Genomic DNA, 112688 nt, shown 5'->3' with positions numbered 1-112688 from the left:
CCGCCAGCGTTCGTCCTGAGCCAGGATCAAACTCTCCATAAAAGAAATTTGATTAGCTCAAATTGTTTTGCTGGCATCAATTTTGATGTCCAAAATTTTGTTTTGTTCACTAACGAAGTTAGTTACTAAAAACTATATTGATTACGTTTTGCTTGTTCAGTTTTCAAGGTTCATATGTCGCCGTTTGTTTTTAGCAACTTTTACATCTTATCATCAATCATTTATGATGTCAACATTTTTTTGAAATGTTTTTTTGGAGCGGGTGATGAGAATCGAACTCACGACATCAGCTTGGAAGGCTGAGGTTTTACCATTAAACTACACCCGCAAATATTAAAATGTTATTATGGCGCGCCCGGCAGGAGTCGAACCCACAACCTTCTGATCCGTAGTCAGACGCTCTATCCAATTGAGCTACGGGCGCAAGTGTTAAATAACTGAACTAACTTGACTTGGTGCGGCCGAGAGGACTTGAACCTCCACGGGGTTGCCCCCACTAGGCCCTCAACCTAGCGCGTCTGCCGTTCCGCCACGACCGCATTCAAAACAGGAACTTTCTTATTATACTATGATAACTAGAAAAATCAACCTTTTTTCTTAAAAAAGATGAGCCATGAAGGACTCGAACCTTCGACCCTCTGATTAAAAGTCAGATGCTCTACCAACTGAGCTAATGGCTCATATATAAGAAATGAATGGCTGGGGTACTAGGATTCGAACCTAGGCATGACGGAATCAAAATCCGTTGCCTTACCGCTTGGCTATACCCCAATAAGTGGCGGTCCCGACCGGGATCGAACCGGCGATCTCCTGCGTGACAGGCAGGCATGTTAACCGCTACACCACGGGACCATTGTTACAATTATTTATATTTATGAAAAATGACCCCTACGGGATTCGAACCCGTGTTACCGCCGTGAAAGGGCGGTGTCTTAACCGCTTGACCAAGGGGCCATGGCTCCGAAGGCAGGACTCGAACCTGCGACAACCTGATTAACAGTCAGGTGCTACTACCAACTGAGCTACTTCGGAATAATCATATTGTTTATCGTCTTTATCTTGTCGACTTTTACTATTATAAGGATAAGCTCAGTAAACGTCAATCTTTTTTTAAAACTTTTTTTGTTCAACTAACTTTAATTGCCCTGAACACTTGCCACAACAGTATCTCTTTACATTCAATCGTATTTTTCTTACATATAATTGATGGCATTTTATACACGCATATTTATATTGAGAACGTTGTTTCGCACTCCGAGCTGTAGGCTTCTGTAACGCTGAACAAAATCGAGGAGCATTCACTTTTTTTAATAAATCTCTAAAATCCTTATCTCTGTGTTGGTAGCCTTTCCCCTCTATGTGCAAATGGTAATGACATAATTCATGAAGTATTATCCCTTCTACCTCACTGACACCATACATTTCATATGCTGTTGGATTTATTTCAATATGATGTGATTGTAAAAGATAGCGACCACCTGTTGTCCGCAGTCTTGTGTTAAAGTATGCCCGATGCATAAATGGTTTATGAAAATGTTCTAATGAAATTCGCATTACAAGCTGTTGCAGTTCCTCATTGTTCAATACCATCACCTCTAACAATAAGAATACCACACTGCGCAGTATAGACAGTGTGGCAGTAATTTATTACTACTTTTCAATTGTTTGTTTTTCTGGAGGTAACATTGTTAACGAAATACGTCCTTTATTTACCTCAATCTGCTCCACCCAAACTGTGACAATATCACCTAGCGCCACAACTTCTAATGGATGCTTAATACGCTTCTTTTGCAACTTCGAAATATGCACAAGCCCATCTTGCTTAACACCTATATCAACAAATGCACCGAAATCGACTACATTACGTACAGTGCCTTGTAATTCCATTCCTACCTGTAAATCTTCCATTTTTAATACATCTGTTTTAAGTAGTGGTTGTGGAAAGGCATCGCGAGGATCTCGACTTGGCTTCTTTAATGTATCCACGATATCCTGAATCGTAACAACGCCCATTCCTAATGCATTACTTAATTCTTGAACATTAAGGGATGCAATGGCTTCCTCTGCCTTTTGTGTTCCTAATTCTTTCTTATTTATATTAGCCACTTCTAAAATTTGCTCAGCAATATTGTAGCTCTCTGGGTGAATACCTGTAGCATCAAATGGGTTTTTCGCTTCAGGCACACGTAAAAATCCTATTGCTTGTTCATACGTTTTTGCACCAAGTCGCGGAATTTTCTTAAGCTGTGAGCGCGTTGTAAATTGCCCATTTTCTTCTCGTACTTTCACAATATTTTCAGCAACCGTTTTCGATAGGCCCGAAACATATTGCATTAATGAAGCTGACGCTGTATTTACATCAACACCGACTTGATTGACCGCTGTTTCTACTATAAATGATAACGACTCCGATAATTTCTTTTGAGAAACATCATGCTGATATTGTCCAACACCTACTGCCTTTGGCTCAATCTTCACTAATTCTGACAACGGATCTTGTAAACGGCGTGCAATCGAAACGGCGCTACGCTGCTCAACTTGTAAATCAGGAAATTCAGAGCGCGCAATCTCTGACGCAGAATAAACGGATGCACCAGCTTCGTTAACAATCACATAAGCCACATCTGTTTTTAATTCACTCAATACATCAGCAATAAACTGCTCCGTTTCACGTGAGGCTGTACCGTTACCAATCGCAATAATCGTAATAGGATACTTCGCTAACATTTCTTTCACCACAGCTTTTGATTTTGCCACATCTGGTTTTGGTGGGTGTGGGTAAATTGCTGTAACTTCTAGCATTTTTCCCGTTTCATCAACAACGGCTAATTTACAACCAGTTCGATAAGCTGGGTCCACGCCTAATACATATTTGCCCTTTAGTGGCGGCTGTAGTAAAAGGTTACGGAGATTTTCTGAGAAAATATGAATAGCCTGCGCCTCCGCCTTTTCTGTTAATTCATTGCGTAACTCTCTTTCTATAGATGGCTGAATTAAACGTTTGTAAGAATCTTCAATTGCAAGCTTCACCTCCGCAATAGCAGGAGATGAACCTGTAGCAGGTATCCATTCTTTCCACATAATCATTAATACACGATCTATTGGTACTTGTATCGCTACCTTTATAACCTCTTCTTTCTCCCCACGATTCACTGCTAAAATACGGTGAGGAACAATACGGTTAACAGGTTCTTCATACTCGTAATACATTTCAAAAACCTTTTTTTCATCTAATTCCGCATTTTTTAATGTTGTTGCAAGCACGCCATCTTTCCAAGAAAAAGCACGAATTTTTTGTCTTATCCCCGCATCATCAGCAAAGCGCTCCGCCAAAATATCACGTGCCCCAGCTAATGCATCTTCTACCGTTGCAACATTTTCATTGTCTACAAAGTCTTGAGCTAACTGGTCTAATGCTCCATTACGATACTCTAGCAAAAGGTCGGCTAGAGGTTCTAACCCTTTTTCCTTTGCAATTGTCGCCTTCGTACGTCGTTTTTGTTTATATGGACGATATAAATCTTCTACACGCTGTAGAACAGTCGCAATTTGGATAGCATTTTCAAGCTCAGGAGTTAGCTTATCCTGTTCTTGAATTAAACGAAGAACCTCTTCTTTACGTTGTTCAAGTTGCTGTATGTAATGGTAACGATCTTCTACAGCTTTAATTTGCACCTCGTCCAAAGAACCCGTAGCCTCTTTTCGATAACGCGCGATAAACGGAACGGTGTTGCCTTCATCTAATAATTTTATCACTGCCTCTGCTTGATTTGGTCTGATAGCTACATCCTTTGCAATAAGCTGTAACATTTGTTTTTGTTCCACATTATCACTACCTTTTTTCTTTTCATTTTACCACTACACTTCAATAAAAAACCAAAGATAGTCTACCTAATGGAAAAAGCAGACAAAAATATAAGGTGCTTATTGCTATCGGATGGAGTAATCCGCTAGTAATAAACACCTTCATGTCATCCTCACAGCGGTACACTACCACTTGCAAGAACGACTTCTTGTAATTTTTTAATTGCTTTTCGTTGAATTCTTGATACATGCATTTGAGAAATGCCCAATTGTTCTCCCGCTTCTTTTTGGCTAAGCTGTTCTAGATAAGTAAGCTGGATAACTTGCTTTTCTCGTTCATTTAAAACTTCCATAGCATCAGCAACAATCATCCTTCTATTGGTCATTTCATAACCCATATCTTCTTTACCCATAATATCAGCTAGAGTGACAGTACTTCCGTCATTATCTGATTCTATTGAATGATCCATTGAAAGTGCTTGATAACTGCGACTCATCTCCATCGCTTCTAAAACTTCTTCTTCAGGTACCTCTAAACGCTCAGCAATTTCTTGAATAGAAGGTGAGCGTTGGAATTCTATTGTTAACGATTCTACAGTCGATTTAATACGTGGCCCTATCTCTTTAATTCGTCTTGGCACATGTACGTCCCATGTTTTATCTCGTAAAAATCGCTTAATCTCTCCAACAATAGTTGGTACTGCAAATGCCTCAAAACTGCGGCCAAAACTTGCATCAAAACGTCTAATTGCACCTAGTAACCCCAACATTCCTACTTGCACAATATCATCATAATAAGATTTACCATACGAATATTTGCGTGCGATGGATTCAACTAAATTTCGATAATGAATAACCAAATTGGTTTGTGCTTCTTCATCCTCAGTTGTTTGGTACTGTGCTATCCACTTTAATACATCTTCCTTTGAAGAAGATTTATGTAGTGATTCTTTCGACATTTTTTTCCACCTGCTCCCTAGCGACGTACTTTGTCATGAAAACAGTTACGCCACCATCGTTATTAATCATCACCTCATCCATCAAAGTTTCCATTAAATAAAGTCCTAAACCGCCCTCTCTAAGCCCTGCAATACTATCTTCAGGATGATAAGGCCCTATTTTCGTTTTAACCTCTTCAAAATTAAAGCTGTTTCCATAATCCGCAATCATCATTTCCAACTTGTTTTCATAAAGGGCACAACCTATTACAATTTCGCCTTCCTCAGCATCTTTATAAGCATGGTGCACAACATTCGTTACCGCTTCACTAACAGCAATCTTTAAATCCTCAATTTCATCGTAGCTAAAACCTATACGATTCGCTAATCCAGAAACAGTTAAACGAATGACACTGACAAACTGAGGTTTTGCAGGAACCCTTATTTCAATATAATCAAATTCCTTCATTGCTTAATTCCACCTTTTTATCAGTTTCAATATCCATCAGTTCACTTAAGCCAGTAATTTCAAATAATCTTTGTAATCGTTTAGATAGTCCAACAATTTTCACTTTACCTTCTTCACGCAAAGCTCTTTTGTAGAAAGCTACAAAAATCCCTAGTCCTGTACTATCCATATAATTTACTTTCGATAAATCTAATTTAATTTCCATCCCTTTTGTAACCTTAACTGCCTCTAGCTCCTCACGAAGACCTGAGGCTGTATACGTATCAATCTCACCTTCAACAAACCCATATAATTTCGTACCCTCTTTTTTAAAATGTACCACCATGTCCATACAGCACACCTCCACCAAATTTATTCCACCATATTTATTCGACTTTTTTTCTATTCCCACATTTATCGGATGTTAAACATAAATAATTATATTTAATATCATAACTGTAATTTTTTTATGAGGTAATAGAAAAGCCTCGACAATCTTCTACAAACTTATTAATCAATATGACTTGCAATTTTTTTCATTCTATTAATACTATTAAATAGTAAACTAACTTTATGATAACGCAAATAAATAAAAAAACACCAGGATAAGTAAAATCCCTGATGTTTCTATACACATATGTATATCAAAATTTAACTAGCCCTAAACTAATCATCAACGCTCCATCCACTTTTTCCATCACTGCATGATCGAGCTGTGTAATACGATCAGTCAATCTAGACTTATCGATTGTACGTACTTGCTCAAGCAAAATGACCGAGTCACGTTCAAATCCATACTTCTCAGCATTTATTTCAACATGTGTCGGTAACTTTGCCTTTTGAATCTGTGCAGTAATTGCTGCGATGATGACAGTTGGACTAAATCGATTTCCAATATCATTTTGAATAATTAATACCGGCCTAGTGCCACCCTGTTCGGACCCAACTACCGGCGATAAATCTGCAAAAAAAACGTCACCACGTTTTACATTCAAAGTGTCATCCCCCGCTAACGAGACGCTCCACCGTATGTTGTGCTTCATATTCCGCGTGCAAGCATTCACTTGCAATCATCAGATTAATATGAGACATTTCAACATATCCTTTCATCATAGCTTCCCGTATTTGATTTGGTTGCTCCTGCATTAAATTTTTGCGCGACAAAAAACGCACAAAAGATTCACCTTCAATTACTTCCTTTGTTTGTAGAAACAGTCTATCTTGAACAGCAATTGTAGCTTCTCTTAACTTTTTCTCGTACACAGCAAGCACCTCCAACGGAACCATACACTTTTTCATTACTACTCATTCTACCATTGAAAGATATTGTTGAAAAGACATGAAATGACAAAATATCTGACAATTTGAAGAACAAATTGTAAAATTTCGTTGGTTGTCGATGGTATATACTGCTTCCAAATGTCTCAAGGACATCGGTGCCTATTGCTTAAATCCTCTATATGCCTACGTTATAACCGAACAGGATTAAGTTCCCCATACAATTAGTAATTTCGACAAATATTCTATAACTGCGAAGTATAAAGGAAATTATTTTTTGATGACTGCTATAACTACTATCAATTACGCTTTACTGCATAATTGTCCAGGCTTTTTATGGATTGCTTGAAAACTGTCGTTAAAATTCCACCTGCACTGGAACTATTAAGATGATTCAGCCATACTGCAACCTACTCATTTAACTAATACTTATAAAAGTAAAAGTTAAATGTATACTCGAGGAACTCTGGCTGTAATAATGCATGGTACTTCATAATTAATAGTTTCGAGCTTCGCTGCCCATTCATCCATTGAAATAACTTCCTGCCCTTGACGACCAATGAGCGTTACTTTCTTACCTATAGCATATGCTTTTGGTAGAGCAACCATACATTGGTCCATACAAATTCGTCCGACTATCGGCATTCTTTGTCCGTCTATCAGTACTTCTTGTCCAGCTAACTTACGAATAACACCGTCTGCATAGCCTACTGGAATCGTTCCAATCCACATATCAGTCTGGGCAATAAACGAAGCTCCGTAACCTACTGAATCACCAGCTTTTAATTGCTTAACATGCACAAGTTCACTCTCAAGTGAAAATGCAGGATTTAATTGGAATGGTAAAATCCCTTCAACGTAAGAAGATGGTGCTAACCCATACATAGAGATGCCATAACGGACAGCGTCATAGTGTAAATGATGATCTTTCACTAATGCTGCAGCTGTATTCGAAGCATGTACTAGTCTAGGTTTTTTAGGTAATGTAGAGATAAGCTTTTCAAATAATTGTACCTGACTATCGAAATAAGCTGTTTCTTCCTCATCGGCAGTGGCAAAATGAGTAAATATGCCATCCAATTCTACATTGTATGTCGACTGGATTGTATCGTATACCTCTAGCAATTCTTGCTCTGTGCGAACCCCAATTCGCCCCATCCCGCTATCAACCTTTATATGTAGTTGTAAAGGATTTGCCTCACCAGCTAGCAGCGTTGAAGCTTGCTGTATCCATTCACTAGAAAATACAGTCTGTGTAATACGCTGTTGCGCTGCATAGGGTGCAAACGCTACTGGCGAGGCTCCTAATATTAGTATGTCTGGTTCTTCGAAATGTGCTCGAATATGTAATGCTTCGTCTGGTGTAGCCACTGCAAGCATCGTTGCGCCAGCTTCCAAAGCAGCTTGAGCTACTGCTATATCCCCATGTCCGTATGCATTGGCTTTTACGACTGCGATTATTTGTACATTTGGTTGAAGTAGTTCTTTTAATTTTTTTATATTTTGCTGAATTGCTTTTAAGTCTACAATTGCTTTCGTTGGTCTAAATTGCTGCTGTGTCTCCATTAGAATACCCTCTTTTTTATTTATTAAACCGTTATGTATTGAAAAAACTACCATATAACAATTCAATTATGCCTTGGCTTCATTACATCCAGATTACAATATTAATGACTTCTTTCGGGGTTCTTCAACTTGATTCAGCAAGGATTGAAAAACTTCCTACTGATGCAGTGCATTCAGCCTCCACTTATCGAAGTAGAGAACTTCTGCAAATGTAAGTTAAATTTCAGGCGTAATACTCGTCCACAATTCGAATTATACTTAGCTCCACTTACTTAAAAATTTACAGCTAATTACTTAAATTCGACGACGCGCTGCCATCTCCCTTTTTTTCCCTATAAAAAACAGTACATTTTTTATAAATTACATAACACTATTCTATAGATAGTATTAATCGATAGAATAGTGTAGTAATTACACGTGCATTTTTCTAATAAGCTACAGCTTTCCGCTAAAGAAAGCTGTAGCTTAAAATATTATTTCATACTACTTATCGTCATGGAAGCGGCAACTTCCATCATTTCTTCTCTAGTTAATTTACTAGAAGCTACAAAGAATGCAACTCCATCTTTTTCCCAGCTAATAGACGTATCGGTAATAGCACCGATTGTAAACCCTAAGTCTACAGGATCGCCAGGCGACGTAACTGGTAACATAGACGTCTCCTTCATAACTGGTTGTTGCATAACTGTGAACGCCTTATCACCTTCAAAGGTTAAAATAACACGATCCATGCCACCCTCACGAATAGCCTTTTCATCCGTCATTTTAGTGTTCTCAAAATTGACAACTGGATAATGCGTTTGGAACTCTTCATACTCTACCTCTGCACCGACAGCCTCTTTTTCGCCATCTTCACCTTTAGCACCTTTATCATCTGTTGCATCTTTTTCATCTTTATTTGTAGGTGCAGCTTGTTCGCCTTTTGAATCATCTGATTCTGTAAATTGCTCAACAGCATACTCTTTAGCAGCATGTTGTACACCTAATTTAATATTATTAAATGTAATACGGATTTGCTCTTCCTTAACATCATTCATAATAACTACAGACGTAGGAAGCATAGTTTTCTTATCCACTGTAATGACTTGGTGAGGCATACTATTTTTATAGCTATTTCTAGTAGCCGCTTCAAATATATATGCTTTGTCCTCTTCTTTCATGACTAAATTTTTATCTTCAGCTAAATCTTCTGCTAGTGCTCCGATTAAATATGCCTGACTATTTTTCTTTGGCCAATCACTTTGGAACTTATACATTTTGTTTAATGTTGGTGTAACTACAAAAACGCCATCAGCATTACGCACAATCATTTGTGAAACATCTTTTCCACTTTCAACTACTTCCACTCGATAGAAATCAGGCTTAGTATGCCATACTGTAACATCATACGTTCTAGGTTCTCCACCTGATTTAATCTCCATCTTAGCATCTAACTCATAACCATTCGTCTCTGACCATTTACCATTAACTTTCTTTAACACTTTTTCCTGTGAGGCTGTACCACACGCCGACAGAAGTAATATCGCACAAATTAAGACGAGCCAAGTAACTAAACGGTTGCCCACGCTTTCACCCTTTCTTCTTTCAAATCCACTACGACAATATATGAACCGTATGTGTCAGTTATGTCATTTGATGAAAAGGCAATATATTTTATTACAACAGTAATATTACTTGCGCGGCTGCATATTGCTTAGAATGCGTGATGCTGACAAAGCCATTCACAAGCTCTCCTTTAAAATATAAAACAGGGTTACCAGCTTCCCCTCTTAATATTTCAATATCTTGCAATGCACAATCTTTACCGATACCTGTACCTAGCGCTTTTGAAAAAGCCTCTTTTGCCGCAAATCGTCCTGCTAAAAATTCTACTTTGCGAGATTCCGTATGCAATGCAAAAAGTGCTCTTTCTTTCTCTGATAATATTCGGTCTTTAAATTTATCTGTCCGTGTCATTGCCTTCACAATACGGTCAGTTTCTACAATGTCGAGACCTATTCCTTTAATCATATGAACTTCTCCTTTTCTTATTTCCAAAAAGCCATGTATAATAATTGTAAATTGAGGTGGAGCTATGTTTAGTAGAACAGAAAATTTTAAGCAATATACAAGTTATTACCCTGTTGTTTCAACATTAATAGCTGTGAATCTAATTCTTTATGTATTAACCCTTATTCCCATTATAGGGGAGCTGCTGTGGAACTATGGGATTCAAGTCAATTTCCTCATACAAAGCGGTGAATGGTGGCGAGTATTCTCAGCCATGTTTTTGCATGCAAACTTTATGCATGTGCTATTTAATATGTTTTCTCTGTTTTTATTTGGACCAGAACTCGAAAAAATTGCTGGTAAAGCACGTTTCATTACGATTTACTTATTATCTGGCATCGTAGGTAACATGGCAACCTTTATGCTTAATGATGGAAGCTATGCAAGCCTTGGCGCAAGTGGTGCAATTTTCGGGATTTTTGGAGCATTCGGTGCTCTTGTTTACTATACGCGTCGCACGATGCCAATGCTTCGTAAGCTTATATTGCCGATTATCGTCATCAGTGTCATCATGACTTTCTTACAGTCCAATGTAAATGTTTATGCCCATATAGGTGGTTTAGTGACAGGTTTCATTCTCGGTCTTATTTACTTACATCCCACAAGAATTTTAAGCTGGCGCAAGCAAAAAATGGCTGGCAAATAGCTTATAAAAAGAGGAGCTAACCCAAACTGTGATATCTTCATCACTTTGGGCTAGTCCTCTTTTTTAGCTCACAAACGTTACCTCACTGTTATGGTATCGTTGAAATTATAGTACAACTGTATCCTCTTTAGCCATTTTTATTTTTTTCCATTCTGTTGCGGTTAACCCATATACGACTTGATCTACATAATGATCGTATAACCATTCAGCATCTCGTAACCGTCCTTCTTCATTAAAACCTAATACTTTTGGAATTGTACGGCTACGAATATTTCCTACTGCAACTCGTACTTCAATACGATGTAACTTTAAATAGTCAAAAGCAAAATCGATGAACGCCTTCATAGAATTCGTCACAAGCCCCTTGCCAACAAAATCATTACCAAGCCAATAGCCAATGCTCGTCCATTTATGTTGCCAATTTACTTGGTGATAACCAATAACACCTGCTAACTTACCATCATAGTAAATCCCAGCCTGTATCCCGTTATTATCAACATATTGTTGCATCGCATTTCGTACAAAATGCTCCGTATCTTTCACTGATGTCACATTGTCTACAAAGGGTAACCACTCACGTAAAGTGTCTCGCGAACGATCCGTTAGTGCAAATAATTCATCTACATCGCTTAAATCTAACATTTTTAAATATGTGTGTTCATTTATGCTGTATCTAAACATTAATCCCACCCCTTTTCGCCGATTTATTCTATTATAAACGCGTTTTTCCTATTTTTGTATATAAAAAAAGCCAATCCCCACATTTCCATGTAAAGATTAGCTTATTTCTCTATTAATGTTCATACCAAGATAATATGGTTTCGGCATCTCGTTGCTCTAGGCTCGGAACATTACCTGTCATACCAGACATCCCTGACATTACCGTAGCTTTTATAGACATTACTTGCTTGCGTTTTTGGAAATACGTTTGACTACTTTCCATAGATTGTATCCGTTTTTTCTCCATAAACAATGTAATACGGCTGAATATACGATATTGCATTGCAAGTTGCTTTCCATCGATCATATAACCTGCTGTTCTATGTTGCCAAACGCCAAGTAATATGGATAGTGGAATTAGTAATAATGACAACAACCCATAAGGATAGAAGTAATAACTACAAGCTCCTATAATCGGTACAAGCCAGAAAAAGTCGATGCGATAAAAAAATGGACGTGCTCGTTTCGGAGCCCTTGTAAATTCAGGTTGCCAATTCATTTCAGGGAAAAGTTGCACTAATGTTTGCAAACAATCTTGCTTTTTAATAAGTGGAAACAATGCAATTTTCTTATCTCTACCATTTTCGCCATTACCACCAGCACTTTCTACAACAACTGTTGCAAAGCCAAATACTTGTCTCAAAGGATTTTCAACAATTCGGATTGCCTGTATTCGATTTAACGGTAGTGTAATTCTTTTCTTTTCCAGTAACCCCTTAGTTATCATTAGCTTTTCATCTTCAATGCGAACTGTATAATCATAATAATTTACAAGTGTGATGACTACCGATACTAACCAAGCAACAATAAGGACAAACATAACCATTACGGCAACTAAAAATGCCCCCACCTTCGCAAAATCCGCCAGTTCATGGAAGACTTCATCATAGGGAATAATATCTGAAAACTGCGAGACTATTGCTGCAAGACCAGACAACACTACACCTATCCCACCAGAAGTCGTTGCTAACACAAGTAAATCCCGCATTGACATATGATAAATTGCAGGAGCCGTTATTTCACCGACTTGCTGCTCAGGTGATTGTTCTTCGTCTAGATGTTTAGCTACTTGCGTTTTTGCTCGACGCATTTCTTGCTCTATTACATCTGCTGCATTTTTTCGAATAGCTGTTAATTCTGCCTCTGGCTTACCACCCTTATTCCCTGCAGTCTCTACTTGCACCTTTACTAAACCGAAGATACGGTGAAAAATACCTTCATGATAATTTAAGCTTTGAATACGTTCAAAAGGAATATATCGCTTCTTTTTTACGAATAACCCATACTTCACCCGTAATTCGCCATCCTCAAACCAATAAACAAAGGTACGCCATTTAACTATACCACCAACTAGCGCAAGCACAGCCGCTACTCCCCACACGCCAAACAATAACACTGTTTCAAAAAAATATTCGCTGCGGAAATTAAATGAAAAGTTAAAACCGTTACTAATAATAATAATAGCAACAGGAAGTATCATACTTTTTAGTGCTTTGACACTAGAAATAATAGCCGATACAGGGTGCAAACGATAAATTTCATTAGACATCATCTTCTGCCACCCTTGCTAATTCCGAAATACGCGCACGAAGTCCATCTGCTTCGTTCATGACAAGCGCAGGAATGGTATGTACTGTGGCAGCTGTAGAGATTGAAATATTACCTAAGCTATATCTTTTTAAAATTGGTCCCTGTGTAGTATCAACATGTTGTACACGTACCATAGGTATGAGTGTGCGTTTTACTACAAATAATCCATGTTGCACTTCAATTTCATGTTCACGGACTTCATATCGCCAACGCTCCCAACGGATCTTAGGAAATAAATACACCAATAAAAAAACGCTTAATAAAACAACAGCAATTGCGATGATATAAATAAATGAAGGCCATTCAAAATAATAAGTCCCGTAACATACCAAAGCAGATATGACTAACAATAGTAGTGTTTGTAAAACACCATACAATCGCCATACCGTTAACCCTTTTCGAGAAATTTGATGAATTGGTTCAGCTCTCATGTTGTTCCCCCTCTTTTAATTACCTATGTATACGTACACTAACACTAATTTGTTTCAATATAAACACAAAAAAACCTTACAGCCAATTTGACTGTAAGGTTCAAAAATTAATTAGTCTTCATGACGACGTGGTGCACGTGAACGACCTTGTCCACCTTCACGGCGAGCTCCGCCTTCGCGACGACCACCTTCACGACGGCCTCCACTGTTGCGACGATCTCCGCCACCACTACCTTCACGACGGTTACCGCCATAGCTACGACCGCCACCGTTTCTGTTACGACCGTTACGATCACCACCGCGACCGCCACCGCCACCAGAACGCTCACGACGCATTGGTAATGGACGTTCTTCTGTAATTGTAACAGGCGAATCATCTGGCTCTTTTGTTAATGAACGTAATGCAGCAGCTACTACATCAATTGCATCATGGTTTTCAAGAACTTCTGTAGCTAATGTACGATAATCACCTAAGTTATTAGTTGAAATAATACCTTCAAGCGTCTCAATAGCTAAACGTTGTTGACCTACTAAAGCTTCGTCATTTGTTGGTGGACGAAGTGGTGTCATACGTTTTTTCGTTGTTTCTTCAACGATACGTAAATAACCCATTTCACGAGGTGTTACAAACGTTACTGCAAGACCTGATTTTCCGGCACGGCCAGTACGACCGATACGGTGAACGTAAGACTCAGGGTCTTGAGGAATATCAAAGTTATATACATGTGTAACGCCTGAAATATCAAGACCACGAGCGGCAACATCTGTTGCAACTAGGATATCAATTTTATTTTCTTTAAATTGGCGTAAAACTGAAATACGTTTTGCTTGGCTTAAATCACCGTGAATTCCTTCTGCAAGGTATCCGCGGATTGATAAAGCTTGTGCTAACTCATCTACGCGACGTTTTGTACGTCCAAAGATAATTGCTAATTCTGGTTGGTGAACATTCAATAGACGAGATAAAACATCGAATTTTTCACGTTCAGCAGCTTTTACAAAAAATTGTTCAATGTTATCCACTGTTAATTCTTTTGCTTTAATTTTTACAATTTCAGGTTCACGCATAAATGTTTCAGCAATTTTACGGATTGCTGGTGGCATTGTAGCTGAGAATAATAATGTTTGACGCTCAGCAGGTACGTTTTCTAAAATTGAGTTAATGTCTTCGATGAAGCCCATGTTTAACATTTCATCTGCTTCGTCCAATACAAGTGTTTGAACATCTTCTAGTTTTAAAGTACGACGATTAATATGGTCTAAAATACGACCTGGTGTCCCAACAATAATTTGTGGTTTATTTTTCAGTGCACGAATTTGACGGCCGATTTCTTGACCACCGTAAACTGATAATAATTTCACACGCTTGTCGTAACCGATTTTATATAGTTCTTCTGAAACTTGAATCGCTAATTCACGAGTTGGAGCAATTACTAATGCTTGGATATTAGGGTTTTTAGGATCGATTTTCTCGATAAGTGGAATACCAAAAGCGGCAGTTTTACCTGTACCAGTTTGCGCTTGACCTAATACATCGCGACCTTCAATGGCAAAACGAATAGTCCCCTCTTGGATTGGTGTTGCTTCTTCGAATCCCATACGTTTTACTGAACGTAATGTAGATTCGCTAATATTTAATTCTGAAAAATTTGTCAAACTTCTCAATCTCCTTTTTTCCTTTTAAGTTGACAAATGGTTACATTTTCAGATGAAGTTGTCGGCAAATTCGAGCCTGTGTTGTGGAACGTTTCCGTTACTTAAAAATTTTCTCTACAAAGTTCCATGTAGAGCTCTCTTATATGAAAAGGAAAGCCCGGTCTTTACCGAGCGGTTTGATTCTGCGTAATTATTCACTTAGAATAAAACCGTTATGTTCAAAAAAAAGTACTCTTCAACCAAATTATGAAGAGTCTTCGCACAAAATGTATCCATTGCTTACACTAGTCTATCATGGTAATGAACCGTATGCAACGATAACGCATGAGTCGTAATAATCTGACTACTTTATTGCTCTTTTAAAAACGCTAAAACCTTCGTAAACCAGTCAAAACAATCTTCACAATAACAAATATGATGTTTTCCATTATCAGAAAAATACAACTTTTTATGCATTGAGGCTAATTCATCGAATAAAAATTGGGCGGTATGATATGGTACAATCCCATCTAATTTCCCTTGAATAATATAAACAGGCACTTTAATATCTTGATAATATGGCGCCACCTTTTGAACAAGTTTCATAAATTCGATTGTCGCTGATAATGGCACATTATTAAACTTATGTCGATATCTCAAATACAGCTCATTATTAGAAAGGTTTCGATGATACGCCTCAGTCGCCAGCATTTTAAAATCCTTTACGAGTTGCTTAGGGCTTACATATTTAGCTGCCGCACTGAGCAGTACGAGCTTCTTTACTTTATAACGCTTTGCTAAGTAGAGCGCAATAATTCCGCCCATTGAAAAACCAACAACAATAATTTCCTCGACTTTTTTTGAAAGCGCTCGAAAAGCCAACTCGGCATCCATTAACCAATGCTGTGCTGTAAAACCTTTCATATTCAGTTCTTCCCCATGTCCTGATAAAGTAGGTGCTTCGATTAACCAATTTGTATTAGCACGTAAATAAGCGGTAAAAGGCTCTACTTCATAAGCCCCTCCTGAAAATCCATGTAAACATAATACACCTATTGCCATTACTCTCACCTCTAAAAAAGTGGACGTTTTACGAGCAACATAGCCCGCCATTATAATTTTTTTCAAAAAAGGTAAAAACCCGCATATGATGTCTATTACAGCAAAAGCGGATTTTTACCCTGTCGGTAACTATTAATTATAATAAATTATGAAGTAAATGCTTGTAAAATCGTTTCTAGCTTCATGCCACGTGAGCCCTTTAATAAAACGATGGACTGTTCCGTAGCCTGTTGAAGCTTTGCAATAATTGGTGCAAAATCATCTTGCTCATATAGTAAATGATCAGCATCAAAACGTTCTTTTAACACTTCATATAAATGGGCCATACGTGGACCATATAAACAAACGTAGTCAATCTCACCTTCATGAATAGCTAGTGATAAGTCTTCATGGAAGCTTTGTTCATTCGCTCCAAGCTCGAGCATATCCCCTAAGACAAGCCACTTTTCAGGACGAATCGTCGTTGTTGCAATAAACTGAATAGCAGCCTTTACAGATGTAGGTGCAGCATTGTAGGCATCATTAATAAATAATGCACCTTGATTTCCATATACTTGTTGCATGCGCATATCTGTTAATGTGACACCTTTTAACGATTCGCGTATTTGTTCATCATTTAACCCTAGCTTTTGGGCGATAAGCATTGCAATCAATGTGTTTTTCACCTGATGCTTACCAAGAACTGAGATAAAGAAATCCCCTTCAATCGCGCCGTGCGTTGTAAAGCTACTTCCATTGGCTGTTGCCTCAATATTGTCAGCATATAACAAATCGCCTCGTTCTAAACCAAATGCCTTCGCATTTAAATTTTGCTCTTTTGCAACAAGTTCTTTTAGCAATGGTTCGTCACCATCATAAAAAAGGACACCATTCTTCTGCATGCCTTGAATAATTTCAAACTTCGCTTTAGCAATGCCTGCACGAGAGCCTAAATCCTGCATATGCGCCTCGCCAATATTTGTAATTACCGTTATATGAGGTCGAGCTAATTTTGTTAAAAATTCAATCTCACCAAAGCCACTCATGCCCATCTCAAGTACTGCAACATCTGTATCCTCATCAAGCTGTAAAATCGTAATCGGTAAACCTAGTTGGTTATTAAAATTGCCAATCGTTTTTTGCACTTTAAAAAACGGAGCAAGCGTACCTGCTAAAATATCCTTTGTTGACGTTTTACCATTCGAGCCTGTAATGCCAATAAAAGTTGCCTTATGCTCGTCACGATAAGCACGTGCCAATTGCTGTAATGCCAGCTCTGGGTCATCGACAAATAATAACGGAACACCCTTTGGTGGATTCGGTTCATCTTTTTGCCAAAGCGAAGCACCTGCTCCTTTTTCAAAAGCTTGTTGTACAAACTTATGACCATTTGCCATTTCTCCACGAAATGGTACAAATAAATCTCCTTGATTGATCGTTCTTGTATCAATAGATATACCAGTTACTACCGTCTCTCCAAAAGCTGGCTCCTCAACATTCAACCATGCTGCTAATTGCTTTAATGTCTTTTTCACAATAATCCCACTCAGTCTTTTTTATATTGAAGCTGTTGTTTTTCCTCATAACGCTCAAGTGCTAGAGCAATCAGTCGATTAATAAGCTCTGGATAGCTTACATTTGTATGTTGCCAAAGAAGCGGATACATACTTACAGGCGTAAAACCTGGCATCGTATTTACTTCGTTAATATATATGTCATGATCTGCCGTAACAAAGAAGTCTGCACGTACTAAACCGCTTCCATCTAAAATTTTAAACGCGCTTTTTGCATGTTCTTTTAAGCTTGTTACAACATCTGTAGGCAGCTCTGCAGGAATAATAAGCGCCGTTGAGCCATCCTTATATTTCGAGTCGTAATCATAAAATTCAGTCATAGGTTTAATCTCACCTGGCACTGAAACTTCTGGATAATCATTGCCCAGTACAGCTAGTTCAATTTCACGTGCTACAATTCCTTGCTCCACTACAATTTTACGGTCAAATTGCAAAGCCACCTCAATCGCTTTTATAAGCTCTTGACGATTTGAAGCCTTACTTATGCCAACACTTGATCCTAAATTGGCAGGCTTCACAAACATCGGCCAAGCCAATGTTTCTTCACAGCGCGTTAAAATAGTCTCTTGCTCATTAGTCCATTCACTGCGAATGAAGTACGTATATGGCACTTGTGGTAAACCCGCAATTTCAAACAATTGCTTCATAATCACTTTATCCATACCTGCTGATGACGCCAATACACCATTTCCGACATACGGAAGATTTAATACTTCAAGTAAGCCCTGTACAGTTCCATCTTCCCCATTTGTGCCATGCAGTAAAGGGAAAATAACATCAAATTGTACTGCTGCGCCATTTTGATCGATTAAAAATGCTGTAATATTATTTTCTAAAACAATGGCATCATCACCAAATTGCAATTCTTCAATCGAGCTTGCAGGTTTTTCTAAACGCTCCCCGCGTCGCCATTCCCCACTTTGTGTAATGTAAATCGGATATATCTCATACTCCTCGAAATTCAAAGCTCCAGTGACCGCACACGCTGTCGACAATGACACTTCATGCTCCGCTGATTTTCCGCCGTATAATAAACCGATTCTTTTTTTCATTTTTGTGCCCTCCACATACTTCTTGAGTATTATTAGTTTATCACGAAACGTCTTGACAAATGACATAAAAATCTCACCGTCAAAATTACGGTGAGATTTGAGTGCCTTATTCATTCAAAAGTTATCACCTAAGTAAATGACAGACTATCACTTGCTTCGGTTCCCTTGATATTTGGCTGGTGAAATACCTGCTAAATAGCGCTAAATAATTTGAATCAATTCATCGTGTTCGTTTTTCAAAATTGTATTTAAATCATCCCAGACTTCATCTGGGAAGTTATAATCTGATAAATTACGAATTTCTATACCATATGCAGCTTTCGGCTTCTCGATGCGATATAGTGATAACAATGCACCATCCTTAGCAAAAGAACGATAAGCTCTCAAAAATTCTGGTGTAAGACAAGGAATACTTGATTTTACTTTCCGTCTCCAAAAACCCGTGCTTCGTTCTTTCTCACGAATTAACGAATTAATCACATTTGCAACAAGTAAATCCGAATCACTTAAATGGCGAAAATAAATCTTTGTCATTTTTTCTACATCCGAAGAACAATATACAAACCGATTTTGCAGTTTATTAAAAAATGGCGATGTAATCGGTTCTTTTTTATGGCTAATGTAAAGCAGTTCTCCTTGCTCCATTGCAGTCAGCTGATCTAGCCTCTTTTCATCCATAAAGTCTATCCAACACAATTCCTTCGACTCTGTAGCCTTTTTTACAAAACGAGGAACCTCCTCATCTGGTACATAATCAAACTGTGTATGCATATTAAATGATCCATCTTCATAGGAATGCTTAAGTAAAAGTAAGTGATGCAGTGGATCTAAAGCAGCCACAAATTGCGAAAGCTTAAGCCCGCTAAAAATAACAAATTTATCGACATCGTTCATATGAACATATATATGATACATAAAATCTTCAGCTGACTTTAATTTCTTAGCCACAACCATCACCCCATTCTTCACTTCATTATAAAACTAATCATCATTTTTTGAAACATTTTATGCTATTTGTCGTCAGAACAATATACTCAGGCGTAAAATTGTTTTTTGCGTTATAATGTTAATGTTCAACATGCGTATGTACGCATCTCTTTAAACTATTTTATTTTAGGTGGCTTTTATGGAAAATAAACGAAATTTCGTGAACCGTTTTGACTGGACGCTCGCTTTTATACTTTTCACTTTCCTTGTCATTAGTTTGTTAGCTATTGCATCTGCGCAAACTTCTGGACAATACGGCATTAACTACGTACCAAAGCAGTTACAGTGGTATGTAATTGGTGCAGTTATTATCGGCGTCATTATGTTTTTCGAACCCGATCAATATAAAAAAATGGCTTGGTATATGTATGGAGCAGGGATCGCCCTTTTAGTTTTACTTATTTTCATGCCGGAAGGAAAAGGTCAGATTGGTGAGCCTGTAAATGGAGCAAAAAGCTGGTTCCATACACCGCTCGGCAATATCCAGCCCTCCGAATTTATGAAAACTTTTTATATTTTAGCACTTGCGCGACTTATTAGTAAGCACCATGAAGTTTATTCTTTAAGATCTATCAAATCAGACTTCATTTTACTAGGCAAAATCGGTATAACGTTGATTATACCACTTGGTATTATTATGAAACAGCCTGACCTTGGATCTGCACTCGTTTTCTTTGCAATTACCGCAGCGCTCGTCATTGTAGCAGGTATTTCTTGGAAGATTATATTACCTACTTTTTTAGGGGGCGCAGTTATCGGGGGAAGTCTCCTTTGGATGGCGCTTTACATGCAGGACTTTTTAGAAAAAACATTTGGCTTTAAAGCTTACCAGTTTGCCAGAATTTATTCTTGGCTAGATCCTTATTCATATTCTTCTAGTGATGGCTACCATTTAATCACTTCCTTAAACGCCATAGGTTCTGGCGAAATTTTCGGTAAAGGTTTCCGTGGTCGCGAAGTATACGTAGCAGAAAATCATACGGACTTCATATTTACCGTCATTGGTGAGGAATGGGGATTTATTGGTGCAAGTATCGTAATCTGTATTTTCTTTTTGTTAATCTATCATTTAACAAAAACAACTCTTTTGTTAAAAGATCCTTTTTCAACTTATGTATGTGCAGGAATTATTGCTATGATTACCTTCCACGTATTCGAAAATATAGGCATGACAATTCAATTATTACCAATTACTGGTATTCCGCTTCCGTTCATTAGCTATGGAGGAAGTTCACTAATGGGCAATGCACTCGCCATTGGACTGGTCTTTAGCATGCGTTTCCATTATCGTACTTACATGTTTACAACGCACGATGAAGATGATTAAAAATTAAAAACTGAAATAAAAAAGAATGGATTGTCTTCATTTTAAAAGACGATCCATTCTTTTTTTGTAAAACGAGTTAAGCTTGAACTTGCGGAGTTTGCGTTGGTGGTGTGAGCACTTTTAAAAGTTCAAGTCGAGACTTCGTTACAGTGGCAGTCACACCCAACTTCGATAAATTCGAAACAATCTTTTTCAAATCTACTTCCTTCGTCATACATTCCACCTCAATCTTTCCTCGATTTTATATAACGTTTTATTTCCAAAAAAGTTTCAATATTCTATGTTATAGATGTCAGACAAGTCTATTTATATCTATCATACCATTTAACTCGTCTTTAATATTTTTCAATTTTGTTACAATGTAAATTATGTTTAATGACCATTTTGTACGGCAAAAAAAAACTGATTTGATTTAACTATATTCTTTGCACATCTCATAGGTTCTATTCATATTTCCTCATTATTTTTTTCATTCAATATGGATAGTTGGGACCAGTTAAAACCTCTACCAAAGGAGGGTATAGAAGAAGGAATATTTATTGTGGAAAAACCGCTAAGCGAAATAAAAAAGACTAAAAAAACTTTTTTACATTAGCTAACAAAAATGCTTTTCCTCCGTTTCCTTGTATTAGCAAGAACAAGAGAGGTAGAATATACATACTGAAATATTGTAAGAAAGCAGGAAATTAAATGATAAAACCAATTTTACTCTTAATGTCAGTACAATTTCTCGTCTACTTAGGCTTCGGAATTATTATTCCAGTCTTACCTGAAGTCATCGTGCAACACGACTGGCAAAACATTCATGTAGGCGGTTTACTGACAGTGTATTCACTTGCAAGTTTTTTTACTGCACCACTTTGGGGAAAGCTATCCGATAAAGTCGGACGTAAGCAACTTATTTTGACGGGATTGGTTGGATTCAGTCTCAGCTTTATCATTTTTTCAATTTTTATTGATAATTTAACGATGTTATACGTATCACGAATAGTTGGTGGCTTATTCTCAGGTGCACTCTATACAGCGGTAACAGGATTTATCGGTGACATGTCGAGCGAGGAAGATCGTAATAAATACATGGGTTTCATGGGCATGTCCATCGGTCTAGGTTTTATCTTTGGTCCTGCAATTGGCGGCATGCTAGGTCATTATAGCTTGCAATTACCATTCATCGCATCAGCAGTTTTAATTGCGCTATTATTTATTTATGCAATTTTCGTCTTAAAAGAACCAGAAAAACGAAAAGATGTAACAAAACGAGCAATTGTACCAAAAGGTGTTGGCAAAATGCTGCAATACCGTGTTCGTTATTTATTTATGTTTTCATTTTTAGTAACTTTTATGCTCGCAGGAGTAGAAGCAACATTCCAGCTTTTCCAAATTGATCGTATTCACATCACACCATTGCAAATTGGCTATTTATTTATGTTTAGTGGCTTTGTAGATGCTGCCATACAAGGAGGCGTTGTTCGTCGTATTAAAAATGGTTCGGAAACGTCATGGCTTATCGGAGCTCAAATCGTTACTGCAATCGGTATGCTTTTATTTACTTTAACGGGCAATCTATTGATGGCAGGATTTGCACTTTGTGTATTCACAGCTGGAAATGCCCTTGCAAGAACTTGCGTTGTGTCACTGTCCTCCAAAGAATCAGGTGGCCAATACGGAACTGCAGCAGGCCTCTCTTATTCTATGGACAATTTAGGACGTATTCTCGGTCCTCTATTTTTCACGTGGTTATTTACAGTGGAATCGAATCTTGGTTACTACATCGCTGCTGCAATCGCAATTATCTCAATTAGTTTGATGTTTATTTATCGAGCATCAAATAAAACTTTACGCTTTGAATAATTTACTTACAAAATGTCGTATCTTATAATAACAGACGTTTTTAATTATATTTGTTAAAAGCATTAATGTTTGAAAGTGTAAACTCGGAGGACACCGCATGAACAAAACGATAAATTTGTCACTACCTAAAGAGCTTTACCCATTACGTTCTGAAATTGAAAGTTCGCTGCTTCCAGCGATTATTATTTCGCCAGCTAAACGAACAACTTCATTAACAGAAAGTAAATTTGCCGGTGAACCTTATTTACCATATTATCAAACACTTCCAAAAGACATTACTGGTGAATCTATGCGTTTATTAGCTCAAATAAATTTTGCAGAAGTACCGCAAATACAAGGTTTTCCTACACAAGGGATTTTGCAATTTTTTATATCATCTAATATTTTTGCCAATGCAGCGTATTATAAAGAAGATATTTTTCAACAGTTTTATAAGGTACGATTTTACCCGACAGTAGAATCCTACATTACTATGCCAACACACCATCACCAATCACATTCCTCAAATAATTGGTTTCCTATTAATGAGGAGTTAGCATTACAATTCCACTCCACGTTAGAACCTGTTTCTGCGTTAGATTATCGTGCTGTGCATCATTTACCTAGCCTAATAGCTACTCTAAATTATGATGTTAATTTGCACGAAATATATTTACAGCATTTTTTAGGTGCAGGGGCAAAAATAGGTGGTTATGCATATTTTTTAGATGAGGACATTCGACATACGTCACAGCTTTTACAACGCTATGATGTCCTTTTACTACAGATTGATTCTAATGATGAGTTCGGTATTATGTGGGCAGATAGTGGCGTAGGGAAGTTTTTTATTAATCGTGAAAAACTGCTACAACAAGATTTTTCGGATATATTCTTTCAATGGGAATATTACTCCTAAGCTAGTGAGAGTCCCCTTCTCTTTTGAAGCGGCTTATCGACAGAAACATAATCGGCAAGCCATACCACTTGGAGGCTTGCCGCTTTGTTCGTTATAGTGCTCGCTGTCCTGACAAGACTCTAGCATTGTTTTTTCATCAATTTATAGAAGCGCTATGGATTACCTCTTCATATTTTGGGGTAATCTTTTCTATGGTAACAACAAATAGCGGACTCTTCTTTCTTTCCACCTGAAAAGTAGGCTATACTAAGTATTATATGAAATATAGTAGAGGGGTGCAGGAATGAGCATTTTTACAGATGTAGAATATCTAGTACCTTTAGTATTAATCTTTAACATCTTATCAGCGATGACCATTATTTTTTTAGAACGTAAAGATGCCACTTCTACATGGGCATGGATTCTTGTCCTATTTTTCTTGCCATTAGTTGGATTTATTTTATATTTACTAGTCGGCAGGCAACTGCGGAAGAAGCATTTGTTTCGGTGGGAAGGACGCAAAGATATTGGGATAGATAACCTGATTAGCTACCAAATTGATACGATTCGAGAGGATACATTCGAGTTTCGTATTGAAAATGCTGAAAATTATAAAGAGATGATTTACATGCATTTAAAAACGAACAATGCCGTACTAACACAAGACAACCATATTGCTATTTTTGATGATGGTGCGGACAAGTTTGAACAGCTAATAAGAGATATTGAAGCAGCAAAAGACCATATCCACATTCAATATTATATCTTTCGTTTAGATAATTTAGGTACGCGTCTTGTCGACGCAATGATCAAAAAGGCAAAACAAGGGGTAAAAGTGAGGCTCTTGTATGATGAAATGGGCTCCCGCAATGTTAAAAGAAGACATTTCAAAGAACTTCTTGCAGCGGGCGGTGAGGTTGAAGTGTTCTTCCCCTCCATATTCCCACTGCTCAATCCACGTCTAAATTTTAGAAATCACCGTAAAATCGTAGTTATTGATGGTCGTATTGGTTATATTGGAGGCTTTAATGTAGGAGATGAATATCTTGGACTCCAAAAGAAATTTGGCTATTGGAGAGATACTCATTTACGCATTGAAGGTAGTGCCGTCCATCCGCTACAAACACGCTTTTTGCTAGATTGGAATCAAGCTTCTGCACAGCAAAAAATGGGCTATTCAGATCGCTACTTCCCAGCGATTCCTAAAAAAGGTGATGTAGGCTTACAAATCGTTTCAAGCGGTCCAGACTCTGAGTGGGAACAAATTAAAATAGGTTATTTAAAACTTATTAATATGGCGAAAAGATATATTTATATTCAAACTCCTTATTTTATTCCAGATGTTAGTTTTTTAGATGCCATTAAAATTGCTACACTTTCAGGTATTGATGTTCGTATAATGATTCCAAATAAACCGGATCATATGTTTGTTTATTGGGCTACATACTCTTATGTGGGGCAGCTACTGCGCGCTGGGGCAAAAGTTTATATTTATGAAAAAGGATTTATTCATGCTAAAGCCATTATTATCGACGATGAAGCGTCTACAGTTGGAACTGCCAATATCGATGTACGAAGTTTCAGTTTAAATTTCGAAGTTAATGCATTTATTTATGATTCAACGATATCACATCAATTGGCAGAGCTATTTGAAAAGGATATTTTAGATTGCACGGAATTAACGTGGGAAATGTATCAAAATCGGTCGAACATGATTAAGTTCAAGGAATCGATTTCGCGTTTGTTAACACCAGTATTGTAGCTACTTAATAATGTTCACTGGATGCCGAGACAAAAGAAAAAAGTGTTAGATTGACTGGAGTCAATCTAACACTTTTTATGTTGTTGATTTCCGCTAAGACGGTTGCTTCTCCCCTGTTTTCCTAAGGATAGTACAACAACTTGTCGGTTTAACATCGACTAAAGCTATAGTCCAAGAATCTAGATAAAAGGGTCAAAACCGTGCGTAGCGAGGGTTGCGACTTACAGTGCGCCCACCTTTAGCGTAAATCAACGGTAGGATTCTCTTATTTTTTATTTCACGCCTAAATATTCTTCTAAAGTAAGATTTTGATCTTTAATTTTTTTAGCAATTTCGACCCCTACGTAACGGTAATGCCATGATTCATACATATACCCTGTAATGTCTTCTTTGTTTTGTGGGAATCGTAAAATGAAACCGAATTGTGCAGCATTATCAAATAGCCATTGTCCAGCTGGTGTTTCTCCAAACTCCTCAGTCAGCCATAAATCATCTTTGCCAACTTCACCAATATCAAATGCTAAGCCTGTTTGATGCTCTGAAAAACCTGGTCGTGCACTATAGCGGTCTGCAGCAGCCTGACCATCACGCTTTACATAGTTGTTATACAAAGTTGTTTGATACTCGTATGAACGATATCCACTAAACGCTACTAAGTTAAAACCTTGTTGCTTCGCTTCTGCAATCATTGTATTTAACGCTTGACGAGCCTCTGGACTTTCACCAGGTGCAAATGTTGATGGTAGTGGATATCTTTTATTTGCTAATAAAACGCCATCAATATAGGTAGGCTCTGTTGGTATCGTTTGATTTGGGTAATAGCCGTTTTCATCTGGCTGCTCTTGAGGCTCAGATGTATTATCAGGTGTTTTTGGTTGTTCTTTTGTTGACTCATCTTCATTGCCTTTTTGTGCTACTGGTTGTTCCTCATCAGATGCTACATTTACTTGGCTTTTTTTATAGTTTATAACTACAAAAATTGAAACGATCAATGCCACTGAAATAACAGCACCAATAATAAGTGGTAAACGACTTTTTTTCACTTTTTTTTGCCCCTTTTGTACAGATACAGGGTTGCTTAACTACCAGACAGGTCGTTTCATCGAGAGTTTGCGCAACCCTAAGACCTTTAATCAGTACGCCTCGGCATTAATGGCGTCCAGATTTATTGAGCCTGCTGAAAAAACTCTGAAAATCTGTGACCTTCGCCGGGACATTTCAATATGATATTTTTATTTTATCACTGTTCACATTTTTTAGTGAAGCTTTTCCCCTATTATTCTGTAAAAATGATAATAAGAACAACGATTGAAGCTATAGCGAAAAAGATAGACATATACTTCATCCATTTAGCTTCTTTAATATATCCCTGCTCTTTAAAGTTTTTTGCTCTGAAACCATTTGACATAGCAAACATGATAGTCATTGCTAGTACAGCAAAATTGAAGTTACCTAAAATGATAAATACAATGGCTGCGATACTAAAAACTGCAACAAGAATTGATGAAATCCATTTTGTGTTCATGCTGTTTTCCTCCTAAAAAAAATCGAGGCTACACAAGCGCCTCGACATAAATTCATTTATGATTTTGCTTTTTCGGGATGCTCCGAATAATATTTTCGACCAATATACGTTTGAAGAATTAGTAATGCACCACTGACAGACCAGTAAAGAGGTAGAGCTGCCATAGAGGACATAGAAATAAAGACAATCATAATTGGCGAAATGTAAATAAACATTTTCATTTGCTTTTTTTGTTGCTCTGGTACAGTCCATAAAGATACACGTGCTTGTACTAAATAAACAATCCCTGCAATAATTGTCATAACAATGTCTGGTGAACCTAAGCTAAACCATAAAAACTCATGTGACTTCACATCGGCAGAATATAAAATTGAAAAGTAAAGACCCATAATGATTGGCATTTGAATTAACATTGGTAAACAACCCATATTCAACGGATTGACACCATGCTTTGAATACAAAGCCATCATTTCTTGCTGGTATTGCATTTGTTCTTCTTTTGTCTTTGCTTCCTTCATTTTTTTCTGAACGGCTTCCATTTCTGGTTTGAAGGCATCCATTTTCGATTTCATTAATTGTTGCTGACGATAATTTTTCAACATAATTGGCATTAAGACCAAGCGGATAAGGACCGTAATGGCGATAATCGCTAAACCATAGCTACCTGAAAAAATATCATTTCCGAAAAACTCCAGTAAAAATTCCATAGGTTTTACAAAAACACTATAGAAAAAGCCTTCTTTGTTCTCAACTGCTTGACAGCCGCTTAATACAAAAACAACAAGACCAAGCATTGATAATAGCTTCAAATTTTTCATTTTTCCACCTACTATTATTTTTCAACTAATGTGAAGTATACCTTATAAAGACTACCTTTATCAAATAGCAAGCGCTACTTATCAATTCTTATACGTGTTATCGCAAACTTGGAACAATGGCGATCGGCTACATAAAAAAGATGCACGCTTTAGCATCGCTAATACGATCGCATCTTATAGTATGTTCATATAGTTAGCGCCAGTCATTTAATGTCCAAATTAGATTTATACGTTTTGCATCTCAGTCTCGTTCATTTCAAAACGATAAAACTCATGGTGTAGCTCATCACGGAAATGCTTTGGTGTTACACCTGTGTATTTTTTAAAAATACGTGTAAAATAGCTCTGATTACAAAAATGGAATTGGTCTGAGATTGACGTAATGCTTTTATTTGTATGTCGTAAGTAATATTGTGATTCTTCTACTCGACGAACATTTAAATATTCAACCAATGTTATGCCCACATGTTCTCTAAAAATACGTGATAAGTGACTAGTACTAATATGGAAGTTATTCGCGATACTTTCGACTGTTAAATCATTTTCTAACTCATCATTTATATACATAATCACTTTGTTGACTGTCTGATGACGGAAAGTCGGTTGTTTTCTATCTGCGATAAAATAAACAAAGAAATCGATTAAATCATCAGCAAATTGCAAAAATTCAGCGTCTTTCATTTGATTTTCAATCATATCATTACAAGCAATATTAAAAGCGAAGGCTTTCTTTGAAGGTACTTGATTGTCTAGTAATTTACGAGCAACAATCGACGCTAATACAGAAAAGTAACCTCTCACAATTTTAATAACTTGCTTGCCAAAACGTATAGAAAGAATATCAATTAATTCATGCAAAGATTTTTTTGCCTTCGCAGATTCTAAATGATAAATTTCAAATATTAACTTTGACTCAATATTAAAAAATTCTTCTACACCGACATATTGGTTAATATTATCGATTTCTTGGAAGTATCTTTTTGATATCGTTTCGGACATAGAATGTTGATGTAGTTGCATAATCTTCCCCATCTTTCCTCAGAGTGCACGAATTACATTACAATATTTGACATCGAATTGCAATTTCAAAATAAGAAAAAAGTATTTACTTATTTATCATATGAATTGAGTCCTATTACACAATTATATATTGAATATAGCTTAAAAATAACCCAACTTAAACACCAGTATTAAAAAAAAATATACTTTACAGTGAATTTTACCATATTCTGCGATTTCCTTTCAACCACATTTTGCACATCATTCTAGTTCTTATTTATCATATAAAGATAGTTGAAACCTTGTAAACTTATTAATAGACATTTAAATTTTACCATATACATAATAAAATTAATTAGTAATTAATTACTCCATATTGAATTTTATGTAAGCATTTATTCCGCTTTTTATTTTAGCAATCGACATATCTCTTTTTTATTCCGAAATCTTCTCTATATAATTTATACGAATATGTAGTAAAATAGATGATAATACTATTTTTAAAAGTTAAAACGAGGTGCTAATAGTGGATCCAAAACAAATAGAAGAAATCATGGAGATTATTAAGGAGTTTTTCCCTGAGAATACTTCAATTGCAATTTCCGATACAAATGAATACTTGTACTACCAACCGAGCAAAAAGGTTGATTTAAAAATTAAGCCAGGTGACCCTATTAAAGAAGGTTCAGCTGCACATAAGGCATTAAGCTATAATCAAAAAATCAGCACGTATATTGAACCTGATGTATTTGGTGTTGCTTACTATGGTATGAGTATTCCTTTAATGGAAGAAGGCGAGACAAAAGGTGCTATCACAGCCATCTTCCCGCAAAAACCATCTGCATTTTTAACAAACTATATCACGATTAAAATCGATGATTGTTGGTATCCAATTAAGCATGATCAAGTCATTTATCTTGAAACACAGCTTCGTAAAACATTTGTTAAAACAATGGGGCGTGAAGGCTATCACCGTTTAAATTTAAGTGATCTTGAGCTATTTTTAGCACCTGACTCATTTATTAGATGTCACCGTTCTTATATTGTAAACATTGATTACATTGATGAAATTCAGCCAGATTCACACTCAACGTTCTTATTAATAATGAAAGATGGTACGCGTATCCCTGTTAGTCAACGCTACGCAAGTTATTTCCGTCGTTCTTTAGGCTTCTAATATGCTCTAGTACAGCAAGCTCCTCTTTTAGGATAGCTTGCTGTACTTTTTTCGTTTCGAAACCTTAGCTCTACAATAAAACGTTTTCTCTGTCGAAAAATCAACCTTCCGCTCGTTTTTTCTTTGTTTACTTAATTTAATGCTAATTATAAAGTTTTTGTGACAAATTGGTGATAGTATTAATCAAATGGTTGGAGTCATACTACAACTGAATAAACAGAAAATTCATACAGGTTTTTTCTAGTTTTGTAATCGGTTTCCATCAAAATGATTTAGGGGAGGATTTTTTTATGGATGCAAATATTCAAAAACGCCTAGGTTTAAAAGAACTTGAAAGTAAAATTGTTTCTGCTGAAGCAGCAGCAGCACTTATTTCTAACGGTGATGTAGTTGGTATGAGTGGTTTTACTCGTGCTGGGGATGCAAAAGTTGTTCCAATGGCATTAGTTGAGCGTGCAAAAAATGAAGAATTTAAAATTGATGTATACACAGGTGCATCATTAGGGCCAGAAGTAGATAAATACTTAGCTGAAGCTGGTGCAATTCGTAAACGCGGACCATTCCAAGGAGACTCGGGTATCCGTAACTTAATTAACTCTGGCGATGTCCTATATGTAGACGCTCACCTTTCTCATAATGCTGAGCTAGTACGTCAAGGAATTATCGGACCAATTAAATATTTAATTCTTGAAGCAGTTGCTATTACTGAAGATGGTTTTATTATCCCAACAAACTCTGTTGGTAACTCACCAATCTTTGCACAATACGCAGAAAACATTATTATCGAGTTAAACATTTCTCATCCAGAAGCTTTAATTGGTATTCATGATATTTATGTACCTGGAGAACAAGGTAATCGTGAAGCTATTCCAATGACAGATGCTATGCAACGCATTGGTGAAATCGGTATCAAAGTTGATCCAGCTAAAATTAAAGCGATTGTTATTTCTGAAGAGCCCGATGCTCCTTCATTAATCGTACCACCAGATGAAGAAACACAAACAATGGCTAACATTCTATTAGACTTCTTCCGCGATGAAATTAAAGCGGGTCGTTTAACAAAACAATTAATGCCATTACAATCTGGTGTAGGTTCAGTAGCAAATGCTGTACTTGATGGCTTTGCAGATTCTGAATTTGAAGATTTAGTTGTTGCATCAGAAGTACTTCAAGATGCGGTATTTAACTTAATCGATGCTGGTAAAGTTAAATTCGCAGCTGCTACTTCAATTACACTTACTGAAGAATTACAGCAAAAAGTATACGGCAATTTAGAAAAATATGCTGATAAAATTTGCTTACGTCCACAAGAAATTTCTAACCACCCAGAGCTTATCCGTCGTTTGGGATTAATTTCAATCAACACTGCTCTTGAGTTAGATATCTACGGCAACGTAAACTCAACTCACGTATCAGGAACTCGTATGATGAATGGTATCGGTGGTTCTGGAGACTTTGCACGTAATGCACGTCTTGGTATTTTCGTAACTAAATCATATGCAAAAGGTGGAGCGATTTCTTCAATCGTACCGATGGTTTCTCACGTAGACCACACTGAGCATGATGTAGATGTAATTATCACTGAGCAAGGTATTGCTGACTTACGTGGTTTAGCACCAAAAGAACGTGTACCTTTAATTATTGAAAACTGTGCACACCCAGATTACAAAGAACAATTATGGGATTACTACAACCGTGCTATCGAAGCAACTGGTAACCAACAAACTCCTCACATTTTAGAAGAGGCTCTTTCTTGGCACGTAAACCTTGCGAAAAACAAAACAATGAAAAAAGAAATTGCTAAAGCTTAATTTTATCAATTTTCGAATGTCTAATAAGTTCAACTTATTAGGCATTCTTTTTTTGTCGAAAATGGTATAATAAACCCACTATGTCGTAATTTGTAGTGGAGGAGTTATGAAAAAATTTATCTATTTGATTATATTCTTTTCATTTTTTGACCTATTTACTCAGCTGCCTGTAATGAGTACATATGCAGAATCTTTAGGTGCTTCTGCCTTTTTAACTGGACTTGCTGTTGGTATGTATTCTCTTTCCAATACGTTCGGAAATATTATTTCTGGCTTTTTAACCGATCGTAAAGGACCTTTTATCATTTTAATTATTGGCCTTCTAACAACAGGGCTTTCGCTAACATTATATAATTTAGTCGAAGCACCACTTGCCCTTTTAATAGTCCGCTTTATTCATGGACTAGTTGCTGGTTTTATCGTTCCTGCTGCTTTCACATTTTTAGCTAATGCTACTGAGCAAGAGAAACGTGGCAAAGGCAGTGCTATTTCTGGAGCATTTGTAGGTATTGCAGCCATCATCGGCCCAGCCTTTAGTGGTATCTTAGCTAGCCGTACTAGTGTACCTTTTGTCTTTAATATTACGGCAAGTTGTATGCTACTATTAGGAATCCTTTCTTTCTTTTTACTCAATTCGAATAAAGTAAAAAAAGAAAAGTCTTCTTCTAGTACCTATATCCCTATTAGTGTATTTTTTAATAATGCAGGAACATTAAAGGCTTTCTCAGGCGCATTCTTTTTAATGTTTTCTCAAGGAGTCATTGCCTATTTATTACCTTTAAAAGTTCAATCTTTAGGTTTTGATTCACGCTTAAGCGGTACATTAATGAGTGCTTTTGGTATTGTTGCTGTACTAGTATTTATTTTACCGAGTAACCGCATTTTCGATAAAGTTGCCCCAGTTAAAACATTATCGCTTGGCATTGCTTTAATGGGCTTAAGTCAAATATTGATCAGTCAGGCTGATTCGAGTATGTTACTTTACATAGCAATGGCTTGTTACGGCATTGGTTTCGGTTTGCTGTTCCCGTCTGTAAATTCATTATTAATTGACTCTACGACTGTTGAAATCCGTGGGAAAGCATACGGATATTTTTATGCCTTTTTCTCATTAGGAGTGGTTCTAGGCTCCTCATTACTTGGATGGTTATCACTTGGTGTAGTCAGCGGATTTATTTTCACAGGAATTGTGTTAATCACTTTCGCTGGTGTTACCCTTATTCCAAATAAACAAGGGCTCTTCCACAAGCCGCTCTAAGAAAAAACCACTTCGCTTGCGGCTAATACAGTGTCATTCCGTTAATTTTCAGAATTATTCGAGTGCCTGACACCCATTCAACACTCAAAAAACCTTCTCATAGCTAAATGAGAAGGTTTGTTTTTTTATTTTTCTTTTTCTTGGATTTCTTCATTGTAGAAATGAACGCCTGTATGTCCTCCGCCTTCGGAAACCATTTCGTTTGACGCTAACTTTGTTGGCGCTGTCCCTGCTTCCGTTGCTACTTCAGAAGTGACACGTTCCGCAATTCGATCATCCATATTAACATTTGATGTATTCAGAAAAGATTCAAGTTTGGACTTTGCATTGTTGAACATTTCACATGCTTTATCACGATTCTCTTTTTTACTTAAATAAGATGCTGCAAATCCTGCTAATCCAGCAAGCACAACACCTGTACCTTTACGCTTTGCCATAATAAATCCCTCCTAAAAATATAGAAACTAGCCTTGTACTATAGCTTTTCCCTATTCTGTGAGGACTAAACATTATTTTTTTCCTTGATATAGCATATCTAAATGTGGCAAGCTGTCGTAAATATAAGGCTCTGAGACTTGTTGAAAGCCAAAGGAACCATAAAATTTTTTTAAATATTCCTGTGCCTGTATAAATACCTCAGAACCTGGCCATCGCTGTTCAATTATATCTAATGCTAATTGAATCATTTCTTTCCCTAGTCCTGTCCCACGCATTTCCTGACTCGTAATAACTCGCCCAATCGAGGCCATTTCAAATTTTTCACCAGGGGGCAATATACGCGAATATGCGCATAATTTTCCATTTTTAACATATGATATATGTATAGAGTTTTGATCATGGTTATCTAAATCCTCATAGCATGTTTGTTGCTCAACAATAAAAACATTTACTCGTAGCTGAATAATTTTATACAGTTCTTCCGTCGTTAATTCATCGTACGTCTGTATTTTCCAAGACATTCGCAATCACTCTCCTACTCGTTATTATCACATAATTCTAATCTTTTTCGTAATTCTTTATTATTTTGTACTTATATATGATTAACACTGACAATATGAGGGAAATAATACAATAATACAATCGATAGGAGGATGTTTTTATGAAAGATTTAGATTTAGTATATGATTGGGTAGATATGGCTTCATTAGTTGGAGGCGCAGGCTTCTTAACAGTACTTATTTACAGTGTCCTATTCTTTTAATATGTGTAATGAAAAATTTCTTTATTCAACCTAAAAAGCAATCCGCATTATAGCTAAGAGCTAAATCGCAGATTGCTTTATTTTTATTGTTTTACATCATTATAAGCATCTGATTTTTCAAATGCTGCGACTACATATGAACAAACAGCTACCATTTTATAATTATTTTCACGAGCATAATCTGCTGCACGATCCAATAATTTTTTAGCTACCCCTTGACCACGAAGCTTGTCTGAAACGTAGGTGTGATCCATGACCATTACTTGACCTTCCTGTTTCCACGTAATTTCCGCTAACTGTTCCCCATCCTGCTTATAAACAAAAGCTAGTTTGTTTTCCGTTTCATTTTGTAATTGGAATTCCATTTCTCACCACTCCTTTTTTTCATAGTACCATAGCTATTTGCATTTTTACAAAAATAGTAGATACGTTTTTATTGTCATCCATCATACCGTTTATACTAAAAAAGACTGCAGATAAGCCAAGGACATATGACTTTATCTACAGTCTGAAGCACTCTACCTAATGGCAAAGCACGCTTTCATTTAATTAAACCATGTTGAAATTGTATCTTTTAAATTTGCAAAGAAATTTTTCACACTCGTCCAGAAACCTTCGTCTTCCATCAATGCTCCAAACTTCTCTTGCAATGTATTACTAATATCATTTAGTTGTTCTGACCATTTACTAAAATCAATATCTAGTTTACTAATTTTGTCCATTAAGTCTACTAATAGCTGACGATCTTTTTCGCTCAAATTTACTTCTAGTTTTTCTAATTGCTCTTGTACAATTTTTTCAACATCTTCACGTGTTTCAGGCTTTACTTCAGCAATTTGTTTTTTAATTTCTGTAAGTAATTCCGCAACCTTTGCATCATCAACGCCAGCAGAATCAGCTAGTTTAGTTGCTACGGACAGTTCTTCATTGGCAACGTCTGTACGGTCTATATCTAACGTTTCGCCTGTTGTTACCTCATAGGCTTTATATATACCTACAAGCGCAGAGTGACCTGTTACAGGCTTTGGAGCTGCCACTTGAACTGTTGCATCCTCAATACCCGCTGTCAACATTGCATTTGCATACATTTCAGAAGTGACTTGTGTAATATTTGATGGTGTGACAATTTCAATAACTAAGCCTTTTCCAGCATCCTTACGCGTAATTTTTGCAGAAGAATACATACGTGAGCTTGCATTACTATCTTTAATGTATTTAGCTAAGTCATTCCCTGATACTGTTATTTCCTCAACTTCAGGATCTTCATTTACTTTTAACGATTTTTTTACAGATTCTTTTTCGGTCTCAGATAGGTTTGCGCCATATACGACAATTGGTACACCTAATTTTTCATCAATTGCTTTCGGCGGCGTATTGTCTGCTGCAAATCCTGTTGACGGTGCTAGCATACCAAACACTAGCATCGTAGCTACTAGTATTTTCCCCCATGTTTTTTTCAAATTGTGTGACCCCTTTCGCTAGAAATCATATAGCCTGTATAATGTATGTCACTATACAATTATTAGTACGAAAAAATGACGAGAAGGTTTCAGGCATGGTTCTCGTCATTTTCTATATTTTAAAGAAATTAAATTTCTTCTGTCCAGCCATCTTGCTGCTTCACTTTACCAGCCTTCATTAGTGTTCCAAGCGCACGTTTAAATGCCGCTTTACTCATATTAAACATTTCTTTAATTTCATCTGGAGAAGACTTATCACTAAATGGCATTTTCCCGCCAACATCTTGCAAATAGCTTAATATTTGCTGTGCATCTCCTGTGATGCGCTCGTGTTTTCGAGGTAAAAGAGACCCGTTCATTGAGCCATCATCTTTTATATCAATAATTCGCACTTCTACATCTTGTCCAAGACGTGGTTCCGCATAACGTTCTGATTCATGCACGAAAATACGATAAGGTTGTTCTACCCCTAGTAAAAATGTGCCTACAGGTAATACACGATACGGACGAGCCGTAATATTTTTATTGTGCATATCTTCAAATGCACCTTCGTACAGCTCTGAAATCTTTTCCTCCGTTACTAAACGACCGAATAAATCTCCATTTCGATCTGTTCGTAATGTCATAAATAAATGGTCACCTGGTTCTGGCCACACTTCTTTAACAGCAGGTAGGTCCTCTGCTTGTACAAGCACTTCACGAGAAGTACCAATATCTACAAAAGCACCTTCGCGCTCTACAACACGAAGAACGCGTGCCCAGCCGTATTCACCCTGTGCAAATGCAGGAATAGCAGTAGTAGCTGCTAAATCACCACGTCGATCCGCAAATAAAAACACTTCAAGACGATCCCCTACAGCTAGCGGTTCTGTGACCTCAGAAGCATTCAATGGTAGTTCAACTACCCCATTTGTTAAGATCCATTTCGATGCTTGTTGCTCTAACACTGTTAAAGTAACAACTTCACCTGATTTTAATTCGTTCATCAATGTCTTCCTTTCCTTCATACCATCAATTTCGCAAAATATATAATTCCGTACTTAATGCATATACTTCAAAGCAACGAGCACAAGGACACAAATATAGGTTATACAAGCAGCTCCTCTAACATGGAGATTATAGCGTGAACATAATCTCTTATCTTATAGATTGTGCTGTTTTCTTGATGCTTCTAGCTTTTTTGCGATGTCTGGATTTTCTTCCATTACTTGCACAAGTTCCGCAATACGATCAATTGAATTCCAACTCAAATGATGCTCTATTCCTTCTACATCATTGTAAATACGCTCTTCATCTACACCAATGATTCGCAAAAATTGTTCTAGCAGTTCATGTCGTTGCACAAGACGTTTCCCAAGTTGTTCTCCTCTTGGCGTCAATGTAAGACCACGATATTTTTCATAAACTAAATAACCATCTTTATCTAATTTTTGAACCATCTTAGTAACAGAAGAAGGAAGAACAGATAATGCTTCAGCAATGTCAGACACACGAGCATAACCTTTATTAGCGATCAATAAATATATTTGTTCGATATGGTCCTCCATACTAGGTGTTGGCATATCTTATTCCCTCTCTTTCCTATTCTTACTCTCTAGTTTACTACAAGCTTGCCTTAAAAGTTAACTGAAAATACATAACCAAGTTAAACACTTCTTTGAAACATAAAAAAAGCCTACTTCACTATAGAAGTGGGCTCTTTTTAATGTCGAGGATACTTATTTACCACATGTAATGCATGAATAATTTCTCTGTTAATCAACTCGATATTTTCAGGAGTATTCAACGCTTTAAATGCTTCATCTCGCGTTTCCATAGATGTAACATACTTACTTGCCAAAGCATTTAATGCAAGTGCCACTGTATCAAATTCGCAGTTTTGACATTTACAAAATGTTTGATATTCTGGTCCTCGAAGTAGAAAACTTACTAAACCACGCACAATTTCCTCTGTAACATTTACTAAAATAGGTTCTGACATATAAAACTTTCGCCTCATTTATAATGTATTGTTACATTTTTCCTCTATTAATAATAACGTGAATTTTATCACTTTTCAAGAATCGCTAGTAGCATCTATATAACAATAATAAATAAACATTGTAACGATTATTTACCTACAGAGAAAATTTACGCAATTCTTTTTACCTATTATTTTCTCGTTTTTATAAGCCTTAAAGAATTAAATACAACGAGTAATGTTGCACCCATATCTGCAAAAATGGCAATCCATAATGTTAGCCAACCTGGAATAACAAGTAATAGGGCAATTAATTTTAAAGCTAGTGCAAATATAATGTTTTCTTTAATAATTCGTAGTGTTTTTCTGCTAAGAGCTATCGTATACGGTAATTTCGTTAAATCGTCACCCATTAGCGCAATATCAGCTGTCTCTAATGCAGCATCTGTACCTGCGCCACCCATCGCAATCCCTACATTAGCTGAAGCCAATGCTGGCGCATCATTCACACCGTCTCCAACCATTGCGACAGCTCCGTATTTCGTGCGTAATTCTTTAATAGCAGATAGTTTTTCGGCAGGAAGTAACCCTGCTCTTACATCGCTCATACTTAATGTAGAGGCAATCGCTTCAGCAGTAGATTTGGCATCTCCTGTTAACATCACCGTATGCTTTACCTTTAAAGTACTTAATTTTTCTAGTACTTTCTTACTTTCTGCACGTAACTGATCAGCAATAGCTATTAATCCTATAAATTGACTATCACTAATAGCTGCTACTACAGTCTTACCCTGTTTTTGAAGTTGATGAACCTGCTCCTTAACCGTTGCGTCAACTGTCGCTAACGTTAAAATCCAATTCATGCTTCCTACGTAAACCTTCTGACCGTCTACTGTTGCATAAGCACCCTTACCAGTTACGGATTGAAAGTCTGTAGGAACAAGCTCTGTCAGCTCTTTCTCATGTAATGCCTTCAATATAGCTTTTGCTAATGGATGCTGAGATTGCTTTTCAACTGCTGCAACAAGCTGTAATACATCATTTTCTAGCATTTCCTTATGTGTAATAATATCTGTTACAACAGGCGTTCCTTTTGTTAATGTTCCTGTTTTATCAAATGCAACCGCATCTATATGACCTAATTGCTCTAAGTGAATACCACCTTTTATAAGAACGCCTTGTCTTGCAGCATTCCCGATAGCGGTTACGATTGCCACTGGAGTCGAAACAACTAGCGCACACGGGCAACCAACAACAAGAACTGCTAACCCTTGATAAATCCAGTGTTGCCAATCTCCTACAAAGAATGGTGGAACAATGGCTACAAGAAGCGCTACAAGCATTATTGCAGGTGTATAGTATTTAGCAAAACGATCTACAAATTGTTGTGATGGAGCCTTTTCTGCCTGTGCCTCTTCGACTAAATGAATAATCTTTGCAATCGTTGTATCCTCTACACGTTTCGTTACACGTACCTCTAATGCGCCTTCTTCATTCAACGTTCCTGCAAATACCTCGTCACCAACTGATTTATTGACAGGAATTGATTCACCTGTAATGGCTGCCTGATTAACCGCAGATAACCCCGCGATGACAATGCCATCCATTGCAATTTTTTGACCAGGCTTCACCATTAAAATATCGCCAATTTCAATCTCTTCTGTTGCTAACTCCATCTCGTGGAAATGTTCACCGTGTGCTCGTTTAATAGTGGCAGTCGGTGGAGCAATATCCATCAACTGACGAATCGATTGACGCGCCTTATCCATTGAGTATGCTTCCAGCGCTTCACTTACTGCGAATAAAAAGACAACAACGGCCGCTTCTTCCCACTCGCCGATTATGGCAGCGCCAATTATAGCAATGGTCATAAGCGTTTTCATATCAAATTCTAGTCGTGCAAGGTTGCGGAAGCCAGTTTTGAAAATTTTCACGCCCCCGACAATAATTGCAATAATAAACATCGCAATGGTCAACAAGTCTTCTTCTCCACGAACAGAAGATAATAGATAGCCAACGACAACGAATAGCAGTGAAACACTAGCTAATATGTTCTCCGTTTTCTTATAAAAAGGAATTGTACCTTCACTTGCCTTTGTCGCAGATTGCGAAACTTTAATGCCATCAAATGCACCTGCTTCTTCGATTTGATCGACACTAGCTGCTCCTACAATCGTTATTTTAGAAGCGCCGAAGTTTACTTGCGCATCTTGAACATCAGGAATAGCTTTTACATTTTTTTCGAATTTAGCTGCACAGCTGGCACAGGATAAGTTTTGTAGACGATACTCTTGCTTACTTGGTGTCACTGCCATTGGCAATCCCTTCTTTCGCATGTTCATAGGCAATCGTTACAATTTGGTATACATGCTCGTCGGCTAAAGCGTAATACATTTGCTTCCCCTTACGATGCGATTTCGCTAAACTATGTTCTTTTAAATAACGTAAATGATGGGATGCTGTTGCTACAGATGAACCGATAATTGTCGCAACATCACAAACACATAATTCATCTTCTACCGTTAAGGCATACGCTATTTTGAGTCTTGTTTCATCAGATAATGCCTTTAAAAATTTGGCTACGCCTGATAAGTCTGGCATTTGCTGCTGTACTTTTGTGACCGCTTGTTCATTAACATGCGTCACTTCACATACTTCTTTCGTCAATTCCTCACCTCATTCAAATATTCGTTTGATTGTTTTAATATAGCATAATATTCCATCATATTCAAACAGACATTTGAATGTATATGATTACTATCACGAATGTATAATAAATTGTTTGAGAATTGTTTGGGTGCCTGGCACTTAAACATCCACTCCGCTTTCCGCGGGCACGACGTAAGCCGCTTAGAAGTCTAGGTGGTTTTTTCTTAGATAGAAAATTGATTAGCCTAATAAATTGTTTGAGAATTGTTTGAGTGCCTGACACCTTTTTCGCTCAACAAAAAATCAGCGCCTATAAAATAGGCGCTGATTTTCTTATCGCTTATTGAGATTTTAATAATACCGTTTTACCCTTAATATCTTCCTTTTGGACAAATGTTTCATGATACGTACCGTTTGCCCAGTCCATTACTTGATCTTGATACCAATCCGATTTCACATGACCGCTTTGGCCAGGACCAACAATATGGAAGGCTGAGCTTAAATCACCAACATCAGCAACAAAACGCCATGATGCTCCGTGATTAACGTTACCCGCTAAATCATTATCGGCTGCTTGCACCGTCACCTTCGAGCCACCAATCGGAACCTTCTTGGCGTTAAAGTATGCGGCAAGTATCGGTGAAGCACTGCCTAAAGTGTGATCAAACGTTAGTTGATGGAAATCACCCCATTGCCATTTCGATACATTTTTCCCGAACTGATTTTCAATTTGCGCAACAGTACGCTCTAACGCCTCAAATACTGCGGCATCTACTCCCCCTTGCTCTTCCATCCAAATGCTTCTCTCACCTGCATATGTTTTACGTAGAAGCTGATCCGTAATATTAAATTTACCGTACATCATTTTATACATATCTTCTGGCATTTGCTCTTTAAATAACACTTCTTGCAATTGTAGCATTAACGTATGGAACACTAACGGGGCTCCTAAATCTTTAGCGTCCACCATGTTCCAATCCTCTAACATTGCTATGACTTCAGCATACTTCCCATCCTTATCCATCGTTTTTATAGATGTTAATAAATCAGGTAAAAATTCACGAGCATATAAATTGTGCTGATCCATCTGTAAATTCATCATATCTTCTACTGTTATTGAATCATTCGCTTCTAACACTTCCTTAATCCGTTCATAGCGATAAGGCTGTGCCCAAAAATCCGTAATATGATAAGGATATTCATCGCCTATCACCTCATTATTCGCTGTTGCAATAAAGCCTTGTTCTGGATTAACAACAGTCGGTAACTCATCCCAAGGAATAAAACCTTGCCAGCCATAATCACTTGAGTCACCAGGCACTGGTAATTGCCCATCCCCTTGCTTTCGCAACGGAATTTGGCCGTTTGCTTTATAAGCTATCGTGCCATCCTTAGATGCAAAAACAAAGTTTTGTGCAGGTGCTTTAAAATCTTCTAAAGCTTTCTCAAACTCATTCCAAGTTTTCGACTTATTAAAACCAAGCACTGCTCGCAATTCTGCAGTTGCTTGAAGTGCTGTCCACTGCATTGAAAATTGGGCTGAAGGCTCCGTTTCCTTAAATACTAAATCTGTCATAATGGGACCGTGGCGTGTAACGATTACTTCAAAGTCTACCGTTTCTCCATCTTTAACCTTTATCGGCTCGTCACGCACCTCTGCCTGCTCCCACTCACCGTCATAACGGAATTGTGTTGGATTATCTGGGTTTGGAATTTCAATATATAAATCCTGTACGTCAGGACCAACATTCGTTACCCCCCATGCGATTTCTTCGTTATGACCTAAAATAATGCCTGGAATCCCTGCAAATATTACACCGCTTACATTTTGTTCGGGTGATTGTAAATGCATTTGATACCAAATAGATGGTGTACTCAACCCTAAATGAGGGTCATCAGCCAAAATTGGCTTTCCTGACTTTGTTTTATCGCCAGATACTACCCAGTTATTACTTCCATTAAATTCATTTGGCAATAACTCCGCATTAAACTGCCCTACTACAGACACTGGATTTTCTTTATTTGCCTCAATAATTGATGATGCATTCTCAGGATACGTAATAAATAATTCCTTAGCTTTTTCTTCATCAAAATTTTGCAAAGCCCAATGGCGGAAGGCAAGTGTATTCCAATTTCCACCTAAATCATAAGCCATATATTTTCCGATTGTTAAAGAATCTACTACAGTCCATTCTTCTGGCTCGTAACCTAGTAACGCAAATTCATAGCTTAACGTATTCGTACTTTTCGCCTCTTCCATAAAGGCGTTTACTCCCTCGGCAAACCATTCAAGTACTTGCTTGCTAGCTGGATCATACGCTGCTAATGATTTTTCAGCTGCATTACGTAGACTAAATGTACGAAAATGCTTATCTGTCTCAATCGTCGCTTCCCCAATTATTTCCGACAGGCGACCACTAGCCTGCCTACGCGCTAGATCCATTTGAAACAATCGATCCTGTGCCTGTACATAGCCTTGAGCGCGATATAAATCCGCATCTGTCTCAGCAAATATATGAGGAACCCCTTTATCATCCCTTGTCACGGTCACATCTTCATCGAGCATGCTAACAGCGAGCTCTCCATCAATAATCGGTTTTGATTTATTCATAAACCATGTAAAGACAATAACAGATGTTATTACGACTACCGCCAACACGCCTGCGATTGCCAATAACCACTTTTTCCACTTAAACTTTCTCACCTTACAACCCCCTCTATAAGCAATATATTCTTTATTCAGCTTCTCAAATCCTTTTTCGCAAACTAGAATAACCTCAAATTTTATCGATTTTTGCTGCATTACGCTTATTTTTTCTATGTTCAATTACAATCTATTATCCAATTGAACAGTAAAAAACCGTATTTCCTAATGGAGAATACGGTTTCAAACAAAAGTGCCTCAACAAAAGTGTCAGGCACTCAAACAATTATACATTTAGCTGAAGTTCTATCGGGCAATGGTCACTACCCATTATATGCGGATGAATGGTAGCTACATCAATTTGTTCCTTTACACGCTCAGACACAATAAAATAGTCAATGCGCCATCCAATGTTGCGTTCACGAACTTTGTTCATATAAGACCACCACGTATAATGATCGGTTACATCTGGATGCTTGTAGCGGAAAGAATCTACAAAGCCACCTGCTAATAAATCTGTCATTTTAGCTCGCTCTTCATATGTAAAACCTGAATTGCCAATATTTGATTTTGCATTTTTTAAATCAATATCTGCATGTGCGACATTCAAATCCCCACAATAAATGACTGGTTTTTTTGCATCGAGTTCTTTTAAATACAACGCTAATCGATCTTCCCAATTTAATCGATAAGGCAATCTAGCTAAATCCCGTTGCGCATTTGGCGTATAAACATTTACTACATAAAAGTTGTCGTATTCTAATGTAATAATTCTTCCTTCATCCTGCGACTCGTCCTCACCAACACCGTAATGTACAGATAGAGGGGTGTGCTTTGTAAAAATCGCTGTACCTGAATAGCCTTTCTTCTGAGCGTAATTCCAATATTGCTCATAACCATCTAACATAAGCTCAACCTGCCCTGCTTGGCACTTTGTTTCCTGAATACAGAAGAAATCTGCATCTACACTATTAAAAAAATCTAAAAAACCTTTTCCTAAACAAGCTCGTATTCCATTTACATTCCATGAAATCAATTTCATTCTTTCCCACTCCTCAAAAAAACGCCCTTCGCCAAAGCGAAGAGCGGCATTGTATTTATAGGTCGTCACCGACAATTTTCACTTCTGTTTCTAAATCAATATCATACTTTTCTTTTACAACTCGTTGTACCATTTTGATTGTTGCAATATAGTCTGTAGCCGTAGCATTTCCTTTATTAACAATAAAGCCAGCATGTTTTGTAGAAACCTCTGCTCCACCGACCCCTTTTCCTTGTAGGCCGCTATCCTGAATAAGCTTACCTGCAAAGTGTCCTGGCGGGCGTTTAAAAACGCTACCTGCTGAAGGATACTCGAGTGGTTGCTTTGATTCACGCTGAAACGTTAAATCAGCAATTTTCGCATCAATTTCTTCCTTTACACCTTGCGCTAACTGAAACTCAGAAGACAGTACATAGTAACCTTTTTTGGCAATACTACTTTGACGGTAACCTAATTCTAGCTCTTCTTTTGATAATATTAATATTTCTCCTTCTTTTGTTAAAACTTTCGAAGAAATAATAATATCTTTTATTTCGCCACCATAAGCACCTGCATTCATCGCCATCGCTCCACCAATAGAGCCAGGGATGCCACACGCAAATTCAAAACCTGTTAGCGAGGCAGCAGCTGCAAGCTTTGATACATCTTTAATGAGTGCACCACTTTGTGCATAAACATGATCGCCATTAATATGAATTTCATCTAAATGTGAGAATGTCACAACAATCCCACGCATGCCTCCATCTCGGACAACCATGTTCGAGCCATTTCCTAACATTAATAATGGAATATTATTTTTATGTGCATAGCGAATAACGGCAATTGCTTCTTCCTCTGTTTCAGGGAGAACAAAAACATCCGCTTTACCACCTAATTTTGTCATTGTATATTTCTGTAATAATTCATCTAACTTAATATTGGCTGGATTTATGTCTTGTGCTAAATCCGCAGCCCATTGTTCTTTTGTCATGAGAGCTAATTCCTTTCTAACGTCCTTCTTACTCTACACTAGTATGGATTTAGAACCTCGATTTGACAAGTAAAATGAAGGGTATTTTTCGCGCTTTAACGGGCAGTTTGTTGTCCTTTTCAGTTATACTCGGTATTTTTCAGTACATCCAGGACTTTATAACTGCCCGATTTGTTCAACTGATCATCTAAGTAAAATGGTTATCACTTGATGAGTTTTAAACTATCTCGCGCATTCACACTGACATTTATAGCTGAATTATCACATTAATAGTTTCTCATACTATAGCCAGTTCGTTGCCCATGATTCAATATTACGAATAGCGCCTTCTAATGCTCGACCTTTATCCGTTAATGAATATTCTACACGTACAGGAACCTCCGAAAATACTTTACGTTCAACAAGCCCCTCTTTTTCGAGTTCCTTTAAACGTTCAGATAATAAACGGCCACTTACAGGCAATGCTGATTCAATTTCATTAAAGCGCTGCGATCCGTCTAATAATTGATATAAAATTAGCCCAGTCCAGCGTTTTCCGATTAAATCCATTGCCTTAGCTAAACGAGGACATAAAGTTGTCTCATTCATATTTTTCACCTCTTATGTATTCTATTGTAACGATTTATGTAGTAAAAGTAAATTTAAAGTAACTTATTTACTTGACGTAATGAGTTTACTATTTTATATTTAATTACAAAAAGTAACTTATATATTTGGAGGATTTATTAGCAATGACATTTAAAATTGATGCAAATTTAGAGCTTGAGCATTTACATTTACTTGTACAGTCACTAGAAACAATGTCGAGCTTTTATAAAAAGCTTGGACTTCAAGTACTCCATGAAACTACAACACAAGTGACATTTTCAATTCCAGGCAATACAAAGCCTATTTTAGTTTTATCAACAGAGGAAGGGGTAGCGATTCGTCCACCTCGTACGACTGGTTTATTCCACTTTGCTATTTTAGTTCCTTCTCGGGAAGATTTAGCATATGTGATTGGCAATTTATTAAATACAGGCATATCTATTACTGGGGCTGGAGATCATATTTACTCGGAAGCCTTTTACTTAAACGATCCTGAAGGTAACGGCATAGAAATCTATCATGATCGCCCTCGTTCTGAATGGATTGGCGATGGTCATGGTGGGCTTGTCACTGGCACAGAGGCAGTGGATATAGAAGGCGTGATGGCATTATATGATCGTCAGCGTCCTTGGGCAGGGTTCCCTAAAGGAACGGTACTCGGCCACATCCATTTAAATGTGAGCATTCTAAATGAAGCAACAACTTACTTCTATATAGATGCACTCGGTTTTGATATTATGACTAACTTCCATGATAGCGCACTTTTCATTTCTGCTGGTGGTTATCATCATCATATCGCCGTCAACATCTGGCAAGGGACCGGTGCACCAGTGCCACCAAAAAAAACAACTGGTTTACTTAGCTATACATTATCACTTTCTTCACAGGAAGAATTACAAAAGTTGCTGTCTAATTTAAAAGACAAGGAAATTCCATATACATTTGACAATGAACAGATAGTAGTTATAGATAACAATGAAGATGCAATGATTTTCTATGTTCGTTAATTATTTCAAATTATAATAGAATGAAATATTTTCATTAAAAGTCATATCTTTATTAGGAAAATTGACGTCACGTTGCGACTTATTATAGAAGTACGTTAGGGAAATCAATAAAAGTTGATGATTGGAAAGAATGTAGATAGAGAATAATACACTTTCGAGATTTCATATCAGAGGCATTGAAATTATATCCAAAGAAATATACGTGGCATATCCCTAAACATTTACGTGAATTTAACATTTAAACTGGTGATATTGTTGTTGTTAGAAAAGTGATGTCACCCTGTTTAGTAGCAGAAGTTTTTCGGGAAGAATTAGAAGATACAGGAAAACGATATAAAAGAATTATAGGGGTTTTGGAAAAAGCGCCAGTAACCAGTAAAAAATTAAGTAAATAAAAAAATTGAGAATAGCAAAAGCTGTTGTCTTTTTGTTTTGATAGGGGTTCATTTCTTATGTAAACAAAGTCGAAAAAATCGACTTTGTTTACAGTCTGGAATCGGACAAATTTATTTCCCGGTTTTTCTTATACAAATATTATTTTCGAAACATGATAGCAACAGCTAATGAAGAGAAACCTACTACAATAGCTATAGGAATCGAACGAGCGGTTAATTCAGCCGCTAAATAATTTGATTGAAGAACAATTATAAAACTAATCGATGAAATTATTAGTATAGTAAGCAAAAACCATTTAACGATCTGTTGAATCACTTTAAGAACCTACTTTCTATCAACTGAATAATGTTTTATAGCTGGTTTTCCTACACTACCGTAGTATGTTTTAGTCCATAACAAACCATCCCAATTGGATCTGTGTTCTTGTACAATTTTTACTCTATGTGTGTGTCTTCCTTGCTTATAGTAAAAATCTCTACTAGAATAACCTGCGTCAGGACCCGATAAAACAACTTCTTCAGTTATTTTTTTGCTGCCCGATGCACTGAATCCGAAAGAAGATTTAACTTTTGGTAAAGCCTTACTCGGAATATCACTACTAAATGTACCTGAAATAGTAGCTGATACTTCTGTTGAACTTTTATAAGACATACCTCTTGCAATACTCATAATAAAATATGGTCTTGATAACCAAGACCAGCTTTGAGTTATACCCTGATCATAAACTAAATACGTGTCATATTCCCTATAATTGTCGAGTGTTTTGATTCCATCTAAGTTCTCTTCTATATAGTATCCAATTAAAACTTGGTAAACTCCATCATAGTTTTCTGTTACGGGTTCCGAAAGTTCAATATAGTTATAACCATCTAGAGTGCTTCCTGTCAGAAACTCAATTTCATTATCTGGAATTTTGTTATCCATGAAATTTGTTTCTGCTTTAGCAATATTCAGTGATCCAAATACAGTGAACATCAAAGTTGTCGCAATAATTAAAGACCAAATCTTTCTCATCATTACTACCTCTTTTTTATTGAATTATCTCCTTTTTTTAATTTACCAAAGATAAAAGGAAGAAAATAAAGTTTTCATGTTCAGCATAATTTTACCTCCTTTTTTTTAAAAAATGTAACATGAGAATATTAATTAAGTAATAATATTTTGTAAAGATTTTGTTACAGAATATTACTAGAAGACACTATTTGTAGGAGTTCTATAATCGTTCTTTTGCAAAATAAGCTTTCTTTATCTGTACTTAACAACGCTAGACGATTCGTTTTGATGTATTGACTGCTCGCTGAAATCGCTGCATCTAATAATTGATACATAATCACTTCTAATCGCGCGTGAGTTATCTCTACACTCGACGTTGATATAACAGTGTTTTGAGCCGAATTCTGATGTTTACTTAGGTGTTTAAAGTCCTTTTTAGATTGCCATTTCATACACAGTTATACGGTACATTAGACAATGGGCAAAAAATAATAATTCACCTGAATTAACAGTGCCGCCAAAACCGTTACAAAACGGACAGACACAGGTGGTTCAGGCTACTCTAGTGCTCATACCTCCTACTATGTCACTTTTGAAGTTCAAAGTGGAGATCGTTTAGAGCTAAAGCTCGATGGTAGAAGCTATGGGCAGCTAGCTGAACATGACTTTGGCATATTAACGTTTCAAGGTACTCGCTTTAAAACATTTGAACGCCATAAAAAAGAGAGCTACGATGAATAATCGTGCTCTCTTTTTTACATAAGTAGTATTACTTAATTAAATATTTACCGAAGCCACCTTCTGTATCACCAAGATACTCAATGTTGCTACCTGCTGGGATGACTTTTTGTGCATCCTTAGCCGAGTGGTAAATAATCTTTGTATTAGCTGGGAATGGTACAAATGACCAGTTATTATCCGCAGCTGGATTAATTGTTTTGTTTGCCATAATATAATCAATTACTGCTTGACGATTTTCATAAGCATAATTTGTTACGTTTGTGCCTTCTGCATTTTTAAACGTTGCTCCATAAGAACCACCAACACGGTAATTGTTTGTGATGATAATGAATTCTTGCTCTAAATCAATTGGCTTACCATTGTATTGTACATTTTTAATACGGTTTGCTTTGTCATCTAAAACAACACCGCGACGATCATATTTTGCTGGAGACGTTACATCAATTTGATATGTTAAACCATCTAAAACATCAAAGTTGTAAGAGCGTGCTTCCGCATCAATAATATTTTGTTCCTCAGTTTTCGTTGGATCAATTGTTGCGAAAATACCAGCAGCCATTTCTAACCATTCGATAGCTTGTGCACCTGTTACTTTTATCGTTGCAACCGTATTATCGTAATGATAGATGTCCGCCATGTTTTTAATAGCAAGTGGACCTACAGGAATGTTTGTGAAGTCTGCAGGGTTATTGCGTGAACCCGCTTTGAAGGGAGCACCCGCAGAAAGAATAGGTGTGTTTTCATCAGCAGTCCCTTTCAGTTCCTTTTCAATAAACCATTTTTGAGCTTGTGTTACGATTTGGATAGATGGATCATCTTGAACCATTGAGAAGTAGCTATGAATAGGTGCAGTCGTTTCACCAACAGCTTGGCGAATATACGTTAATGTACCTTCATGTGCTTCTTTTATAGCGTTTAACACAGTTGAAGATGGTTGTAATCCTTCTTGCTTAATAGAACGGATTGACCCTTGTCCATTGACAACAACCCATTTCGAACCTTGTTGTTCTAATTTCAAATCAATTACACCAAGGTGGCTACCATAGCTTCCTGCCATAACTGTTGGAACGCCATTAATTGTCCCTTTTTCTTGATCGACATTTTTAAGGTCTTTATAGTCACCTGGGAATGTTAAATGTGAGTGACCAGTAATTAACGCATCGATACCTTCAATTTCAGAAATTTGGTATCCTACATTTTCAGCGCCTTTTACATTCGTATCTTCACCGATACCTGAATGAGAAAGCACGACGATTACATCTGCACCTGCTTTTTGCATTTCAGGTACAACTTCTTTAATTGCCTCTACAGGCTCCTGCATTTCAACTTTACCTTCTAGATGAATGGCATCCCATTCAACAATTTTCGTTGGTACAATACCTGTTACACCCACTTTTAGTGCATGTTTTTTACCTGTATTGTCCACAACCTCTTTATCGATAATAACAAATGGTGTATACATATGTTCTTTTGTTTTTGCATCGTAAGTGTTCGCATTCACGACTGGATATTGTGCATCATTGAGTACTTCCGTTAAAAAATCTAAACCATAGTTGAATTCATGATTTCCTAAAGTGCCGCCATCATATTTTAATGCGTTTAAAGCAGCAATAGCTGGATGAGTTTCGCCTGGTTTTAACACATTTTCTAACGCTTTATAGGAACCTAGTGGTGTTCCTTGAATTAAATCACCATTATCAAATAATAATGTATTAGGATTTTCTGTACGTGCTTGCTCAATAAGAGCAGCAGTGTTTGCTAGACCAACATCAGCAGATTCAGCATCTAAATAGTAGTTATAGTTTGCTAAATTTGTATGAATATCAGTAGTTCCTAAAATTTGAAGATCCACTGTTGTTGAAGATGTAGGTACTTTGTATTCAGCTACAAAACGTTCAATAATACTTTGCATTTGATCAGCTGTCACATAGTCACGCGGACGAATTGTATTATCTTCGTATCCTTGTAAAATGTTTGCTGCTACAGCATTTGCTAAATCTTGCTTATGTGTGTCAGCAACTTGATCTGCATCTTTGAACTTGTCTAATTCATTAAGTGATGCATTGTTTGCGACTAATCCACGAGCAGAAATAACAAATGCCTGTTGGCGTGTTAGCTTATCATTTGGACCAAATAATGTTGCTGTCTTCCCTTTAATTAACTTTAGTTCTACCGCTTTTTCCACATAAGGGGCTAAATCCTTTGGGACATCCGTAAAACCAAGTGAAGACCCATCGCCAAGCTCGACGTCTAAGCTTTCTACTAGTTCCTTCACGTAATCCCCACGTGTTACATCATTAGCTGCAGCATTCGCTGAAAAGCCAAATGGCAATACAGCAAATAGAACAAGTAACAGGGCTAACATTTTAGTTATTAATTTCTTATTCAAGCAATTACCTCCCTATAAATATAATATTTTCCTGCAAATTCTATTATATTATACTAATCATTAATTTAACTGAATACTTAGACCTAATTGTATGTACTTTTAAACTAATAGCAGAACACTTTCTTAACAAATCACACATTATTATTATTTCTTATTTTTCATTGTTTATAGTATGTTATTTTATGTAAATGTCTAATAACTGTGCAACACCAATATGTCATACCTTCATACCTCTACCATACTTCTATAAAACTAATAAAAAAAGCCCTCCCAATATTGAGAGGACTTTTAGTAAAAAAAAGTTACTTATGCTTTTACAGCTTGTAAAGATTTTGCTAGTTCTTTAACAGCTTCTAGGCCGTTTGCAATAATTTCTTCTGCTTTATCTGGTGTAGCATTATGACCTTCAATGATAACTTCATTGATAATTTCCATACCGAATACGCCACCAACTACGTTTTTAATGTAGTTTACTGACATTTCCATAGGTTGTGCTTCTGGTGCTGAATAATAACCACCACGAGCATTAAGAATGATAGCTTTTTTATCAGTCATTAAACCAACTAATTGACCGTTTTCATCATATTTGAAAGTGAAACCAGCTTGGTATACATAGTCAATGAAAGTTTGTAATGTAGCTGGGATTGTTAAGTTCCATAATGGGAAAGCAAATACTACTAAGTCTGCTGCAGTTAATGCATCCATAGCTTTTTGTTTTGCAGCTAAAATGCGTGATTCGATATCAGTTAATTCTTCACCGCTTTGAACTTTACCAAATGCGTTGAAAAGATCTTGACCGAAGTAAGGCATATCTTCAGCGTATACATCGAATGTAGTTACGTTTACATCTTGTAAGCTTTCCATGAAAGTGTCATACATTTTTGTTGAAATTCCGTCTGGACGGTTGTTAGCTTTTACTACTAATACGTTCATTATATAAATCTCCCTTAAATATCTTAGTTTAATATCTCTCGAATTCAAGATATATACTTATAATAATAAAATAACATTAAAAAGTCAACGTCCCAAACATCAGACTTTTGACTGAATAATTGTAGTAGAAAACCTTAACATGTTCCAAACGAATACGCCTCGGCGTGATTGCGTCCCGATTTTTTAAGCTTGCTTGAAAAGCTCATTTATAAAATCGATGCCATACGCCGCGGCTTTTAACTTGATTCAGCCGAAGATGAACCCCACTGCATTGACTCCTAATTTAAGTTAAAAATTACAGCTATCATCTGTACATACGCCTGCGTCTCCAGAGCCTTCCATTTTTAAAGTAGGCTGCAAACCTTCTTCCTCTGCTACTTTACGTAATGTATTTTCAAATACCTCTTGTGGTTGTGCTCCTGAAATACCATATTTACGATTTAGCACAAAAAACGGAACTCCTTTAACACCAAGCTGAAGGCCCTCTTGTATGTCTACTTCCACATCAGCTTTAAAATCATCGCTAGCAAGAACCTTTAACACATCATCACGGTTTAGGCCTACTTGTTCTGCAATGCTAACTAACACATCATCATGACTAATGCGTTTTGCATCTATAAAATAGCTGTGTAAAAGTGCCTCAACAAGTGCTGTAGCGTCTCCTTGTTGTTCCGCCCATTTCACAAGTCGATGCGCTTTTAAAGTGTTTTCTGCCATCATCTTATCGAAGTTATAGTTTAACCCTACTTCTTTTGCACGCGCTGTCACACCTTGTGTCATTTCTTTCGCTTTATCTAATGACATACTATATTTTTTAGCCAAAGATTCATAGATTGACTCATTCGTATCTTCTGGCGTTGTTGGATCAAGCTGATAACTTTTATACACAAGTTCCACCTGTCCCTCAAAGCCTGTATCCTGAATCGCCTTTTCTAATTGCTTTTTGCCAATATAACAAAATGGACAAACATAATCTGACCAAATTTCAATTTTCATAATGAAACACGCTCCTTTTGCTACATTGTAACGACACCAGTTCCCTCGAAGCAATTTTTATGCTTCATTGCATAAATTTTCAAAGCTATCTCCATACTAAGCCTAAAAACACTGTGAGGGTTATTTATGACACAATCTCTTTGGCTAGCAACGACCGACTCCGATTCATTGCCATCATTGACGGCTTCAACGAAATGTGATGTTTGTATTATCGGGGGAGGGTTGACTGGACTTTATACTGCCTATGTCTTAGCAAAAGCAGGCGTTGACGTTGTACTACTTGAAGCAAATGCTAAGCTTAGTCATGGTACGACTGGTCATTCAACAGGAAAATTAACTGCACAGCACGGCTTAGTGTATGCGAATCTTATCGAAAAGCTTTCTGTAGATGATGCCCGACTGTACTATCAATTGAATCAGCTTGCTATAGAGAAAGCATTACAGTTACTTCCTAAAGATTCCGTTCAACAGGTGGATTCATTACTTTATTGTCAAACGAAAGAAGGCTACTCGCAATTATTAAAAGAATGGAATGCCTATAAAGTATTAAATATAAAGTCCAAAATCACATCGGACACGGAGCTCCCATTCCCAGTTACTAAAGCGCTCAGCCTATCACAACAGGCGCAAATAAATCCTGTAACAGTTAGCAACTTTCTTATTAAAGAGGCGTTATCTATGGGCGCTAAACTGTATGCGAATACCCGTGTTCAGCAACTACAAATTGCACAAAATAACTTACATACCGAAAAAAATATATCGGTTCAATACAACAAGCTAATTTTGTGTACACACTATCCCATTGAAGCATTTAAAGGGCTACAACTTTTCAAGCTTTCAAATAACCGCTCTTATATGGTCGCTAGCAAAATAACTGAGACGTTCAAAGGGCAATATTTATCAGTTGATTTCCCTTCCCGCTCTATTCGAACGGCAACAATAAATGATGAACATTATTTATTGCTCGGTGGGGCAAATCATATAGCTGGTGAAACGACAAATACAGAACCCTATTACGATGCTATTCAAAATGAAATGAAAGACCACTTTGGGCAGGAACCATTATATAGATGGTCTGCTCAAGACATCGAAACACCAGACATGGTACCTTACGTCGGAAGAATTACAAAGTCCTTACCTAATGTCTATATAGCGACAGGGTATCGTAAATGGGGCATTTCCAATTCTTTTGTAGCTGGAGACTTACTGTCATCCCTAATTACAGGTACTAAAAATGCTAATGATGCAAGTGCACTCTATTCACCAACACGCACGAAATTTGGTGCTCAATTTATGCAAATGCTAAAGGTTGGTGGCTTCGTAGCAAAGGAATTTGTCTCAGGACATATAAGAAACGGCAACGCTCCAACTTGTACGCATTTAGGCTGTAAAACGAAATGGAATGAAGCTGATGAAACATGGGATTGCCCATGCCACGGTTCCCGATTTAATTCACAAGGTGAAGTGCTAGAAGGGCCAGCAGTACAGCCATTAAAGCTTGACTAAAAAGGACAGCCGCATTATGGCACCATCATTTCCTCTAGCAAGAGCTTTAGTGGAAGGTTGCAAAGGCGGTGCCTCCTGCGAGATTGCACGCATAGTTAGACGCAACAGGCGGTGCAATAGTGATCGTTGCAGCTTACGGTATGCTGGCAGAAAGCTCAGCCGTCGCAGACAACATTGACAATGCAAAAAAGTGTTAGATTGATAACAGTCAATCTAACACTTTTCCTTTTTGTCCTAGCCACATTTACGTTTGGGCTATTCCTTAAATTATTTTAAAGCTTCCGTTAATACAGGAACGATTTGTTTTTTACGAGAAACAACACCTGGTAATACAACACGGCTGTTTGTAAGCTCAGCACCAAATGCTTTTGCTGCAGCTTCTGCAACTTGTCCGATTGCAACTGCTGTTGAATCATTGTTTAAAATATCTGTTACAACAAAGAAGAATAAGTCTAAGCCATTTTCAGCAACATTTTTGTTTAAAAGAATTTCTAATTCCTCTTGTCGACCAAGTACGTCATTAATATCGACAGCATTCACTTGAGCAACTACTGATTTATATTCACCAAACTGGAACTCTTTAGCATCTAATGATAAAAGATCTTCTAGTGATTTATCTGAAAGATCAGCGCCTGCTTTCAACATTGCTAGGCCATAGTCAGCCGCATCAACGCCAGCAATTGCTGCTAGCTCTTGTGCAGCTTTGACATCCTGTTCTGTACAAGTTGGCGATTTGAATAATAATGTATCGGAAATAATAGCAGACAACATTAAACCTGCAATGTTTGATGGTACTTCAACATCATTTTCTTTAAAAATTTTATTTAAAATAGTTGCCGTACAACCAACAGGCTCTGCACGGTAGTACAATGGGTCTGCTGTTTGGAAGTTTGCAATACGGTGGTGATCTATTACCTCAGTAATTTGTACTTCTTCAATTCCGTCAGCTGATTGTTGGAATTCGTTATGGTCTACAAGAATAACTTTTTCCGCTTCCCCTACTACGGAAGTAATTAAACGAGGTGCCTCAAAGCCAAATTTCTCTAGGGCATATTTTGTTTCATTATTTACTTCACCAAGACGTACTGCTTCACTATCTACGCCAACTTGTTGTTTTAAATAGGCATATACAATTGCAGATGTAATCGTATCTGTATCAGGATTTTTATGTCCGAAAACTAAAACTTTACTCATTAATACTTTTCCTCCTAAATGGCTTCTACATTTTCATTTATTTTAACATAATTTATGATAGAACATGATATAAAGTAAAACTTTCATCATCTACCATTTTCGTCAACTATCTTCTTGTTCAATGAGGCAGCGCTATACTATAATAAAAGAATTCCACTTCTTTTCATAGTTTATCTATTTATTACCAAGCATTATTTTACTTTTTCTATGTTAAGCATAAATTTCCTTATTTTAGATGGATATATAGTTGTGATTTTTATACAAGAAACGATAATTTTATGCTATTATCATGTAGTCAAAATTTTTTTTTAGGAATTACAGGAATGGGGATTATGATGACAAAGAAGATGGAAAAAAAGTATATTCCTTTAGCAAGCTATTTTGACGTAGCTTCGCAAAATGAAATTACATTATCCTTTAGCGCATTAGAAAACATTATGGGACAAGCTTTACCCAATGCTGCATACTTGAATAAGAGCTGGTGGAAAAAAACAAAGCCCCCTCTTACGCACTTTTTATCTTGGACAAATGCAGGTTATTATGTCATTGATGTCAAATTGGGCACGAGTGTCACTTTCTCTCGCACACAAGAGAAAATGCCTTTGGACAATAATTCTGAAAATAACGAAAATACTTCTGCGTACATAATCCGAGCGATTGAAGCATCAGATGCTAGAGCATTTATTCTTTTACAGGAAGAAATTCTTCAGCAAACTGAATTTTTGTATAATGTAGAAAATGAGTTAGAGCTAACCGTACAGCAGCTAAGAAAAGATCTAACTTATTGGAAGCAATTGAAAAACCGCACGATTTTACTTTGCATTTTAAATGGCACCTTTGCAGGCTATGCCGTTGTCCATGGCTATAAACATTCTAAAGCTAAACATATTGCATCAATTCATATGGCCGTAAAGAAAGAGCACCAACGAAATGGTATCGGTTCAGCACTTATGAATGCAGTGGAAGACTGGGCTAGCAAACGTGATATTTCCCGTTTAGAATTATCCGTGATGGAGCATAATGATGCTGCATTACAGTTATTTACAAAACATGGGTTTGTGCAAGAAGGAACCCGCGCCAATGCTATTAAACTAAAAGATACGTTTAAGGCTGAATATAGCTTTAGCAAAATTTTATAAATTATTTTTCTTTGATGTCTAATGCTTATTTGGACATCTTTTTTTATTTCTCCTTCGATTGCCCATTAAAAAAACGTATAGATTAGCAGTTGTACTCCAATCTATACGCTGTTTTTTTCAAAATACTTGCTTCTCTCTTGCAATATCTAAAAACAATAAATTATTTTCTACTTGTTCATATGATTGCTGATATTGCTCATATTGCTCTTTATCTTGGCTAACCATCTCCTCAATCAATGCATGCATAAAGGAAAATAGCACTGGCACAACGTCTAAGGAAGATTGATTTTTTAAGCCTAATGCAAACAAAGCACTTGCATAATCCCTAATTGGTGACAATGCCGAACCTGTAATCGCAATGATTTTTACTTTTTTCATTTTCGCTATTTCCACAATTGTTTTTACATCATTGGATTGTTTATCACATGAAAAGACGATTAACGTAGTACGTTCACTCATACTGTTTATTTGTTGAACGAGATCATCGGAATCTGTACGTAGCTGCTTTATATTCGTTCGTAAAGTTTTCAACGTATACGTTAACCAATTTGCAATTGAGGCATCTTGGCGCGCACCTAAAATATAAATAGTATCCGCCTCATGCATCCACTTGGAGCTTTTTTGAAGCATACTATCGTTAATTAAATGTATTGTATCTTGAATATTTTGCATATCACGCTGCATGACCTTACCGAAGCTAGATGTTTTCTGGTTGCTCGTCATATAGGTGGGATGGTGAGGTGTACCCTCATTTTGAGAGTTTAAATAGTTTCTTATTTCTTCCTGTAGCTCAACATAACCTGACATATCCATTGCATAACAAAAACGAATCACGGTTGATTCACTAACATTCGCTTGCCTCCCCACTTCTGCCGCGCCATTGGCAATCACAACCGCAGGATTACTTATAACAAATTGTGCGACTTTTCGTTGTCCTTTCGACAGCCTTACATATCTTTTCTTTATATCTTCTTTTATACTCATTCCTAACAACCTTTCTTTCAAAGAAATTATCACGAATGGAGATTATTCCCTACTGATTCTAAATTCGATTAAAAATACAGTATCATGATTGCAATTTGAATACAATGACTTTTCAGAAAAATCTTTAATACATTAATACACTAATGCACTAGTTCGTAATAAATTGACATATAATCTATGTATTCTAAATATTGAAAATATGTTTATTATCCTCGCCATTTTACTGTATACAATATTTAATTCGAAATTTTAACATATTTCAGAAAAATTTGTATAAAAATAATCTTATATTTTATTTTTTAAAGAACGCAGATTTGAAAAGTCTTGGATCAGACTGTAGACAAACTCGAAGTTTTCGAATTTGTCTATAGTCTTTTTTTTATTAAAACTAATATAGGTGATGACTACTGCTGTTGATTTCCGCTACGGGTGGGCGCTTTCCGCGGGCACATCACTCCAATCAACTTTATATGGATTGCTAGCAGTCTACTATATGGCAAACAACTTCATAGGGAGGGGATGCTCGAAGAGTATGGCGACGCGAAAGTAAGAACCCCTTTTTTACAATAAAAATAACAAAAGGGATTAAGATTTCTATTCTTAACCCCTTTTGTCGACAAGCTGAGTCTTGGATTCAGATAGCATCCAAAACTTTTTTTATTCTAATTCAATTTGTTTTGTTTCTGTTCCTAAAAATATAACACCAATAACGCCAATTATTATCGCACAACAGAAAATCGCAAAAATAAAGCCGATCTCATAGCCTGCCGTTAACAGTGATCCTACTAATAGCGGACCAAAAATACCGCCAATTCTTCCTACTGCAGCTGCCATTCCTGCACCTGTTCCGCGAATAACTGCTGGATACTGTTCAGGTGTGTAAGCGTAAAGCGCACCCCATGCACCTAAGTTAAAGAATGATAAAAACATTCCTGATATTAATAGGACAGCCAACGTTTCTGCATTACCAAAAATGAAAGCACTTACAGCCGTTCCAATTAAATAGGAAACTAGTACGAATTTCCGTCCGAATTTTTCAATAAACCATGCAGCTGTGAAGTATCCTGGTAGCTGTGCTAACGTCATCATTAAGACATATTTAAAGCTAGTAATCATATCAAAACCTTTTCCTACCATTACACTTGGCAACCATAAGAACATTCCGTAATATGAGAATACTACCGTGAACCATAGCACCCAAAGCATGAATGTCGAACGTGCATATTTTTTCGACCATACTTCCCGTACATTAAGAAAAATACTGCGCTTTTTAGATTCTACCTTTGCAGTAAATTGAGGCGAATCTGGTAAATGCCAACGAAGGTAAATCGCGTAAACAGCAGGAATAGCTGTTAATAATAATGCTACACGCCATCCCCATGTAGGTATAACAAAATATGATATAAGCGCTGCTATTAGCCAGCCTGCTGCCCAAAAGCTTTCCAGTAATACAACTACTCTTCCACGTTCCTTTGCCTCAACACTTTCAGAAACAAGTGTAGATGCTACTGGTAGTTCTCCACCGAGCCCCATGCCTACTAAAAAGCGTAATGCCATAAACGCTACTAATGTTGTCGTAAATGCGGATATGCCGCTCGCTACTGAAAAGAGAATAAGGGTCCACATAAAAACTTGCTTGCGCCCCACTTTATCGGCAAAAATTCCAAATGCAAGTGCGCCTACCGCCATACCAATAGAATTGATACTACCAATCCAGCCCATTTGACTTTTTGTTAAATCCCAATCTACCGCTAGCGCTGTAATAACGAAAGATAAAATACCAACGTCCATCGCATCAAAGAGCCAGCCAACACCTGCAACGCCTAAAAGCTTGTTACGTGAAATGGATTGTTCTGTCTTTATTGTTGTCATAATAACCACCTGTCTTTACATATGACTTTACATTACCAGTTTACTATACAGTTGTTTCGAGAAAGTGACAAGTAAAATTCAAATGACCGAATTGTTTAGACAATTTAATAATTGCTATTGAAAATATATAGTCATTTGCGTTAAAATGTCTCTTATACAAAAACAACTGTTCTTTCTATAAGAACAAAAGGAGATCGTTACGTTATGTGGAAAGGCCTTATTGAAGAATATAAACAATTTTTACCCGTAACAGAAAATACACCCGCTCTAACATTAAACGAAGGCAATACGCCTCTTATACATTTAGTTAATCTATCAAAACAGCTTGGTATCGAGCTTTATGGTAAAATAGAAGGCGCAAATCCGACTGGTTCTTTTAAAGACCGTGGTATGGTATTTGCGGTAGCAAAGGCTATTGAGGATGGTAGTAAATGTGTAATTTGTGCCTCAACAGGCAATACATCAGCAGCAGCTGCAGCTTACGCAACACGCGCAGGTATTCAATCGATTGTCGTTATTCCTAAAGGGAAAGTTGCCCTTGGTAAACTAGCACAGGCGACAATGTATGGTGCAAAAATTATTGAAATCAATGGCAATTTTGATGATGCTTTAAATATTGTGCGCCAAGTTAGCGAAACAACACCTGTAGCACTTGTCAATTCGGTTAACCCATACCGTATCGAAGGGCAAAAAACAGCTTCTTTTGAAATTGTAGATGCTTTAGGTTCTGCTCCCGACTATTTATGCATTCCAGTTGGAAACGCAGGTAACATTACTGCTTACTGGAAAGGCTTTAAAGAATATAACGATGTGAAAGCTTCAGGTTTACCAAAAATGTTCGGCTTTGAAGCGGAAGGCGCCGCAGCTATTGTTAAAGGCGAAGCAATTCCTAACCCTGAAACAGTTGCAACAGCTATCCGTATTGGTAATCCTGCTAGCTGGCAATATGCTGAAGCAGCACGTGATGAGTCTGGCGGCATTATTGATTCTGTAACAGATGAGGAGATTATTGCTGCTTACAAGCTAATCGCTGGAACTGAAGGGATCTTTGTTGAGCCTGGTTCAGCTGCATCATTAGCAGGTGTAATTAAATCTGTTGAAAATGGTAAAATTGCTAAAGGCTCCAAAGTCGTGACAGTATTTACTGGTAACGGCTTAAAAGATCCAGATACTGCTATGAACGTTTCAACAGTGGACGTCGTATCTCTTAAAAATGATGAAGAAGAAATTCGTAAATATATCGAGGGCGTACTATGAGTAAAAAGTGGCAAATCACCGTTCCTGGGAGCACAGCCAATTTAGGCCCTGGCTTTGATTCTATCGGACTCGGCTTGTCTCTTTATTTAAAATTAGATGTTTCCCTACAGGATAGTTGGGAGATCATACATCTCGATGACAACGGTCCTAGTGAATTTGAGCTAGAACAACATTTACTATATATTATCGCCCAAAAAATTGCGGATCAGTATCATAAACCATTACCTGCTTGCCGAGTTGAAATGGCAAGTGAACTACCATTAGCCCGTGGTTTAGGAAGTAGCGCCGCTGTCATTGTGGCGGGTATAGAGCTAGCCAACCAATTATGTGATTTAAAGTTAACTATACAGGATAAGCTAAATTTATCATCTCAAATTGAAGGGCATCCTGATAATGCAACTGCCTCAGTACTCGGTGGCTTGACGATTTCCTCAATGGATGACAACGGAGTAGTCGATACATTCCATGTAAATGATATTAACGCTTCTTTTGTTGTGTACGTACCGAATGTTGAGCTAAAGACAAGTGAGTCTCGCGCCGTATTACCAAAGCAATTTGAGCGAGCATATGCAGTGCATGCTTCTGCTAATGCTAATATGCTGGCAGCATCTTTAATGACACGTGATTTTACACGTGCAGGACGCTACATGGAAGAGGATTTGTTCCATGAACCATTCCGTTCAACATTAATACCACAATATGCTGAAATACGTGAAGCTGCAAAAGCTCATGGTGCATACGGTACAGCATTAAGTGGAGCAGGTCCGACACTCATTTCCATTATTCCAACTTCGATTGCTGATGACTTTGTTACAACAATGCAAACAAAATTCCCAGAACATCAAATCATCTTAACCCAGGCCGATGAACATGGTGTACAAGTAAAATAAATTAAAACGTCTACTTCAAAGTAGACGTTTTTTCTTGAAGGAGGAAGTACTTTGAAACCAATTATTTTCTGCGATTTTGATGGTACTATTACAGAAACAGATAATATTGTCTCACTTATGACGCATTTCGTCCCTGAACAATCGGAGAAAATTGCAAAGGCAATGATGGCTCAAACAATAAGCTTCAAAGACGGTATTACTGCGATGTTTGAGCTTTTATCGACTAGCCAAAAGGATGATATCATTCAATATTTAATGGAGACCGCCGTTATCCGTGAAGGCTTTAGCGAGTTTGTTCTCTATGCGCAGGAACACGATATACCTTTTTACATTGTTAGTGGCGGAGTAGATTTTTTTATTCAACCACTGCTTGAAAGATTTGGCCCATTTTCGGGAGTCTATTGTAATAATGCAGACTTCTCTGGAGAGCAAATTACGGTTGTCTATCCACATAGTTGCGATGAGCAATGTGCAAAATTTTCAACACAAAGTTGTGGCTGTTGCAAACCAACCGTCATGCGAGAAATGGCACAGCCCGATCAATTTAAAATCGTGATTGGCGACTCTATTTCCGATTTCGAAGCTGCTAAACAAGCAGATTTAGTATTAGCTAGGGAGCAATTAATTGACCGCTGTAATGATTTACATATTCCCTATAAGCCTTTTAACACCTTTTATGACTGCTTAGAGACAGTTAAAGAATTAATAAAGGCATAATAAAAGGAATCTAGTCTTATCGACTAGATTCCTTTTTTAGTAGCTAATTAAGATTTACGCTAATAATACTAAACTAATAGCCATCACTGCCATTCCACCAACTAAACCATACATAGATAAATGTGTTTCATCGTATCTCTGTGCGGCTGGTAATAGCTCATCTAATGAGATAAACACCATAATTCCTGCAACACCAGCAAATACAATACCGAACATAACGTCTGATAAAAACGGCATTAATAGTAAATAAGCTACTAGCGCCCCAACAGGCTCTGCTAACCCCGATAAAAAGGATAGTTTAAATGCTTTTCTACGATTTCCTGTAGCAAAGTAAATAGGAACAGAGACAGCAATTCCTTCAGGAATATTATGAATGGCTACAGCAATTGCAATCGCAATGCCGACATTAGGGTCATTCATAGCGGACATAAAGGTTGCTATACCTTCAGGAAAATTATGAATTCCTATTGCAAGTGCAGTGAATACGCCCATTTTCATTAAATGATTTTCATCTACCTGTGGTTTTACAGCATTCACATCTTCAACAAGCTTTACTTCATGAGGGTTCGTCGATTTCGGAATAAACTTATCAATTAAAGCTATAAATAACATTCCGCCAAAGAAACCCGCTATCGTCATCCAATAACCATTCGTTGGACCTAAGGCATTGGTTAATGCATCCTTTGCTTTCACAAAAATTTCAACAAGTGACACATAAATCATAACTCCCGCTGAGAAACCAAGAGCTATTGATAAAAATTTAGTATTTGTTCTTGAGGTGAAAAATGCAATTAAACTCCCTACTCCTGTTGCAAGCCCTGCAAAAAGGGTTAACCCTAAAGCAAATAAAATTTGTCCTTCCAATTCCTTCTTCCTTTTCTCTTTTTTTTATTGTACTCATCTTAGCTTAAAAGTTTCCTATAAGCAATTCTTTTTTGTTAGGAAAATATTTATCAAATCTAATTTTTCAGAATTATTCGGGTGCCTGGCACTTAAAAAGTCACTAAAAAAAGCAGTACCATAAAGTTAGGTGCTGCTCACTTGAGTATTACTATTTAATATTGTTCTTATTAAATACGCGCTTACGTCGTTCATACCAAAAAACACAAATGATAAACCAGGTGTATCCTATACACCAACCTGCAAGCACATCGGAGGCAAAATGGCGCGCACCTGCTACTCGTGAAAGACCAATAAGAATTGTTAGCACAATTGCGCCTATCCAAAGCTGTATTTGACGTGCCTTTGTATTATTTTCAGATAATAAATAAGCAACCGTAAATAAATACAGTATGCCTGTCATAGCATGTCCAGATGGAAAACTGAACGATGTCAATTGATCTTCTATTTCAGGGCGAGAACGTTGCACCCACTTTTTTAACATTTGGTTTAATACGTTCCCTACTGCAAATGTTAATACGACAAATAACATGCCACGGTAATTTTTCGCGATCCATGCTAAATAGACAATTAATATAATCGCAACCCACACGACAAATTTTGGCTCACCAATATAATGAAAAAACTCTATATACCGATTGCCAAATAATATTTCCGCCACTTTTTTATCGAAGTTTAAAATCACATCACTCTCGTATGTTAAGCGGAACGCAAAAAATATAATTAGTGTTAAAATCGCTAAAGGATATGACCATTTTTTTATCAAAATTTCACCTCAAAGCTCAATCATGCAATGTTTTTTCACATCATACCATAATTAGGTGAACTTGAGGGAAATATACGATTTCTGTCTTATAGCATAAAAATATACTTAATTATATTCGCTAATATAATGGATTCTTCATTCGTTTTATTAAAGTAATTTGAAAGTGCTAACGCAACGATAAATAAAATTGCAATGATAGGTAGTATTTTTCTAAACAACATTAACACTCCCTCACCTTTTATTATTCTATAGTTCAAACTATTTCAATAACACAGGGTCGAATAACCAATCTTTCGGTCCAAAGTTTCGATCCTTTTCCCCTCTCACTTCTCGAGAAATACGATTATTAATAATTAAATCTCTGAACTTTCTACTGAATATTGTTTTTCTGTAAAGATAGCTTCCATCATGACTCCATTCTGAAGAATAGAATACATCTCCATTTAAATTCATAATATCCTTGCCATCATAAATATCAGGTCCTAGAATTACCCCATTTAACCCACATTTGCAAGGTGGCTGCTCAGTTGCAAAATACAATTTTATTCTTTCTGCATTACTTGCAGGTAGCATTTGAGTTGGGATGATTTGATATGCAGGTTGCTTCCCTACTTCCGATCCGCTGTGAATTACTTCTAGAAGTTCATAGCCTTCCATATTTGCTTGTTTCATTAAAGCTACTAATTCTTCGGAGGCTACCCAGTACCCGCTTACGTGGACTAAATGACGGCCTTTCATTTGAGAAGTATCAATAACTAACGGTGAAAGTTGCTCTTTTTCCATAAGCCCACAATGCTTACAATATGTACTTATTGAAAATAAAGTGCCTCTATCATCTAAAAACATTTCTGGCGAGTTACCCGTCGAGTTTAACGTAAATAATGGTGTTTGTTCGTATTCGCTATCTGAAAAATCAAAATAGAAACGTTCCCCAATAGAAACAATACCTAACTCATGTTCCAATGATTTATATAATGCTGCCACCTGCTCATACGTCACATCTTCATTTAAAGTAAAAATAGGATTAAAAGATGCCTTCAAATTTCTTCTTCTTATTTCAGGCGCACCTACATAAATACCGTAGCGATTATAAACTTTAATGACTTGATCTTGGTTAGATTCATCTATAGAGATTAAATTTTCAAGTTCTACTTTCAAATTATACGCCTACCTTTATTAAAGTTTTTTCGTGAGTATGCTGTCTAGCTAGTAACATGCTAAAAAATCTATGATATTAAACTGCTTATATAAACGATATATTCTTAAACTATTACTCACTTTGGAAAAAATTACTTAACTATGATTAATCTAAGCGTACCAGTAGTTATACCACCATTTCAACGTTGGGTTTACGCCATTTTTTTGGCGGTCTTCACTAGTTTTTTTGGCGTGATTTGGCGGTCATGAAAAAAACACCGCCAAAAAATGGCGGTGTTTTTTAAAATATATAGGTATTTAGTTGTGCAAACTAAATAATTTTTCCTGATTAATAATATATTGTCTTTACATTACATAAATACTACCCTTTTATAGAAAAATATAACAATTAACGTTTATACTAACATATAAAGAGGCTATAGTAAATTCATTCGTTCAGCAAGATTTACTGCTTCTGTTCGGGAATCTACATTTAGCAAAGAAAACAGCTGTGTTAAATATCTTTCAGTTGTTCGTTGAGGAATGTTTAACTCTATCGCTATAGCCTTATTTGTATGCCCTTCAGCAATCAATCGTAAAATTTTCTTTTCTTTTTCATTTAAATGAATATCGAGCTTAGCATCTTGTATTTTAAATCGATTATCTAGGAAATCTAAGAAATTTTTCGGCAAAACAATTTCTCCATTTGCAATGGCACGAACTGTCCGCAAAATCTGCTCTTTAGAGGCCGTTTTGGCTAAAATCCCCTCTATTTTCCTTTCTAAAATTAGTGGATAATAATCTGTAATGTCATCCCCTGTATAAAGGATTATCGAAGCATCTATTTGCATCGCTTTAATATTTCTCGCTAAATGAATGCCATTTTCTAAAGGCATATTGATATCAATTAGATAAATATCATATGGCTTGTCCTTAATTTTTGGTATGACAGAAGTTGCATCACTCTCTGTATCAACTAAAATGTCTTCATTATCTTTAAATAAATTTTTCGTTCCCTCTAACACAATAGGATGATCATCCACTATGAGCATTGTTATCAAGTGTGTCACTTCCTTCTTTTACTGTAATTCTAATAGACATCCCTTCATTAACTTGAGTATCAATGTAAAATTGTCCATCAAAGGCTTTTACACGCTCTTGCATACCACGGATTCCCATCGAATCAGCGACAATAATATCATTCACATTACATCCTACTCCATCGTCCTTATAAATGACTTCAAAACCATTGTCCATTTCCTTGAGGTGAATTTCAACTGTTGTCGCATAGGAATGTTTCAAAGCATTATTGAGTAATTCTTGAAATAGACGATAGATCATTAAATTCATTCGTTCATCTTCTAAATAAAGGCGATCTATTGTATAAATTAACAGAAAGTTAGCTCTTTCCGTTACTTTTCGTATGAGCTTTTCTAAAGCAGCATTTAGCCCTAATGTATCTAATAGTGGGGGCTTTAAGTTTTCGCAATAAGCTCTTAAATCATGTAGCGATGAAACCATTTGTGTATGAATCTTTACTAGTTTTTGTTGGATTTCTGTAGTATCTTTTGCATTTATTAAAACATCAACTTCTCGAGCAATATGGAGTTGCTCTTGTAAATTAGTATCATGTAATTCTTGAGCTAGTTGATATTTCTCCTCTTCAAACCTAAGCCATAATAGCTTATTTAGCCAAGGTAATTGACTTTCATCTGCTTGCTTCATATGCTTTAGTTCCTCTAACAATTCTTCCACCATTTTTGTATTTTCAATAAAGTTATTAACGTATAACAGGAGCAATTCGAGCCATAAAAGCTCTTCATCTTTTAAATGAATTGAATTGTTATGCCCCAATACTAAGGCTCTTTTGTAATGAGCATCTTGATGGAGGAAAGCTAGATAGACTTTGTCAATTTTCCGTATTTCTCCTAATTTTAAATCTTCCATTAGCATAGGATTTATCGGAATTTTCCCCTCAACCATTGAAGTAAATTGATTTGTGTCATAGTCATAGGTCAATACAAATACATGCTCAAGCTCTAGGTGCAACGAAACTTCCTGGGCAAACTTTTCTAGAAGCTCGTCTAATTTAATTGTTTTACCGATTCTATCTACAGCCGTATACAACTGATGAATATAATCCCCTTTAGTAGAAAACAAAATTTTGCGTTTGCGATAATCTACCTTTTCTTTTATGTAGAAAAGAACAATTAACGATAAAAAAGTAAACAATGAAACACCCGACATTAACGTCATCGTTAAAAATTTGCCAGCAATCCAATACAAACCAAAAGTAAACCATGCAGTAAAAATTACAGAAAATATGACATAGTAACGAAGCCTTGTAATATGATATTCAATGTCAAATAATCGTTCCGCTAGTTGTGTAAAAATAAAGCTAAATGGAATAAATAATAAAAATAAAGCACTGATTTCAGCGGAAAGTACGGGATGATGAAATAGAATATTCGGAAGTGCATACAGAAACAAGAATGGAAGAAATGGAATCATTACACTATTCAATAAAATTTTTAACTGGGGTGATTTAAATTTAAAATAGCTAAACAATAAAATAATAAGTATTAAAATAAGTAAAACTAAAAAAACGCCTAAAACAACATACGAAAGAAGGTTGTGCAAATTGTTATTAATAATACCAATATAGCTAAGTAACATCGCAAAGATAGGCAATAGATAAAACAATTTAATATTATTAAAAAGTAACCAATTGGCATTTAAAAATGAATAATAGTTTCTTAAAAAATGTAAAAGTAATACTAAACATAACAACATACTACCTCGATTGACCATAATGCCCACGATATCGAGACTACCAGATGCGCCAATACTTACATATGCCATGGAAACCGTTAGCATAAATAAAATAAGCAATCTTAAAAGTGAAGTGTTTTTTTGTTTATAATGCAAATAACAAACAACAAATAATGTAAGAAAATAATAACAGGCAGGGATAAGCAATATATAGTAAAACCGTTCAGTAAAATCTAAACCAGTAGGAGTAATATGAATTTTTTCCCCGTTAGACTTTAATATTGTTAATGAATTTGCCGCCCTAATTGTAAAATCATACTTTATATAAGAAATGTCGTCTATTTGAACATTATCAACTTTTAAAACGATGTCCCCTGCAGAGATTTTCTGCCCATCCACTAATTGATCATGTGAATGCTCTATTACCCAATTTCCATTTTCCTCGATCAAATCTATACCCAAATAAGGCTTGCTATAAGGAACATATAGCAGGTAGAAACCTAGCAATACGTAAACACTTATAGCAAGCATAAACCATTTTTGATTATATAAATTTAATTCCAAATAGGGTCTCTTAAGCATAGTACATCTTCGAATGAGTCAAGTATTGCCTGCTGTTCAATTGCTGAAACACCTATTAATGCAACTTTTTGTTCTTTTAACAGTGGTACTAGTGCTGGGTTCTCTTCTAGATACTGAATTACATTAATCATAAAAATCTCTCCTCATTTCATTAGTTTTATTAGGTATTCTTTACCTAACTTGTTTATAGCAACTTTTTCAAGATTATTCAATGCTTTTATTTTATAGAGATTTTTAATTGCAACTGCATAACGTATTGCACCGCTATTTGTCAACTCATGTTCTGTAACAATATTATCCAAAAATGTAACTATATCTTTATTATAATAGTTTATCACAGATTTTGATACACTATTTTTTTGTGCCATTAGATAAATAATTGGTAATGAATACTTTCTATTTAATAGATCATTTTTAGGTCCCCAAGTTTTTAAATCTAAAATATCATTTTTTATTTGTTGGATAATACCTATGTATTTCCCGTACTCCTCAATTTCAGCAGTCACCATTCCTTTTGCAAGTGCCTCCCCAATGACGCAACTCATTGCTGTAAGTGACCCTGATTTTTGGTCAATCATTTGTAAGTAGGATTGTTCATCTCGACAAGCATTCAGTACATCTAACTGCTGACCGTTAATGCTACGTAACGCATATTGTTCCAGTAGACGAATGGCTATACCTTTATGTTCAAATGATGTCTCATGTATAGCTCTCGATGACATGACGAGTAAGGCAAGTGCTGCATTTAAAGAAAGTTCAGGTGTTTTGCTCCAAATATAGTCCGTATCTTTATCCTGCAAATCATCAATAATATCATAGGATAAAATTAGAAGTTCAATAGCCGCAGCAACGATATATATCTCTTCATTTAAAGAATCAACAAATGCTTCATAATGCCAATAGCATAGTTTGCCAAATGCATAACCCATCTCTTTTTTTTCTGCTTTAAAACTTTTAAGCATTGACTTTAATTCATCACCGAGCATCGAATCATTTTCAATCAGACTGTCTAACGATTCATTAATACGTACATCTATATCATCCAATAGTCCTCTACTCCCTTAAACGTATTGATAAATATTATACATATTAATGGGAATTAATTCTATCTTTTATAAGTTAAATGAATCACTTAGTTTTCTATTTATTACCATTAACGATTCATAAATACCGCCAAAAAATGGCGGTATTTATAGAAAGCACGCCAATTTTTTGCTAGGAAATAATAAAAAACTGGCGGTGTCATAAGAGAGACCGCCAGTTTTTGGCGTTAACTGACCATTGAAATGGCGTCCTGACTAGTGTTACGCTTATGATATGGAAAATTCATGCGTATTGTATGTGACTCGATTTGCAATTTGAGTGTATGATATTTTAATTATTTATAAAATATTCTCTAACATTAAGAGGTGATTGAAATGACGAATGGAGTAAATGACTACGTGTTAATACTTACAGAAACTTTTTCCTGTACAATTTCTGTCTCTGCAGAGGAAATTACTATAAAGAAGCCTTCGAATGAACAACAAACTATTGAACAATTGATCATTCAAGCTGAACAGCGAGCATATCAAGAAGCTTTAGTGGAGTATAAACATAAGTCTTCTATTTCTAACTTCATTTGTAATATCCCTGGATTTGAAGATACTTTTCAGCAAAAACTAGACATGTATATGGCGCAACACGACATTATAAAAGTACCCGAAAAAGATTTGCCATTACTTTCTTTAGTGAGCCCTTTTACATCTAGTTTGAATATTAATACACCGATGCTCTATAAAACTACTCAGTACTGCATTGTTTATGCTAGAGGAACGCAGAGTGGTCAAAACAATAGTAATGTCGCTAAAATAAGCAGCTTTGCAGGCTCACCAAATGATTTAAAAAACAATAATCAACATCTCTCTTCCAACATGTTAAATTCAGTCACAGAGGCCTTTGACGCCTATCATTACTACCCGACTAATATTTCTGGACTATTCATTAATAATGGCGGTATTTCCTTCAACATTAACTCAGCATTTAATATTTGGAGCAAGGCTACTATCAAACATTAAACAGACGTTTCGTTTGCGCTGCTTCCTAAGCTTCGTAGTTCAAATATAATTGCCTCAATATTCAACTTCTATGTGTGGCGAGGTGTGACGTAGTAACAAAAGCCCCTTGCCATTTATCCATTCACCTCCACCTTCTTATCAATCCAACAAAAATACATAAACTTCTAATCATTTGACTAGCTCCTCAGTCAGCTTAATTGTTCACACCTTGTTGTAAAATGGTTATTTATATAAAAAGACATAAAAAAAGAGGTGTCACAATTGACTTGTGAGACACCTCTAGTTTTTATTAAGCTTTTACATAGTAAACATCTTGACCGCTTTCAATAATATAATCAGGTTTAGGCTTACCAGCATTTGCTTTATGACCTGCAATATGCTCAGGGCTCTTCTCCCAATTTTTCCACGCCTCTTCTGATTCCCAACGAACCATAATTAGCACTTCTTCATCTCCGCGGCGAACTTTTTTTACAAGCACTTGCTTATCAATATAACCTGGTTGTTGTTCAAGTAATGAAGGACCATCTTTTTTAGCTCCAAATCGTTCAACAACCTTATCAGCGTTACCCTCAGTTACGACCATACGTTTAATTTGTACAAACATATTAGTTAAACGCCTTTAAAATATCATCAGCTTTAGCAGTTTCTGATTGTAAACCGCCACCTGATAGGTACCAATATTCTGGATCTAAGTAGTAAACTTTACCGTTTTTAGCAGCGTTAGTTGCACCAACGATTTCGTTTTCAATAGCAGCTTTTGTACCAGACTCGCCTTCAGGGTTAACAGCAGCGTCACGGTCAACTACGAATAAAATATCTGGGTTTGTATCACGTACATATTCGAATGAAGCGTTAGCACCGTGTGTAGAAGCTTCGATTTTGTCATCAGCAGCTTTTACGCCAAATACATCATGAATTACACCAAAACGTGAACCAGGACCATATGCAGATAATGAACCTTCATTACCTAAAACGATTAATGCTTTATCTTCAGATGAAGCAGTTTTTGCTTTAAGATCTTCTACTTTTGCTTCGTATGCAGCGAACGCATCAGCAGCTTCTTTTTCTTTACCGAAAATTTTACCAGCTAATTCAGTGTTTGCTTTAAACGATTCCATAAAATTATTGTTATCTACACCAACAAATACAGTTGGAGCAATTTTAGATAATTCTGCGTAAGCAGAAGCTTGACGACCTGAGATGAAAATGATGTCTGGGCTCATAGAAGAGATTGCTTCAAAATCTGGCTCTTTTAAAGACCCAACATTTACGTAAGTTGTGTCAGCATATTTGCTTAAATAACTTGGTACTGATTTTTGTGATACACCTGCAACTTCAACGCCTAAAGCATCTAAAGTATCTAGGAAACCATAGTCAAATACGACAATATTTTTTGGTTGCTCTTTTAAAGTTACATCTTCAAATGTATTTTCACCAGATGTACTACCTGGGATTGTGATTGGGTAAGCAGAAGCAGCTTCATTTTGCTCTTCAGCAGGTTTATTATCTGTTGAACCTTTATCATCTTCTTTTGATTCTTCTTTAGAACCACAAGCAGCTAATACTAAAAGCATCATTGCCATTAATACCGTAAGTAATTTCCAATTTTTCATTGTGAAATCTCCTTTTTGTTTTTATATTTTTAGATAGTGATGACTATCTATTGTTACTAAGAGTTAAAATACACACAAATGCGGCAACCATTTTGCTCTTGCACAGGGATATCCATATCATAGATTTCCTTTAACGCATCTGAGTTAATAATGTCATTAGTCGGACCGTCTTTTACAACACGTCCATCTTTTAAAGCGACGATATGATCAGAATATACGGATGCAAAGTTAATATCATGTAAAACAATGACAACCGTTTTTCCTAGCTCATCCACCAACTTACGCAAAATTTTCATGATTTGCACAGAATGCTTCATGTCTAAATTATTAAGTGGCTCGTCTAACAAAATATAATCTGTGTCTTGCGCAATGACCATTGCAATAAATGCCCGTTGTCGCTGTCCACCCGATAATTCATCTAAATAATTATGCTGAATGTCAACTAAATTCATATAGTGAATTGCTTCATCTACTTTTTGCTCGTCCTCTGGTTTTAAATTTCCTTTTGAATAAGGAAAGCGACCAAATGAAACGAGTTCACGAATTGTTAGACGCACATTCATGTAGTTTGACTGTTTTAAAATCGATACGCGCTTTGCAAAGTCATCAGATTTCCAGCGACGCACATCTGACTTATCGAGTAATACTTCACCAGTGTCTGCATTAAGTAAACGGCTTACCATTGAAAGCAGTGTTGATTTACCTGCACCATTCGGTCCAATAAAGGACGTAATTTTACCTGGCGCAACGTCTACACTAACATCTTGAATGACAGGCTTTTTCCCAAAAAACTTAGAAATTTCTTTTACTTGGATCATCCTGCTGACCTACTTTCCTTCAATAATAGGTAGATGAAGTACACACCACCTACAAAGTTGATAATAACGCTTAGTGTTGTATCGAATTTAAATATTCGCTCGACCATCCACTGACCACCGACTAAAGCAACAATACTCATTACACAAGAACCTGCAATTAACACAGAGTGCTTGTACGTCTTGAAAAACTGATACGATAAATTTGCTACGATTAAGCCAAAGAATGTAATTGGCCCAACAAGCGCTGTAGATACTGCGATTAATATCGAAGATAATATGAGCATGCGTTGTACAAGCTTATCATAAGGTACCCCAAGGTTTATTGCTGTATCGCGACCAAGTGACATTACATCTAGTTGACTCATATGACGCCAACCATAAATAAATGTACCGACAATAACAAGACCTGCTAACCATACTAAATCTGAATTTACATTATTAAAGCTTGCAAACATTTTACTTTGTAAGCTCAGAAACTCATTAGGATCAATTAAAACTTGGAAGAAAGTTGTGACACTTCCTAAAAATGTCCCGACTATCATACCGACAAGCAGCAGGAAGTAAATCGGACGTTTACCTTCTTTGAACAATACTCGATAAAATATTAACGCGAAAATGACCATTGCTGAAACAGCTAGCAAAAAATTGTAATGTGCGTTAATAACAAATATAGACATCGAGCCAAAGAAGAAGTAAATAATCGTTTGGACCATCATGTACAAAGCATCAAGCCCCATAACACTTGGTGTTAAAATACGATTATGCGTAATTGTTTGGAAAACCACTGTCGAATACGCAATGGCAATTCCCGTTAATGCCATCGCCACTACTTTAATGAGGCGACGTGGGAATGCATAGCTATAGTTCCCATTTAATTCATAAAAGACGTACAGTAACATAGCAGCTACTGCTAGTCCGATTAATATCAACATTTTGGTACGGTTACGCATATGCTCTCCCCCTAAATAACATAATTAGAAAGATTGCACTTCCGATGACGCCGACCGTCATACTTATCGGAATTTCATAAGGGAAAATTAACACGCGCCCTATAATATCACAGAATAATAGGAACGACATACCGAGTAAAGCCGTGTGCGGTAATGTCTTTGCAAGGTTATCCCCTCTGAACAGCGATATAATATTTGGAATAATTAAACCTAGAAACGGAATCACACCTACTGTTAGTACCACCGTAGTTGTCACTAGTGCTACTAACACCAAACCTAAATTCACAACGAATTTGTAGGAAAGACCAAGGTTTTTTGCAAAATCCTCACCCATTCCAGCCACTGTGAAACGGTTTGCATAAATGTATGCCATTATTAGAACAGGTACACTTATGTATAAAAGCTCATAACGACCTTTCATTATCAATGAGAAATCTCCTTGTAACCATGCAGAAATGTTTTGGATAATATCAGCCTTATACGCAAAGAACGTCGTAATAGAAGATAGGATATTTCCGAACATTAAGCCTATAAGCGGTATAAAAATCGCATCTTTGAACTTTATTCGATTTAATATTTGCATAAACATTAACGTGCCGGCTAAAGCAAATATGAAAGCGAAGGAAATTTTTTGAAAGTACGTGACATTTGTAAAAAACATCATTGAAATTAGAACACCTAATTTCGTAGCATCTAAAGTTCCTGCTGTCGTTGGTGACACGAACTTATTCCTACTTAAGCTTTGCATAATTAAACCAGCAATACTCATACCTGCACCTGCCAGCAAAATTGCCACAAGTCTTGGTATACGACTAATTAAGAATAGTCTAGTTTCTTCTGATCCGAAGTCCAATAAGTCACTTGGCTTAATATTAACTACACCAATGAATAGTGACACAATAGACAACACAACAGTTGCTGTTAAAAGATATCTTATTTTCATTGTAATCCCCGGTAGATTCATTATTGAGTGTAATTAATAATCAGCTGAAAATGATTATCATTACTCACGATTCTCATTATAAGCATCTTTTTATTATCAGTCAACCTCCTATTGAGAATTGTTCTCGCTTTATTTGGAAATACTTAAAAACTATGTTTTTTCAACAAAAACACCGCTAAATTGAGATATTTCTCATTCAAACATGTTGCTCTTTCCCCTCAGAAATTTATTCAAAAAAAAGGGTAATTGAGAATGACATAGTTGCCCTTCTCAATCACCTCATTAAGCTACTCTTCTTATTCCTCGTAGCCATGCAAAAATTATTGATGCTACTAAAATAAAGCCTAAATAGCCCATTACCGAATATAGTTTTGATACAAGTGTTGTAAAGCCCACTTGGCTCGCAAAAAAGCCTAGAATGCCCATACAAATGACAGCGACCTTAAAGCTAGGCTTTGTTGGTTTAAAAAATCGCACCGAAAACGAATAAAACATACCTACCGCTGTATTGTAAATCATCCCCAATAAAGAAAATGACATTAATAAACCTACTATTGGATGAATTTCATTAGCTAATGCGAGCATGGGAATATCCAATCCAACAATAACGTTCATTTTAGCGAGAAGGGAAAAATGAATAATTAAAATGAGCGCGCCTAACAATAGTCCTCCGATAATGCCACCTATGCCTGCAATTCGTTCATTTCGTATAGCGCCACACATCACTGTGAGAAGCGAAAAACAAACGCCGATATTAAAAGACATATAGAGCAAAGCTGTTACCCACCAGCTTTTTGATGATGTTGGTAATTGTTGTTGTGCTATTACTGTTTGCTCTGCAAATGTTAAATCCATCGTAGCTATGGAATAGACCGCAATAATTGTAACAACAGCTAACAAATAAGGCGTCGCAATGGCTATTATATTAATAATACTTTTTACATTCATCATAACTGTCATCATAGTGAGGACAATCATACAAATGCTTCCTAGCCATACGGGTAGTCCAAACATTTGCTCGAAAGTAGCACCCGCTCCAGCAAACATAATGACTGACACACCAAACAAAAAAAGTGATAGTACAAAGTCCATTAGAAAGCCGATAGTATTACCCGAAATTTGATATATCAAATCCTTATGAGATGTTGTCCGCAACCGTGAACTAATTTGTGCTATACACATTCCCACAAAGGCAAACCAGAGTGTCGCTAAAAGAGCGCCTAATATTCCCTTATTGCCATAGCTCGTAAAATACTGGATGATTTCCTGCCCGGATGCAAACCCCGCACCGACGATTATTCCTACATAAGCACCGCCGATTTGCAAGCTCTTTTTCAATCACTTCTCTCCTCGACTATTTATCTGACAAACAGATGGAGAAAAGGCAGCCTCCATCGCTTAAAGCTATTCCTTATAAACTTTCTTGCTCATTGTTAATTTATCAATGACTGCCATATTTAGCTTATAGCCTATACCAACACTTGTAGGCACACGAATAACGCCATCTTCTACCATAACCTCAGGCATTATAATATCCTCATACCAATAATGACTCGAACCTGCTGTATCACCAGGTAATATGAAATTGGAGAGTGCAGTTAGTGCTATATTATGTGCTCGTCCGATTCCCGCTTCCAACATGCCTCCACACCAGACAGGAATGGCATGCTCCTGACAATAGTCATGAATCTTCTTAGCCTCCGTTAAACCACCTACACGACCAATTTTTATATTAATGACACCACAACTACCTAGCTCGATCGCTTTACGAGCATCTTCAAGTGATGTAATACTTTCATCTAAACATATTGGTGTTTGTAACTGCTTTTGCAGCTTGGCATGATCTATAATATCGTCAGCTGCAAGTGGTTGCTCAATCATTAAAAGGTTAAAGGCATCCAGCTGTTGAAGCACTTCTATATCATTTAATGTGTACGCAGAGTTTGCATCTGCCATCAATGGTAAATTAGGAAATGTAGCACGGATAGCACGAATAACTTCGACATCGTACCCAGGTTTTATTTTAACTTTTACTCGTTTATAACCCTTTTCTACATAGACCTTTATTAAATCAATCAGTTTTTCTGTGCTAGCTTGAATTCCTAAACTAATCCCTACATCAATAGTATCTTTGCTTCCACCTAACGCATGGGCAAGGGACTGTTTCGTTTGCTGTGCATAAATGTCCCACACAGCCCCTTCAATAGATGCTTTCGCCATGCAATTGCGCCGAATAGGCGAAAACAAGGCACTAACCTCATCTGGGTGTGCAATCTCTTTATGTAGCAAGGTAGGCATTAAAAAGTCCTCTAACATATGCCAAGTTGTCTTTAATGTCTCCTCTGTGTACCACGGTGCTACAAAAGCAACTGTTTCTCCCCAACCAATCGTACCTGACGCATCCTTCGCCTCTAAAAGTAATAGCTCTTTTTCACTAACAGTACCAAAACTTGTTGTGAACGGAGCCTTCATCGGCATTTTTAAATGTCTTATTGTAATTTCTTCTATTCTCACAAAATTCACTCCTTATCTCTATTATAAAGCCAATAAAGAGCGTCTGACTAACAGATAAAAGTGTATATATTCTTTTTGCTTTTTCACTCGAACAATGGCATATTCTTGGGCAAAGAAGGTAGTTAAAATTGTACGAATCTTATAACGCCAGTCCTCAGCTAATTTCGGACTTTCCACCTTCATCTTTTGTAAATACTGTGGAATAGGAACTAAATAAGCGTCCTTATAAAATTTTTGGTTACTTTGAAATTCACTATCTTGATCGAGCACAGGTAATCCATCAACCGTCAATGACCATGATACAACTTGCTCTGCCGCTTCTTCTAGCTCATCCAAGCTATCATTTGCATGATTACGCTCAACCCACCATTCTACCGCAATTCGATCAGAGGGCAGTCCATCATTAAAATCATCTTGTAACGGTCCATAATAATCTATTTCATACTGATTGCTATATGCATCCAGCTTTAAAAATGATAAATTTGCTAAACGCGCTTCTAATGGATCAAATAGCCAACGAACTAGCTGAAAACCATTTTCTCGCGCATATTCTTGCTGAGCATGCTTCAACAACTCTCCTACACCTTGTTCACGATATGTTTTTTCGACGCCAATCATGTGTGAGTGTAGATACATTTTTTCTTCCCGATAACCTACAAAGCAGTAATTAAACCCAATTAGTCGACCTTCCAAATACGCCCCAAGCAATAACCCACCATTTTGAACAGCCGCTAGCATTTGATGTGAGGGAATTGCCTGACTCCCCCAGATTTCAACATTTAAGAATTGCACCTCAGCAATTTCCTCAGGTGTCATCATTTTTCTAATAGAAACGTTTTCTAACATTATCTGATGCCTCCTCTATGTTTCGAGTTCTAATGCTCCTAATACAGCGTTTGTAAGAATCTCAACTCCAGTTACAAGTCTTGCCTGCTTAAATTTCATTTTTGGATGGTGTAATCCAGGTGTTAATCCGCAACCTAGTCCAAGCATTGTCGATTTTAAATGCGGACGTTGAACGGCATAATGGTGGAAATCCTCTCCGCCTGGTGTATGCACAGGCTTTCGTAAATTAGATAGCCCCGCTGCCTTAACAATGGCTTGCTCCATCATATATTGAGCAGTTGTGTCTACCTCTGCTGCCACAATATTAGCAACTGTACGTAACTCAATTTGCACTTTATGCAAAATTTTCGAAGAATCAATAACACGTTTCACACCTTGAGCAAGTGTATCCATTACATCATTTCGTTGTGCTCTTATATCAATCGTGAAGGCTGCTTTACCTGGAATAATATTACCTGACTCACCTCCAGCTTGAAATTTTGTCATCTTAACGGATACAGGCACCATGGGATCTGTATGTATGGTGCGTAAATCTTCGATAATTGTTGCACCTACCTCAATTGCATTCACACCAAGGTGTGGTCTTGCCGCATGTGCATCCTCACCGATAATTTCGCCTTCTAGTAAACGAGAGGCACCATGGTACAAAGCTGCACAATATGTGCCGTCCTCAAGCTCGTGAACTGGTCTTAAATGGACTCCAAATAAAAAATCCAAGTCATCAATAATGCCCTCTTTTAGAACAGCTAATGCACCTGTTCCTTTTTCTTCAGCTGGTTGGAAAATAACACGAATTGTGCCTTTGTATGATTGAGACTGCTCTTTCAGAAGTAAAAGAGCTCCGATTGCCATTGTCATATGTCCATCATGTCCACAAGAATGATTTGCTCTAAACTCACCATCTACTTCTTGCCATAATGCATCTATATCCGTCCGTAAACCTACCTTTGGGTTTCCATCACCAATATCAACATACAGCCCTGTGCAATTTTTAAAGCGTTGTGGTGAAAATCCTTCACGCGTCAACAAATCAAAAATATAATTTGTTGTTTCTACCTCTTGCCAGCTTATTTCTGGATTCGCATGTAAATACGTGAATATCTCCATTAATCTTGGCCTCAAACGATCCAATGCTTCTTTCATGACAACCAACCCCTTAAAATTGTTACTAGTAAGATTATTATAACGAAAAAAAGCTCTATTCTACAGAAAATTAAATTATCTTCTAGCTAATAGACTACACAAGAGACAAAAAAGATGCAGTGACATTACTCTAAAATTTTAAAAGCAGGGCAAAGGAGTATGTAATAATAATAGTTGGTGGTAGCGGAGGCGGTGACTCCTGCGGGAACGCACGCATAGTAAGCCAACAAGCCGCGCGTTAGCGAGGGTTGCGGCTTACGTGTGTGCCCGCGGAAAGCACCGCCGTAGCGGACATCAACGGCATAGCAAAAAAAGTGTTAGATTGACCGCAGTCAATCTAACACTTTTTTCTTTTCTCTAGCCTCTTTAACTAATTAATACCACGCATCGCTTTAGAAATAATAGGTGAAAGTACTAATAAGAGTATTCCGATAACAATCGACAATGTTCCTAAGAATCCGAAATATGTGAATTCGCTTACAACTTCATATACTTTTACAAGCTGAGCGTTAATCGCTTGAGCCGCAGCACTCGTTAAAAACCAAAGCGACATTGTTTGTGCAGCAAAAGCTTGTGGCGCTAATTTCGTTGTTGCAGATAAACCTACTGGAGACAATAATAATTCCCCAACTACTACTAAGAAGAATGATAATACTAACCACAATGGACTAACTAAAGCTTGTCCACCTGAAAGATGTGCTGGAATCATCATTACTAAAAATGATAGTCCGGCAAAAAATAGTGAATAAGAAAACTTACGTGGTGTTGATGGTTGCTTATCGCCCCATTTTAACCATAGCATCGCAAATAATGGAGACATGGTAATAACGAATAATGGGTTAAGCGATTGGAACCAAGACGATTCAAGATGGAAACCACCAATATTTAATTGTGTACGCTCATCTGCATACGTTGCTAAAATTGTTGCACCTTGTTCTTGAATAGCCCAAAACATAACCGCGGCTAAAAACAACGGAATGTATGCAAGTAGACGAGATTTCTCATCTTTTGTAGTTTTCTTACTACGATACATATAAATAAAGAACACTGTTGGTATTATCACACCAAGTGCTGTAATAATTAAGCTAAAGACATCCATTGTTAGTACACCAGTTTTAATACCAATGCCACCTAAAATGATAATGACTAATGCTATAATACCGAATTGCGTAAAGACTTTTTTACGTTCTTCCGGTTTTAACGGGTTATTTACTTGTAAGCCCGCTAGACCTAAATATTTTTTCTCAGTTACTTTAAAAACAATTAATCCAACTAGCATACCAACTGCTGCTAAACTGAAGCCTAAATGGAAACTATACTTTTGTCCAATTGTTCCGACAATAAACGGCGCAATGAATGCACCCATATTAATACCCATATAGAAAATCGAGAATCCTGCATCACGACGACTATCTGTTTCAGCATAAATATCTCCTACAATACTTGAGACATTCGGTTTTAATAAACCAGTACCGATAACAATAAACGCCATTGAAGCAAATAACATTGTCACACCGCCAGGGAATGCTAGCAGTAAGTGACCGATCATAATTAACACGCCACCATAAAAAATCGTTTTACGTGTCCCTAAAAGTCGATCGGCAATCCAGCCTCCAATAATACCCGACATATAAACAAGCGATCCATATATAGCCATAATTGAATTCGCTGTTCCGCGATCAAGACCTAATCCACCTTCATTTAATTCATAATACATGAAGAAGATTAGAATCGCTCGCATACCGTAGTATGAAAAACGCTCCCAGAATTCTGTGAAAAATAATGTAAAGAGCCCTTTAGGGTGTCCGACAAATCCTTTTTGAGGGACGGATTTTACAATTTCATCTTTAGTAGACATACAATATCCTCTCCCACTTTCATTATTCCTTTAAATATTGTTCCCCATTGATAAGGATAAAAAACTATGTTTCATCATACTAAAGCGTTTTTATTACTTTCGCAAGAGTTTTAAAAAATGTTGAAAATTTGTCATTTTTCTTTATATTCAGACTCATTAGTTAATATTTTATTAAATATATTGAAATATCTACGTTTTCTCACTCTTTCCTTTCCTCTTATAAATTGTATTTAAATTTAATATTTGAAAATAATAAATATTATGTTTTTTATATTTTTTTCCAAATAAAAAAATCAACAGCCATAATTGCTGTTGATTTTTCTACACACCCAATTTAGATTACAACCACATTGCAATACCAATTTGCGTATGAATTATTTAATTGCTATTTCACAACAAAATGTTGATATTTTGCGTAATCAGCTTCTTTTGCTTCTAGCTTTAATAATGTGCCATTTTCTTCATATGCCGTTTCGTAAATAGTTGCATTTTCATTTAAATAAGACACTATATTGCCCTGCTCATATGGAATAAGCATTTTACATGTCACATAATCAGAAAAAATATGTTGGCGTATAATTTGTAATAGTTCATCTAATCCAGTACCCTGCTTTGCAGAAATCCATATATTATCCCCACTAATGACTGGGTACGGAACATTTGCTAAGTCTGCTTTGTTATAGACATATATAGTAGGGATTCCCTCAACGCCAACTGCCTTTAATGTTTCATTTGTAACATCCATCATAAAACCATGCTCTTGATTTGAAACATCCACAACATGAAGCAATAGATCAGCATCACGTGCTTCTTCTAGTGTTGAGCGAAACGCCTTTACTAAGTGATGTGGTAATTTACTTACAAAGCCTACTGTATCAGTTAATAAAAATGACTTCTTATCATGTAATTCAATATAACGGACGGACGTTTCAAGCGTCGCAAACAGCATATCCTTCTCAAATACTTGCTTATGATCTTCTTGTCCAATTTTAGCGAGCAGTTGGTTCATGATGGTTGACTTACCAGCATTCGTATACCCTACAATGGACACAACTGGAACTGCATTTTTCCGACGTTGTTTTCGTTGTGTCTCTCGCTGCTCCTTCACTTGCTCCAGCTCTTTTTTTATTTTTGAAATCTGATCTTCAATTTTACGGCGATCTAGTTCCAGTTTCGTTTCACCAGCTCCACGGTTTTTAAAACCGCCTCCAGTACCACCACCTTGTCGACTTAGCGAAGCGTGCAAGCCGACTAACCGTGGAAGCATATATTGAAGTTGTGCTAACTCTACCTGCATTTGCGCCTCACGTGTTTTGGCACGACGACCAAAAATATCTAAAATTAACATCGTTCGATCGATTACTTTCGTTTCTAAATCACGCTCTAAATTTCGGATTTGTGAAGGTGATAATTCATCATTAAAAATAACAAGATTCCCTTGTGCTTCTTCATAAAAGCTTTTTATCTCTTCGATTTTACCCGTACCAACATAATGTGAAGGTGTGACACGCTCTAAATTTTGTGTCACTACGCCTACGACTTCTACATTCAATGCTTCAGCTAAATTTGTTAACTCTTCCATTGAATACTCAAAATGCTTGTCATTGCGTAAATTAACCCCAACAAGAATAGCCTTTTCTAGCAAAACATCTACTTCTTTCAATTTTTCCACTCACAATCCTCCCACCAACGCCTTGGTGACGCTACAGCAAATTTTCTTCATCTTACCATATAATGCCCGAATCTGTGTCTTTTAGTCGAGTTTCTTTCATGACACCAAAGCGCTATTTTTTAACAAAATTACTTAGCGTTGAATTTTAATTATTAAAAAATAAATACGCCCTAAAGTTGGGCGTATTCGAACTGTAGATAAAACTTTTTATTTTCTTAACCTCTTATAAGAAATCGAACTACGTCAAACTTTTCCCCAATGGTCTTAGCCTACATTCTATAAGAAACGAATAATATTCATTTTTTACAGCATGCTTTATCATTTCCCTTGTTCTTCTTTTAACAGCGATAGGCTACGATTGAATTCATCTTCAATCTCATCGTTTCTTTTATATGTCATCATACTAACGATTATAGCTATTACTAAACAAACGAGGAAACCTGGTACGATTTCGTAAAGAGCTGTTGACAGTGAATTAATTTTCCCCCAAACAAAGGCTGTTACCGCTCCTAATACCATCCCACTGAGCGCTCCGTAATTCGTCAGTCTCTTCCAATATAATGATAATAAAATAATTGGTCCAAATGCCGCTCCAAACCCAGCCCAGGCAAAACCTACTAAATCTAAAATAGAATTTTCAGGATTCCAAGCTAAAAGGGCCGCAATTATCGCTACTACTAATACTGCCATTCGGCCAATAAAAACATAATGTTTATCGGTAGCTGTTTTATTAAACAAAGCCTTGTATATATCCTCAACAAGTGCGGAAGAAGTAACAATTAATTGCGATGAGATTGTACTCATAATTGCTGCTAAAATGGCCGCTAGCATTATACCTGCAATAAATGGATGGAACAATAATTGACCAAGTACAATAAACACCGTTTCAGCATCCTTTAATTCGCCAGCATTTTGTTGATAGTATGCTACACCTACTAATGCCGTTGCAAGAGCACCCGCAAGACTTAATATCATCCATCCAATACCAATACGACGTGCCTGTTTTGTTTCTTTTACTGAACTAATCGCCATAAAACGCACAATAATATGCGGTTGCCCAAAGTATCCTAGTCCCCATGCAAGGGAAGAAATAATCGCAGCTGCTGTTGCTGTTGCTGGCAATAAACTTAAATGCTCTGGGTTAACCGCCTTAATGGATTCGACTGTTTCACTAAGTCCACCCGTTAAAAACAATCCAAATAACGGTACTGTTATAAGTGCTAAAAACATTATTAGGCCTTGCAAAAAGTCTGTATAACTTACCGCTAAAAAACCACCAAACAATGTATAGGCAACAACTACACCTGATACTATTAATAAACCTGTATGGTATTCATAGCCAAACGAACTATCAAAAAACTTGCCTCCAGCTACCATTCCTGAAGATACATAGAATGTAAAAAATATAAGAATAATGAGCCCAGAAGCAATTCGTATTAATTTCGTATTATCCCGTAATCGATTATCCAAATAACTTGGAATCGTAATAGAATCATTGGAAACTTGCGTATAAACTCGTAATCTTGGTGCGACAAACATCCAGTTTAAATAGGCACCGATTGTTAAGCCGATTGCAATCCACGCTTCCACAAGTCCCGATATATAAATTGCACCTGGCAACCCCATTAATAGCCAACCAGACATATCCGCAGCACCAGCACTCAGGGCTGTTACAGCTGGTCCTAGCGAGCGTCCCCCTAGCATGTAATCCGTTAAATTTGAAGTTTTTACAAATGCATACCAACCGATTCCTAGCATTGTAATCATATAAATAATAATAGCGATTAGCTGATAAGTGTTGTCCGACATAAGTCTTCCTCCTATCCACAATTATTCTTTACCTTCAAAACTTTTCACTATAAATATACCGTAAAATTATTAAAAACAAAATCGTTTATCTGAATATTCGATATACTAATTGCTTAAAATTGAAAACAACAATGAGTTCATAAAATTGTGTTACACTAATGCCATCTATTACACAACGAAGAAGGCGAAATAAATGACATTTGAAGAAATGAAAGAAAAGCTACAAGAGCAATTTGCACAACAACAACTCGTTGCAGCTACAATCAGTCAACCTCGAATGAAGTCTAATGAAGTAAAACGTATTAAACTCAAACCCATCATGCTGAAAGAGGCTTATCATATACAAATTGAATACCAATATGAGCGCATTTTAAAACATGAGAACGTCCTACTGGCAGATTTCCCTCCTAAGCTCGAGCTGTTTTTTGCTGATTTCCGTCAAGCACATATCGATTTTATTGACGAAAAAGTACAGGTACAGCTATCGAAAAAAAACAAAGTATTATGGAAGTCTGATAAAACAGCTACTCCAAAGGAAGTCAACTTAGCACATAACCGTAAGAAAAACTATTTACTGGATGAGTCCACCCCCTATCCTTTTTTAATTCGCTTAGGTGTACAAAGTGAAGAAGGAAAAGTAAAAAAACAAAAATACGATAAATTCAAGCAAATTAACCGCTTCATTGAATTTATCGACGATGCCTTAGCTTATTTGCCAAAAGATCGCCAAGTCCGTATTTTAGATTTCGGTTCAGGAAAATCCTATTTAACGTTTGCCTTATATCATTACTTAAAAATTGAAAAAGGTTTGGATATTCGTGTTACTGGCTTAGATTTGAAAAAAGAGGTTATTGAGGAATGCTCACGAATTGCACAGGATTTAGGCTATGAGCAACTTGAATTTTTAGTTGGGGATATTAATGATTATAATGACGAGTCCAGTGTAGACATGGTAGTGACTCTCCATGCCTGTGATGTTGCAACAGATATGGCATTATCACGCGCAGTGAAATGGGGAGCAAGTGTTATTTTAAGCGTCCCATGTTGCCAGCATGAGCTAAATCGTCAACTTGATACACCTGCACTCGACATCATGCTTCAGCACGGTCTTGTCCGCGAACGCTTTGCGGCACTAGCTACTGATTCAATTCGCGCAGAGATTTTATCGCTTGTTGGCTATGAAGCGCAATTACTAGAATTTATCGACATGGAAAACACACCAAAAAACATACTAATTCGAGCATATTATACTGGCAAAAAGCCAAGTACACAGCAACGTGATAAGTACGATGCTTTTGTAACACTGTTGAATGCGAAGCCATTTTTGGCAAATGAATTAACATCTTATTTATAAACTATGAAAACCCGAGGCGCATTATGTGCCTCGGGTTCTTTTTATAGCTCTTGTCGTAACGCTTGGATAACATCGATCTTTGTTGCTTTACGAGCTGGTCGGTAGCCTGAAATCATCGCAACACCAATGCTGATAGCTGACGCAATAAGAACGAGCTGCCATGGAATAAGTGAAAATGTAATATCAGACGAACTAAACGCATCTTCACCTGTTGCCGCTTTTAATATTAACGGTAAAATCGCATTTGCTGTAAAGCTAATAGCATACGAAATCATTACCGCAATGATTGTTCCAAAAATACCAATAAATGTACTTTCCATTAAAAATAGACGTTGAATCAGCTTTGGACTAGCGCCAATTGCCTTTAAGACTCCAATTTCGCGTGTACGCTCTGTAACTGCCATTGTCATCGTATTAAAAATCCCAATAGAAGCAATTAATACGGCAATTGTGCCAACAAAAATTAAACCAATCTTCAATACAAGGAAAAATACATCCATTTGATCTAATTGCTCAGTCACTGAATACACACTATAGCCTTTGTCTTTAAGCTTTTCCAAAATAGGCTTTACGTGCTCTAAACTGTCTGCATATATATTAAATTCCGAATTAAACACTTCATCTTCTGATACATCATCCAATGCCGCTAAACTGCTACCTATTGCCTCTTTCTGCTTTGAATCCATATGCACTGTATTGTCGATCATCCAATCATAAGAAGGCTTCTTCGTCACACCGACAATCGTATATTTTACCTTTTCAGTTTCAGTCGCTCCATTTGAATTAGAAATTAAAGATAACTCAATCTCTTTGCCTATGACAGACTGTTTATATCCTTCCTCACTTCCATCATAGTACGTTCCCTCAGCCTCAGCCTTTTTACTTTTTTCGTTAATAACTTCACGATCGACGTCATTTAATAATGTTTGAGGGAAATGATACCCAACAATAATCTCATTCGGCTTTGTTGGATACTGTCCTTGCGCAAGTTTCCCCGTTACATCTTTAAAATCTTTCATATTCGTTAAAATTAAGTTTGAGTTTGTATCACGGTCCTCAAAATATGAGTGCGCACTTGCATTAACTGTAATCGTTTCAAGTACTGTCTTAACATTTTCTATCGATTTTATTTCATCTTTTTGTTGCTCTGTAAATTGTGAACCATCATATACTTGTATTTTTGTTACATTTTCATCCGAAAGAATTTCGTTACGAATTGAATCTTGTAGTCCAAACCCTACAGAGGCAAGGACAATTAAAAATGCACAACCCATTGTTGCAGCTAGCACTGTCATAAATACGCGTAGTTTATTTTTCTTTATATGTTGTAAAACAAAATCTAGTTGATCTTTCCATACCATGTTATTTTTCCTCCTTCACAAGCTCGCCATCAGACATTCTGAAACGTTGATGAGCAATCGTCGCCACTTCTTCATCGTGCGTAATAATGACAAAGGTTAAGCCAAGCTCACGATTTAAGCTTTGAATAAGGAGTAATATATCTTGTTCTGTTTCAGAATCTAAGCTACCCGTCGGCTCATCCGCGAGCAATATCGGAGGATTGGTAATCAATGCTCTTGCAATACTTACACGCTGTTGCTGACCGCCTGATAATTCATTTGGATAATGGTCAGCTACAGCTGTTAATCCAACCTTCTCCATTAACTTCTTTACCTTTTCTTTACGTATAGCTTTGCTAGCACCTTGCAACTTCAATGGCAATTCAATATTTTCAAATGCAGTTAAACCTGGCATGAGTTGAAAGTTTTGAAAAATAAATCCGAATTGTCGCAATCGAAAAGCAGCACTCTCTGTTTCATTAAGTTTTGCTGTTTCTTGTCCATTAACCTTTATCGAGCCTTGTTCAGCCTTCATAAACCCTGCTAATGTTTGAAGCAATGTTGATTTGCCTGAGCCACTTTTGCCGACAATCGCGACAATCTCGCCCTTCTTTACTTCGAAATTGACGTCCTTTAATACAGGTACATGCTTTTCCTTGCCTTTTTTCCCAATTAAAAATGTATGTTGTAAGTTCTCGACTTGAATCATTTTTGTTGTAATGCCCCTTTCTCGTACTTTCTTAAGTATAGAAAATAATTCTTAAAAATATTGAAGGATAAAAATGAAGATATTCTTAAGAAAATAGGGAACACTATGTTAAAGGGCATTTCTTTACAATGCGTTTACAATTCAATTTAGCCATCAAGTATAATCGCGTAATTGTGAATGCTATATTCTGTACTAAACAACCTATATTTTTCACAAAAACTCTTATTTTATAGGCATTTCCCTGTACTAATAGGAATAAATACACATGCGATACAGCTTATTTGTGAACAAATTGTATATTACAGGATTGTAAAGTTTTATGTAGAGAAGATAAATTTTATGTAGATAAACGAAAGATTTTGTTATGATAGTAAAGTTTAAAGGTTGATTATTTTATATACATCCAGGAGGATTTCATTTACATGCTTAACTCAAAAAAACAAGACCCTTTCTTTATAGCATTGCATAAAATTGCAGAAAACATGAGAGAGGCCGTACATTACGCAAATGATTTTCGTATTACAAGTGTAGCTGACTTAAAAGAGATTAGCATTACAATGAAGAATTACGAAACAGCTGGCGATAAACTTATTCATGAATTAATCGTGATGCTAAACAAATCATTTATGACACCGATCGAACGCGAAGATATTTTAGAGTTCGCAATCCGTATGGACGACGTGTTAGATGGTACGGAGCATTGTATCGCTCACTTTGAAATGTTCTCTTTAACAGAGGTTGACGAAGCGATGCGTATTTTCTTAGGCTACATTTCTAAAAGTGCCGATGAAATTGTTAAAGCTACAGAAGAGTTAAAGAAAAAAAATCTTATTGGCATGCGCCCACATGCAATTTTAATAAAAGACTATGAGCGTGAATGTGATGAAGTACAAAGAACTTCTATTAAGCAATTGTTTTTAAATGAAAAAGATCCAATCCGCATCATTAAATTTAAAGATATTTATGAACAACTAGAGGATATCGCTGATTATTGTCAAAACGTTGCAAACACAATGGAAACAATTATCATGCGAAACGCGTAATTAGGAGTGGGTCACTTACAATGAATACAATAATTATACTAACCGTATTGGTCGTCATCTTTGCCCTAACATTTGACTTTATCAACGGTTTCCACGATACAGCAAATGCTATCGCAACGTCGGTTTCAACTAGAGCATTGCCTCCACGTGTTGCCATTATTATGGCGGCGACGATGAACTTCATCGGTGCTATTACATTCGTCGGTGTAGCAAAGGCTCTAACAAAAGATATTGTAGATCCATTTTCTTTAAATGCCTTTCAAGGAGATACTACAGGTTCTGTCGTAATTTTAGCCGCATTGATTTCAGCTATTATTTGGAACCTGCTTACTTGGTACTTTGGTATCCCATCAAGTTCTTCACATACGTTAATCGGTTCAATTGCTGGCGCTGCAGTTGCTTCTGCAGGCTTTGGCGTACTTAACTACGGTGGTTTTACAAAAATTATTATGGCTTTAGTATTTTCACCAATCCTTGCAATTTGTGCCGGCTTTCTAATGATGTCTCTGTTTAAAATATGGTTTAAAAATTTAAATCTATATCGTACGAACAAAGGCTTCCGTACAATGCAAATTTTCACAGCGGCTATACAATCGTTTACACACGGTACAAATGATGCGCAAAAGGCAATGGGTATTATGACAATGGCGCTAATCGCTGCAGGCTTACACACTGGGGATGATATTCCTTTCTGGGTTCGAGCAGCGGCAGCAATTGCTATGGGGCTTGGTACCTCTATTGGTGGTTATAAAATTATCAAAACGGTCGGCGGTAAAATTATGAAAATCCGCCCTGTAAATGGCGTTGCCGCAGATTTAGCTTCTGCTACTGTTATTTTCGGTGCAACTTTAATTCACTTACCAGTATCGACAACACACGTGATTTCTTCATCAATCATGGGCGTTGGTTCAGCACAACGTGTTCGTGGTGTAAACTGGGGAATGGCACGTAAAATTGTGACAACGTGGATTATTACAATGCCAATATCAGCTGTGATGGCATCCGTTATTTACTTTATATTATCTTTATTCTTCTAGATTTTACGGCACTTTCTGTGAGCAGAAAGTGCTTTTTTTGGTGTCTTTTTTTGGTGTCAGGCACTCACACAATTCCCATACAATTCAATATCCCAGTAACAATCCACGGAGACTCCTGCGGGAACGCACGCAACGTAAGACGCAACAGGCGGCGCCTCAGCGACGGTTGCGCCTTACGTCGTGCCCACAGAAAGCGCCAATTTAGGAGTGACAGGCACGCACACAATTTACTGTTGGCAGGAGTTTTTACTTTGTCACACGACAAAAAGCGACACATCCTTTACACTAGTTTAAAAGGGGGATGCTTTATAATTATGAAAACTTTTTCAGCTTTTATCACTGCACATGCGAAAGCTATCGTTGCAATTTGGATTGTATTTTTTATCGCAATGGCTGTGTTTGCTATACAGCTTCCGAGCAAACTGCATGGAGATGGCTTTTTTGTTGAAGCTGATCATACCTATGTCACAAATGAACTAGCAGAAACATTCGACTTACCTGCAGAAACAATAATGGTTGTCTTTGACCAAGCAAACGATAAAAAAATCGAAGACACCTTGAAAAAACTTGATAACATTCAAGAAATCCATTCAATCCAGTCACCATTGGATGATTCTGCGTTACAAAAAGATAGCATCGCCTATGCCATGGTACATTTTAAAAATAACATTGAAAATTTGCCTGATATAGTAAAAGAAGTTCGTACTTTAATTGAAGAGGATGGCATTAGTATTACAGGTGGCCCTGTGATATCAGAGGATATCAATGAAGCTAGCCAGAAAGACTTGGCTTCTGCTGAAGCAATTGGCTTACCAATCGCGATTGTTGTATTATTACTGGCTTTTGGCACCGTTGTCGCTGCCATTTTGCCAATTATAATCGGTGTCGTTACTGTTGTCACAGCATTTGGATTGTTGACACTGCTTAGCGGTAGCGTTAACTTATCCATTTTTGTCTTAAACATTGTACCAATGCTAGGACTTGCCCTCAGTATTGATTTCGCCCTACTATTTATTAATCGCTATCGCGAGGAACGTGGCCATTCCACAATTGCCGATGCAATACAGATGGCTATCCAGACAGCAGGCCGTTCAATCATATTCTCCGCTGTTTGTGTCATGATTGGTCTAGGTGCCATGATCGTAATTGACGTGGAAATATTCCGCAATATTGCACTAGGCGGCACAATTGTCGTGTTATTCGCCGTGTTAGCAGGCCTCACTTTACTACCTGCTACAATGATGGTGTTAGGAGATCGCCTAAATAAATGGCGCATCTTACGCGTAAAGCCAAGCGGTACAAATCGTTGGCGCAGTTTTGCTGGCTTTGTTATGAAACGACCTGTCTCGATTGTCATCGTTGCATTATTGTTGCTAGGTATCGGTATGATTCCATTAAAGGATATTAAACTAGCTATTCCACAAGTGGATTCTTTACCTACCAAATACGATGCACGTGCTGCCTACGATAAATTAGATGAGACATTTGGACTCGGTGATACTTCCGTTTTATATTTACTCGCAGAACGCAAAGAAGGCTGGGAAGATGAGCAGGCAAGAGAGCTACTGTTTGATATACAAGAAAAGCTACTTGATGATCCACTTGTTGATCAAGTATCAACTGTTTATACAGAAGCTAATATTAAATCGCCTGAGGAATTAACAGCATCCTTGGAAATGCCACAAGTTGCAGAACAATTAAAACCACTTATTCATTCGTTTTCTAAGGATACACAGTTGTTTATCCCTATTACATTAAATGTAGCTGGTTCGTCCTCTGCTGCGCAAAAATTCGCAAGAACATGGATGGACAAAGACTTAAACGTTGACTTTAAACTAGGTGGACAAGGTAAATTCAATCAAGAGATTTTCGATGAAATTGCCAATAAAATTGTATTCGCTGTCTTAATCATTATCGTATCAACATTCTTTATTTTAATGCTTGCCTTCCGCTCGGTTTTAATTCCGCTTAAGGCAATAATAATGAATATTATTGGGTTATCCTCAGCGTTTGGGATACTCGTATATATATTCCAATATGGACATTTTGGAATAGAGGCTGGCACCATTGTCCTCATAATTCCAGTCATTGTATTTTGTCTTGTATTTGGTTTGAGCATGGACTATGAAGTGTTTTTAATTTCAAGAATACAAGAGGAATACCAAAAAGGTGCGGACAATACTCGTGCAACAGTAGAGGGGCTAACATCTACTAGCCGTATTATTACATCTGCTGCGCTTATTATGATTGTTATTACAGGAGCATTTGCTTTTACTGATGTTATGCCTGTCAAGCAAATCGGTGTTGGTATTGCCATTGCTATTGCTATTGACGCTACCATTATTCGCCTTATGCTCGTCCCAAGTCTTATGAAGCTATTTGGCGATTGGAATTGGTGGCTACCATTTGCTAAGAAGAAGTAACTATCGATAAAAAAACCCGAGAACGTCCATTGACATCGTTCTCGGGTTTTTTGTTTAAAAATTTTTATGATACCACTCTCTTGCTGAATCTACTTCAGGCATTGTAAGCTGATGACCATAGTTAAACCATGCTGTCGTTACATTAGCGCCTGCATCAGATAAGAGTGATTCTAAATCCTCTGATTCCTGTGCCGAACATAGTGGATCATTCGTTCCAGCCGCAACAAATACAGGCGTATTAGGTAACACTGGTAGTTGAATTCCACGTCTTGGTACCATCGGATGATGTAGAATTGCACCAGCCAATGCATCTTCGAAATGGAATAATAAGCTTGCTGCAATGTTTGCACCATTTGAGTAACCAATCGCTACAATGCGCGTACGATCAAATCCGTATTGCTCTGCTGCTGTTGCCAAAAAGCTTTGTAGTTCTTGCGTACGGAAAATTAAATCTTCTATATCAAAGACACCTTCAGCTAAACGACGGAAAAAACGAGACATGCCATTTTCTAATACATTACCACGCACACTTAAAACATTGGCCGTTGCATCTATTTCCTTCGCAAGGCTCATTAAAGAATGCTCGTCTCCACCTGTACCGTGTAATAACAATAAGGTCGGCTTTGTTTCATCTGTTCCTTTATGAAATATATGTTGCATGAACACATCACCTTTCAATTATCTTGAATTCGAGATAATTGTAGCTTGTGGTAAAATTAAATTCAAACTTTTTGACTTATTTAATTCACGATTTTCGCTATTTGGCTGTTCTTCATTGTTTTTATAGAAATTTTGAATCGTAAAAACTGAAAATAAGCATGCAATGATTAAAACAATAATTACGATCCCCACCAATTTTTTACCGCTCATTTCATTTCCCCCATATTACTTAGTTCTTTTTACGAAAGCCTTCTTCCAATAAGTATTCTTTTGCTGCTTCATAAGTACCAAAGGCTTCTTCTAAATTATCTCGATGGTAGACATTCCATGAACGTTGTTCAAAGGCAAGCTCTAATTGGTCTCCTTCACGGTTACGCCAAGTCTCAATAATTGGTTGTTCCTCTTCTTGTTCTTCGCCTAAATACGTAATCGCATCTTCAATAATGGCACGTAGCTGTTGCTCATCATAATCACGAATATTTACTAATCCTTTATCATTTGCCTCATTTTCATAGCGCAATAAATCACCTACGAAGACAAAACCATTTCCGTTTGGATGTAATTTTTCAACGACAATCGTTTTTTCAAACAAACTGTCCATAAAATGATAATTTACTCGTTTCATCGAAATTTCTTTTCTTGTTAATTCTGAAAACGATTCAATTATCGCTTGTTTTTGTTCAAATGTTAGCATGTATATGCTCCTTTTCTTTCATTGTAATTACAAGTATAGCTTATTTTCTACACAAATTAACATATAGACATAAAAAGCTCATAAAAATAACTTCAATACATTTCGAAGTTATCTTTATGAGCTACTATGATTAATAAATGAGAATTTCCTTATTTAATAGGTAATCCGAGAATGTCCTCGTTATGTTCCCCTATAGCTTCACTAGCTGCTGTATATACAGGCTGAAAAATATTTGACTTAATAGGGCAGGCTAGCTGCTTTTGCGTTGTTCCATTTTCCTTTGTAATATCAACAAACATGTTACGTGCAAGAAATAGTGGGTGTGTAACCGTTTCTTCAAAGGCTAATACTGGTTCTACACACGCATCTGTTTTAGCGAAAATATTTACCCACTGTGCATATGTTTTTTCTTTAAATATCTCCGTTAAATGCCGCTTAAATAGAGCTTCATCTGTCGGTTTATAGCTGAGTACAAGCGGTAGCAAATCCTGCCTACCTATTGCATTACATAACGCTTGGCGGAATTTAGGCTCTATGCTGCCAACCGACATATACCGTCCGTCTCGTGTTTCAAAATGACCGTAAAAGCTACCACCGTTCAGCATCATTTGTTCCCGTTCTAGCAGCTTCCCTTGGACTAAATATTCAGGTGCAGCTAATGCATTTAACGCTAACGCACAGTCTGTCATGCTTATATCTAAATGTTGCCCCTCCCCTGTTCTTGTGCGATAAATTACCGCTGCTAATATAGAAACTACCGCATGTAATGAACCACCCGCCAAATCTGCAATTTGGATGCCGATGTTTGGAGGACCTCCATGTTGACTCCCAGAATAGCCATGGATGCCTGCTAAAGAGACATAATTTATATCATGGCCGCCCTTATCCTTATAAGGACCTGTTTGCCCATAGCCAGTAATAGAACAATATATAAGGCTTGGGTTCATCTCTTTTAACGTTTCATATCCTAAGCCAAGTCGCTCCATTACGCCAGGTCGAAATTGTTCAACTACAATATCATATTCTGCCACTAACTCTTTTAATTGACTAATAACCGCTGTATCCTTCAAATCAACAGCTATCGATTTTTTTGAACGTTGCAAATAATCATCGACAATCCAACGCCCTTCACCTGCAGTTGGTTTTGTAATATGCACTACCTCAGCACCTAAATCTGCAAGCATCATTGTCGCAAATGGTCCTGGTAAAAGCGCTGAAAAATCTAATATTTTTAATCCATTGAGTAACATGCTATCTGCCCCCTTTATTTACTAAAAGGGCGATGACATTATGTCACGCCCTATACATTTCTATGTTGTTAATTGTTGCATAAAATTTGGTGCTCTCTTTTCAAAAAAGGCTTTCATGCCCTCTTCAGGCTCTCCAGTTCCAAAAGTTTTAGCAAATGCTTCTCGTTCTACCTTTAACCCTGCCTCTAATGTGCCATCTGCAGCTAAAATGCTTTCTTTAATTAAGCCAAGTGCTCCAATTGCACTTTGCCCTAAAATATTTGCAAATTGGTATACTTCTTCATCGAATGTAGCTGGTTCAACAGCTTTTGTTACAAGTCCAAGTGACTCTGCCTCCACCGCATTTAACCGCTTACTGAAGAACATTAATTCACGAGCCTTTGCCCCACCTATTAGTCGTGGTAATCGCTGTGTTCCACCAGCAGCGGGCAATAAGCCAAGTGATGCCTCAGTCAAGCCAATCGTACCACCACCCATAATACGGAAATCGCAAGCAAGGGCAAATTCACAGCCTCCACCTAATGCATGTCCGTTAATTGCGGCAATTGTTGGAATAGGTAATTGCTCTAAAGCATTAAAAATATCCTGTAGTTGTTTTGCACCCTCTGCATAATCAATAGGGCCATCGGTGTTACTCATCTGCCCTAAATCAGCCCCCGCAATGAAAATTTTCGGATGAGCAGATTTAAACGCAAGTACACGAATAGATGAATCACTTTTTACATTGTTAATTATTTTTAATAAATCGTTTTGAATTCCTACGTTTAATGTATTTGCTGGCGGATTATTAATCGTGACAACATGTACACCATTTTCAAGTTTTTCAATGGTCATTGTTTCTAATTTCATTTGGTCATCCTCCTTTTATCTTGGTCCCATCCGCACTGCGCCATCTAATCGAATTGTTTCACCATTCAACATTGGATTTTCAAAAATTGCCTTTACTAAATGGGCAAATTCTTTCACATCACCTAAACGTGGTGGGAATGGAATTTGCTTACCTAAAGCATCCTTCACCTCTTGAGGAGCCATCGCCATTAACGGTGTATCAAAAATACCTGGCGCAATGGTCATAACACGAATACCATGACTTGCAAGGTCACGTGCGATTGGCAATGTCATGCCTACAACACCTGCCTTAGAAGCCGCATAGGCTGCTTGCCCAATTTGACCTTCAAATGCCGCTACGGATGCAGTGTTAACGATTACTCCCTTTTCCCCATAGTCATTTGGCTCGTTATTTACCATAGCCGCTGCAACCAAGCGAATAACGTTAAACGTCCCCACTAAATTCACTTGGACAACAAAGTTAAATTCATCTAATGGGAAAATCCCTTTTTTCCCTACTACACGTGTAGATGTACCTAAACCTGCGCAATTTACAACACCATGAATGGAGCCATATTTTTCAAGAGCCGTATTTATGGCAAGTTGTACATCTTCCTCTTTTGTCACATTTGTTTGTACATACAAACCGTTTAACTCTGTTGCGATTGCATGACCTTTTTCTTCATTTAAGTCCAAAATTATCGGGAATCCCCCTTGCTCCGCTATTACTCTAGCTGTCGCTTCACCTAAACCAGATCCCCCACCTGTTATCACTATCGCTTTATTGTTAAATTCCATCTTCTCATCTCCCTATTCACACCGTTCTATAATTAAAGCGTTCGCCATGCCTGGGCCCTCACAAATTGTCACGAGTCCATATCGCTCTTGCCGTCTTTCTAACTCATTTAATAATGTAGCTACAAGCCGTGTACCTGTTGAACCAAGTGCATGTCCTAATGCGATAGCACCGCCGTTAACATTAACCTTCTCTAGCGGAATATCCGTTTCATGCTGCCATCGAAGTACTACAGACGAAAATGCTTCATTAATTTCTACTAAATGTATGTCTTCTTTCGTTAACCCTGCCTTTTCAAGCACTTTTTTCGTTGCAACAGCAGGACCCTTTAGCATCGCAACTGGATCAGTACCTACAACCGAGAAGCCAACAAATCGCGCTCGTGGTCGTAAACTATATTTTTCAGCCGCTTCTTTACTAACAATTAACACTGCGCTAGCACCATCAGAAATCTGACTCGATGTACCTGGTGTCACAGTTTTTAGCCCTGCATATACAGGATTAAGATTTGCTAATTGTTCTACTGAAGTATTTGGTCTTATTGTTTCATCCTTTTCAAAGATAGAAGTATTCCCTTCAGCATCCTGAATTGGTACTGCTATAATCTCATTATCAAAATAGCCGTTACGTTGCGCTGTTGCTGCCCGTTGATGTGAGCGAGCACTATATTCATCAATTTGCTCTCTTGTTAAACCGATTTCTTGGGCAATTATTTCAGCTCCAGCAAATTGGTTAAACCCGTAACCTTGTAAATCAAATTTTTCAAATAAACTTTTGGTCATTGGTGTTTTCCCATCACGTGCGGAGGTACCAATTGGCACACGCGACATCGACTCGATACCCGCTGCGATTACTACATCATAGCTACCAGCCATAATGCCTTGTGCAGCAAAATGAACAGCTTGTAAACTAGAACCACACTGTCGATCTATGGTTGTACCAGGAACTGTAATAGGCAGTCCTGCGGCAAGCCATGCATTCCGCGCAATATTCGATGACTGTTCATCAACTTGATCTACACAGCCGACAATAACATCATCTACGACAGCAGGGTCTAAATGATTGCGTTCAATAATTGTCTTTAAGACAAATCCTAATAAATCTACAGGATGCTCATTTGCTAAGCTCCCATCGCGTCTGCCCATTGGCGTACGAATAGCATCTACTATTACTGCTTCAAACATCATGTTCCTCCTTATACTTGATTTAGACGTGTTTTCTCTCTTTCCACTAACTGAATTTTCGAAATTTTTCCAGCGGCCGTCATTGGTAACTGATCGATAAATTCTAGCTCCCGTATACGTGAATAATGGACAACCTTTTCATTTACAAAACTCATAATTTCCTCTTCCGTTGCGGAGACACCTTGCCTTAATACGACAAACGCTTTCGGCTTCTCTCCTACATTCACATCTTGAATACCGACAACAATGGCTGCTGCAACAGCTGGATGCTCATACAGATGCTCTTCTATTTGACGAGGATATACGTTATAGCCGTTATATATCAACATATCTTTTTTACGATCTACGATAGATAAAAAACCATTTTCATCAAAAATACCAATATCCCCCGTATGCAACCAGCCATTAATCAACGTTTCTGCTGTCACTTCAGGATTATTGAGATATCCTTTCATGACCTGTGGGCCTTTGATACATACTTCCCCACGTTGACCGACTTCCGTTACTTCTTTACCTGCTTCATCTACAGACATTAGTTTTACCTCTGTATTATAAATAGGTAACCCTACCGTACCTAATGTACGTAAACCATCATAAAAACCAACACTTTGCACAGCACTTGCTGTCGACTCAGTTAAACCATAGCCCTCTGTCACTACCGCATTCGGGAAGTACTTTATGAGCAGCTTCATTGTTTCCATAGCAATTGGTGCAGCACCCGAATTAATCGTCCGCACACTGGAGAAATCGTGCTTTGCAATGTTAGGGTGCATCAATAAAAAGTTAAACATAGCTGGAGCACCAGATAACTCTGTTACTTTATAATGTTCTAAATCTGCTAAAAATTCTTCTGGGATAAAACGGTCAAATAGAATAGAAGTCGCTCCAAAAAGTACACCATAAGCCAAACCACCCATTGTTCCAGCTCCATGATACATCGGTGCGGGGCTTAGGCGGATATTCGTACCCGGCAAAGTTGGATAATGCTGCAAATATTTATCCACATCTTTCTCCACAACCTTTACTGTTAAGGCACCATCATCATCAAGTTGTGGTAAAGCAGCAGAAGACCATGCGCCCGACTGCAAAACATTACTTACTAAATTTTTATGAGTAATCATAACGCCTTTTGGTTTCCCTGTTGTACCACCCGTATAGGCAATATGCACAACGTCCTCTACAACATCAACATCTATAGTAAATTCCATTGCTTCATTATTATTAATAAACTGATTGAAACTTACGACACCATCCCCATACGATGTTGTGTCCACACATTGCTCTAAGGAGCTAATCTCAACATCGCCCGTTACAATAATTTTTTCAATTTTAGAATGTTCCCTTACACCCTCCCATACATTTACGAGTTGTTCATATGTGATTAACACTTTAGCTCCACTATCCTGCAATTGAAATAAAAATTCATCCTTCGGTAATAATGGGTTAATCGGTGTATACGTAGCACCCGATAGCACGATACCATAATAGGAAATGGCGTATTGTGTACAATTTAACATTTGAATCGCAACAACATCACCTTTACCAATGCCAATCTCTTTTAGTCCATTAGCTACACGCAATGCTTGATTATATAGCTCTTTGTAGGTTAGCTCTTTTTTGCGATAAAGAAAGGCAACACGATTGCCAAAGTACTTTGCGGCGCCTTTTATAATGGCACCGACTGGTACATGAGGAATATCAATTTCATTAGGTATTGTTTGATTGTAAAACTTCGGATTGTTGAACTGTTTGATCATTTAGCATCCACCCCTGTGCTTTTATGATGACATCATATGAATCTTGCAATTGACCTAAATAGCTTTCCAACAAACGAGCTCTTTTCAAAAATAAATGACAATCAATTTCTGTAGTAAATCCTATCCCACCATGCATTTGGATATTATGCGCCGCTACTTCCATAAAGGCATTTTTGACAAATGCATCTGCACTCGCTACCGCTGTGACAACATCTGCGGCTTGCTCTGCTACTGCCCAATTGGCATAATAAGCAATTGACTTGGCTAAATCTAATTCTACTTTCATCTCTACAATTCGATGTTTGACCGCTTGGAAACGACCGATTGCATGACCAAATTGCTCGCGAGTTTTGGCATATTCAGTACACATCTCCACAACTTCCTCCATACTGCCTATACTAATCATTGCCAGGGCAGCCTTTAATGATTGCTCACCTTCTTGATAAATGGCCCATCCCCCATGTACTTCTCCAAGAACCGCCGTTTTTGGTATGCGTAGATGATCGAAGTGTACTTCTGTTACACTCTTTGTTTCATCCACAACTTGCAATCGTTTTGTCGTCCATTGGAGCTCCTCTTTATCAATAATAAATAGTGTTATATCTTCTTCAGATGTTTTAGCAGCAACAATTAAAGCATCTGCATAATCGCCATCTATTACAAACGTTTTCGTCCCATTGATAATAAAATAATCCCCTATTGACTTAGCTTCTAATTGAATAGCTTGTTGCGCAAAACTTAATGTGTCAGGTTCCACTATTGCTAAAGACATCTTTGCTTCTCCAGCTGCAATTTTCGGTAAGTAGCGTTCCTGTTGTTGCTCTGTACCGTACTTTGTAATAAGTGGTGCAGCAAATGCCACCGTTTCTGCATACACACCTGGTAGTAAAATGCGTCCAACTTCTTCTAGCACAGGGATAAGGTCTATTTGTGTCAATCCCGCGCCACCATATTCCTCTGGTATATTGATAGCCATAGCCCCTAATTCTGCTAGGCCTGTCCAAATTTTTTCGTAGTGTGTAAGGTCACCTGTTATAAACAACCTAGCAGCTCTTGTTTTTTCCTGCGCCGCTAAATATTTTCTAACCGATGTTTGAAATAATTTTTGCTCTTTCGTTAATGCAAAATACATCATTAGCCCTCCTTTACAACTAAATTATTTTAAATCCTTTGGTAAACCTAAAATTCGTTCACCGATGACATTTTTCAAAATTTCAGTCGTACCACCAGCAATCGTTGAACCAAATGATTGTAAATACTGATGTTGCCAATCAATAGATGTATCTTCATCACCTTTCCAAAGCGCACCTTTTAAACCTTGCATAGAAACGGCAAAATCGGTAAGTACTTTCGATAGCTCACTACTCACTAATTTATCAATAGATCCTTCTGGACCAGGATAGCCTTGCTCAATTGTTTTTGTTAAATTACGATAATAGTTCAGTGACGCTGCACGTAATCGGGTATACATTTTGGCAAGCTTCGTAGCATGTTGTTGGTTGTGAATAGCCGAAGTGCGATTAGGAGCCTCAATTTGCATATCTTGTACTAAATTGTTAAATATATTTTCCAAATGAAAAATAGTACCAGCTACGCCCACACGTTCATGACTAAGTAATGCCATTGAAACTTGCCAGCCCATTCCTACACCACCTACTATGTCACCTGCTTCGGCTACAGCATCCTGAAGAAAAATTTCATTAAAATCGTGATCATCATTCATTTGATAAATCGGAAGTACTTCAACACCTGGCTGATGCATATCGATTAAAAATGCCGTAATTCCTTGATGGCGTTTTCCTGTATTGTCTGTTCTAGCTAAAATAAAACATTTATCTGCCATGTGTGCATAGGTCGTCCACACTTTTTGTCCTGTAATGTACCATTTCCCATCCCGCTCTACTGCTTTCGTTTGTAACCCTGCTAAATCCGATCCAGCATTCGGTTCAGAGAAGCCCTGACACCATATTTCTTCACCACTTAAAATTTTATCGATGTAGTTTTCTTTTTGTTCGGCTGTCCCCATCTGGATTAGCGTTGGACCTACCATATTAATGCCCATAAAATTTAGTACAGGTGGTGCTTTTACACGAGCAAGTTCTTCCTGATAAATGACCTCTTGAATTAATGTTGCTCCACGCCCACCATATTCCTTCGGCCAGTGAATGCCAGCCCAGCCACCTTCCATCAGCTTGCGTTGCCATGCTTTTAAAAATTCTTTTCGTTCTCGGTCATTTTCAGGCAATGTACGACTACCTTCTAGCCACCCTTCAGGTAAATTCGCTTCTAACCAACTCCGTATTTCTAAACGAAAGAGCTCATCTTCCTGCGTATATGTTAAATTCAAAATAATACCCCCTTTTGTTTTTCAGTGGAAATTACTCTTTGCCTAATTCAACAGTTCAAACCTTTATCGAAAATGCTATTATTTTCAAATGTGCAGGTTCACGTCTCCTCCCCTTTCGAAAAAATCATATTTATTCTGCTTAATTAAGATTTTTTCTGCTTATTAACGTTATTTTATTTTCCAGCACTACTTCATACAATGTATGTTTTTATAGTGTTTCTACCAAATTAATAGAGTTTTTTATATAAAAAGTGCCCAGTTTATTTAATAAACTAGGCACTCTCAAGGTGTCAGGCACTCAAACATTTTTGAATATTCAGATATTGAAAACTCTGCGTATTGAGGGTTGCGGCTTAAGTATGTGCCCGCGGAAAGCGTCCACCTGGAGCGAAAATCAACTGTAGCAGTAGCAGTCATCTAAATTTGAAATAACTCATAAATGGCTATAAGACTGCTTTAAATAGCATGCTAATTGCAGCTTCAATAAATCTCCAGGCTGTTGGAAAGAAATATCTAATGCTTCTTCTATTTTTCTTAGTCGTTGATATAGCGTGTTAATGTGGACATGTAAAATTTGAGCAGCCTTAACTGCTGAACGATTTGTATCTACATATACAATTAATGTTTCTTCTAAAGAATTGTTCATGCTATGTTTTGTACGAAGTGGCTCGAACACTTCAGTTAAAAATTGCTTAATTTCCTCTTGGTCTTGTTTAATAAACAATCGATTGACACCAATTTGTGAGTAATCTACTAATCCTTTTTGTCCTCTTGAATTTAAATAAGCTAAAGCTGTTTTTGCTTCATCATACGTTTTAGGTAAAAAATAAACGTCTTGATACGTTGTCCCAAGTCCACAGCTCAATGTAATGTTTTTTTCCTTGCCCCATTCATTACAAATAGTTTGTAACTTTTTTCGAAACTGTTTATCTGTCGCACTATGCACACTTATCACAACCGTAACTTCATCGTGATACGCATACAGCAGTTGAATATATGAGAATAAATCACGTTTTAATTGTGCTGTTAAACGATGGATAAATGCCTCTAAATGATGAGGACTTTTATAATGACTAAGTTTAAATAAAGTAACACTGCACGGCTCATGCAGGCTTATATTAAGCTCTTTTGCTTTTTGCAATACAATGGACTGATCTTTCGAATTAACTAACTCAGAAAATAGCTCTCGTCTCTTTTTATAGTAAAATGCTGTATCGTTTTGTTTTCTTACTAGTTCGAGCGCAAGTACTGAATGTCCCTGCTCCATTACAATTGTATCTATTTGCTCAATTTGTGCGGCAGCTTCGACAATAATACAGCCTAATGTAATTTGCATCGAACGGATTGGATAAATAATATGCGTCACATAGCCAGAGCGTTTTAACTCATAGAATGGTTGCTCTTGTGTTGTTTGTAGAATGCCATTTAAATCTTTATACGTTAATTGGACAGGGAGTTTTTCTGTAATGGGCGTTATTTCATTTTCTAATAAATCAACAAAAAGGACATTTTTGCCCATCATACGGGACATCTCTTCTACGATTTTTAATACACCTTTATTTTGTATGGATAGCTTTGTAAGGGTTGCGTGAATATCGTCTCGTTTTAGCAACACGTCATTCAAGTTTTTTATATGAGAGTACTGTCTTGCATTACGAATAGATATTCCAACTTGCGATGAAAAGCCCTGTAGTAAATGCAAATCTTCATCTGACAAAGGATATGGTTTAACAATTTGGCATAAAAATAGTACTCCTTCTACTTTATCTTCTACATTGATTGGATACGTCAAAAACGATTTCACGTTTTCAGTAAACACATATGATGGGTCCCAGTATTTAGAGTTTTCATTGGATATATTCCCTATCGTTTCCCAAATACTATTATTGTTCTGATTGAACAACAGCGGCCTGTTCATTCTAAATGTGTAACCAACGGGTCCTTCATTTATATCAAATTCCATTTTGTTAATGCCCTTTAATATGTTCCCAACAGAGGCTTTACATGTGAGTTTGTGTTTTTCTTCGTCAAACCACCATAAAGTTCCAATATCACAATTCGGGATGACATCCATCGCATAAGATAAAATATTGTTATATATTTCTTCGGTATTTAACGTTGCCGAGGCTCTTCTAGTACTTTCAATCACTTTCCCTAGCTTGTATCTTTCTCGTTTAATAGCTGCTTGTGTGTAATAGGGATATAAATAGTGAAATAACACAACTAATTCACCATCGGTAAATGTTTTGTATTCAAATAAGTTAAGCATTATTTGATAATTGCCTGGATACGTAAAAAGGAGAAACATGTTTTCGTTCTGAATTGCTTGGAAAATTTGTTCACTATGAGATGTTAGCTGTTGAAATGGTAATATAGTTGGTTCAATTACACCTTCGATTAATTCAAAAAGTGGGTGCTCCATACTAGCAATCCAAATTTGATATTTACTTTGCCAATTGAAGCGATTCGCAAGCTCATTAAAGTACTGTGTCATTTTCAGCCTCCTCATTTGTACGAAATTTTATTATATCCGTTCATCCAATTTGTTTAATTACATATATTTCTCTATTAAACTATTATTACCTTCCTTATGTCCGTTTTTTATAGAAAGACTTGTCACTAGCATCGTCATAACAAAAAACAAAAACACGCTATCATGCTATAAACTACAACCTTTTCGGGCGTGTAGTAGCATGAAGCGTGTTTTTCTAAAATACTGTGAAGCTATTTTATCGACTGTACATTGAGTTTTTCACAAAATCTATAACATGTGCAACGTACAACTCACGATATGGAACAAATTGCGCTGTGCTTACAGGACGCACTATTCTCGCACGTTGCCCATCTGGAAAATATTCATATCCTTCAATATTTAACGTGACGGTTTTTCCTAAAAAGAAATCTTCGGCTTCATCAAGCTTTGCTCGCACGACACCCGAAACTTCCTCATATTGCAACTTAAAAGAATCCCAATTGTCTTCGAAAGGGTACAAATAAACATGGCAAAATTCATTATCAATCATTTTTTCAGAAACGATACTACATGAAGTCATACCCATTTTCACGATTTCATCAATATCGATTGTTAATCCTAATTCTTCTCTTACTTCTCGTATGCCCGCTTCCACTGTCTCAATAGCCAGTAAGTGACCTGCTGCTGTAATATCAAGCAGCCCTGGATAGTCCTTTTTTTGCGCACTACGAATTTGGAAATAAATATAGTTTTCATTAACAAGCCAGCAGTGAAAAGTCTCATGCCATAAGCCTTTTTCATGCACTTCAGCTCTTGTAGCCGTACCAATTTGTTCATGCTGCTCATTAAAAACTTTAACAATCTCTTGTTCCATTTTATTCGACCCCTATACTGACTTCGTAGCCTTTTTCTTTATGGCAATTCGTTTATCATAAATATTCGAAACAATAACTTTTAATACCGCATAAAACGGAACGGCAATGATAATTCCTATGAAGCCTGCGATATTTCCTGCCGCTAAAATAATCGTAATAACTGTTAACGGATGGATATCGAGTGATTTCCCCATTACATTAGGAGTAATGAAGTTACTATCAATCTGCTGCGCAATCAGTGTAACAACACAAACCCAAACAACAAGCATCGGATCTTGAATAACTGCCACAATCACTGCTGGTGTAAGGGCAATCCACGGTCCGATAAACGGAATCATATTCATAAAGAAAGCAAAAATAACGAGCAATAATGAATACTCTAAGCCAATAATTAAATATCCAACATACATAATAAGTGCTAATAAAAAACTAATTTGCAGTTGGCCTTGAATATAGCTACGTAATACATCATCTATTTCACTTAACGTCTTTTTAATCCATTCCCGACGCTCACCACTAAAATATTTATAAATAGAAGGCGCAAATTTCTCATGATCCTTCAACATAAATATGTAGAAAAATGGAATTAAAATAGCTAATAACGAAACTGACACAATAGACTGTACAAATGATACGAGCCATTTACTTGCCACGACCGCAATGCTTTGTACGGAATTGGCAAGATTATCGATAAATTCGGTTATTTGTGGAGGTAAATTATCCTTATTGCTGAACAGGCTTACAACATAATCAGTTGCATCTTGAAGACTTGATCCAATCATCGGTGCATTTTTTGCAAGATTATTAAGCTGAGTAGCTATCGGATTTCCAACAATCCAGCCAAAGCCAACGACCATAGCAATCAAACCAACGACAATTGTTAATATACTAGCCCATCTTGGCCATTTTCGTTTTTCTAAAAAACGTTGAATTGGCTCAGTCACATAATACAACACGCCACCAAGCAGTAACGGCACAAATATCGCTTTTAAAATAATCGCAAGCGGTGAAAAGAGCCAATGGATTTCTATAAAATATTTAAGTATTAGTAGAACTAGCAAAATGCCTACTCCTACTTGGAACCATACTTTCCTCGTCACGTTCTTCACTTCCTTTTATCGCAGTTACTGAAAATACTACTTATATATTAACCATTTCGCAAGTATCCTAGTATTTATTACAAACATAAAAATAACTTATCTTGGACAAATGAGAAAAGTGTTAGATTGACTGCCATCAATCTAACACTTTTTGCAATGCCGTTGATGTCCGCTACGGCGGTTGCTTTCCGCGGGCACACACGTAAGCCGCAACCCTCTCTGGCGCGCGGTCTGTTGCGTCTTACGCTGTGTGCGTTCCCGCAGGAGTCACCGCCTTCGCTACCATCAACTAGTACTCTTTCTTTGCTGAATTTTATTTATGGCAAAAGTAATAATAGCTAAGTTCTTCTTCATAATAAATAGCAAAAACTGATTTATGAGCACCTGTGTTCTAGTTTCTAAAATTCCAAATTATATTTCAGTCTCTCTAACTAACTCGATTTACCAGAGAAGTTACACAAATTTTTTCATTAGCTCTCGAAAGAATCTATCGCAATCTATAATTTTGTATCATCCACTGAATTTAAGTAGTTTTCAATAACACCAATTACTGATTCTACACAACCATCCTCAAATGGTGAAATTAAGCCAGCTTCCTTCACTAGCTTTGTAAATGACATAGAGCCCCCTAAGCCACATAAATGAATATAGTCCTTCCATGCAGCATCAAACTCTTCACGTGAACGTTTCCAGAATTGGAATGCACAAATTTGCGCTAACGTGTAGTCAATATAATAGAATGGACTTGCATAAATATGTGCCTGACGTTGCCAAATGCCACCTGATTCTAAGTAGCTATTCCCGTCATAGTCACGATGTGGTAAATATGTTTCCTCGATTTTCTTCCATGCAGCTTTACGCTCAGCTGGTGTCATTGTAGGGTTTTCATAAATAACATGTTGGAATTCATCAACAGCAACACCGTAAGGAAGAAATAGTAGGCCACTGCTTAAATGCGTAAATTTATATTTCTCTGTATCTTCTTTGAAGAATAATTCCATCCAAGGCCATGTGAAGAACTCCATACTCATAGAATGGATTTCACATGATTCATATGTTGGCCATAAATATTCTGGAATGCCAATATCACGGCTTGAGTATACTTGGAAGGCATGTCCAGCCTCGTGTGTTAACACATCAATATCACCTGATGTACCGTTAAAGTTCGAGAAAATAAATGGCGAATGGTAGTTTTCAATAAACGTACAATAGCCGCCACTTTCTTTTCCTTTTTTCGCTACTAAGTCCATTAAGTCATGGTCAATCATAAAGTTGAAAAATTCACCCGTCTCAGGTGATAGTTCTTCATACATTTTTTTACCGTTCGCCACAATCCAATCCGCATCACCTTTTGGCGTAGCATTTCCTGTTAAGAAGTTTAAAGCTTCATCATAAAACTTTAAGTCTGCTATGCCGATACGCTTCGCTTGGCGCTCAAATAATTTTGTTGCAACTGGAACGATTAAATCACGCACTTGGTCACGGAATTTTTTCACCATTTCCGCATTATAATCAATACGATTCATACGAATATAGCCAAGTTCTACATAATTTTTATAGCCTAATTTTACCGCAATTTCATGGCGTACTTTGACAAGCTCATCATATAATCGATCAAATTCCTCTTCATGCTCAGCAAAGAAGCCAAAGCGAGCTTCTGTAGCCGCTTTACGCATTTCGCGATCTGTTGATTCAGCATAAGGCCCTAGCTGAGCTAATGTTAATGTTTCCCCATTGAATTCAATTTGGGCAGAGGCAACTAGTTTATTATATTCTGAAACTAGCTTGTTCTCCTTCTGCATTAAATCAATAACTTGCGGAGAAAATCCTTTAATTTGATAGGACGCTAAGTCGAATAACTGTTGGCCCCATTTCTCTTCAAGCTGCTCACGGAATGGTGAAACTATTAATGCTTTATAGTATTCTGTTGTAAGCTCTTCAAGTTCTGGGCCTACTTCATCAAAATAATCACGTTCCTCTTGATAAAACGTATCATTCGTATCAATTGATGCGCGAATATATACGAGGTTAGCCATTGTTGCATATTCATTACTCAGTTCATTTAACTTTTCAATTAGCTCGCTTTGCGCCTCAACAGTTTGCGCTTCTTTAAATTGCTCGATTAAAGCTACTTGCTGTTCTTTCATTGCTGCCACGTTTGGACGGCTGTATTTATAATCTTTAAACGTTGTCATAGAAGTACCCTCTTTCTGTCGTTTACTCATTATATTTCTATTATATGACAAATATATTAAAGAAAGAAAGCAAATATACCATTAATGACCTATGATATAGGTTTTTAACAATGCTGCTCTTTCTCGAATCTTTAACTTTGCTTCAACCGATTTTGGTGTTTTTGCAACAACGACATCCGCCTCTAACTGAAGCTTATTCGCTAAATACTTTGCTCTTTGCAAATGGAAATCATTTGAGACGATCGTAATTTGCTTCGTTCCCTCTGGGAGTAATTCCTTTGAGAATAGCAAATTTTCATATGTCGATGTTGACTGTTCTTCCACTAAAATTCGTTCAGGGTCAATCCCCTTCTCTTGTAAATACGAAAGCATCGCAGACGCCTCTGTTCTATCCTCATCCGCCCCCTGACCACCTGATACAATTACTTTCACGTGTGGATACTTATTAAGATAGGTTACAGTCTCTTCCAATCTGTTCTTTAAAGATAGCGATAATACCCCTCCAGGCTTTACCTTCGCCCCAAGTACTATAGCATATTGTGCAGTTCCATCAGCGACTGGCTGCGTCCCTCGTTTCATTTCCTGTCCTAGCCATATGTAGAGGGCACTACCTATACAAACGACAATTGTGATTCCTCCCACCAACCACCTTTTCAAATGCAACACCCCTTTTTTACTTACAACGTCCCCAACATAAAAAGGATGCTTGTACAAAGTTTAGGCTACTGTACAAGCATCTTGAATGGCTATCTTATCGTAAAGCGTTGAATGGATTCCTGTAATGCCGAGATTTCGTCCGTTAAATCATTTGAGGATTCGCTAACTAATTGTATAGCTCTTTGTTGCTCGTCAACAGAAGCTGTTACTTCCTCTGATGCGGCTGCATTTTTCTCACTAATCATAGCGATACTTTCTATAGATTGCATCATCTCATCTTTAGAGCTATTTAAATATGCTACACCTGAAGTCATGTCTCCAATAATCGCTATAATTTTTTCAACAGCCAATTCAATTTCTTTAAATGAAGATTCCATTATTCCCACTGAATTATTTTGCTCTCGAACAATAGCACTTGTTTTTTGCATTTCATCATTTACTAAATTCGTTTCACTTTCAATACCACGTAGTGTTGTACGTACTAAATCAGTGGCAACAGACGTTTGGTCTGCTAGCTTCCTTACTTCCTCCGCTACTATTGCAAATCCTTTGCCATGCTCACCAGCACGAGCAGCTTCAATTGATGCATTTAATGCAAGAAGGTTTGTTTGATCGGAGATTTCATTAATTGTTCCTACAATGCCTTCAATTTCTCTTACCTTAACAATTAAGCTATTGAACACTGTTTGTACACTATTAATAAGCGTAGACGATTCTTGTGATGTGTCCTTCAAACTATTTAAGTTTACAAGCCCCTCTTCATTGGAATGCTTCATAGTTTGAGAAGCATCAAGCATTAATTCATTTTTATCGTGTAGTCCTTCTATTTGCTGCGCAAACGCTATAGCTGTACGATTTGTATCTTCAGCATCTGAAGCTTGCTTAACTGCACCTCTTGAAACCTCATTAATTGCCTTCACGATTTCATCACCGTACGCATTTGTTTCCTCAGCAACGGCTGTTAAATTAGACGAAGTGGATTGAATTTCAGCAATTGATTCTTCCACATTTGTAATTAATGTCTTTAATTGATCTACCATATCATTAAAGCCTGTGTTTAATTGGCCAATCTCATCTGTACGTTGTAGGTGTTCTATTTCTACCGTTAAATTACCTTGCGCCACTTCACGTACACGAGTTGATAACTTTTTAACTGGTAAAGCTAAATGTCTAGAAACAAGTATGACGATAACCGTTCCGATAATTATAGCTCCTAATAGTGTTAGACCAATAACTAATAACAACGAATTGGCTTCCTTATTAAAATCTTGCATATATGTACCTGATGCTATAATCCATCCCCAATGTGGATCTTTTTCTGAGTAGATAATTTTATCAGCTAAAACATCCTGACCTGGCAGTGCAAATTCATATTGTGTAAAGCCCCCACCCTCTAATGCTCGTTCAGTTACATCCCGAATAAAATACTTACCACTACTATCTTGATCATCCCACAAGTTATCCCCTTCACGTGTCGGATGTGTAGTTAGCGTCCCTTTATCGTCTAACACGTATATATACCCATATTCACCTAGATTACCAGGATAATTGATTGGCCGTTTTCCCTCACTATCCTTTGGACCAAGTAGTGCTTCTCGTACTCTTTCTTGCGCAACCTCCAATGGAATATTACCTTTTTCTACACTTTCATTTGCCAGTTCGATTAATTGCAAAGTAGACTCAACACTATTTTGAAGAACTTGTTCACCTAATCCTTCCATCCCATCCTTTGCTTTCCCATAGCTAACTATACCAATGATTAAGCTCGGCACTATTAATAATGCCATTGAAACGATAATTAATTTCCCCTGTATTGAACGTAAAAATTTCATACTTTACACCCCTTTTTACTTCTATCGTTTAATGCATTAATTAATATTATGGAATGGATTTACAGTTTACACAATGGGTATTTCACAATAAATGTGTATATTATTCACCCTTTCGCTTAAATATGCTAATATACACATTTCTTCGCGAACAAAAAAACTATCTTTCTACAGGGATATGATGTGTAGAAAAATAGTTTTTTGATATTCTTTATAATTTAAAAGTATTAATCGCTTCAATTACTTCCTTCGATGTACGTTCCAAAATTTCCACGACATCATTTAATTCTGTAACCATTGCCACTTGAAGATCAGAAGCTGTCGCTACCTCTTTAGTTCCTATAGCACTTTGCTGTGCAATACTTTGCATTTGCTCTATTGTTGCTAATATTTCTTCTGACCCTGCTGACATTTGCTCTATGACTGCAGAATCATCCTGAATTTTATTATTGACGAGCACAACAGATTGTAAAATTTGAGAAAGGCTAGTCCCTATATGTTGTACTGCGATATTACCTGCCTGAACATCTTCCGTACTTCTTGCCATTTCAGAAAGTGCACGCTCTGTAATATCTTTAAAGCTAATTAAATGTTTTTGAATATCATCAGCAGAAGTCTTAGACATTTCAGCCAATTTACGTACCTCGTCTGCTACAACAGCAAAGCCCTTCCCAGCTTCTCCAGCCCTTGCCGCCTCTATAGCTGCATTTAATGCAAGTAAGTTTGTTTGATCCGCAATATTTGTAATAACCTGAACCATATCTTCGATTGATCGGAATCTGTTGCCCATTTCTTCAACATGTCCAGCTGTACGTAGGACGGAAGATTCAACATTTTGTATTTGTGAAACTACCTCATGAGAATGATTCACATTCGATTCGACTAATCCCGTCATCGCGGTAGAAGACTCAGCTATTTCCGAAGTCGAATCTGCTAAACGTTGAATGCCAATCGACATTTCGTTCATCGTTAACACAACTTCATTATTGTTTTGCTGATGCTGTTCACTGCCAGCTGCAATCTCGATAATACTGTCTGCAATCTTTAAATTTGATGCTTCAACTTGCT

General features: G+C 37.0%; 103 protein-coding genes, 8 tRNA genes and 1 pseudogene (1 of these 112 running past the window's edge). 21 read left to right on the top strand and 91 right to left on the bottom strand.

What is annotated here, in order from left to right; genetic code table 11:
* Positions 1-254: 254 nt before the first annotated feature.
* The 18 genes from ACIQ1H_RS19025 to acpS all read right to left on the bottom strand — a co-directional run bounded on the left by ACIQ1H_RS19025 (position 255) and on the right by acpS (position 10044).
* Positions 255-328: transfer RNA gene (locus tag ACIQ1H_RS19025), tRNA-Gly, on the bottom strand.
* Between the two features lie 19 nt (positions 329-347).
* Positions 348-424 (bottom strand) — tRNA-Arg (locus ACIQ1H_RS19020).
* Between the two features lie 29 nt (positions 425-453).
* A tRNA-Leu gene (locus tag ACIQ1H_RS19015) sits at positions 454-539 on the bottom strand.
* 68 nt (positions 540-607) lie between these two features.
* A tRNA-Lys gene (locus ACIQ1H_RS19010) sits at positions 608-680 on the bottom strand.
* A gap of 16 nt (positions 681-696) precedes the next feature.
* Positions 697-771 (bottom strand) — tRNA-Gln (locus tag ACIQ1H_RS19005).
* Between the two features lie 5 nt (positions 772-776).
* Positions 777-852, bottom strand: a tRNA-Asp gene (locus tag ACIQ1H_RS19000).
* A 30-nt stretch (positions 853-882) separates the two neighbouring features.
* Positions 883-954: transfer RNA gene (locus ACIQ1H_RS18995), tRNA-Glu, on the bottom strand.
* Between the two features lies 1 nt (position 955).
* Positions 956-1032, bottom strand: a tRNA-Asn gene (locus tag ACIQ1H_RS18990).
* Between the two features lie 78 nt (positions 1033-1110).
* Positions 1111-1584 (bottom strand): SprT family protein, encoded by a 474-nt coding sequence (locus tag ACIQ1H_RS18985; protein ID WP_228134180.1) that lies wholly within the window; start codon positions 1582-1584, stop codon positions 1111-1113.
* Positions 1585-1650: 66 nt separating this feature from the next.
* The gene (locus ACIQ1H_RS18980; RefSeq protein WP_402890986.1) at positions 1651-3825 is read right to left on the bottom strand and encodes a Tex family protein; all 2175 of its coding nucleotides are present in this window, start codon (positions 3823-3825) and stop codon (positions 1651-1653) included.
* 152 nt (positions 3826-3977) lie between these two features.
* Positions 3978-4763 carry an RNA polymerase sigma factor SigB gene (sigB, locus tag ACIQ1H_RS18975; RefSeq protein WP_139859921.1) on the bottom strand — a complete coding sequence of 262 codons (786 nt, stop codon included), beginning with the start codon at positions 4761-4763 and terminating at the stop codon, positions 3978-3980.
* On the bottom strand, positions 4741-5211 hold the full coding sequence (rsbW, locus tag ACIQ1H_RS18970) for an anti-sigma B factor RsbW (RefSeq protein WP_139859923.1): 471 nt from the start codon (positions 5209-5211) through the stop codon (positions 4741-4743). Before rsbW ends, sigB begins: the two co-directional genes overlap by 23 nt.
* Positions 5198-5542 carry an STAS domain-containing protein gene (locus ACIQ1H_RS18965; protein WP_139859925.1) on the bottom strand — a complete coding sequence of 115 codons (345 nt, stop codon included), beginning with the start codon at positions 5540-5542 and terminating at the stop codon, positions 5198-5200. The genes rsbW and ACIQ1H_RS18965 overlap by 14 nt, the downstream gene beginning before the upstream one ends.
* 292 nt (positions 5543-5834) lie before the next feature.
* Positions 5835-6185, bottom strand: a complete 351-nt coding sequence (locus tag ACIQ1H_RS18960) for a type II toxin-antitoxin system PemK/MazF family toxin (protein WP_008177055.1) — start codon at positions 6183-6185, stop codon at positions 5835-5837.
* A gap of 4 nt (positions 6186-6189) precedes the next feature.
* Complete coding sequence (locus ACIQ1H_RS18955; protein ID WP_139859927.1) at positions 6190-6453, bottom strand: hypothetical protein; 264 nt, start codon at positions 6451-6453, stop codon at positions 6190-6192.
* Between the two features lie 459 nt (positions 6454-6912).
* Positions 6913-8034 carry an alanine racemase gene (alr, locus tag ACIQ1H_RS18950; RefSeq protein ID WP_402890981.1) on the bottom strand — a complete coding sequence of 374 codons (1122 nt, stop codon included), beginning with the start codon at positions 8032-8034 and terminating at the stop codon, positions 6913-6915.
* Between the two features lie 473 nt (positions 8035-8507).
* Positions 8508-9599, bottom strand: coding sequence for a LolA family protein (locus ACIQ1H_RS18945; RefSeq protein ID WP_228134182.1), 1092 nt, complete (start codon positions 9597-9599; stop codon positions 8508-8510).
* A 91-nt stretch (positions 9600-9690) separates the two neighbouring features.
* The gene (acpS, locus tag ACIQ1H_RS18940; protein WP_402890978.1) at positions 9691-10044 is read right to left on the bottom strand and encodes a holo-ACP synthase; all 354 of its coding nucleotides are present in this window, start codon (positions 10042-10044) and stop codon (positions 9691-9693) included.
* Positions 10045-10108: 64 nt separating this feature from the next.
* On the opposite strand from acpS, the gene ACIQ1H_RS18935 reads away from it, so the two are divergent.
* Positions 10109-10729, top strand: coding sequence for a rhomboid family intramembrane serine protease (locus ACIQ1H_RS18935; protein ID WP_228134184.1), 621 nt, complete (start codon positions 10109-10111; stop codon positions 10727-10729).
* Positions 10730-10834: 105 nt separating this feature from the next.
* Here the strand turns inward: ACIQ1H_RS18935 and ACIQ1H_RS18930 are convergent, their stop codons facing one another.
* From ACIQ1H_RS18930 to ACIQ1H_RS18895, 8 genes are all read right to left on the bottom strand, one after another.
* Positions 10835-11410: a GNAT family N-acetyltransferase gene (locus ACIQ1H_RS18930; RefSeq protein ID WP_402890974.1), complete on the bottom strand. Its 576-nt coding sequence runs from the start codon at positions 11408-11410 to the stop codon at positions 10835-10837.
* A gap of 112 nt (positions 11411-11522) precedes the next feature.
* Positions 11523-12998, bottom strand: a complete 1476-nt coding sequence (locus ACIQ1H_RS18925; RefSeq protein ID WP_402891003.1) for a PH domain-containing protein — start codon at positions 12996-12998, stop codon at positions 11523-11525.
* Positions 12991-13470, bottom strand: coding sequence for a PH domain-containing protein (locus tag ACIQ1H_RS18920; RefSeq protein WP_228134186.1), 480 nt, complete (start codon positions 13468-13470; stop codon positions 12991-12993). The genes ACIQ1H_RS18925 and ACIQ1H_RS18920 overlap by 8 nt, the downstream gene beginning before the upstream one ends.
* 111 nt (positions 13471-13581) lie before the next feature.
* Positions 13582-15126: a degradosome RNA helicase CshA gene (gene cshA / locus ACIQ1H_RS18915; protein ID WP_228134187.1), complete on the bottom strand. Its 1545-nt coding sequence runs from the start codon at positions 15124-15126 to the stop codon at positions 13582-13584.
* 348 nt (positions 15127-15474) lie between these two features.
* The gene (locus tag ACIQ1H_RS18910) at positions 15475-16167 is read right to left on the bottom strand and encodes an alpha/beta hydrolase (RefSeq protein ID WP_402891000.1); all 693 of its coding nucleotides are present in this window, start codon (positions 16165-16167) and stop codon (positions 15475-15477) included.
* A 146-nt stretch (positions 16168-16313) separates the two neighbouring features.
* Positions 16314-17681 (bottom strand): UDP-N-acetylmuramoyl-tripeptide--D-alanyl-D-alanine ligase, encoded by a 1368-nt coding sequence (locus ACIQ1H_RS18905; RefSeq protein WP_402890971.1) that lies wholly within the window; start codon positions 17679-17681, stop codon positions 16314-16316.
* An 11-nt stretch (positions 17682-17692) separates the two neighbouring features.
* Positions 17693-18772: a D-alanine--D-alanine ligase gene (locus ACIQ1H_RS18900; RefSeq protein WP_402890969.1), complete on the bottom strand. Its 1080-nt coding sequence runs from the start codon at positions 18770-18772 to the stop codon at positions 17693-17695.
* Between the two features lie 201 nt (positions 18773-18973).
* Positions 18974-19726 carry a hypothetical protein gene (locus tag ACIQ1H_RS18895; protein ID WP_228134191.1) on the bottom strand — a complete coding sequence of 251 codons (753 nt, stop codon included), beginning with the start codon at positions 19724-19726 and terminating at the stop codon, positions 18974-18976.
* 172 nt (positions 19727-19898) lie between these two features.
* On the opposite strand from ACIQ1H_RS18895, the gene ACIQ1H_RS18890 reads away from it, so the two are divergent.
* On the top strand, positions 19899-21086 hold the full coding sequence (locus ACIQ1H_RS18890) for an FtsW/RodA/SpoVE family cell cycle protein (protein ID WP_228134192.1): 1188 nt from the start codon (positions 19899-19901) through the stop codon (positions 21084-21086).
* 76 nt (positions 21087-21162) lie between these two features.
* Here ACIQ1H_RS18890 and ACIQ1H_RS18885 read toward each other — a convergent pair whose 3' ends face one another.
* Positions 21163-21300: an Lmo0850 family protein gene (locus ACIQ1H_RS18885; RefSeq protein WP_004232019.1), complete on the bottom strand. Its 138-nt coding sequence runs from the start codon at positions 21298-21300 to the stop codon at positions 21163-21165.
* Between the two features lie 476 nt (positions 21301-21776).
* Here ACIQ1H_RS18885 and ACIQ1H_RS18880 point away from each other — a divergent pair, with 476 nt between their 5' ends.
* From ACIQ1H_RS18880 to cls, 3 genes are all read left to right on the top strand, one after another.
* Positions 21777-22937, top strand: coding sequence for an MFS transporter (locus ACIQ1H_RS18880; protein ID WP_402890966.1), 1161 nt, complete (start codon positions 21777-21779; stop codon positions 22935-22937).
* Positions 22938-23034: 97 nt separating this feature from the next.
* The gene (locus ACIQ1H_RS18875; protein ID WP_402890963.1) at positions 23035-23832 is read left to right on the top strand and encodes a YwqG family protein; all 798 of its coding nucleotides are present in this window, start codon (positions 23035-23037) and stop codon (positions 23830-23832) included.
* Positions 23833-24115: 283 nt separating this feature from the next.
* Positions 24116-25573, top strand: coding sequence for a cardiolipin synthase (gene cls, locus ACIQ1H_RS18870; protein ID WP_402890960.1), 1458 nt, complete (start codon positions 24116-24118; stop codon positions 25571-25573).
* A 272-nt stretch (positions 25574-25845) separates the two neighbouring features.
* Here cls and ACIQ1H_RS18865 read toward each other — a convergent pair whose 3' ends face one another.
* From ACIQ1H_RS18865 to ACIQ1H_RS18850, 4 genes are all read right to left on the bottom strand, one after another.
* Complete coding sequence (locus tag ACIQ1H_RS18865) at positions 25846-26616, bottom strand: M15 family metallopeptidase (RefSeq protein WP_402890957.1); 771 nt, start codon at positions 26614-26616, stop codon at positions 25846-25848.
* A gap of 233 nt (positions 26617-26849) precedes the next feature.
* Positions 26850-27098, bottom strand: a complete 249-nt coding sequence (locus tag ACIQ1H_RS18860; RefSeq protein ID WP_402890955.1) for a hypothetical protein — start codon at positions 27096-27098, stop codon at positions 26850-26852.
* Between the two features lie 56 nt (positions 27099-27154).
* Positions 27155-27916, bottom strand: a complete 762-nt coding sequence (gene yidC / locus ACIQ1H_RS18855) for a membrane protein insertase YidC (RefSeq protein ID WP_402890953.1) — start codon at positions 27914-27916, stop codon at positions 27155-27157.
* Between the two features lie 225 nt (positions 27917-28141).
* Entirely contained in the window at positions 28142-28936 is a 795-nt protein-coding gene (locus tag ACIQ1H_RS18850) for a helix-turn-helix transcriptional regulator (RefSeq protein ID WP_173479406.1), read from the bottom strand.
* A gap of 505 nt (positions 28937-29441) precedes the next feature.
* On the opposite strand from ACIQ1H_RS18850, the gene ACIQ1H_RS18845 reads away from it, so the two are divergent.
* The 3 genes from ACIQ1H_RS18845 (at position 29442) to ACIQ1H_RS18835 (ending at position 33161) form a co-directional block, all read left to right on the top strand.
* Complete coding sequence (locus ACIQ1H_RS18845; protein ID WP_173479405.1) at positions 29442-30092, top strand: LytTR family DNA-binding domain-containing protein; 651 nt, start codon at positions 29442-29444, stop codon at positions 30090-30092.
* A 290-nt stretch (positions 30093-30382) separates the two neighbouring features.
* Complete coding sequence (scpC, locus tag ACIQ1H_RS18840; RefSeq protein WP_402890951.1) at positions 30383-31903, top strand: succinyl-CoA:acetate CoA-transferase ScpC; 1521 nt, start codon at positions 30383-30385, stop codon at positions 31901-31903.
* Positions 31904-32009: 106 nt separating this feature from the next.
* A complete protein-coding gene (locus ACIQ1H_RS18835; RefSeq protein ID WP_173479403.1) occupies positions 32010-33161 on the top strand; it encodes an MFS transporter in 1152 nt (383 codons plus the stop codon).
* A gap of 125 nt (positions 33162-33286) precedes the next feature.
* Here the strand turns inward: ACIQ1H_RS18835 and ACIQ1H_RS18830 are convergent, their stop codons facing one another.
* The 13 genes from ACIQ1H_RS18830 to ACIQ1H_RS18770 all read right to left on the bottom strand — a co-directional run bounded on the left by ACIQ1H_RS18830 (position 33287) and on the right by ACIQ1H_RS18770 (position 45675).
* The gene (locus ACIQ1H_RS18830; protein ID WP_173479402.1) at positions 33287-33598 is read right to left on the bottom strand and encodes a hypothetical protein; all 312 of its coding nucleotides are present in this window, start codon (positions 33596-33598) and stop codon (positions 33287-33289) included.
* 72 nt (positions 33599-33670) lie between these two features.
* Positions 33671-34120, bottom strand: a complete 450-nt coding sequence (locus tag ACIQ1H_RS18825) for a GNAT family N-acetyltransferase (RefSeq protein ID WP_402890947.1) — start codon at positions 34118-34120, stop codon at positions 33671-33673.
* Between the two features lie 325 nt (positions 34121-34445).
* Positions 34446-34727 (bottom strand): GNAT family N-acetyltransferase, encoded by a 282-nt coding sequence (locus ACIQ1H_RS18820; RefSeq protein ID WP_337980311.1) that lies wholly within the window; start codon positions 34725-34727, stop codon positions 34446-34448.
* 180 nt (positions 34728-34907) lie between these two features.
* A complete protein-coding gene (locus ACIQ1H_RS18815; protein ID WP_402890943.1) occupies positions 34908-35822 on the bottom strand; it encodes a DUF1002 domain-containing protein in 915 nt (304 codons plus the stop codon).
* A gap of 128 nt (positions 35823-35950) precedes the next feature.
* Entirely contained in the window at positions 35951-36808 is an 858-nt protein-coding gene (locus ACIQ1H_RS18810) for a CvfB family protein (RefSeq protein WP_337980310.1), read from the bottom strand.
* A 156-nt stretch (positions 36809-36964) separates the two neighbouring features.
* Positions 36965-37384 (bottom strand): transcriptional regulator MntR, encoded by a 420-nt coding sequence (gene mntR, locus ACIQ1H_RS18805; protein ID WP_173479397.1) that lies wholly within the window; start codon positions 37382-37384, stop codon positions 36965-36967.
* 140 nt (positions 37385-37524) lie between these two features.
* Positions 37525-37803: a late competence development ComFB family protein gene (locus ACIQ1H_RS18800; RefSeq protein ID WP_173479396.1), complete on the bottom strand. Its 279-nt coding sequence runs from the start codon at positions 37801-37803 to the stop codon at positions 37525-37527.
* Positions 37804-37973: 170 nt separating this feature from the next.
* Entirely contained in the window at positions 37974-40097 is a 2124-nt protein-coding gene (locus ACIQ1H_RS18795; protein ID WP_402890939.1) for a heavy metal translocating P-type ATPase, read from the bottom strand.
* Positions 40078-40449 (bottom strand): ArsR/SmtB family transcription factor, encoded by a 372-nt coding sequence (locus tag ACIQ1H_RS18790; RefSeq protein WP_340822021.1) that lies wholly within the window; start codon positions 40447-40449, stop codon positions 40078-40080. The genes ACIQ1H_RS18795 and ACIQ1H_RS18790 overlap by 20 nt, the downstream gene beginning before the upstream one ends.
* Positions 40450-40771: 322 nt before the next feature.
* Positions 40772-43135 carry a penicillin acylase family protein gene (locus tag ACIQ1H_RS18785; protein ID WP_402890936.1) on the bottom strand — a complete coding sequence of 788 codons (2364 nt, stop codon included), beginning with the start codon at positions 43133-43135 and terminating at the stop codon, positions 40772-40774.
* A gap of 226 nt (positions 43136-43361) precedes the next feature.
* Positions 43362-44117 (bottom strand): exodeoxyribonuclease III, encoded by a 756-nt coding sequence (locus tag ACIQ1H_RS18780; RefSeq protein ID WP_402890934.1) that lies wholly within the window; start codon positions 44115-44117, stop codon positions 43362-43364.
* Between the two features lie 55 nt (positions 44118-44172).
* Entirely contained in the window at positions 44173-45087 is a 915-nt protein-coding gene (gene murB, locus ACIQ1H_RS18775) for a UDP-N-acetylmuramate dehydrogenase (protein WP_402890932.1), read from the bottom strand.
* Positions 45088-45369: 282 nt separating this feature from the next.
* Positions 45370-45675 carry a winged helix-turn-helix transcriptional regulator gene (locus ACIQ1H_RS18770; RefSeq protein WP_173479393.1) on the bottom strand — a complete coding sequence of 102 codons (306 nt, stop codon included), beginning with the start codon at positions 45673-45675 and terminating at the stop codon, positions 45370-45372.
* 143 nt (positions 45676-45818) lie between these two features.
* Here ACIQ1H_RS18770 and ACIQ1H_RS18765 point away from each other — a divergent pair, with 143 nt between their 5' ends.
* Complete coding sequence (locus tag ACIQ1H_RS18765) at positions 45819-46682, top strand: VOC family protein (protein WP_402890928.1); 864 nt, start codon at positions 45819-45821, stop codon at positions 46680-46682.
* Positions 46683-46858: 176 nt separating this feature from the next.
* Positions 46859-47077, top strand: a pseudogene (locus ACIQ1H_RS18760) (DUF5839 family protein).
* A gap of 139 nt (positions 47078-47216) precedes the next feature.
* On the opposite strand, the gene ACIQ1H_RS18755 reads toward ACIQ1H_RS18760, so the two are convergent.
* Complete coding sequence (locus ACIQ1H_RS18755; RefSeq protein WP_337980303.1) at positions 47217-47393, bottom strand: hypothetical protein; 177 nt, start codon at positions 47391-47393, stop codon at positions 47217-47219.
* A 9-nt stretch (positions 47394-47402) separates the two neighbouring features.
* Positions 47403-48095 carry a hypothetical protein gene (locus ACIQ1H_RS18750; RefSeq protein WP_402890924.1) on the bottom strand — a complete coding sequence of 231 codons (693 nt, stop codon included), beginning with the start codon at positions 48093-48095 and terminating at the stop codon, positions 47403-47405.
* Positions 48096-48575: 480 nt separating this feature from the next.
* Here ACIQ1H_RS18750 and ACIQ1H_RS18745 point away from each other — a divergent pair, with 480 nt between their 5' ends.
* A complete protein-coding gene (locus ACIQ1H_RS18745; RefSeq protein WP_402890996.1) occupies positions 48576-48812 on the top strand; it encodes a DUF2500 domain-containing protein in 237 nt (78 codons plus the stop codon).
* 28 nt (positions 48813-48840) lie between these two features.
* Here ACIQ1H_RS18745 and ACIQ1H_RS18740 read toward each other — a convergent pair whose 3' ends face one another.
* From ACIQ1H_RS18740 to ACIQ1H_RS18730, 3 genes are all read right to left on the bottom strand, one after another.
* A complete protein-coding gene (locus ACIQ1H_RS18740) occupies positions 48841-51201 on the bottom strand; it encodes a bifunctional 2',3'-cyclic-nucleotide 2'-phosphodiesterase/3'-nucleotidase (RefSeq protein ID WP_337980301.1) in 2361 nt (786 codons plus the stop codon).
* A gap of 306 nt (positions 51202-51507) precedes the next feature.
* The gene (locus ACIQ1H_RS18735) at positions 51508-52134 is read right to left on the bottom strand and encodes an FMN-dependent NADH-azoreductase (RefSeq protein ID WP_173479390.1); all 627 of its coding nucleotides are present in this window, start codon (positions 52132-52134) and stop codon (positions 51508-51510) included.
* A 288-nt stretch (positions 52135-52422) separates the two neighbouring features.
* The gene (locus tag ACIQ1H_RS18730) at positions 52423-53130 is read right to left on the bottom strand and encodes a DsbA family oxidoreductase (protein WP_402890920.1); all 708 of its coding nucleotides are present in this window, start codon (positions 53128-53130) and stop codon (positions 52423-52425) included.
* 126 nt (positions 53131-53256) lie between these two features.
* Here ACIQ1H_RS18730 and ACIQ1H_RS18725 point away from each other — a divergent pair, with 126 nt between their 5' ends.
* Positions 53257-54636 carry an FAD-dependent oxidoreductase gene (locus ACIQ1H_RS18725; RefSeq protein ID WP_402890917.1) on the top strand — a complete coding sequence of 460 codons (1380 nt, stop codon included), beginning with the start codon at positions 53257-53259 and terminating at the stop codon, positions 54634-54636.
* A 267-nt stretch (positions 54637-54903) separates the two neighbouring features.
* Here ACIQ1H_RS18725 and ACIQ1H_RS18720 read toward each other — a convergent pair whose 3' ends face one another.
* Positions 54904-55830 (bottom strand): manganese-dependent inorganic pyrophosphatase, encoded by a 927-nt coding sequence (locus ACIQ1H_RS18720; protein ID WP_402890915.1) that lies wholly within the window; start codon positions 55828-55830, stop codon positions 54904-54906.
* A gap of 332 nt (positions 55831-56162) precedes the next feature.
* On the opposite strand from ACIQ1H_RS18720, the gene ACIQ1H_RS18715 reads away from it, so the two are divergent.
* The gene (locus ACIQ1H_RS18715) at positions 56163-56969 is read left to right on the top strand and encodes a GNAT family N-acetyltransferase (RefSeq protein WP_402890912.1); all 807 of its coding nucleotides are present in this window, start codon (positions 56163-56165) and stop codon (positions 56967-56969) included.
* Positions 56970-57086: 117 nt separating this feature from the next.
* On the opposite strand, the gene ACIQ1H_RS18710 is transcribed toward ACIQ1H_RS18715, so the two are convergent.
* Both ACIQ1H_RS18710 and ACIQ1H_RS18705 read right to left on the bottom strand, forming a co-directional pair.
* Positions 57087-57953 (bottom strand): MurR/RpiR family transcriptional regulator, encoded by an 867-nt coding sequence (locus ACIQ1H_RS18710; protein WP_402890909.1) that lies wholly within the window; start codon positions 57951-57953, stop codon positions 57087-57089.
* Between the two features lie 657 nt (positions 57954-58610).
* The gene (locus ACIQ1H_RS18705; protein WP_402890906.1) at positions 58611-59825 is read right to left on the bottom strand and encodes an MFS transporter; all 1215 of its coding nucleotides are present in this window, start codon (positions 59823-59825) and stop codon (positions 58611-58613) included.
* A 204-nt stretch (positions 59826-60029) separates the two neighbouring features.
* Between ACIQ1H_RS18705 and thrC the strand changes: the two genes are divergently transcribed.
* From thrC to ACIQ1H_RS18690, 3 genes are read left to right on the top strand one after another with little or no spacing between them, the layout of a single operon-like run.
* Positions 60030-61082: a threonine synthase gene (gene thrC, locus ACIQ1H_RS18700; protein ID WP_402890903.1), complete on the top strand. Its 1053-nt coding sequence runs from the start codon at positions 60030-60032 to the stop codon at positions 61080-61082.
* Entirely contained in the window at positions 61079-61972 is an 894-nt protein-coding gene (gene thrB / locus ACIQ1H_RS18695; RefSeq protein WP_402890901.1) for a homoserine kinase, read from the top strand. Before thrC ends, thrB begins: the two co-directional genes overlap by 4 nt.
* Positions 61973-62023: 51 nt before the next feature.
* Complete coding sequence (locus ACIQ1H_RS18690) at positions 62024-62689, top strand: 2-hydroxy-3-keto-5-methylthiopentenyl-1-phosphate phosphatase (RefSeq protein WP_402890898.1); 666 nt, start codon at positions 62024-62026, stop codon at positions 62687-62689.
* A gap of 54 nt (positions 62690-62743) precedes the next feature.
* On the opposite strand, the gene zupT is transcribed toward ACIQ1H_RS18690, so the two are convergent.
* The 8 genes from zupT to ACIQ1H_RS18650 all read right to left on the bottom strand — a co-directional run bounded on the left by zupT (position 62744) and on the right by ACIQ1H_RS18650 (position 69892).
* Positions 62744-63553: a zinc transporter ZupT gene (gene zupT / locus ACIQ1H_RS18685; RefSeq protein ID WP_402890895.1), complete on the bottom strand. Its 810-nt coding sequence runs from the start codon at positions 63551-63553 to the stop codon at positions 62744-62746.
* Between the two features lie 187 nt (positions 63554-63740).
* Positions 63741-64352 (bottom strand): phosphatase PAP2 family protein, encoded by a 612-nt coding sequence (locus tag ACIQ1H_RS18680; RefSeq protein WP_483869774.1) that lies wholly within the window; start codon positions 64350-64352, stop codon positions 63741-63743.
* A gap of 89 nt (positions 64353-64441) precedes the next feature.
* Entirely contained in the window at positions 64442-64576 is a 135-nt protein-coding gene (locus tag ACIQ1H_RS18675; RefSeq protein WP_255639593.1) for a hypothetical protein, read from the bottom strand.
* Between the two features lie 37 nt (positions 64577-64613).
* Positions 64614-65513 carry a hypothetical protein gene (locus tag ACIQ1H_RS18670; RefSeq protein ID WP_402890891.1) on the bottom strand — a complete coding sequence of 300 codons (900 nt, stop codon included), beginning with the start codon at positions 65511-65513 and terminating at the stop codon, positions 64614-64616.
* 416 nt (positions 65514-65929) lie between these two features.
* Entirely contained in the window at positions 65930-66544 is a 615-nt protein-coding gene (locus tag ACIQ1H_RS18665; protein WP_228134530.1) for a response regulator, read from the bottom strand.
* Complete coding sequence (locus ACIQ1H_RS18660; protein ID WP_402890993.1) at positions 66528-68795, bottom strand: sensor histidine kinase; 2268 nt, start codon at positions 68793-68795, stop codon at positions 66528-66530. The genes ACIQ1H_RS18665 and ACIQ1H_RS18660 overlap by 17 nt, the downstream gene beginning before the upstream one ends.
* A gap of 23 nt (positions 68796-68818) precedes the next feature.
* Entirely contained in the window at positions 68819-68977 is a 159-nt protein-coding gene (comX, locus tag ACIQ1H_RS18655) for a competence pheromone ComX (protein ID WP_139860011.1), read from the bottom strand.
* Positions 68978-68989: 12 nt separating this feature from the next.
* Entirely contained in the window at positions 68990-69892 is a 903-nt protein-coding gene (locus tag ACIQ1H_RS18650) for a polyprenyl synthetase family protein (protein ID WP_402890888.1), read from the bottom strand.
* Between the two features lie 372 nt (positions 69893-70264).
* On the opposite strand from ACIQ1H_RS18650, the gene ACIQ1H_RS18645 reads away from it, so the two are divergent.
* On the top strand, positions 70265-70903 hold the full coding sequence (locus ACIQ1H_RS18645) for a hypothetical protein (protein WP_402890885.1): 639 nt from the start codon (positions 70265-70267) through the stop codon (positions 70901-70903).
* 289 nt (positions 70904-71192) lie between these two features.
* Here the strand turns inward: ACIQ1H_RS18645 and ACIQ1H_RS18640 are convergent, their stop codons facing one another.
* The 12 genes from ACIQ1H_RS18640 to putP all read right to left on the bottom strand — a co-directional run bounded on the left by ACIQ1H_RS18640 (position 71193) and on the right by putP (position 85069).
* Entirely contained in the window at positions 71193-71507 is a 315-nt protein-coding gene (locus ACIQ1H_RS18640) for an antibiotic biosynthesis monooxygenase family protein (RefSeq protein ID WP_139860006.1), read from the bottom strand.
* A gap of 1 nt (position 71508) precedes the next feature.
* On the bottom strand, positions 71509-72516 hold the full coding sequence (locus ACIQ1H_RS18635) for a siderophore ABC transporter substrate-binding protein (RefSeq protein ID WP_402890882.1): 1008 nt from the start codon (positions 72514-72516) through the stop codon (positions 71509-71511).
* A 56-nt stretch (positions 72517-72572) separates the two neighbouring features.
* Positions 72573-73334 carry an iron ABC transporter ATP-binding protein gene (locus tag ACIQ1H_RS18630; protein WP_173479380.1) on the bottom strand — a complete coding sequence of 254 codons (762 nt, stop codon included), beginning with the start codon at positions 73332-73334 and terminating at the stop codon, positions 72573-72575.
* Positions 73331-74284 (bottom strand): iron chelate uptake ABC transporter family permease subunit, encoded by a 954-nt coding sequence (locus ACIQ1H_RS18625; protein WP_173479379.1) that lies wholly within the window; start codon positions 74282-74284, stop codon positions 73331-73333. Before ACIQ1H_RS18625 ends, ACIQ1H_RS18630 begins: the two co-directional genes overlap by 4 nt.
* Positions 74277-75227 (bottom strand): ABC transporter permease, encoded by a 951-nt coding sequence (locus ACIQ1H_RS18620; protein WP_402890878.1) that lies wholly within the window; start codon positions 75225-75227, stop codon positions 74277-74279. Before ACIQ1H_RS18620 ends, ACIQ1H_RS18625 begins: the two co-directional genes overlap by 8 nt.
* Before the next feature lie 282 nt (positions 75228-75509).
* Positions 75510-76565 carry a YkvI family membrane protein gene (locus tag ACIQ1H_RS18615; RefSeq protein WP_402890876.1) on the bottom strand — a complete coding sequence of 352 codons (1056 nt, stop codon included), beginning with the start codon at positions 76563-76565 and terminating at the stop codon, positions 75510-75512.
* Positions 76566-76631: 66 nt separating this feature from the next.
* Positions 76632-77741 carry an o-succinylbenzoate synthase gene (menC, locus tag ACIQ1H_RS18610; protein ID WP_402890873.1) on the bottom strand — a complete coding sequence of 370 codons (1110 nt, stop codon included), beginning with the start codon at positions 77739-77741 and terminating at the stop codon, positions 76632-76634.
* 21 nt (positions 77742-77762) lie between these two features.
* Positions 77763-78587 carry a GNAT family N-acetyltransferase gene (locus ACIQ1H_RS18605; RefSeq protein ID WP_402890870.1) on the bottom strand — a complete coding sequence of 275 codons (825 nt, stop codon included), beginning with the start codon at positions 78585-78587 and terminating at the stop codon, positions 77763-77765.
* 15 nt (positions 78588-78602) lie between these two features.
* Positions 78603-79730: a M20 peptidase aminoacylase family protein gene (locus ACIQ1H_RS18600; protein WP_173479374.1), complete on the bottom strand. Its 1128-nt coding sequence runs from the start codon at positions 79728-79730 to the stop codon at positions 78603-78605.
* Between the two features lie 370 nt (positions 79731-80100).
* Positions 80101-81588 (bottom strand): peptide MFS transporter, encoded by a 1488-nt coding sequence (locus tag ACIQ1H_RS18595; RefSeq protein WP_402890868.1) that lies wholly within the window; start codon positions 81586-81588, stop codon positions 80101-80103.
* Between the two features lie 385 nt (positions 81589-81973).
* Positions 81974-83260, bottom strand: a complete 1287-nt coding sequence (gene hflX, locus ACIQ1H_RS18590) for a GTPase HflX (protein ID WP_337980292.1) — start codon at positions 83258-83260, stop codon at positions 81974-81976.
* Between the two features lie 318 nt (positions 83261-83578).
* Positions 83579-85069, bottom strand: a complete 1491-nt coding sequence (gene putP / locus ACIQ1H_RS18585) for a sodium/proline symporter PutP (protein WP_402890865.1) — start codon at positions 85067-85069, stop codon at positions 83579-83581.
* 193 nt (positions 85070-85262) lie between these two features.
* Between putP and ACIQ1H_RS18580 the strand changes: the two genes are divergently transcribed.
* Entirely contained in the window at positions 85263-86423 is a 1161-nt protein-coding gene (locus ACIQ1H_RS18580) for a class I SAM-dependent methyltransferase (protein WP_402890862.1), read from the top strand.
* A 41-nt stretch (positions 86424-86464) separates the two neighbouring features.
* Here ACIQ1H_RS18580 and ACIQ1H_RS18575 read toward each other — a convergent pair whose 3' ends face one another.
* Entirely contained in the window at positions 86465-87784 is a 1320-nt protein-coding gene (locus tag ACIQ1H_RS18575) for an ABC transporter permease (RefSeq protein ID WP_402890859.1), read from the bottom strand.
* Position 87785: 1 nt separating this feature from the next.
* Complete coding sequence (locus ACIQ1H_RS18570; protein WP_173479368.1) at positions 87786-88472, bottom strand: ABC transporter ATP-binding protein; 687 nt, start codon at positions 88470-88472, stop codon at positions 87786-87788.
* A gap of 422 nt (positions 88473-88894) precedes the next feature.
* On the opposite strand from ACIQ1H_RS18570, the gene ACIQ1H_RS18565 reads away from it, so the two are divergent.
* The 3 genes from ACIQ1H_RS18565 to ACIQ1H_RS18555 all read left to right on the top strand — a co-directional run bounded on the left by ACIQ1H_RS18565 (position 88895) and on the right by ACIQ1H_RS18555 (position 92975).
* Complete coding sequence (locus tag ACIQ1H_RS18565) at positions 88895-89515, top strand: DUF47 domain-containing protein (RefSeq protein ID WP_173479367.1); 621 nt, start codon at positions 88895-88897, stop codon at positions 89513-89515.
* Between the two features lie 20 nt (positions 89516-89535).
* Complete coding sequence (locus ACIQ1H_RS18560; protein WP_402890855.1) at positions 89536-90552, top strand: inorganic phosphate transporter; 1017 nt, start codon at positions 89536-89538, stop codon at positions 90550-90552.
* Between the two features lie 314 nt (positions 90553-90866).
* Positions 90867-92975, top strand: a complete 2109-nt coding sequence (locus tag ACIQ1H_RS18555; RefSeq protein WP_402890853.1) for an MMPL family transporter — start codon at positions 90867-90869, stop codon at positions 92973-92975.
* Between the two features lie 54 nt (positions 92976-93029).
* Here ACIQ1H_RS18555 and ACIQ1H_RS18550 read toward each other — a convergent pair whose 3' ends face one another.
* From ACIQ1H_RS18550 to ACIQ1H_RS18470, 17 genes are all read right to left on the bottom strand, one after another.
* A complete protein-coding gene (locus ACIQ1H_RS18550) occupies positions 93030-93635 on the bottom strand; it encodes an alpha/beta hydrolase (RefSeq protein WP_402890850.1) in 606 nt (201 codons plus the stop codon).
* 18 nt (positions 93636-93653) lie between these two features.
* Positions 93654-93845 carry a hypothetical protein gene (locus ACIQ1H_RS18545; RefSeq protein WP_402890848.1) on the bottom strand — a complete coding sequence of 64 codons (192 nt, stop codon included), beginning with the start codon at positions 93843-93845 and terminating at the stop codon, positions 93654-93656.
* 19 nt (positions 93846-93864) lie between these two features.
* Positions 93865-94329: a hypothetical protein gene (locus ACIQ1H_RS18540; protein ID WP_173479362.1), complete on the bottom strand. Its 465-nt coding sequence runs from the start codon at positions 94327-94329 to the stop codon at positions 93865-93867.
* Positions 94330-94478: 149 nt separating this feature from the next.
* Positions 94479-95579, bottom strand: a complete 1101-nt coding sequence (locus tag ACIQ1H_RS18535; protein WP_402890846.1) for a CaiB/BaiF CoA transferase family protein — start codon at positions 95577-95579, stop codon at positions 94479-94481.
* Positions 95580-95639: 60 nt separating this feature from the next.
* A complete protein-coding gene (locus ACIQ1H_RS18530) occupies positions 95640-96428 on the bottom strand; it encodes an enoyl-CoA hydratase/isomerase family protein (RefSeq protein WP_402890843.1) in 789 nt (262 codons plus the stop codon).
* A gap of 15 nt (positions 96429-96443) precedes the next feature.
* Positions 96444-97205, bottom strand: a complete 762-nt coding sequence (locus ACIQ1H_RS18525; RefSeq protein WP_402890840.1) for a 3-hydroxyacyl-CoA dehydrogenase — start codon at positions 97203-97205, stop codon at positions 96444-96446.
* 12 nt (positions 97206-97217) lie between these two features.
* The gene (locus ACIQ1H_RS18520) at positions 97218-98387 is read right to left on the bottom strand and encodes a thiolase family protein (RefSeq protein ID WP_402890837.1); all 1170 of its coding nucleotides are present in this window, start codon (positions 98385-98387) and stop codon (positions 97218-97220) included.
* Between the two features lie 11 nt (positions 98388-98398).
* A complete protein-coding gene (locus tag ACIQ1H_RS18515) occupies positions 98399-100144 on the bottom strand; it encodes a class I adenylate-forming enzyme family protein (protein ID WP_402890834.1) in 1746 nt (581 codons plus the stop codon).
* The gene (locus tag ACIQ1H_RS18510) at positions 100095-101279 is read right to left on the bottom strand and encodes an acyl-CoA dehydrogenase family protein (protein WP_402890831.1); all 1185 of its coding nucleotides are present in this window, start codon (positions 101277-101279) and stop codon (positions 100095-100097) included. Before ACIQ1H_RS18510 ends, ACIQ1H_RS18515 begins: the two co-directional genes overlap by 50 nt.
* 21 nt (positions 101280-101300) lie before the next feature.
* Positions 101301-102491, bottom strand: coding sequence for an acyl-CoA dehydrogenase family protein (locus ACIQ1H_RS18505; RefSeq protein ID WP_402890829.1), 1191 nt, complete (start codon positions 102489-102491; stop codon positions 101301-101303).
* A 433-nt stretch (positions 102492-102924) separates the two neighbouring features.
* Positions 102925-104985 (bottom strand): helix-turn-helix domain-containing protein, encoded by a 2061-nt coding sequence (locus tag ACIQ1H_RS18500; RefSeq protein ID WP_402890826.1) that lies wholly within the window; start codon positions 104983-104985, stop codon positions 102925-102927.
* A 235-nt stretch (positions 104986-105220) separates the two neighbouring features.
* Positions 105221-105838, bottom strand: coding sequence for an NUDIX hydrolase (locus ACIQ1H_RS18495; RefSeq protein ID WP_173479354.1), 618 nt, complete (start codon positions 105836-105838; stop codon positions 105221-105223).
* Between the two features lie 12 nt (positions 105839-105850).
* Positions 105851-106939: an AI-2E family transporter gene (locus ACIQ1H_RS18490; RefSeq protein ID WP_402890823.1), complete on the bottom strand. Its 1089-nt coding sequence runs from the start codon at positions 106937-106939 to the stop codon at positions 105851-105853.
* A 497-nt stretch (positions 106940-107436) separates the two neighbouring features.
* Positions 107437-109134 carry a M3 family oligoendopeptidase gene (locus tag ACIQ1H_RS18485; RefSeq protein ID WP_402890820.1) on the bottom strand — a complete coding sequence of 566 codons (1698 nt, stop codon included), beginning with the start codon at positions 109132-109134 and terminating at the stop codon, positions 107437-107439.
* Positions 109135-109215: 81 nt separating this feature from the next.
* The gene (locus ACIQ1H_RS18480) at positions 109216-109800 is read right to left on the bottom strand and encodes a YdcF family protein (RefSeq protein WP_483869773.1); all 585 of its coding nucleotides are present in this window, start codon (positions 109798-109800) and stop codon (positions 109216-109218) included.
* A gap of 80 nt (positions 109801-109880) precedes the next feature.
* Complete coding sequence (locus tag ACIQ1H_RS18475) at positions 109881-111623, bottom strand: methyl-accepting chemotaxis protein (protein WP_337980284.1); 1743 nt, start codon at positions 111621-111623, stop codon at positions 109881-109883.
* Positions 111624-111831: 208 nt separating this feature from the next.
* On the bottom strand, positions 111832-112688 hold the final stretch of the coding sequence (locus ACIQ1H_RS18470; RefSeq protein ID WP_402890814.1) for a methyl-accepting chemotaxis protein. 892 nt of this gene lie beyond the right edge of the window; the window shows 857 of its 1749 coding nt (coding positions 893-1749); the start codon falls outside the window, past its right edge — the gene reads right to left on this strand; it ends in the stop codon at positions 111832-111834.

Origin of the sequence: Lysinibacillus sp. NPDC097279 (genome assembly GCF_044761745.1) — a bacterium.
Classification (GTDB): domain Bacteria; phylum Bacillota; class Bacilli; order Bacillales_A; family Planococcaceae; genus Lysinibacillus.
The sequence above is the reverse complement of the archived record's forward strand: the minus strand, read 5'-3'. Positions and strand labels throughout refer to the sequence as shown.

Excerpts from the sequence above, each read along its gene's own strand:
- rsbW (WP_139859923.1), bottom strand. The coding sequence starts at position 5,211 with ATGAAGGAATTTGATTATATTGAAATAAGGGTTCCTGCAAAACCTCAG.
- ACIQ1H_RS18510 (WP_402890831.1), bottom strand. The coding sequence starts at position 101,279 with ATGATGTATTTTGCATTAACGAAAGAGCAAAAATTATTTCAAACATCG.
- ACIQ1H_RS18750 (WP_402890924.1), bottom strand. The coding sequence starts at position 48,095 with ATGATGAGAAAGATTTGGTCTTTAATTATTGCGACAACTTTGATGTTC.
- ACIQ1H_RS18850 (WP_173479406.1), bottom strand. The coding sequence starts at position 28,936 with ATGCAACTACATCAACATTCTATGTCCGAAACGATATCAAAAAGATAC.
- ACIQ1H_RS18515 (WP_402890834.1), bottom strand. The coding sequence starts at position 100,144 with ATGATCAAACAGTTCAACAATCCGAAGTTTTACAATCAAACAATACCT.
- ACIQ1H_RS18660 (WP_402890993.1), bottom strand. The coding sequence starts at position 68,795 with ATGCTTGCTATAAGTGTTTACGTATTGCTAGGTTTCTACCTGCTATAT.
- comX (WP_139860011.1), bottom strand. The coding sequence starts at position 68,977 with ATGATTAATGTAATTCAGTATCTAGAAGAGAACCCAGCACTAGTACCA.
- ACIQ1H_RS18620 (WP_402890878.1), bottom strand. The coding sequence starts at position 75,227 with ATGAAAATAAGATATCTTTTAACAGCAACTGTTGTGTTGTCTATTGTG.
- ACIQ1H_RS18545 (WP_402890848.1), bottom strand. The coding sequence starts at position 93,845 with ATGAGCGGTAAAAAATTGGTGGGGATCGTAATTATTGTTTTAATCATT.
- putP (WP_402890865.1), bottom strand. The coding sequence starts at position 85,069 with ATGTCGGACAACACTTATCAGCTAATCGCTATTATTATTTATATGATT.
- ACIQ1H_RS18900 (WP_402890969.1), bottom strand. The coding sequence starts at position 18,772 with ATGAAAAAAAGAATCGGTTTATTATACGGCGGAAAATCAGCGGAGCAT.
- ACIQ1H_RS18535 (WP_402890846.1), bottom strand. The coding sequence starts at position 95,579 with ATGTTACTCAATGGATTAAAAATATTAGATTTTTCAGCGCTTTTACCA.
- ACIQ1H_RS18925 (WP_402891003.1), bottom strand. The coding sequence starts at position 12,998 with ATGTCTAATGAAATTTATCGTTTGCACCCTGTATCGGCTATTATTTCT.
- ACIQ1H_RS18885 (WP_004232019.1), bottom strand. The coding sequence starts at position 21,300 with ATGACGAAGGAAGTAGATTTGAAAAAGATTGTTTCGAATTTATCGAAG.
- ACIQ1H_RS18475 (WP_337980284.1), bottom strand. The coding sequence starts at position 111,623 with ATGAAATTTTTACGTTCAATACAGGGGAAATTAATTATCGTTTCAATG.
- ACIQ1H_RS18835 (WP_173479403.1), top strand. The coding sequence starts at position 32,010 with ATGAAAAAATTTATCTATTTGATTATATTCTTTTCATTTTTTGACCTA.
- ACIQ1H_RS18630 (WP_173479380.1), bottom strand. The coding sequence starts at position 73,334 with ATGATCCAAGTAAAAGAAATTTCTAAGTTTTTTGGGAAAAAGCCTGTC.
- murB (WP_402890932.1), bottom strand. The coding sequence starts at position 45,087 with ATGACAAAAGAACAATGGGCTGCGGATTTAGCACAAGACATAAATCCA.
- ACIQ1H_RS18765 (WP_402890928.1), top strand. The coding sequence starts at position 45,819 with ATGACATTTAAAATTGATGCAAATTTAGAGCTTGAGCATTTACATTTA.
- scpC (WP_402890951.1), top strand. The coding sequence starts at position 30,383 with ATGGATGCAAATATTCAAAAACGCCTAGGTTTAAAAGAACTTGAAAGT.
- ACIQ1H_RS18780 (WP_402890934.1), bottom strand. The coding sequence starts at position 44,117 with ATGAAATTGATTTCATGGAATGTAAATGGAATACGAGCTTGTTTAGGA.
- ACIQ1H_RS18595 (WP_402890868.1), bottom strand. The coding sequence starts at position 81,588 with ATGTCTACTAAAGATGAAATTGTAAAATCCGTCCCTCAAAAAGGATTT.
- thrC (WP_402890903.1), top strand. The coding sequence starts at position 60,030 with ATGTGGAAAGGCCTTATTGAAGAATATAAACAATTTTTACCCGTAACA.
- ACIQ1H_RS18810 (WP_337980310.1), bottom strand. The coding sequence starts at position 36,808 with ATGAACGAATTAAAATCAGGTGAAGTTGTTACTTTAACAGTGTTAGAG.
- ACIQ1H_RS18520 (WP_402890837.1), bottom strand. The coding sequence starts at position 98,387 with ATGTTTGAAGCAGTAATAGTAGATGCTATTCGTACGCCAATGGGCAGA.
- ACIQ1H_RS18565 (WP_173479367.1), top strand. The coding sequence starts at position 88,895 with ATGCTTAACTCAAAAAAACAAGACCCTTTCTTTATAGCATTGCATAAA.
- ACIQ1H_RS18575 (WP_402890859.1), bottom strand. The coding sequence starts at position 87,784 with ATGGTATGGAAAGATCAACTAGATTTTGTTTTACAACATATAAAGAAA.
- sigB (WP_139859921.1), bottom strand. The coding sequence starts at position 4,763 with ATGTCGAAAGAATCACTACATAAATCTTCTTCAAAGGAAGATGTATTA.
- ACIQ1H_RS18645 (WP_402890885.1), top strand. The coding sequence starts at position 70,265 with ATGACGAATGGAGTAAATGACTACGTGTTAATACTTACAGAAACTTTT.
- thrB (WP_402890901.1), top strand. The coding sequence starts at position 61,079 with ATGAGTAAAAAGTGGCAAATCACCGTTCCTGGGAGCACAGCCAATTTA.
- ACIQ1H_RS18605 (WP_402890870.1), bottom strand. The coding sequence starts at position 78,587 with ATGTTAGAAAACGTTTCTATTAGAAAAATGATGACACCTGAGGAAATT.
- ACIQ1H_RS18895 (WP_228134191.1), bottom strand. The coding sequence starts at position 19,726 with ATGGTTGTGGCTAAGAAATTAAAGTCAGCTGAAGATTTTATGTATCAT.
- ACIQ1H_RS18890 (WP_228134192.1), top strand. The coding sequence starts at position 19,899 with ATGGAAAATAAACGAAATTTCGTGAACCGTTTTGACTGGACGCTCGCT.
- ACIQ1H_RS18910 (WP_402891000.1), bottom strand. The coding sequence starts at position 16,167 with ATGGCAATAGGTGTATTATGTTTACATGGATTTTCAGGAGGGGCTTAT.
- ACIQ1H_RS18600 (WP_173479374.1), bottom strand. The coding sequence starts at position 79,730 with ATGAAAGAAGCATTGGATCGTTTGAGGCCAAGATTAATGGAGATATTC.
- ACIQ1H_RS18725 (WP_402890917.1), top strand. The coding sequence starts at position 53,257 with ATGACACAATCTCTTTGGCTAGCAACGACCGACTCCGATTCATTGCCA.
- ACIQ1H_RS18715 (WP_402890912.1), top strand. The coding sequence starts at position 56,163 with ATGATGACAAAGAAGATGGAAAAAAAGTATATTCCTTTAGCAAGCTAT.
- ACIQ1H_RS18560 (WP_402890855.1), top strand. The coding sequence starts at position 89,536 with ATGAATACAATAATTATACTAACCGTATTGGTCGTCATCTTTGCCCTA.
- ACIQ1H_RS18580 (WP_402890862.1), top strand. The coding sequence starts at position 85,263 with ATGACATTTGAAGAAATGAAAGAAAAGCTACAAGAGCAATTTGCACAA.
- ACIQ1H_RS18920 (WP_228134186.1), bottom strand. The coding sequence starts at position 13,470 with ATGAGAGCTGAACCAATTCATCAAATTTCTCGAAAAGGGTTAACGGTA.
- ACIQ1H_RS18485 (WP_402890820.1), bottom strand. The coding sequence starts at position 109,134 with ATGACAACGTTTAAAGATTATAAATACAGCCGTCCAAACGTGGCAGCA.
- ACIQ1H_RS18770 (WP_173479393.1), bottom strand. The coding sequence starts at position 45,675 with ATGAATGAGACAACTTTATGTCCTCGTTTAGCTAAGGCAATGGATTTA.
- ACIQ1H_RS18530 (WP_402890843.1), bottom strand. The coding sequence starts at position 96,428 with ATGAAATTAGAAACAATGACCATTGAAAAACTTGAAAATGGTGTACAT.
- ACIQ1H_RS18735 (WP_173479390.1), bottom strand. The coding sequence starts at position 52,134 with ATGAACGTATTAGTAGTAAAAGCTAACAACCGTCCAGACGGAATTTCA.
- ACIQ1H_RS18550 (WP_402890850.1), bottom strand. The coding sequence starts at position 93,635 with ATGCAACATATATTTCATAAAGGAACAGATGAAACAAAGCCGACCTTA.
- ACIQ1H_RS18720 (WP_402890915.1), bottom strand. The coding sequence starts at position 55,830 with ATGAGTAAAGTTTTAGTTTTCGGACATAAAAATCCTGATACAGATACG.
- ACIQ1H_RS18875 (WP_402890963.1), top strand. The coding sequence starts at position 23,035 with ATGAACAAAACGATAAATTTGTCACTACCTAAAGAGCTTTACCCATTA.
- ACIQ1H_RS18705 (WP_402890906.1), bottom strand. The coding sequence starts at position 59,825 with ATGACAACAATAAAGACAGAACAATCCATTTCACGTAACAAGCTTTTA.
- acpS (WP_402890978.1), bottom strand. The coding sequence starts at position 10,044 with ATGATTAAAGGAATAGGTCTCGACATTGTAGAAACTGACCGTATTGTG.
- ACIQ1H_RS18820 (WP_337980311.1), bottom strand. The coding sequence starts at position 34,727 with ATGGAATTCCAATTACAAAATGAAACGGAAAACAAACTAGCTTTTGTT.
- ACIQ1H_RS18500 (WP_402890826.1), bottom strand. The coding sequence starts at position 104,985 with ATGACACAGTACTTTAATGAGCTTGCGAATCGCTTCAATTGGCAAAGT.
- ACIQ1H_RS18830 (WP_173479402.1), bottom strand. The coding sequence starts at position 33,598 with ATGGCAAAGCGTAAAGGTACAGGTGTTGTGCTTGCTGGATTAGCAGGA.
- ACIQ1H_RS18930 (WP_402890974.1), bottom strand. The coding sequence starts at position 11,410 with ATGTTTAGATACAGCATAAATGAACACACATATTTAAAAATGTTAGAT.
- ACIQ1H_RS18795 (WP_402890939.1), bottom strand. The coding sequence starts at position 40,097 with ATGGCAGTGACACCAAGTAAGCAAGAGTATCGTCTACAAAACTTATCC.
- ACIQ1H_RS18880 (WP_402890966.1), top strand. The coding sequence starts at position 21,777 with ATGATAAAACCAATTTTACTCTTAATGTCAGTACAATTTCTCGTCTAC.
- ACIQ1H_RS18730 (WP_402890920.1), bottom strand. The coding sequence starts at position 53,130 with ATGAAAATTGAAATTTGGTCAGATTATGTTTGTCCATTTTGTTATATT.
- cls (WP_402890960.1), top strand. The coding sequence starts at position 24,116 with ATGAGCATTTTTACAGATGTAGAATATCTAGTACCTTTAGTATTAATC.
- ACIQ1H_RS18635 (WP_402890882.1), bottom strand. The coding sequence starts at position 72,516 with ATGAAAAATTGGAAATTACTTACGGTATTAATGGCAATGATGCTTTTA.
- ACIQ1H_RS18665 (WP_228134530.1), bottom strand. The coding sequence starts at position 66,544 with ATGCTCATAGTGGATGATCATCCTATTGTGTTAGAGGGAACGAAAAAT.
- ACIQ1H_RS18935 (WP_228134184.1), top strand. The coding sequence starts at position 10,109 with ATGTTTAGTAGAACAGAAAATTTTAAGCAATATACAAGTTATTACCCT.
- ACIQ1H_RS18525 (WP_402890840.1), bottom strand. The coding sequence starts at position 97,205 with ATGGAATTTAACAATAAAGCGATAGTGATAACAGGTGGGGGATCTGGT.
- ACIQ1H_RS18495 (WP_173479354.1), bottom strand. The coding sequence starts at position 105,838 with ATGGAACAAGAGATTGTTAAAGTTTTTAATGAGCAGCATGAACAAATT.
- ACIQ1H_RS18675 (WP_255639593.1), bottom strand. The coding sequence starts at position 64,576 with ATGTTGTTTAGAAAAATACTACCTATCATTGCAATTTTATTTATCGTT.
- ACIQ1H_RS18825 (WP_402890947.1), bottom strand. The coding sequence starts at position 34,120 with ATGTCTTGGAAAATACAGACGTACGATGAATTAACGACGGAAGAACTG.
- ACIQ1H_RS18800 (WP_173479396.1), bottom strand. The coding sequence starts at position 37,803 with ATGTCAGAACCTATTTTAGTAAATGTTACAGAGGAAATTGTGCGTGGT.
- ACIQ1H_RS18555 (WP_402890853.1), top strand. The coding sequence starts at position 90,867 with ATGAAAACTTTTTCAGCTTTTATCACTGCACATGCGAAAGCTATCGTT.
- alr (WP_402890981.1), bottom strand. The coding sequence starts at position 8,034 with ATGGAGACACAGCAGCAATTTAGACCAACGAAAGCAATTGTAGACTTA.
- ACIQ1H_RS18570 (WP_173479368.1), bottom strand. The coding sequence starts at position 88,472 with ATGATTCAAGTCGAGAACTTACAACATACATTTTTAATTGGGAAAAAA.
- ACIQ1H_RS18640 (WP_139860006.1), bottom strand. The coding sequence starts at position 71,507 with ATGTTTGTACAAATTAAACGTATGGTCGTAACTGAGGGTAACGCTGAT.
- mntR (WP_173479397.1), bottom strand. The coding sequence starts at position 37,384 with ATGCCAACACCTAGTATGGAGGACCATATCGAACAAATATATTTATTG.
- ACIQ1H_RS18965 (WP_139859925.1), bottom strand. The coding sequence starts at position 5,542 with ATGGACATGGTGGTACATTTTAAAAAAGAGGGTACGAAATTATATGGG.
- ACIQ1H_RS18625 (WP_173479379.1), bottom strand. The coding sequence starts at position 74,284 with ATGCGTAACCGTACCAAAATGTTGATATTAATCGGACTAGCAGTAGCT.
- ACIQ1H_RS18540 (WP_173479362.1), bottom strand. The coding sequence starts at position 94,329 with ATGCTAACATTTGAACAAAAACAAGCGATAATTGAATCGTTTTCAGAA.
- ACIQ1H_RS18860 (WP_402890955.1), bottom strand. The coding sequence starts at position 27,098 with ATGAACACAAAATGGATTTCATCAATTCTTGTTGCAGTTTTTAGTATC.
- yidC (WP_402890953.1), bottom strand. The coding sequence starts at position 27,916 with ATGAAAAATTTGAAGCTATTATCAATGCTTGGTCTTGTTGTTTTTGTA.
- ACIQ1H_RS18710 (WP_402890909.1), bottom strand. The coding sequence starts at position 57,953 with ATGAGTATAAAAGAAGATATAAAGAAAAGATATGTAAGGCTGTCGAAA.